The organism is Polaribacter sargassicola (genome assembly GCF_021991835.1).
GTDB classification, from domain to species: Bacteria; Bacteroidota; Bacteroidia; order Flavobacteriales; family Flavobacteriaceae; genus Polaribacter; species Polaribacter sargassicola.
Map to the genome: position 1 here is coordinate 115,344 of NZ_JAHDAU010000004.1, position 115,343 is coordinate 230,686.

Annotated in this window: 109 protein-coding genes and 1 tRNA gene (2 of these 110 cut by a window edge); 62 read left to right on the forward strand and 48 right to left on the reverse strand. The window is 28.1% G+C overall.

The genetic code is table 11. The features are described 5' to 3' along the window. Positions 1-1,219 carry the 5' portion of a CCA tRNA nucleotidyltransferase gene (locus tag KI686_RS08125; RefSeq protein ID WP_237588779.1) on the reverse strand. It extends 203 nt beyond the left edge of the window, so only the first 1,219 of its 1,422 coding nucleotides appear in the window; its start codon is at positions 1,217-1,219; its stop codon lies off the left edge, out of view. A gap of 219 nt (positions 1,220-1,438) precedes the next feature. Between KI686_RS08125 and KI686_RS08130 the strand changes: the two genes are divergently transcribed. Beyond that, positions 1,439-2,260 carry a glycosyltransferase family 2 protein gene (locus tag KI686_RS08130; protein ID WP_237588780.1) on the forward strand — a complete coding sequence of 274 codons (822 nt, stop codon included), beginning with the start codon at positions 1,439-1,441 and terminating at the stop codon, positions 2,258-2,260. Positions 2,261-2,280: 20 nt separating this feature from the next. Here KI686_RS08130 and KI686_RS08135 read toward each other — a convergent pair whose 3' ends face one another. Next, complete coding sequence (locus KI686_RS08135) at positions 2,281-3,033, reverse strand: glycosyltransferase family 2 protein (protein WP_237588781.1); 753 nt, start codon at positions 3,031-3,033, stop codon at positions 2,281-2,283. 13 nt (positions 3,034-3,046) lie between these two features. After that, complete coding sequence (locus KI686_RS08140) at positions 3,047-3,862, reverse strand: 2,3,4,5-tetrahydropyridine-2,6-dicarboxylate N-succinyltransferase (protein ID WP_237588782.1); 816 nt, start codon at positions 3,860-3,862, stop codon at positions 3,047-3,049. 200 nt (positions 3,863-4,062) lie between these two features. On the opposite strand from KI686_RS08140, the gene ruvX reads away from it, so the two are divergent. From ruvX to mazG, 4 genes are all read left to right on the forward strand, one after another. Then, entirely contained in the window at positions 4,063-4,473 is a 411-nt protein-coding gene (gene ruvX / locus KI686_RS08145; protein ID WP_237588783.1) for a Holliday junction resolvase RuvX, read from the forward strand. 136 nt (positions 4,474-4,609) lie between these two features. Then, positions 4,610-5,200: a peptide deformylase gene (def, locus tag KI686_RS08150; RefSeq protein ID WP_237588784.1), complete on the forward strand. Its 591-nt coding sequence runs from the start codon at positions 4,610-4,612 to the stop codon at positions 5,198-5,200. A 24-nt stretch (positions 5,201-5,224) separates the two neighbouring features. Next, on the forward strand, positions 5,225-5,647 hold the full coding sequence (locus KI686_RS08155; RefSeq protein WP_237588785.1) for a DUF5606 family protein: 423 nt from the start codon (positions 5,225-5,227) through the stop codon (positions 5,645-5,647). After that, positions 5,647-6,426, forward strand: a complete 780-nt coding sequence (gene mazG, locus KI686_RS08160) for a nucleoside triphosphate pyrophosphohydrolase (RefSeq protein ID WP_237588786.1) — start codon at positions 5,647-5,649, stop codon at positions 6,424-6,426. Before KI686_RS08155 ends, mazG begins: the two co-directional genes overlap by 1 nt. Before the next feature lie 51 nt (positions 6,427-6,477). Here the strand turns inward: mazG and KI686_RS08165 are convergent, their stop codons facing one another. The 13 genes from KI686_RS08165 to KI686_RS08225 form a co-directional block, all read right to left on the reverse strand. After that, on the reverse strand, positions 6,478-7,440 hold the full coding sequence (locus KI686_RS08165; protein ID WP_237588787.1) for a glycosyltransferase family 2 protein: 963 nt from the start codon (positions 7,438-7,440) through the stop codon (positions 6,478-6,480). Positions 7,441-7,632: 192 nt separating this feature from the next. Further along, a complete protein-coding gene (locus tag KI686_RS08170) occupies positions 7,633-8,439 on the reverse strand; it encodes an enoyl-ACP reductase FabI (protein WP_237588788.1) in 807 nt (268 codons plus the stop codon). Between the two features lie 84 nt (positions 8,440-8,523). Continuing rightward, positions 8,524-10,176 (reverse strand): DNA repair protein RecN, encoded by a 1,653-nt coding sequence (gene recN, locus KI686_RS08175; RefSeq protein ID WP_237588789.1) that lies wholly within the window; start codon positions 10,174-10,176, stop codon positions 8,524-8,526. Positions 10,177-10,246: 70 nt separating this feature from the next. Continuing rightward, positions 10,247-11,137: a type IX secretion system protein PorD gene (gene porD, locus KI686_RS08180; RefSeq protein ID WP_237588790.1), complete on the reverse strand. Its 891-nt coding sequence runs from the start codon at positions 11,135-11,137 to the stop codon at positions 10,247-10,249. Further along, entirely contained in the window at positions 11,130-12,341 is a 1,212-nt protein-coding gene (gene coaBC / locus KI686_RS08185; RefSeq protein ID WP_237588791.1) for a bifunctional phosphopantothenoylcysteine decarboxylase/phosphopantothenate--cysteine ligase CoaBC, read from the reverse strand. Before coaBC ends, porD begins: the two co-directional genes overlap by 8 nt. Beyond that, on the reverse strand, positions 12,341-12,661 hold the full coding sequence (locus tag KI686_RS08190) for a DNA-directed RNA polymerase subunit omega (RefSeq protein ID WP_237588792.1): 321 nt from the start codon (positions 12,659-12,661) through the stop codon (positions 12,341-12,343). Before KI686_RS08190 ends, coaBC begins: the two co-directional genes overlap by 1 nt. A gap of 5 nt (positions 12,662-12,666) precedes the next feature. Continuing rightward, positions 12,667-13,539, reverse strand: a complete 873-nt coding sequence (locus tag KI686_RS08195; RefSeq protein WP_237588793.1) for an outer membrane protein assembly factor BamD — start codon at positions 13,537-13,539, stop codon at positions 12,667-12,669. Between the two features lie 161 nt (positions 13,540-13,700). Next, positions 13,701-14,576, reverse strand: a complete 876-nt coding sequence (gene dapA, locus KI686_RS08200) for a 4-hydroxy-tetrahydrodipicolinate synthase (RefSeq protein WP_237588794.1) — start codon at positions 14,574-14,576, stop codon at positions 13,701-13,703. A gap of 99 nt (positions 14,577-14,675) precedes the next feature. Then, the gene (locus tag KI686_RS08205; protein ID WP_237588795.1) at positions 14,676-15,191 is read right to left on the reverse strand and encodes a DUF6913 domain-containing protein; all 516 of its coding nucleotides are present in this window, start codon (positions 15,189-15,191) and stop codon (positions 14,676-14,678) included. A gap of 14 nt (positions 15,192-15,205) precedes the next feature. Beyond that, positions 15,206-16,285, reverse strand: coding sequence for an esterase-like activity of phytase family protein (locus KI686_RS08210; protein ID WP_237588796.1), 1,080 nt, complete (start codon positions 16,283-16,285; stop codon positions 15,206-15,208). A 5-nt stretch (positions 16,286-16,290) separates the two neighbouring features. Further along, on the reverse strand, positions 16,291-19,947 hold the full coding sequence (locus KI686_RS08215) for an ABC transporter permease/M1 family aminopeptidase (RefSeq protein WP_237588797.1): 3,657 nt from the start codon (positions 19,945-19,947) through the stop codon (positions 16,291-16,293). Positions 19,948-20,022: 75 nt separating this feature from the next. Further along, positions 20,023-20,910, reverse strand: a complete 888-nt coding sequence (locus tag KI686_RS08220) for an ATP-binding cassette domain-containing protein (RefSeq protein ID WP_237588798.1) — start codon at positions 20,908-20,910, stop codon at positions 20,023-20,025. A gap of 13 nt (positions 20,911-20,923) precedes the next feature. Further along, the gene (locus KI686_RS08225; protein WP_237588799.1) at positions 20,924-21,337 is read right to left on the reverse strand and encodes a hypothetical protein; all 414 of its coding nucleotides are present in this window, start codon (positions 21,335-21,337) and stop codon (positions 20,924-20,926) included. 219 nt (positions 21,338-21,556) lie between these two features. On the opposite strand from KI686_RS08225, the gene KI686_RS08230 reads away from it, so the two are divergent. From KI686_RS08230 to KI686_RS08250, 5 genes are all read left to right on the forward strand, one after another. Next, a complete protein-coding gene (locus tag KI686_RS08230) occupies positions 21,557-22,645 on the forward strand; it encodes a M42 family metallopeptidase (RefSeq protein ID WP_237588800.1) in 1,089 nt (362 codons plus the stop codon). Between the two features lie 106 nt (positions 22,646-22,751). Then, entirely contained in the window at positions 22,752-23,297 is a 546-nt protein-coding gene (locus KI686_RS08235) for an NUDIX hydrolase (RefSeq protein WP_237588801.1), read from the forward strand. Continuing rightward, positions 23,294-24,070 (forward strand): hypothetical protein, encoded by a 777-nt coding sequence (locus tag KI686_RS08240; protein ID WP_237588802.1) that lies wholly within the window; start codon positions 23,294-23,296, stop codon positions 24,068-24,070. Before KI686_RS08235 ends, KI686_RS08240 begins: the two co-directional genes overlap by 4 nt. A gap of 23 nt (positions 24,071-24,093) precedes the next feature. Further along, positions 24,094-26,010 carry a DUF294 nucleotidyltransferase-like domain-containing protein gene (locus KI686_RS08245; protein WP_237588803.1) on the forward strand — a complete coding sequence of 639 codons (1,917 nt, stop codon included), beginning with the start codon at positions 24,094-24,096 and terminating at the stop codon, positions 26,008-26,010. Positions 26,011-26,012: 2 nt separating this feature from the next. After that, positions 26,013-26,678: a 3'-5' exonuclease gene (locus tag KI686_RS08250; protein ID WP_237588804.1), complete on the forward strand. Its 666-nt coding sequence runs from the start codon at positions 26,013-26,015 to the stop codon at positions 26,676-26,678. A gap of 63 nt (positions 26,679-26,741) precedes the next feature. Here KI686_RS08250 and KI686_RS08255 read toward each other — a convergent pair whose 3' ends face one another. The 4 genes from KI686_RS08255 to acs all read right to left on the reverse strand — a co-directional run bounded on the left by KI686_RS08255 (position 26,742) and on the right by acs (position 32,309). After that, positions 26,742-27,506, reverse strand: coding sequence for a DUF6503 family protein (locus tag KI686_RS08255; protein ID WP_237588805.1), 765 nt, complete (start codon positions 27,504-27,506; stop codon positions 26,742-26,744). 38 nt (positions 27,507-27,544) lie between these two features. Beyond that, the gene (locus KI686_RS08260; protein WP_237588806.1) at positions 27,545-28,312 is read right to left on the reverse strand and encodes a DUF6503 family protein; all 768 of its coding nucleotides are present in this window, start codon (positions 28,310-28,312) and stop codon (positions 27,545-27,547) included. Between the two features lie 83 nt (positions 28,313-28,395). Next, positions 28,396-30,162 carry an ABC transporter ATP-binding protein gene (locus KI686_RS08265; protein ID WP_237588807.1) on the reverse strand — a complete coding sequence of 589 codons (1,767 nt, stop codon included), beginning with the start codon at positions 30,160-30,162 and terminating at the stop codon, positions 28,396-28,398. A 239-nt stretch (positions 30,163-30,401) separates the two neighbouring features. Continuing rightward, positions 30,402-32,309, reverse strand: a complete 1,908-nt coding sequence (acs, locus tag KI686_RS08270) for an acetate--CoA ligase (protein ID WP_237588808.1) — start codon at positions 32,307-32,309, stop codon at positions 30,402-30,404. Between the two features lie 238 nt (positions 32,310-32,547). On the opposite strand from acs, the gene KI686_RS08275 reads away from it, so the two are divergent. From KI686_RS08275 to KI686_RS08285, 3 genes are all read left to right on the forward strand, one after another. Continuing rightward, positions 32,548-33,084 (forward strand): DUF4377 domain-containing protein, encoded by a 537-nt coding sequence (locus KI686_RS08275; RefSeq protein WP_237588809.1) that lies wholly within the window; start codon positions 32,548-32,550, stop codon positions 33,082-33,084. Between the two features lie 41 nt (positions 33,085-33,125). Then, entirely contained in the window at positions 33,126-33,896 is a 771-nt protein-coding gene (locus tag KI686_RS08280; protein WP_237588810.1) for a sulfite exporter TauE/SafE family protein, read from the forward strand. A gap of 64 nt (positions 33,897-33,960) precedes the next feature. After that, on the forward strand, positions 33,961-34,758 hold the full coding sequence (locus KI686_RS08285; protein WP_237588811.1) for a TerC family protein: 798 nt from the start codon (positions 33,961-33,963) through the stop codon (positions 34,756-34,758). A 52-nt stretch (positions 34,759-34,810) separates the two neighbouring features. Here KI686_RS08285 and KI686_RS08290 read toward each other — a convergent pair whose 3' ends face one another. From KI686_RS08290 to KI686_RS08315, 6 genes are all read right to left on the reverse strand, one after another. Continuing rightward, a complete protein-coding gene (locus tag KI686_RS08290; RefSeq protein ID WP_237588812.1) occupies positions 34,811-35,182 on the reverse strand; it encodes a glyoxalase in 372 nt (123 codons plus the stop codon). Next, positions 35,175-35,654, reverse strand: a complete 480-nt coding sequence (locus KI686_RS08295) for a hypothetical protein (protein ID WP_237588813.1) — start codon at positions 35,652-35,654, stop codon at positions 35,175-35,177. Before KI686_RS08295 ends, KI686_RS08290 begins: the two co-directional genes overlap by 8 nt. A gap of 89 nt (positions 35,655-35,743) precedes the next feature. After that, entirely contained in the window at positions 35,744-36,931 is a 1,188-nt protein-coding gene (gene fabV / locus KI686_RS08300) for an enoyl-ACP reductase FabV (protein ID WP_237588814.1), read from the reverse strand. Positions 36,932-37,028: 97 nt separating this feature from the next. After that, complete coding sequence (locus KI686_RS08305) at positions 37,029-37,976, reverse strand: phosphoribosylaminoimidazolesuccinocarboxamide synthase (protein ID WP_237588815.1); 948 nt, start codon at positions 37,974-37,976, stop codon at positions 37,029-37,031. Positions 37,977-38,019: 43 nt separating this feature from the next. After that, positions 38,020-38,640, reverse strand: coding sequence for a hypothetical protein (locus tag KI686_RS08310; protein ID WP_237588816.1), 621 nt, complete (start codon positions 38,638-38,640; stop codon positions 38,020-38,022). A gap of 4 nt (positions 38,641-38,644) precedes the next feature. Further along, on the reverse strand, positions 38,645-39,598 hold the full coding sequence (locus KI686_RS08315; RefSeq protein ID WP_237588817.1) for a PhoH family protein: 954 nt from the start codon (positions 39,596-39,598) through the stop codon (positions 38,645-38,647). Positions 39,599-39,727: 129 nt separating this feature from the next. Here KI686_RS08315 and KI686_RS08320 point away from each other — a divergent pair, with 129 nt between their 5' ends. The 6 genes from KI686_RS08320 (at position 39,728) to KI686_RS08345 (ending at position 46,182) form a co-directional block, all read left to right on the forward strand. After that, on the forward strand, positions 39,728-40,588 hold the full coding sequence (locus KI686_RS08320) for an SAM hydrolase/SAM-dependent halogenase family protein (RefSeq protein ID WP_237588818.1): 861 nt from the start codon (positions 39,728-39,730) through the stop codon (positions 40,586-40,588). A gap of 124 nt (positions 40,589-40,712) precedes the next feature. Next, complete coding sequence (locus KI686_RS08325; protein ID WP_237588819.1) at positions 40,713-41,240, forward strand: GNAT family N-acetyltransferase; 528 nt, start codon at positions 40,713-40,715, stop codon at positions 41,238-41,240. 37 nt (positions 41,241-41,277) lie between these two features. Further along, positions 41,278-41,994, forward strand: coding sequence for a gliding motility-associated ABC transporter permease subunit GldF (gene gldF, locus KI686_RS08330; RefSeq protein ID WP_237588820.1), 717 nt, complete (start codon positions 41,278-41,280; stop codon positions 41,992-41,994). Next, a complete protein-coding gene (gene gldG / locus KI686_RS08335) occupies positions 41,987-43,627 on the forward strand; it encodes a gliding motility-associated ABC transporter substrate-binding protein GldG (RefSeq protein WP_237588821.1) in 1,641 nt (546 codons plus the stop codon). The genes gldF and gldG overlap by 8 nt, the downstream gene beginning before the upstream one ends. Before the next feature lie 78 nt (positions 43,628-43,705). Beyond that, entirely contained in the window at positions 43,706-44,536 is an 831-nt protein-coding gene (locus KI686_RS08340; protein WP_237588822.1) for a penicillin-binding transpeptidase domain-containing protein, read from the forward strand. A gap of 368 nt (positions 44,537-44,904) precedes the next feature. Then, the gene (locus KI686_RS08345; protein ID WP_237588823.1) at positions 44,905-46,182 is read left to right on the forward strand and encodes a sulfatase-like hydrolase/transferase; all 1,278 of its coding nucleotides are present in this window, start codon (positions 44,905-44,907) and stop codon (positions 46,180-46,182) included. Positions 46,183-46,443: 261 nt separating this feature from the next. Here the strand turns inward: KI686_RS08345 and KI686_RS08350 are convergent, their stop codons facing one another. Beyond that, positions 46,444-47,208 carry an NAD(P)H-binding protein gene (locus tag KI686_RS08350; protein ID WP_237588824.1) on the reverse strand — a complete coding sequence of 255 codons (765 nt, stop codon included), beginning with the start codon at positions 47,206-47,208 and terminating at the stop codon, positions 46,444-46,446. A 120-nt stretch (positions 47,209-47,328) separates the two neighbouring features. Between KI686_RS08350 and KI686_RS08355 the strand changes: the two genes are divergently transcribed. Then, entirely contained in the window at positions 47,329-47,856 is a 528-nt protein-coding gene (locus tag KI686_RS08355) for a DUF2911 domain-containing protein (protein ID WP_306665750.1), read from the forward strand. A 122-nt stretch (positions 47,857-47,978) separates the two neighbouring features. Then, the gene (locus tag KI686_RS08360; protein WP_237588825.1) at positions 47,979-48,596 is read left to right on the forward strand and encodes a class I SAM-dependent methyltransferase; all 618 of its coding nucleotides are present in this window, start codon (positions 47,979-47,981) and stop codon (positions 48,594-48,596) included. A 53-nt stretch (positions 48,597-48,649) separates the two neighbouring features. Here KI686_RS08360 and KI686_RS08365 read toward each other — a convergent pair whose 3' ends face one another. From KI686_RS08365 to KI686_RS08375, 3 genes are all read right to left on the reverse strand, one after another. Beyond that, positions 48,650-49,621, reverse strand: a complete 972-nt coding sequence (locus KI686_RS08365) for a Gfo/Idh/MocA family protein (protein WP_237588826.1) — start codon at positions 49,619-49,621, stop codon at positions 48,650-48,652. A 3-nt stretch (positions 49,622-49,624) separates the two neighbouring features. After that, on the reverse strand, positions 49,625-51,331 hold the full coding sequence (locus KI686_RS08370) for a sodium:solute symporter family protein (RefSeq protein WP_237588827.1): 1,707 nt from the start codon (positions 51,329-51,331) through the stop codon (positions 49,625-49,627). A gap of 259 nt (positions 51,332-51,590) precedes the next feature. Further along, positions 51,591-54,086, reverse strand: coding sequence for a PIG-L family deacetylase (locus KI686_RS08375; protein WP_237588828.1), 2,496 nt, complete (start codon positions 54,084-54,086; stop codon positions 51,591-51,593). Positions 54,087-54,263: 177 nt separating this feature from the next. Here KI686_RS08375 and dnaN point away from each other — a divergent pair, with 177 nt between their 5' ends. The 5 genes from dnaN to KI686_RS08400 all read left to right on the forward strand — a co-directional run bounded on the left by dnaN (position 54,264) and on the right by KI686_RS08400 (position 59,501). Continuing rightward, positions 54,264-55,382, forward strand: a complete 1,119-nt coding sequence (gene dnaN / locus KI686_RS08380; RefSeq protein ID WP_237588829.1) for a DNA polymerase III subunit beta — start codon at positions 54,264-54,266, stop codon at positions 55,380-55,382. 110 nt (positions 55,383-55,492) lie between these two features. Next, on the forward strand, positions 55,493-56,080 hold the full coding sequence (locus KI686_RS08385) for an acyl carrier protein phosphodiesterase (protein WP_438617006.1): 588 nt from the start codon (positions 55,493-55,495) through the stop codon (positions 56,078-56,080). Positions 56,081-56,094: 14 nt separating this feature from the next. After that, a complete protein-coding gene (locus KI686_RS08390; RefSeq protein ID WP_237588830.1) occupies positions 56,095-57,345 on the forward strand; it encodes a M14 family metallopeptidase in 1,251 nt (416 codons plus the stop codon). A gap of 9 nt (positions 57,346-57,354) precedes the next feature. Continuing rightward, a complete protein-coding gene (ggt, locus tag KI686_RS08395) occupies positions 57,355-59,046 on the forward strand; it encodes a gamma-glutamyltransferase (protein WP_237588831.1) in 1,692 nt (563 codons plus the stop codon). Positions 59,047-59,081: 35 nt separating this feature from the next. Next, the gene (locus KI686_RS08400) at positions 59,082-59,501 is read left to right on the forward strand and encodes a VOC family protein (RefSeq protein ID WP_237588832.1); all 420 of its coding nucleotides are present in this window, start codon (positions 59,082-59,084) and stop codon (positions 59,499-59,501) included. A gap of 114 nt (positions 59,502-59,615) precedes the next feature. Here the strand turns inward: KI686_RS08400 and KI686_RS08405 are convergent, their stop codons facing one another. Then, positions 59,616-60,137: a flavodoxin gene (locus KI686_RS08405; RefSeq protein ID WP_237588833.1), complete on the reverse strand. Its 522-nt coding sequence runs from the start codon at positions 60,135-60,137 to the stop codon at positions 59,616-59,618. Positions 60,138-60,222: 85 nt separating this feature from the next. Here KI686_RS08405 and KI686_RS08410 point away from each other — a divergent pair, with 85 nt between their 5' ends. Together KI686_RS08410 and KI686_RS08415 are read left to right on the forward strand one after the other, a co-directional pair. Continuing rightward, positions 60,223-60,558: a hypothetical protein gene (locus tag KI686_RS08410; RefSeq protein WP_237588834.1), complete on the forward strand. Its 336-nt coding sequence runs from the start codon at positions 60,223-60,225 to the stop codon at positions 60,556-60,558. 17 nt (positions 60,559-60,575) lie between these two features. After that, the gene (locus tag KI686_RS08415; protein WP_237588835.1) at positions 60,576-61,439 is read left to right on the forward strand and encodes an RluA family pseudouridine synthase; all 864 of its coding nucleotides are present in this window, start codon (positions 60,576-60,578) and stop codon (positions 61,437-61,439) included. Here the strand turns inward: KI686_RS08415 and pdxR are convergent. Further along, on the reverse strand, positions 61,414-62,907 hold the full coding sequence (gene pdxR, locus KI686_RS08420; RefSeq protein ID WP_237588836.1) for a MocR-like pyridoxine biosynthesis transcription factor PdxR: 1,494 nt from the start codon (positions 62,905-62,907) through the stop codon (positions 61,414-61,416). The genes KI686_RS08415 and pdxR overlap by 26 nt on opposite strands. Positions 62,908-62,991: 84 nt before the next feature. On the opposite strand from pdxR, the gene KI686_RS08425 reads away from it, so the two are divergent. The 7 genes from KI686_RS08425 to KI686_RS08455 all read left to right on the forward strand — a co-directional run bounded on the left by KI686_RS08425 (position 62,992) and on the right by KI686_RS08455 (position 69,917). Continuing rightward, entirely contained in the window at positions 62,992-63,510 is a 519-nt protein-coding gene (locus tag KI686_RS08425; protein WP_237588837.1) for a DinB family protein, read from the forward strand. A 23-nt stretch (positions 63,511-63,533) separates the two neighbouring features. Then, on the forward strand, positions 63,534-64,049 hold the full coding sequence (locus KI686_RS08430; RefSeq protein WP_237588838.1) for a GNAT family N-acetyltransferase: 516 nt from the start codon (positions 63,534-63,536) through the stop codon (positions 64,047-64,049). Positions 64,050-64,056: 7 nt separating this feature from the next. Beyond that, complete coding sequence (locus KI686_RS08435) at positions 64,057-64,716, forward strand: pyridoxamine 5'-phosphate oxidase family protein (protein ID WP_237588839.1); 660 nt, start codon at positions 64,057-64,059, stop codon at positions 64,714-64,716. A 52-nt stretch (positions 64,717-64,768) separates the two neighbouring features. Next, on the forward strand, positions 64,769-66,046 hold the full coding sequence (locus KI686_RS08440; RefSeq protein WP_237588840.1) for a hypothetical protein: 1,278 nt from the start codon (positions 64,769-64,771) through the stop codon (positions 66,044-66,046). Next, complete coding sequence (locus tag KI686_RS08445; RefSeq protein ID WP_237588841.1) at positions 66,046-67,128, forward strand: AI-2E family transporter; 1,083 nt, start codon at positions 66,046-66,048, stop codon at positions 67,126-67,128. The genes KI686_RS08440 and KI686_RS08445 overlap by 1 nt, the downstream gene beginning before the upstream one ends. A gap of 6 nt (positions 67,129-67,134) precedes the next feature. Further along, entirely contained in the window at positions 67,135-68,316 is a 1,182-nt protein-coding gene (locus KI686_RS08450) for a class I SAM-dependent methyltransferase (protein ID WP_237588842.1), read from the forward strand. Positions 68,317-68,384: 68 nt separating this feature from the next. Further along, complete coding sequence (locus KI686_RS08455) at positions 68,385-69,917, forward strand: hypothetical protein (protein WP_237588843.1); 1,533 nt, start codon at positions 68,385-68,387, stop codon at positions 69,915-69,917. Between the two features lie 88 nt (positions 69,918-70,005). On the opposite strand, the gene KI686_RS08460 is transcribed toward KI686_RS08455, so the two are convergent. From KI686_RS08460 to KI686_RS08480, 5 genes are read right to left on the reverse strand one after another with little or no spacing between them, the layout of a single operon-like run. Further along, on the reverse strand, positions 70,006-70,959 hold the full coding sequence (locus tag KI686_RS08460) for an AAA family ATPase (RefSeq protein WP_237588844.1): 954 nt from the start codon (positions 70,957-70,959) through the stop codon (positions 70,006-70,008). Further along, positions 70,959-72,341, reverse strand: coding sequence for a peptidylprolyl isomerase (locus KI686_RS08465; protein WP_237588845.1), 1,383 nt, complete (start codon positions 72,339-72,341; stop codon positions 70,959-70,961). Before KI686_RS08465 ends, KI686_RS08460 begins: the two co-directional genes overlap by 1 nt. Next, positions 72,307-73,152, reverse strand: a complete 846-nt coding sequence (locus KI686_RS08470; RefSeq protein ID WP_237588846.1) for a hypothetical protein — start codon at positions 73,150-73,152, stop codon at positions 72,307-72,309. The genes KI686_RS08465 and KI686_RS08470 overlap by 35 nt, the downstream gene beginning before the upstream one ends. Further along, on the reverse strand, positions 73,152-74,792 hold the full coding sequence (locus KI686_RS08475; protein WP_237588847.1) for a peptidylprolyl isomerase: 1,641 nt from the start codon (positions 74,790-74,792) through the stop codon (positions 73,152-73,154). The genes KI686_RS08470 and KI686_RS08475 overlap by 1 nt, the downstream gene beginning before the upstream one ends. A gap of 11 nt (positions 74,793-74,803) precedes the next feature. After that, on the reverse strand, positions 74,804-75,085 hold the full coding sequence (locus KI686_RS08480; protein ID WP_237588848.1) for a DUF493 family protein: 282 nt from the start codon (positions 75,083-75,085) through the stop codon (positions 74,804-74,806). 93 nt (positions 75,086-75,178) lie between these two features. Between KI686_RS08480 and KI686_RS08485 the strand changes: the two genes are divergently transcribed. From KI686_RS08485 to KI686_RS08505, 5 genes are all read left to right on the forward strand, one after another. Further along, positions 75,179-75,721, forward strand: a complete 543-nt coding sequence (locus KI686_RS08485) for an AAA family ATPase (protein ID WP_237588849.1) — start codon at positions 75,179-75,181, stop codon at positions 75,719-75,721. Further along, entirely contained in the window at positions 75,718-77,610 is a 1,893-nt protein-coding gene (locus tag KI686_RS08490; protein ID WP_237588850.1) for a RecQ family ATP-dependent DNA helicase, read from the forward strand. The genes KI686_RS08485 and KI686_RS08490 overlap by 4 nt, the downstream gene beginning before the upstream one ends. Before the next feature lie 2 nt (positions 77,611-77,612). Then, positions 77,613-78,557, forward strand: coding sequence for a methionyl-tRNA formyltransferase (gene fmt, locus KI686_RS08495; RefSeq protein WP_237588851.1), 945 nt, complete (start codon positions 77,613-77,615; stop codon positions 78,555-78,557). A 187-nt stretch (positions 78,558-78,744) separates the two neighbouring features. Then, positions 78,745-79,017, forward strand: coding sequence for an HU family DNA-binding protein (locus KI686_RS08500; protein ID WP_237588852.1), 273 nt, complete (start codon positions 78,745-78,747; stop codon positions 79,015-79,017). 111 nt (positions 79,018-79,128) lie between these two features. Beyond that, a complete protein-coding gene (locus KI686_RS08505) occupies positions 79,129-79,677 on the forward strand; it encodes a YqgE/AlgH family protein (protein ID WP_237588853.1) in 549 nt (182 codons plus the stop codon). On the opposite strand, the gene KI686_RS08510 is transcribed toward KI686_RS08505, so the two are convergent. Continuing rightward, the gene (locus KI686_RS08510; protein WP_237588854.1) at positions 79,674-80,507 is read right to left on the reverse strand and encodes an aminotransferase class IV; all 834 of its coding nucleotides are present in this window, start codon (positions 80,505-80,507) and stop codon (positions 79,674-79,676) included. The genes KI686_RS08505 and KI686_RS08510 overlap by 4 nt on opposite strands. 98 nt (positions 80,508-80,605) lie before the next feature. After that, positions 80,606-80,989 (reverse strand): START-like domain-containing protein, encoded by a 384-nt coding sequence (locus KI686_RS08515; protein WP_237588855.1) that lies wholly within the window; start codon positions 80,987-80,989, stop codon positions 80,606-80,608. A 109-nt stretch (positions 80,990-81,098) separates the two neighbouring features. Between KI686_RS08515 and KI686_RS08520 the strand changes: the two genes are divergently transcribed. Continuing rightward, positions 81,099-81,172 (forward strand) — tRNA-Met (locus KI686_RS08520). A 383-nt stretch (positions 81,173-81,555) separates the two neighbouring features. Here the strand turns inward: KI686_RS08520 and capB are convergent. The 3 genes from capB to KI686_RS08535 all read right to left on the reverse strand — a co-directional run bounded on the left by capB (position 81,556) and on the right by KI686_RS08535 (position 86,161). Then, a complete protein-coding gene (capB, locus tag KI686_RS08525) occupies positions 81,556-82,803 on the reverse strand; it encodes a cysteate-C-fatty acyltransferase (RefSeq protein WP_237588856.1) in 1,248 nt (415 codons plus the stop codon). Positions 82,804-82,883: 80 nt separating this feature from the next. Further along, complete coding sequence (capA, locus tag KI686_RS08530; RefSeq protein WP_237588857.1) at positions 82,884-83,879, reverse strand: cysteate synthase; 996 nt, start codon at positions 83,877-83,879, stop codon at positions 82,884-82,886. 167 nt (positions 83,880-84,046) lie between these two features. Next, the gene (locus tag KI686_RS08535; protein WP_237588978.1) at positions 84,047-86,161 is read right to left on the reverse strand and encodes a S9 family peptidase; all 2,115 of its coding nucleotides are present in this window, start codon (positions 86,159-86,161) and stop codon (positions 84,047-84,049) included. Positions 86,162-86,296: 135 nt separating this feature from the next. Here KI686_RS08535 and KI686_RS08540 point away from each other — a divergent pair, with 135 nt between their 5' ends. The 4 genes from KI686_RS08540 (at position 86,297) to KI686_RS08555 (ending at position 90,032) form a co-directional block, all read left to right on the forward strand. Next, positions 86,297-86,614: a YbaB/EbfC family nucleoid-associated protein gene (locus KI686_RS08540; RefSeq protein WP_237588858.1), complete on the forward strand. Its 318-nt coding sequence runs from the start codon at positions 86,297-86,299 to the stop codon at positions 86,612-86,614. Between the two features lie 30 nt (positions 86,615-86,644). Further along, complete coding sequence (locus tag KI686_RS08545; RefSeq protein ID WP_237588979.1) at positions 86,645-86,920, forward strand: DUF2752 domain-containing protein; 276 nt, start codon at positions 86,645-86,647, stop codon at positions 86,918-86,920. A gap of 13 nt (positions 86,921-86,933) precedes the next feature. Further along, the gene (locus KI686_RS08550) at positions 86,934-87,266 is read left to right on the forward strand and encodes a CCC motif membrane protein (RefSeq protein ID WP_237588859.1); all 333 of its coding nucleotides are present in this window, start codon (positions 86,934-86,936) and stop codon (positions 87,264-87,266) included. 159 nt (positions 87,267-87,425) lie between these two features. Next, positions 87,426-90,032 (forward strand): AsmA-like C-terminal region-containing protein, encoded by a 2,607-nt coding sequence (locus KI686_RS08555; protein ID WP_237588860.1) that lies wholly within the window; start codon positions 87,426-87,428, stop codon positions 90,030-90,032. Between the two features lie 68 nt (positions 90,033-90,100). Here the strand turns inward: KI686_RS08555 and KI686_RS08560 are convergent, their stop codons facing one another. Both KI686_RS08560 and rocD read right to left on the reverse strand, forming a co-directional pair. Next, positions 90,101-90,541, reverse strand: a complete 441-nt coding sequence (locus tag KI686_RS08560) for a hypothetical protein (protein ID WP_237588861.1) — start codon at positions 90,539-90,541, stop codon at positions 90,101-90,103. A 49-nt stretch (positions 90,542-90,590) separates the two neighbouring features. After that, positions 90,591-91,829: an ornithine--oxo-acid transaminase gene (gene rocD, locus KI686_RS08565; protein ID WP_237588862.1), complete on the reverse strand. Its 1,239-nt coding sequence runs from the start codon at positions 91,827-91,829 to the stop codon at positions 90,591-90,593. 323 nt (positions 91,830-92,152) lie between these two features. On the opposite strand from rocD, the gene KI686_RS08570 reads away from it, so the two are divergent. The 14 genes from KI686_RS08570 (at position 92,153) to KI686_RS08635 (ending at position 105,922) form a co-directional block, all read left to right on the forward strand. Next, positions 92,153-93,790 carry a tetratricopeptide repeat protein gene (locus KI686_RS08570; RefSeq protein ID WP_237588863.1) on the forward strand — a complete coding sequence of 546 codons (1,638 nt, stop codon included), beginning with the start codon at positions 92,153-92,155 and terminating at the stop codon, positions 93,788-93,790. 109 nt (positions 93,791-93,899) lie between these two features. Continuing rightward, entirely contained in the window at positions 93,900-96,200 is a 2,301-nt protein-coding gene (locus KI686_RS08575) for a T9SS type A sorting domain-containing protein (protein ID WP_237588864.1), read from the forward strand. A 132-nt stretch (positions 96,201-96,332) separates the two neighbouring features. Beyond that, positions 96,333-97,787: a 23S rRNA (uracil(1939)-C(5))-methyltransferase RlmD gene (rlmD, locus tag KI686_RS08580; RefSeq protein WP_237588980.1), complete on the forward strand. Its 1,455-nt coding sequence runs from the start codon at positions 96,333-96,335 to the stop codon at positions 97,785-97,787. Positions 97,788-97,950: 163 nt separating this feature from the next. Next, entirely contained in the window at positions 97,951-98,244 is a 294-nt protein-coding gene (locus tag KI686_RS08585) for a 4a-hydroxytetrahydrobiopterin dehydratase (protein ID WP_237588981.1), read from the forward strand. A 42-nt stretch (positions 98,245-98,286) separates the two neighbouring features. Then, positions 98,287-98,742 carry a DUF6452 family protein gene (locus KI686_RS08590; RefSeq protein ID WP_237588865.1) on the forward strand — a complete coding sequence of 152 codons (456 nt, stop codon included), beginning with the start codon at positions 98,287-98,289 and terminating at the stop codon, positions 98,740-98,742. Next, positions 98,723-99,430, forward strand: coding sequence for a DUF6048 family protein (locus KI686_RS08595; protein WP_237588866.1), 708 nt, complete (start codon positions 98,723-98,725; stop codon positions 99,428-99,430). Before KI686_RS08590 ends, KI686_RS08595 begins: the two co-directional genes overlap by 20 nt. Positions 99,431-99,493: 63 nt before the next feature. After that, on the forward strand, positions 99,494-100,441 hold the full coding sequence (locus tag KI686_RS08600; RefSeq protein WP_237588867.1) for an isopenicillin N synthase family dioxygenase: 948 nt from the start codon (positions 99,494-99,496) through the stop codon (positions 100,439-100,441). Positions 100,442-100,512: 71 nt separating this feature from the next. Continuing rightward, on the forward strand, positions 100,513-100,836 hold the full coding sequence (locus KI686_RS08605) for a translation initiation factor (RefSeq protein ID WP_237588868.1): 324 nt from the start codon (positions 100,513-100,515) through the stop codon (positions 100,834-100,836). 46 nt (positions 100,837-100,882) lie between these two features. Then, positions 100,883-101,833, forward strand: coding sequence for a DUF1835 domain-containing protein (locus KI686_RS08610; RefSeq protein ID WP_237588869.1), 951 nt, complete (start codon positions 100,883-100,885; stop codon positions 101,831-101,833). Continuing rightward, positions 101,833-102,702, forward strand: coding sequence for a nucleoside phosphorylase (locus tag KI686_RS08615; RefSeq protein ID WP_237588870.1), 870 nt, complete (start codon positions 101,833-101,835; stop codon positions 102,700-102,702). The genes KI686_RS08610 and KI686_RS08615 overlap by 1 nt, the downstream gene beginning before the upstream one ends. Then, complete coding sequence (locus KI686_RS08620; protein ID WP_237588871.1) at positions 102,703-103,563, forward strand: substrate-binding domain-containing protein; 861 nt, start codon at positions 102,703-102,705, stop codon at positions 103,561-103,563. 22 nt (positions 103,564-103,585) lie between these two features. Further along, complete coding sequence (locus KI686_RS08625; protein ID WP_237588872.1) at positions 103,586-103,726, forward strand: hypothetical protein; 141 nt, start codon at positions 103,586-103,588, stop codon at positions 103,724-103,726. A gap of 293 nt (positions 103,727-104,019) precedes the next feature. Continuing rightward, positions 104,020-104,898, forward strand: coding sequence for a UDP-2,3-diacylglucosamine diphosphatase (locus tag KI686_RS08630; RefSeq protein WP_237588873.1), 879 nt, complete (start codon positions 104,020-104,022; stop codon positions 104,896-104,898). Between the two features lie 10 nt (positions 104,899-104,908). Continuing rightward, positions 104,909-105,922, forward strand: coding sequence for a glycosyltransferase family protein (locus tag KI686_RS08635; RefSeq protein WP_237588874.1), 1,014 nt, complete (start codon positions 104,909-104,911; stop codon positions 105,920-105,922). Here KI686_RS08635 and KI686_RS08640 read toward each other — a convergent pair. After that, on the reverse strand, positions 105,906-106,571 hold the full coding sequence (locus KI686_RS08640; protein ID WP_237588875.1) for a uracil-DNA glycosylase: 666 nt from the start codon (positions 106,569-106,571) through the stop codon (positions 105,906-105,908). The genes KI686_RS08635 and KI686_RS08640 overlap by 17 nt on opposite strands. A 37-nt stretch (positions 106,572-106,608) precedes the next feature. On the opposite strand from KI686_RS08640, the gene KI686_RS08645 reads away from it, so the two are divergent. From KI686_RS08645 to KI686_RS08655, 3 genes are all read left to right on the forward strand, one after another. Further along, positions 106,609-108,816, forward strand: coding sequence for an endonuclease MutS2 (locus KI686_RS08645; protein ID WP_237588876.1), 2,208 nt, complete (start codon positions 106,609-106,611; stop codon positions 108,814-108,816). A 329-nt stretch (positions 108,817-109,145) separates the two neighbouring features. Then, on the forward strand, positions 109,146-109,487 hold the full coding sequence (locus KI686_RS08650) for a hypothetical protein (RefSeq protein ID WP_237588877.1): 342 nt from the start codon (positions 109,146-109,148) through the stop codon (positions 109,485-109,487). 270 nt (positions 109,488-109,757) lie between these two features. Next, positions 109,758-110,099: a hypothetical protein gene (locus KI686_RS08655; RefSeq protein ID WP_237588878.1), complete on the forward strand. Its 342-nt coding sequence runs from the start codon at positions 109,758-109,760 to the stop codon at positions 110,097-110,099. Between the two features lie 81 nt (positions 110,100-110,180). On the opposite strand, the gene KI686_RS08660 is transcribed toward KI686_RS08655, so the two are convergent. The 3 genes from KI686_RS08660 to KI686_RS08670 all read right to left on the reverse strand — a co-directional run. Further along, positions 110,181-110,870 (reverse strand): peptidoglycan DD-metalloendopeptidase family protein, encoded by a 690-nt coding sequence (locus tag KI686_RS08660; RefSeq protein WP_237588879.1) that lies wholly within the window; start codon positions 110,868-110,870, stop codon positions 110,181-110,183. Between the two features lie 69 nt (positions 110,871-110,939). Continuing rightward, positions 110,940-113,210 (reverse strand): aconitate hydratase, encoded by a 2,271-nt coding sequence (locus KI686_RS08665; RefSeq protein ID WP_237588880.1) that lies wholly within the window; start codon positions 113,208-113,210, stop codon positions 110,940-110,942. 235 nt (positions 113,211-113,445) lie between these two features. Further along, positions 113,446-115,343, reverse strand: partial view of a bifunctional aconitate hydratase 2/2-methylisocitrate dehydratase gene (locus KI686_RS08670; protein ID WP_237588881.1) — the 3' portion only. The gene runs 877 nt beyond the window's last position; only the last 1,898 of its 2,775 coding nucleotides appear in the window; the start codon falls outside the window, past its right edge; the stop codon is at positions 113,446-113,448.

A 115,343-nucleotide genomic window follows, 5' to 3' on the forward strand; every position in this document is an offset into this window, starting at 1 on the left:
GCTCTTCTACCTCTTTTATTTTAATCCTTACTAACTCAAAATTGTTATGATATCTTTTAAATTTTATTGGGTTTTTAGTAGTTATATCTGCTTCACACAATGTCATTAAAGAATTAATATCATCACCCGCATCAAACACCAAACGCCTTACTGCAGAATCTGTTACATCTGTTGCTAAAACAATAGGTCTAGAACTTAAAAAAACCATTTTCTGAACAAATTTCATTTTATTATTCAGAGGCATTTTTAAACGTTTAAATAATTTATAGACCATTTTAGACCCAACAAATTCATGAGAATGAAATGTCCAACCTACTTTTTTATTAAATTTCTTTGTGGGTGCTTTTCCTATATCATGCAAAAGAGCAGCCCATCTTAACCAAACATCATCTGTGTTTTTTGCAATATTATCTACAACCTCTAATGTATGATAAAAATTATCTTTATGTTTTTGACCTTCAACTTCTTCTACTCCTTTTAGAGCTATTAATTCTGGTAAAATTTGCTTTAATAACCCCGTTTTTTCTAAAAGTAAAAAACCTATAGAAGGTTTAGGCGATTCTAAAATCTTATTTAGTTCTACAACAATTCTTTCTCTTGTAATTATTTTTAATCTGTAAGCATTTCTTTTTATTGCTTTTAAAGAATCTTCATCAATATTAAAATTTAATTGTGTAGTAAAACGGATGGCACGCATCATTCTTAAAGGATCATCAGAATAAGTAATATCAGGATTTAAAGGGGTTTTTATTACCTTATTTTTTAAGTCTTCAATACCGTTAAACGGATCTAAAAGCTCACCAAAATTATCTTCATTTAAACTTAAAGCAAGAGCATTAATTGTTAAATCTCTTCTATTTTGGTCATCTTGTAAAGTACCTGCTGTTACTTCTGGGTTTCTACTATCTTCTGTATAAGATTCTTTTCTAGCACCAACAAACTCTATTTCTATGTCTTTATAACGCAACATTGCTGTTCCGTAAGTTTTAAAAACCTGCACCTTTGGTTTATTTGGCAACAATTTAGAAACTTGTAAAGCTAAATCTATACCGCTACCAACAGCAACAACATCTATGTCTTTTGCTTTGCCTCTTTTTAAAATAAAATCTCTTACAAAACCACCAATTACATAACTTTCTAATTGTAATTGTTTTGATGCTTTAGATATAACATTAAATATTTCTGATGAAATGGCTTCTTTAAAGAATTGTTTTTGCATGAATTTACTTTCTTAAATTGTAAAACAGAAGATAATTTTTAAAATAATCTGCCTATTTAATTTTGTGCAAATCTACTACATAATATATTTTACGCAAAATAGCTTTACCTATTTATTAGTCTAGTTCTAATTGATTTTTTTTTATTTTTTAAAAATACTCTATCATTAATTTTCATTTAATAAAGAAATCATTACTATTTTTGTGTTTATTTTCTATTTATGATGAAGCCGAATATTTCTGTAATTATTAGTACCTACAATTCTGTTGAATGGTTAAAAAAAGTTTTATGGGGTTATAACCAACAAACTTATAACAATTTTGAAATTGTTATTGCTGATGACGGTTCTAAAGAAGAAACTAAAATTACTATAGATAAATTATCTAAAGAGGTAAAATACCCTATTACTCATGTTTGGCATGAAGACAATGGGTTTCAAAAATCTCAAATCTTAAACAAAGCTATTATTGCATGTAAGGCTCCCTATATAATAATGTCTGATGGAGATTGTATCCCTAGAAAAGATTTTATTCAGGTTCATGACACTTATAAAGAAGAAGGTTATTTTTTATCTGGAGGATATTTTATGTTGCCAATGAATATTTCTAAACTAATATCTAAACAAGATATTGAAAGTAATGATTGTTTTTCTATTGATTGGTTAAGCAAAAATGGATTAACTAAAACTTTTAAAAACAATAAACTAAAACATAGCGGCTTAAAAGCTAAATTTTTAAATTTTGTTACACCAACTAAACCAACTTGGAATGGCCATAACGCTTCTGGATGGAAAAAAGACATTATTGCTGTAAATGGTTTTGATGAACGTATGCAGTATGGTGGACAAGATAGAGAGTTGGGTGAAAGGTTGGTTAATTTAGGTATAAAATCTAAGCAAATTAGATACAGTGCAATTGTTATTCATTTAGATCATCCGCGTGGATATGCTAATGAGAAGAGTTGGAAAATAAATAATGATATTAGAAAAAATACTAGAACTTCTAAAACTAGTACTACAAAGTTTGGTATTGTAAAAGGATAAAATAAAATTAGTCTAAGTTATTACTTCATTTTCTTTTGAAGTAGTCTTAGACTTACATATTTAATAAAAATACCGTAAGACTGAATTGCTGCAATTACAAAACCTCTAAAACCGTCTAAAAAACCTAATTTAAAAAAATAATGAGTTAAAAATCTTGTTTTGGGTTTTACAATAATTTTAAATAAAGAAGATTTTTTTCCTTGTGCAAAAAGCTCTTTGGCTTGTAACTCTTTATAGTTTTGAACCTTAGTTAAATGGTGACTAAAGTTCTTATAAGAATAGTGTTTTATAGGTGTTTCTATCTCACCAATTTTTCCGTCAGTTATAATTTTTTCATGTACTAAGCTCCCATTATATCTAGAAAAATTTTTATCAAATAAACGAATTACTTTGTTATTACTGTAACCACCAAACTTAATTTGTTTATTCATAAAATAGAAATCTCTATTAAAAGAGAAACCTACAAAATCTTTAGGATTTTTAACTGCTTTTAAAATTTCTTCTCTAAGTTCTTTTGAGACTCTTTCATCTGCATCTAAAACATAAATCCAAGAATTTGTTGCTTTACTTATTGCAAAGTTTTTTTGAGAAGAAAAATCATCAAACTTTCGTTTGATGATTTTTACATTATATTTTTCTGCTAAAGCAACTGTATTATCCGTACTAAAAGAATCTATTACAATAATTTCATCAGCAAAAAGAACAGATTCGATAGCCTCTTCAATATGAAATTCTTCATTTAAAGTAGGTATAATAGCAGTAATCTTTATCATAGTTTAATTTTTCTTAAACGGCTACATCATACTCACGCAATGCATCGTTTAAAGATGTTTTTTTATTGGTACTTTCTTTTCTTTTACCAATAATTAATGCACAAGGTACATTATATTCTCCTGCTGCAAACTTTTTTGTATAACTACCAGGAATAACTACAGATCTTGCAGGTACAACACCTTTCATTTCTACAGGCTCATCACCAGTAACATCTATAATTTTAGTACTCATTGTTAACACAACATTAGCACCTAAAACAGCTTCTTTTTCTACTCTTACACCTTCTACAACTATACATCTAGAACCTAAAAACGCTCCGTCTTCTATAATAACTGGTGCTGCTTGTAATGGCTCTAAAACACCACCAATACCAACTCCACCAGATAAGTGTACGTTTTTACCAATTTGCGCACAAGAACCAACTGTTGCCCAAGTATCTACCATTGTACCTTCATCTACATAAGCACCAATATTTACATAACTTGGCATTAAAATAGTACCAGGAGAAAGGTAAGATCCTTGACGAGCAGATGCACCAGGAACTACACGTACACCTTGTGATGCATAATCTGTTTTTAATGGCATTTTATCATGATACTCAAAAATACCTGCTTCTAAAGTTTCCATTTTTTGAATAGGGAAATATAAAACTACGGCTTTTTTAACCCATTCATTTACCTGCCATCCACCTTCTATTGGCTCTGCAACTCTTAACTCTCCTTTATCTAATAAATCTACAACTTTTCTAATTGTATTAGTTGTATTTTCTTCTTTTAACAACTCACGGTTTTCCCAAGCTGCTTCTATGATTTCTCTAATTTCTTTCATCCTGATAAATTAATTTGTGCAAATATAAATTTATCCGCAAAAAACAAGAACGAATATACGTTTTTTAAACAGATTATTTCTTGTTGTTTAAAATGCTGTTGTGTAAATAATCTGCTAAATTCTAACTTTTAATCAGTTAACTTATTCTATTATATTTTAATTATTGAATTATAACTTTTATTTTTGTAAAAAAAATTAACTTGGGTAGAATTCTCGCTATTGATTTTGGTAAAAAAAGAACTGGTATTGCTGTTACTGATGAATTGCAAATTATTGCTTCTGGCTTAACAACCGTAAATACAGAAGGATTAATTCTTTTTTTAAAAGAATATATTACCAAAGAAAATGTAGAACTTTTTATTGTTGGTAAACCCAAACAGTTAAACAATACTAATAGTGAAAGTGAAACTTTAATTGTTCCTTTTTTAAAAGAATTAAAAAAACAAATACCTCAAATACCACTCATAAGAATTGATGAACGTTTTACATCTAAAATGGCTTTTCAAACTATGATAGATGGTGGTCTTAATAAAAAACAACGAAGGAATAAAGCTTTGGTTGATGAGATTAGTGCCACTATTATTTTACAATCGTATTTATATAACAAATAATAAAATATTGTTATTTTAAAATTGTTGTAAAATGTTAAAACAACTATAAAAATATTACTTCTAAAAAAATCGTAATTCAAAAATTCGTAATTCGTAATTCTAAATTGTACTTTTGCGAACCTTAAAAAATAAAGACATGATTTTACCAATTGTAGCATACGGAGATCCAGTATTACGTAAAGTAGCAACTGATATCGATGCAGATTATCCAGAATTAGAAAAACTTATCTCTAACATGAAGGAAACCATGTACAACGCTTCTGGTGTTGGTTTGGCTGCACCTCAAATAGGTAAATCAATTCGTTTATTTATTATTGATGCTTCTCCTTTTGCTGAAGATGAAGATTTATCCGATAAAGATAGAGAAGCTTTAAAAAACTTTAATAAGGTATTTATAAATGCTAAAATTTTAGAAGAAGAAGGTGATGAATGGGCTTTTAGCGAAGGTTGTTTAAGCATACCAGAAGTTAGAGAAGATGTTTTTCGTAAACCAAAAATTACTATAGAATATCAAGACGAAGACTTTAAAAAGCACACAGAAACTTTAGATGGTTTAGCTGCTAGAGTTTTTCAACACGAATACGATCATATTGATGGAATTTTATTTACAGACAAACTTTCATCTCTAAAGAAAAGATTGATAAAAAAGAAACTAGAAAATGTTTCTAAAGGAAAAATTAGAGCAGAATATAGAATGCGTTTTCCTAATGTAAAAAAAGGCAAATAGTCTAAAAGACAAATAATTATATAAATGGAATTTAGTAAAATAATAGCAGTAACAGGTAAACCAGGATTATTTCAGGTAATCTCACAAACTAAAAATGCAGTAATTGCAGAATCTTTATTAGACAACAAACGTTTAGCTATAAACGCTACTCAAAACGTAAGTTTATTAGAAAACATTGCTATCTACACATATGAAGAAGATGTACCTTTATTAGATGTTTTTACTTCTATGTTTAAACAAACAGAAGGTAAAGAAGCTTTATCTCATAAAGAAAATGCTAAAAAATTAACTGCTTTTTTTGCAGAAGTTTTACCTGATTATGATGAAGAAAGAGTATACTCTTCTAACATAAAAAAAGTAATACAGTGGTTTAATATTTTGGTAAAAGCTGGTATGGACTTTTCTGAAGTAGAAGAAAAAACAGAAGAAACAGAAACCGAATCATAATGAATTCTAGAAAAGATCAGTTAGCGGCTTTTAATAGATTGTTAGATATTATGGATGATCTTCGAGAGAAGTGTCCGTGGGATAAAAAACAAACTTTAGAAAGTTTACGTCATCTTACAATAGAAGAAACGTATGAACTAGCTGATGCAATTTTAGATAATGATTTACCAGAAATAAAAAAAGAATTAGGCGATGTGCTTTTGCACATCGTCTTTTATGCTAAAATTGGAAGCGAAAAAAATGCTTTTGATATAGCAGATGTTGCCAATACAATTTCTGATAAACTAGTACACAGACATCCGCATATTTATGGTGATGTAGTTGCAGAAAGCGAAGAAGAAGTAAAACGCAATTGGGAACAATTAAAATTAAAAGAAGGAAACAAATCTGTCTTAGAAGGTGTTCCTAAAAGCTTACCAGCTGTTGTAAAAGCTAGTAGAATACAAGAAAAAGTAAAAGGTGTTGGTTTTGATTGGGAAAAACCAGAACAAGTTTGGGCAAAAGTACAAGAAGAACTTACCGAATTAAACGAAGAAATTAAAGCAGGTAATAAAGAAAACACCGAAAAAGAATTTGGTGATGTTTTATTTTCTATGATTAATTACGCTCGTTTTATTGGCGTAAATCCAGAAAATGCTTTAGAAAAAACGAATAAAAAATTTATCAATCGTTTTCAATTTTTAGAGCAAGAAGCTAAAAAAGATGGCAAAGAACTTGCCGACATGTCTTTAACTGAAATGGATGTTTATTGGGAAAAGTCGAAAGCTTTTTTTAAATAAGACATTTTCAATCTCAATCAGGTAGAGCGCATTCGAGATTTTTTAATAAAATTACTTATTTTTCTTCGGATAAAACTGCGATTGCAAAAAACCTAATCCGTATCCTAAAAACTGAGTTAAAGAAGTAAACATACTTAAAAAAGCGACCTTTAAATTCCTATTCTGTTTTAAAGAATCTAAAAAAATTAGATAAAAATAAAACCCGTAGAAATACAATAATTGATTATAACCTAAGATTGCTAAAAGAATACTTAAACCAATTCCTAAAATAAATAACGAAGGAAACCAATAAGTAAGTTTTGCTGTGGAAGGATATTTTTTATTTAAAATAGGCCTTGCAGTACCAAAACCAAAAGTTTGTTTAAAAAACTGCGCAATTGTACTTCTTCTTTTATGATACACAAATGCTTTTTCTATCAGTTGCGTGTCACAATTGTTTTTCCAAAGTCTAAAAGTTAAATCGATATCTTCTCCGTTTTTCATTTTAGAAAAACCTTGTGTTTTTTCGAATGCTTTTTTTGATAAACCTAAATTAAAACTTCTTGGTTGAAATTTGCCAACAGCTTGTTTTTTGCCTCTAATTCCGCCAGTTGTTAAAACCGAAGTCATGGAATAATTAATAGCTTTTTGTAATGCTGTAAAACTTTTATGAGCTGCATCTGGCCCACCAAAAGCATCCGTAAAATTATTTTTGAGAGCTTTGTCTACTTCTGATAAATATTGTTTTGGCACAATAACATCAGAATCTAAAATGATAAAATAGTTTCCGTTTGCTTTTTGCATTCCAAAATTACGACTTGCTCCTGCTCCGCTATTTTCTTTAAAAAAATATTTTAAATCTAGCTGACTTCTATATTTTTCTACAACTAAATCACTTTTTTTGATTGAACCATCTTCTATGATTAAAACTTCAAAATCATTAGAAAATTCTTGTTTGGTAAGACTTTCTAGCAACTCGTCTATTTCTGTTGGACGATTGTAAACGGGTATAATTATGGAAAAAAAAAGCTTCAAATGTTATAAAATTTCGAAGTTTCAAAAGTTCTTTATTTTGAAACTTATTGGCAAAAGTAGATAATTAAAAAATATTTTTTATGTTTTAAAAAAGTTGGCAAACAAGTTTAGCCCTGATTGAGCGGTTTGTTTGAGCTCTTTTGAGGTACGAAAAAAGCGAGTAGCGAAAGCAGGAAATAGCTTCAAAAAAAACTACTCAAACTTTTCCATTATTGCATCACTAACTCCCATATTTGAAAAACCTCCATCATGAAACAAGTTTTGTAAGGTTACTTTTTTTGTTAAATCCGAAAAAAGTGAAATGGTATAATCTGCACAATCTGCTGCAGAAGCATTGCCTAACGGACTCATTTTTTCTGAAAAATTAATAAAACCATCAAAACCTTTTACGCCATTTCCGGCTGTTGTTGGTGTTGGAGATTGCGAAATTGTATTTACACGCACTTTAAAATCTCTACCAAAATAATAACCAAAACTACGTGCAATTGATTCTAAATAGGCTTTATTATCTGCCATATCATTGTAATCTGGAAAAACTCTTTGCGCCGCCATATAAGTTAACGCAACAATAGAACCCCAATCTTTCATCGCTTTTTTATGATATAAAACATTTAAAACTTTATGAAAAGAAACGGCTGAAACATCCCAACCTTTTTGGGTAAAATTATAGTTTGGGTCTGTGTAAGGTTTGTTTTTACGCACATTTACAGACATACCAATTGAGTGTAAAACAAAGTCTATTTTTCCTCCTAAAATCTCCATAGATTTCTCTACCAAATTTTCTAAATCTTCTATAGATGTTGCATCTGCAGGAATAATTTGAGCGTTTGTTTTTTTTGCCAAAACATCTAATTCTCCCATTCTAATAGAAGCTGGTGCGTTGGTAAGTACAAACTCTGCTCCTTCTTCAAAAGCTCTTTCTGCTGTTTTCCAAGCGATAGAGTTTTCGTTTAAAGCGCCAAAAATAATTCCTTTTTTTCCTTTTAGTAAATTGTACATCTTTTAGTAATTAGGATTTAATAAATAGTGAATAATAGTATTTTATTGTTAGTTCTTGACTGCGCTAGAACTGACATTTAAAAACTAATTCAATAATTCTTTTGCATGTGTTAATACCGATTCTGAAATATCTTTACCACTTAACATTTCTGCAATTTCTTTAATTCTTTCATCAACAGATAATTGCTTTAAATTAGTTGTAGTAACTCCTTTTATTTCTTTTTTAAATACTTTGTAATGATTACTTCCTTTTGCGGCAATTTGTGGTAAATGTGTAATCGCAATTACTTGCATATTTTTACTCATTTTTTGCATAATTGCAGCTATTTTATTAGAAACTTCACCAGAAACTCCTGTATCTATTTCATCAAAAATAATGGTTGGCAATTGTGTGTTTTCTGATAAAATAGTTTTTACAGATAACATAATTCTAGACAACTCACCACCAGAAGCAACTTTTTTCAATTCGCCAAAACTACCACCTTTATTTGCAGAAAAAAGGAATTCTAACTCATCTTTTCCGTTAGCAAAATAGTTTTTAGTTGGTGTTATTTTTATTGAAAAACGAGCGTTTTCCATTCCTAAATCATTTAATAAAGCTTGTAATTCTTTATTTAATTTTGGTATCGATTTAGTTCTTGCATTTGTAATTAAATCTGCAACTTTATCTAACTTACCAGAAACGTCGTCTATTTCTTTTTGTTTTTCATTAATAACTTCGTCTGCAGATTCTACTTGCGCTACTTTTTCTGATAAATCTTCAAAAACAGTGATCAATTCTGCATTAGAACTTACTGTGTGTTTTTTCTGTAAATTATATAACAGTTGTAATCTATCATTAATTTCTTCCGCTTCATTTGGATTAAAATCTACATTTTCATTCGCATCTTCTAATTCATTTACAACGTCATCAATTTCTATTTTTACAGAAGTAATTCTTTCTGATAACTCTTGATACTCTTTAGAAAAAGCGGCTATTTTACTCAACCTATTCTCTAATGTATTTAATAAATTCTGAATACCAATTTCTTCGTTAATTGTAATTTCTAAAGCTTCAGATAAATTGGTTTTTATTTCTTCTATATTATTTAATTTCTCTAATTTTTCTTCTAATTCTTCTTGTTCATCAACTTTAATATTTGCTTCTTCTAATTCTTTAAAAAGGTGCAAATTGTATTCGTATTGTTGGTTGGCTTCTTTCTTTTTATTTTCTAAATTAGAAAGTTCTTTTTTTAATTTATTTAGCTGAGAAAATCCTCTTTTGTAAGAAGCAATTCTTTTACTATTTTTTGCCAAAGCATCTAAAATAGAAAACTGAAAATCGTTATCTGACAACTCCATTGTTTGATGCTGAGAATGTACATCAATCAACTTTGTTCTTAATTTATTTAATACAGATAAAGTTACCGGAGTATCATTTACAAAAGCTCTAGATTTACCCGAAGGAAGAATTTCTCTTCTAATAATTGTTTCAGCCTCATAATCTAAATCTACTTCGTTAAAAAAGTCTTCTAAATTATAATTAGCAATTGATACTTTAGCTTCTACAACACATTTTTTTGTAGTGTCTTTTAAGGACGATAAATCTGCTCTATTACCTAAAACCAAACCCAAAGCGCCTAAAAGAATAGACTTACCTGCTCCTGTTTCACCAGTTATAATGGATAATCCTGAAGAAAAATCAATAGATAATTGATTGATTAATGCGTAGTTATTTATGGATAGTTGTGCTAACAAATTTTCTGTATTTTGAAAAATAAAATTAGTGAAATTTGTATAAAAATTAAAGAATAATAGAAACTAAAACCTAGTTAATATTTCTCCACTTAGAATTGTTGTTTGTAGATATTTTCTTAACAACTTGTATTAGTTTGTTTTTACTTCTGGTTTCTGGTCCATCAGAGTAAATATTTACAATTTCATCTGCCTTAGCATCAAAAAATAAACGAATTAAGTAATTACCAACTGTTTTATTATATATTTTTTCTAAAGAAATTACTGCATCTTCTATAGCTTGTTTTGCATCACTTTTATTAGAAGCAAGATTGTCTAAACCTTTTCTATGATAATTGTAAGTTGCCGTTTTAAATGCTGTTAATTTAGGTGATAAAAAATTATCTATCAATAAAAAACGATTTTGTTCACCTACTACATTTTGCCAAGCTGCAAGACCACTTTGTTGTGCTTGTAGCATTACGTTTTGCGCTTCTTTAAAATAAACTTCTCCACCATTTTTCTTAAAAGTATCTGCATCTGCACCTAAAATGACGTTTGCATAAAAAACAATGGTAGATACCAAATTATTATCAAAAGAATTTCTGTTATAAATTAAAGGATCAAACTCATTATATCTAAAGCTAAAATCGTTGTCTTTTAAACTTAAAACGGGTGTTGCGTATGTAGAACCATAAACTGGCCTTGTAGATTGTACTTGTAAAGTAGCTTCAAAACTATTAGACTGCCTAGAGGTAATAATAATTGTAAAAGCACAATCTATTCTCTCTTCTGGTTTTACTTCTTTGTTAGTCCATTTTGTTTGATTAATAAACTCTGATAAAGACTTTTCTAAAGTTTTAAAAACCTGAGTATTTGTACCTTCTACTTGATTATAGTTAATAGTTACTAAAGAATTTAATTCTTGAGAATTACTCTTAAAAACTAAAAATAATAACAGTAAAAGGAATACAATTTTACGCATTTATCTTCTTAACAATTTCATTTATGATATCTTTAGCAACTTCTACTTTAGATTTTAATTCAAAAGATTTTTCTCTTAAATCTTTATCTATAATCGTTATTTTATTTGTGTCGGTTGCAAAACCAGCTCCTTTGTCTTGTAAAGAGTTTAATACAATTGCATCTAATTTTTTACGTTTAAGTTTACCTTTTGCGTTTTCTAACTCGTTATTAGTTTCTAATGCAAAACCTACCAAAAATTGATCTTTTTTAATTTTACCTAAAGATGCTAAAATATCTTTTGTTGGTGCTAATTCTATTTGTAACGAAGAATCTTTCTTTTTTATTTTCTGACTCGCAACATTATTTGGTTTATAATCTGCAACAGCTGCAGAAAGTATTGCGATATCTACATCATTAAAATAAGAATGAGCAGCAACATACATATCTTCGGCAGAAACTACATCTATTCTTTTTACAAATGAATGATTTATTTTTTGATTGCTTGGTCCAGAAATTAAATAGACTTCTGCTCCTAAATTTGCTGCGGCTTTTGCAATTGCAAATCCCATTTTACCTGAAGAATGATTTCCTATAAAACGCACAGGATCTATAGCCTCATAAGTTGGACCTGCAGTTAATAATAGTTTTTTTCCTTTTAAAGGTAATTTAGATAAAATATCATTTTCTATAAAAGCCACAATATCTTCTGGTTCTGCCATTCTTCCTTCTCCTACCAAACCACTAGCTAACTCACCAGAAGTTGCAGGAATTATAGTGTTGCCAAAAGATTTTAATTTATCTAAACTTTTCTTTGTTGATGGATGAATGTACATATCCAAATCCATTGCAGGTGCTAAGTAAACAGGGCATTTAGAAGATAAATAAGTTGCTAATAACAAATTATCACAAGTTCCGTTTGCCATCTTAGACATGGTATTTGCTGTTGCAGGTGCAATAACCATATAATCTGCCCAAAGACCTAAATCTACATGATTGTTCCATAATTCATTTTCATCTTCTTTATCATAAAAAGTTGAATGAACTGGGTTTTTAGAAAGTGTAGATAATGTAAGAGGTGTTATAAAATCTTTAGACGCAGGTGTCATAACTACTTTAACCTCTGCGTCTAATTTTATAAATAAACGAACTAAACTAGCCGTCTTATATGCTGCTATACCAGCAGTAATACCTAAAAGGATTTTTTTACCACTTAAAACAGACATTATTCTGCTTCTGGATTTCTAAAATATACTTTATCATTTAACCACTCCTCAACAGCTAATGCAGTTGGTTTTGGTAATTTTTCGTAAAATTTAGAAACCTCTATTTGTTCTTTATTTTCAAAAACTTCTTCTAAACTATCGTTATAAGTAGCAAACTCATCTAATTTATCAACCAATTCTTTCTTTAAATCTGCATTTATTTGGTTTGCTCTTTTGGCAATAACAGAAATAGCTTCGTAAATGTTTTGTGTTGGAGCTTCTATTTCGTTTTTGTTATAAGTAACAGTACTTAATGCTGCCTTTGTATCTTTATAGTCCATAATAATTACTTAATTATTGTTTCTTTTTGTTTTTTTTGAAATTCTAGTTGTTTAGCAATTAATTCTTCCGCAACCTTTTTTTCTTCTTTTAGAGTTACTAACATTGTGTTAGCCTCTTCCATAAATTTAGATTTAGGAAAATTTCTTTCTAACTTTTCATATGCTCTAACAGCATCATCTACCCTTTCTGGTTTTCTTCTAATTGTACTTTTTAGCACAAAATCATGTGCTGCTTTTAGCCTGTAAAATAAAGCCTCTTCTTTAAACTCAGAACCTAAATAATCTGCTAATAAATTATCAAAAGCTTGTATTGCTGCTTTATAATTTCTCATATCATAATCTGCAGTTCTGTAATAAGTTTTTGCTATTTCAAAGTATTTTTTTTGAAGCTTGTATCTTAAGTCTTTATAATGTTGATTAGCTTCTTCTATTTTATCTGAATCTGGATAATCATTTATAAAGCTTTGAAAAGCTTCTAATGCTTTTATTGTTTCTGTTGGATCTTTACTATAAACCGGCGAAGCTAATTTATAGCTGTAAGCAGATAAAAAAGCCGCTTCTTCTTTCTTAGAACTTTTAGGGTAATTTTTAGCAAATCGATCAAAATAATAACCAGAAATACTGTAATCTTTCTCGTTAAAGTTAGATTGTGCTACCATATATTGTATACGCTCCATTTGTGGTTTACCTCTGTAAGTTGGTGTCACCTTTTCGAATAAACGTAAAGCTTTACTGTATTTTTTACTTTCGTAAAGTTTTACAGCCATTTTATATTGTTCTTCTACAGAACCTTTGTTTAATACTTTTTGATATTCTCCACATGAAAATAATACAAGTGAAACAATCAATAAACACGCTAAATTTTTAATTTTTTGCATCCTGCAAAATTAGTTATTAATTATGGATAAATAAAACATTTTTTTTAGACCGCAAATTATGTCTAATAACAATGACACAAAAAACGTAAAAAAAGATTTTATATCCTGCTAAAAGTTTGTTAATGTTAAAACAATAACTTTTAATTTACCTAAAAAAAATACTAAAAACTTGCTACAAATTTAGAAATTTTAGCTGAAAGTTCATTACTTGCTTTTACCAAAGGCAAACGTACTTCGTTTTTACAAATGTTTAATTCTTGTAAAACTGTTTTAATTCCGGCAGGATTATTTTCTTCAAAAATATAATCTATAACATCCATCATTTTAAAATGAATTTTATATCCCTCTTTATTGTTACCTTCTAATCCATGATTTATCATTGTAGAAAATTCTTTAGGAAAAGCTTGACCAATTACAGAAATTACACCAGATCCACCGGCTAAAGCAACACCTAAAGCTAAATCATCATCACCAGAAATCACTAAAAAACCTTCTGGTTTATCTCTTAATAAAGTATTGTACTGTTGTTGGTTATTACCCGCTTCTTTTACCCCAACTATGTTTTCAAACTCATTTGCTAAACGAATTGTAGTTGCTGGCTCCATATTTTTTGCAGTTCTACCAGGTACGTTATATAAAATAATTGGTAAATCTGTAGTTTCTGCAATTGCTTTAAAATGTTGATAAAAACCTTCTTGCGTTGGTTTACTATAATAAGGTGCTACAGAAAGAATACCATCAATACCTGTAAAATCTCTAGTTTTTAGTTCTTCTAAAACTAAAGCTGTATTATTACCACCAACACCTAAAACTAAAGGCAAACGCTTATTATTAGTCTTTATAATAACATTTATTATCTCTTGTTTTTCTTCTTTTGTAATAGTCGCACTTTCTGCGGTTGTACCGTTTATTACTAGGTAATCTGTACCGTTGTCTATGTTAAAGTTTACCAATTTTATAAGCGCATCAAAATCTACACTTAAATCTTCTTTAAATGGCGTAACTAAGGCAACTCCGGTTCCAATAAATTTTTGCATTATTCTGTATTTTATAAGGCGCAAAATTACACTTTTATCATTAATTTAAACTAAAAATATTTTTTTCTCGTAAAGAATAAACAATTTTAATTTTAAAGTTTAATTTTTTAGCTTCTTAAAAAGTTGTAAGTATTTTTTTAGCTCTAAACTAAATGATTTTAAATTTTCTGTTTTTTCTGATATTTCTATTCTATATAAGTTTTCATCTACACCTGTAAACCCAACTTTAAAAGAAGCCCTAGATTGTAAAATTGCCATTTTTAAATATAAGTTATCTTCTTTAAAATAGCCGATTAATAAATCGAATGGTTCTTCTAAAAAACTTTGTAAATTAGGATTTATAAAATTGCCTTTGCTATTAATATCTTTTTTTGAAAAATATTGAAAAGAATCTTCTTTTAGTTTACTGTCTTTACAGAAACTATAGATTTTGATGTTTTTTACACCAAGTATTGATGCAATTTCTTCTTCTAATTTTAAGCTTTCAGAAATTGTAGATAAGCTAATTATTCCTATACTTTTAATTTCTTTATCTGTGAATATTTCTTTTTTATCTGATAAAATTTTATCAAACTTTTTTCTTAATCTTAATTCTTTTATATTAAACAAACTCATCAATTTACTATTATTTATTTTTGAATCTCTAACAATATAAATTGATTTAATTGCTTACCGTATAATTGAAAATTATCATCAGAAATTAAAATTAAAGTTTGATTTCCGTTCGGTAATTTTGAACCAAAAGTAATTCCTTCTATATTATCTATAATTCTGTCTGTTAATTTATCTTTTACATCTTCAAAATTAAAAACCAATCTTTTTTTAAGCGGTACAAATTTAGTTGATTTTAAAGAATCTACATTTAAAATATTTGTAACCTCATCATCTAAAACAACATCAAAAATTCTAATGATATTACCGTAAGACTCATAACCACTTTGGTACGTTCTTTCTACAATAAAAAATCGATTTTTTTGATATTCTAAAATAGCTGTTACTCCATTTAAATTAATTTTTCCTTTTGCTGGTTTTGTAATATGTTCTAATTGATATGCGAATTGCTTGGTTGCATTTTTGCTTGTTTTATCATAATAAGTAATTCTTATTGGCGATGATTGTTTTGTAAAAGTTGGTTCTTCTCCATCAACGGTTAAAACACCTTCCATAGCAACCCAAAACCCTTTTTTATCAAAACTTTTTGAAGAACCTTCTAAAACAGCATTGTGTTTTATTGTTTTTAAATTTGATAAACTTTTTGGTAATTGAAAACTTTCTAAAAACTTTCCGTTTTTATCAATATTAAAAACAGATGGCGTTTTATTATAGTTTATAGAACCTTCACTGGTTAAATTGATTGCTCCTGTTTCTTCATCAACAAAAACAGACTCTAAATCGAGTACGTTTTCTTGATAAAACTGACTTGTACTGTCCTTTAAATAAATAGATTTTTTAAAATCTACAGCTGTAATTTTATTGTTAGCAACAATAATATCGCCAGATAAAACTCTTGGGTTTTTAGCATCATCTACTACAAAATAATATTGATTATTGGCAAAATCAACACCAGACAAACCGCCAATTTTTTCATTATTTAATTTTAACGAATCAGCTAAAATATACTCATCTAAAAAGTTTAATTGTAATTCTTTTGTTGTTTTACAAGATAAAAAAACACAGATTATTATCGCTACTAAAAATATTTTTCTCATTTCATTTATAACTTTCTTCTGTTGTCGTCAGATTGTGTATCAATTAATTTATTATAAGGGTCTACACCTACTTCTACTGGTTTTTTATCTACAATAATTGATATTTTATTATTAATCTGTGTAATTTTATGTTTTTGTAGATATAGCTCTTTTTCTTTGGCAACACCATCAACTTCCTCTTCCGTAAAAATACCAATATCTATATAATCTTGTAATGGAAGTGATAAAATTGGCTTGCTCATATTTTCTGATTTATAGCTTAAAGTATCTCCTACTTTTTCTCCATAAAACTTTTTTCCTTTTTCATCATTTCTATACTTAGAAACTTCAAATTCTATATCTACTTGATATTTTCCGTCTCCTAATGGTATCGATTTTGCTTCTACAATTCTGTTTTTGTAAAGCGTTATAGTTTCAAACATATCTTTAATTACATATTGTAAAGAATCTGGTGTAACCTCTTTAATGTAATTCACCATTTCTACAGAAGTTGTATACGGCGCTTCTTGAAATTGTACCTTTTCTACATATTTTTTTAAAGTTGCGTTTAACTTTTCTTCTCCAATATAATCACTTAAAGCATAAAAAACCAAAGATCCTTTTTGATAACGAATGTATCCTTGTCCGTCATTATACATTAAAGGTTTTTCTCTCTTCGTCTCTAAAGTTCTTTGCATTAAATATCCATCTAAAGCTTCTTTTAAAAACGTGCGCATTTTTGGTTTTCCGTTCTGATGTTCTAATACTTTTAAAGAAACGTATTCCGATAAACTTTCTGATAACATTGTTGCTCCTAAAACATCGGCTCCTATTACTTGATGCGCCCACCATTGATGTGCAACTTCGTGTGCTGTTACTGCAAACGGATAATCTACTCCGTCTTCATTAGTATCATCTACAGCAGCAATAAAACCAAATCCTTCAGAAAACGGAATTGTATTTGCAAATGATTGTGCAAAAGTTCCGTGTGTTCTCGGAAACTCAATAATTCTTAATTGTTTATGTTGATAAGGACTAAAATTTTTCTCATTATAAGTGATAGATGCTTTCATCCCTTTCATCATTCTATCTAAATTATAATCGTGTGGTTTATGATAGTAAATTTCTAAACTAATTCCGTTCCACATTTCTTTTTTAACTTGATATCTTGCCGAATTAAATGCATAAAAGTTCAACATTTTGCTATCCATTTTATAATGGAAATATTTACGACCATCTTCTGTCCACTCTTTTTGCAAATAACCTGGCGCAATGGCAATTTGGTCTTCGGATGTAGAAACGGTTGCTTCAAAATCTATCCAATCAGAATCTTTAGAAATATACGTATTGTTTAAAGCCGTAGAATCTGTTGGTTGCGGGCGTAAATTATTTGGCGGTAAATCGTATTTTTCTCTTGTTTTATTATCTGTTAGTTCTCCGCCAGAAGAATATCCTAAAGAAGGAAACATGGAGAAATTATTTAAAAAAGTTCCGTTTTCTAAAACAGGAGATTTTCTTTGAAACATGGTATTTTTATCACTCTTAACATGCACGGTTAATTGTAAAGAATCGCCTGGCAGTATTTTTTTATCGAACTTATAAATATCAAAATTAAAAACAGTGTCTTCTAAAACCAAATTGTTTGGTTTATTAAACTCAAAAGTACTTTCTAACGAATTATGATTTAAAAAAATACTATCAATAGCTTTGTCAGTTTTATTTATCATTGTAAAAACAGCACTTGCTTTGTACGTTCTTTTCTTCGGATAAATGGCTACATCAGCATTTACAGCTACAATTCTTGGTTGTTTGTAATTCTCGTATTTTTTATATGTTTTTTCCCATTTTACAGCATTTAATTCAGCTTGTTTAGAGGCAGAATTTTCTTCATCCGATTTTGTTTCTTGATAAATGGTAAATCCTAAAGTTAAAAAAGCAACTGAAAAAATAGCTAAACTTATTTTTTGAGGTATTTTAAATCTATTTTTAGCAATTTCTAATCTTTCTGCAAAAGAATTTGGCAAACCTCTAACCCAAAATAAAACACTAGCAATTAGTAATAAACTTCCGCCTAAAATCCAATAGATTTTGTACCATAAATATCTAGATAATGCAGAGCCATAACCATTCATATCAGAATAACTAAAACCTGGCCCTTCGTTATATTTAAAGATAGCCAATTCTATTCCTACTAAATCTAAAAACGGAATTCCGATAGCTACAATCAATAAAACCAACAAACCTAAATATTGATTTTTAAACAAGGTTTGTACAAAAATTGCCAAGAAAGCCCAAACCACATAGTTTAAAAATTTTAAGCCAAATAGTTCTTTTACATAATGACCGATTTCGAAATTATAATATCCTTGATATGCTTGAAACAACATACCAGAAACCATAATTACTGCCAATAAAACCAATTGCATTTTTAAAATGGCAATTAATTTAGAGAATAATAAGGTCCAATTTGGTATGGGTGTACTATCAACTAAATGATTAATTTTTGCTGTTCTGGCTCTTTGTATTAACATACCTGAATATAAAAAAGTACAAATGTTAATTACAAATAAACTAAAGATATTTCCACCGCCTAACATTTGCCAAGTTACTGGTAATGTATCTGTTCCAAAAATTTCACTAGAAATAAACAGCGTTCCAAATAACATTAAAAGCCCAACAATAAGAATGCAAATAAATGGTAAACTTTTAAAAATGTATTTAAAATCGATGTTAGACAACTTCCACATCACTTTTAAATTCTGAATAAAAGAATAATCATAAGATACTTTTGGCAATGTTATTCTTGTAATTCCGCTAAAATTAGATTTTGTAACTCTTTCTCCTTTAGATCTTTTAAAAGAAAGTGTAATGGCATTCTGAGTAAATTTAAAGTATTTGTAAACCAAACCAAAAATTAAAGAAGAAACTACCAACCACAACAGGCGATTATAAATTACCAATTCTCCGATAGGCAATTGCAGTTCATTTTGCTCAGCAACAGTCCAATATTTAGTATAATATGATGATGCGGAAGACCCAAAAGGATCTAAAATAGCCAATAAAGTTGCTTGTTCTGGTTCTGATAAAATACTAGAAATTGCTCCTTGTACAAACATTAAAATTATAACTGTAATAAAACCAGCAGCAATACTTCTAGAAAAAGTAACGATTGCAAAAACAACCGCTCCAAAAAACAACACATTTGGCAAAATATACACCAAATAAGTTGTTAAATACGTTGTTATATTAAAATCGCCAACAATATCAGAGTTGGTTCCAGGAAAACGAAACCCTATAATCATACCGAAAGCAATAACCAAAACAATGGCAGAAACCACTACAATTCCACTAAAAAACTTTGCGAATAAATAATTAGCCTTTGTAAACGGATACGAATATAAAATAGTGTGCATTTCGCTTTTGTAATCTCTGTAAATAGAAACTCCAATAATTGACGGAAATAAAAAGAATATTAAAATTGTAAATGCATTAAACAAACCTGTTACTCCAATGGGTGAATTTACAATTCTAGAAGAACCTGTTGTGCCAGAAATTCCATCCCAAATACCCGCAGATGTTGCTGATAAAAAGAAAGAAATCAATAAAAAAATTGAAATATAAATATAAAAAACAGGCTTGTTAAACCAATATTTTAACTCTTGTTTAAAAATAGTAGAAAACATAATTTTAATGTGTAAAAGTTGAACTGTTAAATTGTTTTGTTTTAGTTCTCGACTGCTCTAGAACCTACATTTTAATTATGCAGTTACTGGTTCGTCTTGTTTTAAAGCAATAAAATACACGTCATCTAATTGTGGTGTTGCTGCAATAAAGTCTTCCGAAGGTTTTTCTATTGCGTGCACTCTTATATTTAAAGTATTATCTGCATTAAAGTTTCTAGACAATACGTTATACATTTTCATGTTTTCTTCTAAATCGTCTTTATCTATTATTTTTGTCCAGATTGTATTTTCTAATTCTTCTGTGGCTTTTTGTGGCGTAGAGTGTTTTAAAATTCGTCCTCCGTTTAAAATAGCCATTTCATTACATAATTCTTTAACATCTTCTACAATATGTGTAGAAAAAATAACTGTACAATTGCTACCAACCTCTCTTAAAACATTTAAAAAACGATGTCTTTCTGCAGGGTCTAAACCCGCCGTTGGTTCATCAACAATAATTAATTTAGGATTGTTTAAAAGCAATTGTGCAATACCAAAACGCTGTTTCATTCCGCCAGAATAGCCCGCAACATGTTTGTGTCTTACTTCATATAAATTAGTAATTTCTAAAACCTCTTTTACAATTGCTTTTCTTTCGTCTTTTTTTGCGATTCCTTTTAAAGTAGCAAAATAATCTAACAAATCTTCTGCAGACATTTTAGGATATACACCAAAAGATTGAGGTAAATAACCTAATACTTTACGTAAAGACATATTGTCTTCTAAAACATTAATATCACCAAAAGTAATAGAACCAGCATCCGGACTTTGTAATGTTGCAATCGTTCTCATTAAAGAAGATTTTCCTGCTCCATTAGGTCCTAATAAACCAAACATTCCTGTACCTATTTCTAAACTTAAATTATCTATAGGTTTTACTCCATTTTTATATGTTTTGGTTAAATTTTTAATTACTAACTTCATATTGTTGGTTTTTTTATAGCTTTAATTTTATTTTTACTGAAGATGTTTTTTCTAAACCATCTTCTTTATACACTCTGTTATAAATAATCTTTACGTAATCGTAATTATTTAAATTTAATAAATATTCTTGAAGTTCTTTTTTTATATGTTTTGATATTTTAAAAAAATCGCTATTTGAATATTTTGAAAAATCACTTATTGTAAATGTTAAATTTACTCCATTCTCTTGTGATATTCCGTTTTTGTTAGAATAATATGTTCCGATATTTAATTTTTCAAAATCAAAACCTTTTTTTAGTCTTTTTTCAAAACCATTTTTACCAATTTTAAATTCAGGATTTAAATCAGAAGTTCCTGTAGATGTTGTTGTACAGCTAAAAACAATAAAGATTGAAAAAAACGTAAAAATGATTTTTAATTTTTTCATATTTTAAGTAGTGTTAGTTTAATTCTATTTGTAGATTTAAGAAGTAATTTGTTACAAAATTTAAGACAAATATAAGATATAGTAAAAAAATCGTATTATTTTTACACTAAGAAGTATAAATTGTTACAACAACTTTTCTTTCTATATTTCTATTAAAAGAAAACCTACAAACAAATATTTTTTACTTCAATTACTTTTTTAATTTATAAATAAAAAACAATGTCAAAAGAATCAATATTAAATAAAGAATCTCTTACATTTTTAGAGAAATATTTAAATAATGCAGCACCAACCGGTTACGAATGGGAAGGTCAAAAAATTTGGATGGATTATCTAAAACCTTATGTAGACACTTTTATTACAGACACATACGGTTCTGCAGTAGGTGTTATAAACCCTGATGCAAAATACAAAGTTGTTATAGAAGGCCACGCAGACGAAATTTCTTGGTATGTAAATTACATTTCTGATAATGGGTTGATTTATGTTATTAGAAATGGAGGTTCTGATCATCAAATTGCACCAAGTAAAATTGTAAATATTCATACTAAAAAAGGTATTGTTAAAGGTGTTTTTGGTTGGCCAGCAATACATACAAGAGATAGATCTAATGAAGAAGCTCCAAAACCAGACAATATTTTTATAGATACAGGTTGTGCTACCAAAAAAGAAGTAGAAGATTTAGGCGTGCATGTTGGTTGCGTAATTACGTATCCAGATGAATTCCATATCTTAAACGGAGATAAATTTGTTTGTAGAGCTTTAGACAACAGAATGGGTGGGTTTATGATTGCCGAAGTTGCTCGTTTACTAAAAGAAAATGGTAAAGAATTACCTTTTGGCTTATACATTACAAACTCGGTACAAGAAGAAATTGGTTTACGTGGTGCAGAAATGATTACACAAACCATTCAACCAAATGTTGCTATTGTTACTGATGTTACTCACGATACAACAACACCAATGATTGAACCTAAAAAAGCTGGCTTATTAGAATTAGGTAAAGGCCCAGTTGTTGCTTACGCACCTGCTGTACAACAAAAATTACGCGATTTAATTACAGAAACTGCAGAGGCTAAAAAAATTCCTTTTCAACGTTCTGCCCTTTCTAGAGCAACCGGTACAGACACAGATGCTTTTGCTTACAGCAACGGTGGTGTTGCTTCTGCTCTAATTTCTTTACCTTTAAGATACATGCACACAACTGTAGAAATGGTACATAGAGATGATGTAGAAAATGTAATTAAAATGATTTACGAAACATTATTAAACATTAAAGACGGAGATACTTTTTCTTACTTTGAATAAAATATAGAAAACGCAAAAGCGCTAAGTTTTCGCAAAGGTCGCAAAAAATGAATCATATAACTTTGTGGCCTTTGCGGTTTCTTTGCGAACTTAGCGGTTAAAAAAAATGGATGAACTAATAGACATTTTAACTCCTGATGGAAAACCTACAGGAAAAACAGCTTTAAAATCTGAAGCACATAAAAATGGTTGGTTTCATGCCACTGTACATATTTGGTTATTTACCGCGGATGAAAAAATATTGCTTCAAAAAAGAGCAATGACAAAAAAAGTTTTTCCGGGTTTATGGGATATTTCTGTTGCAGGACACATTGCGGCCGGCGAAGATGTTTTAACATCAGCTAAAAGAGAGGTTTTAGAAGAAATTGGTTTGCAATTATCCGAAAAAGATTTCATCAAAATTGGTACAAGAATTCATCAGGTTAAACATCCAAACGGAATTCAAGATAACGAACATCATCATGTTTTTATCGCAGAGCTTAAAAAACCTATTTCAACATTAATCATCCAAAAAGAAGAGGTTGATGACATTAAATTGTTTGATTTATCAACCTTAAAAAGTACCAAAAATTTAGAAAACGTTTTGCTTTCTCGTTTTCATGATTATTATTGTTCGGTTTACGATAAAATAATAAAACATACTCAAAAATGAAAAAAAATAAAATAGTAAACTTATTTGAAAACGATAAAAACATTCTAAATACAGAAGTTAAATATGCTGAATTACTTGAAAAATTCATATTACCGTTTACAAAAGAGTTTGAAAGCTTTGAATATCAAGAAGATATTTTTGAATTAGCTATTAATGCATGGAATTTTGGTAACATGAGTTCCATTCTTGATGAAGATGATTTTGAAGACATAATATCAAACGCAAAAGACGAGGATATTGATTATGATTTATTACTAAAGATGATTGCACATAAAAATCTAGAATTTGAAGAATTTTCTGATTTTATCATTGATTTTAACATAAAGAAAAATAAAAAAACATTCTCTATAAATGTCGTAACAGAAGATGAAGATACATATATGACTAATATGTTTTTTCAATCTTCAGAAACAGCACCTATGGAAGATGAATTTGAGGAAAACTACATCAATAGATCTGCCATTACTATTAAACCTTTGCAACCATTTATAGATTGGCACAATACTCTTTACCCAACTTCTAAAATTGACGCTTCTGAGTTTAAGGATATAAATATATATTTAATTAACAACACTAGTCACAAGGATATTGAAACTCATTTAAAAAAGAAATTTGACAACTATTTTATGAGAGAATTAGAAGATTGGCATACTGATAAAAAGGCCTGGCCACAAAGACGAAACTATAAAATGTTTAAAAACTGGTTTGAAGTTAATATTAGTACGGCTGTTTTTGACTTAGAAAACACACCAGTTAGTAAAAGTGACTATTAAAATTTATCAACCTTTAAAAATAGATGAAAAATTCAATTGCAGAACGTGTTTTTGATTTTCTAAAAAACTACCCTCCTTTTAATTTATTGTCAAAAGATAAATTAATGGATATTTCAAAAGAAATAAACATCATTTATTTAGAAAAAGGAAAAATTCTATTTAACCAAAACGACACCAATCATAATCATTTTTATATTGTTAGAAACGGAGCTATCAACTTATATAAAAATTTAAAAAAAGAAAAAATTCTAATTGATATTTGTGATGGTGGTGATATTTTTGGCTTAAGGCCATTAATTAGTAAAGAAAACTACGTTTTAGATGCAATTGCAAACGAAGAATCTATTATTTACGGAATTCCTATTAAAACTTTTGAAGCAGTTTCAGAAAACAATTTAAAAGTAAATAAATATCTTATTACTTCTTTTGCTTCAAAATCTTTTGACCCTTATACAAACGAACAAAACAATAATATTTTCACTGATTATATAGTAAAAGATAAATTAAAATATTCTAATCTACATTCTGTTAATTATACAAAAAAACCTTTAAGTTGTACTGTTAATACTACAATTAAAGAAGCTGCTATAAAAATGAGCAATCAAAAAGTTGGTTGTATTGTTGTGGTTGATGACAAAGACATACCTAAAGGAATTATTACCAATAGTGATCTAAAAAATAAAATTGCAACTGGTCTTTTTTCTATTGATATTTCTGTAAAAGAAATAATGTCTTCTCCTGTAATTACACAAACTAAAAAGCTTACAGTTTTAGATGCTCAATTACAAATGATTAAACAAAAAGTTGGTCATTTATGTATTACTATTGACGGTACTAATAATTCTAAATTAATAGGTATTTTAAACAACCACGATGTTTTGGCTTCTTTAGGAAATAACCCAACTGTTATTTTAAAAGAAATTAAAAGAGCAAAAAGAACAAACGAAATTCGTAAAATTAGAAGTAAAGCTAACTTACTTTTAAAATCTTATTTAGAGCAAAATATTCCATTATCTCATATTTCTAAAATAATTTCAGAAATTAACGATGCAGTTACCATAAGAGTTGTAGAACTTGCCTTAAAAAAAATGGATTCTCCACCTCCTGTAAAATTTACTTGGTTGGCTTTAGGTAGCCAAGGCAGAAAAGAACAACTCTTATATACAGACCAAGATAATGCGTTAATTTTTGAAGATACGACTACAGAAAACTATTTAGAAACTAAAAATTACTTTTTAAAACTAGCAGGACACATAACAAAATCGTTACATAAAATTGGTTATGAATACTGCCCTGCAGAAATGATGGCTAGTAACCCAAAATGGTGCTTATCTTTATCTGAATGGAAAAACCAATTTAATGATTGGATTATTAATATTGATGAAAAAGCCATTTTATTATCATCTATTTTCTTTGATTTTAATGCAATCTATGGTGATACTGATATGTCTAAAGAATTAACCAAAAGTATTTTTAAAACATTAAATGAAAAAAGTTTATTATACACTTTTTTAGGTAAAGAAGCTATTGCAAGCCCATCTCCACTTGGTTTTTTTAGACAATTTTTAGTAGAAAATAATGGTGACCATAAAGATTCTTTTAACATAAAAAAAAGAGCTTTAATGCCATTAATTAATGCTGCTAGACTTTTAATTTTATCAAATAATATTTTTGAAATAAATAATACAGGATTGCGTTTTGAAAAATTAGCAGAAATAGAACCACAAAACAAAGAGCTTTATCAATCTTGTTCTTATGCTTTTAAAGCCTTACTTAAATTTAAAACAAAGCAAGGTATTTTACACAACGATTCTGGTAAGTTTATAAAACTAGAATCATTAACTAAAGAAGAAAAATTAAAGTTAAAAAGATGTTTTAAACCTATAAGAGAAATTCAAGAAGTTCTTTCTCATCGATTTAATTTATCAAATAAAATTTAATCATGAAGTTTAATTGGTTTCAAAAAAAGGTAAAAAAAGCTTTGCCTACTTTCTTTATAGAATATGAAAATAATTTTTTAGAAATACCAAAACTAACTATAGAAGAAACTAAATTTATTGTTTTTGATACAGAAACTACTGGTTTTCATAAAATAAAAGACAGAATTTTATCTATAGGAGCTGTAACTTTAACCAACAATACTTTAAATATAAACAACAGTTTTGAAACTTATTTAAAACAAGATGTTTTTAACCCAGAAACTGTTCATATTCACGGAATTTTAAAAAACGGAAATCATACCAAAATAACAGAATTAGAAGCTTTAAAACAGTTTTTAAAATACATTGGCAATTCTATATTAGTTGGTCATCATGTTGGTTTTGACGTAACAATGATAAACCAAATATTGCAAAGACATCATTTACCAAACCTTAAAAATAAAACGTTGGATACAGAATTTTTATTTAGAAAATCTAAACATGCCGTTTATCAAAATACATTGCCTAAAAAACGCTATACCTTAGATAATTTATGTGATGAATTAAACATTTCTAAGAGTGATAGACACACTGCAATTGGTGATGCTTTTATAACTGCAATTGCTTTTTTAAAAATAATATCTCGATTAAATAAAAACAACAATTTAACAGTAAGAGATTTATTTTAAACTAAAAAAACTTAGAAAGTTTATCTCTTTCTAAGTTTTTTATATTTCTTATTAATAAGCTATTTAATTAGTAGGCTTCTCAAAAAACGAATCATCTAATTTTTCTTTACTAATTAAAGGCAATTTAAAATCAACAATTTTTGGTGTTGGTATAAATTTACCTTCTTTATCTTTTGTGTACCAAGTAATTTGTTTTGGTAAAATAAAATCACTTACGTTTTCCCAAGAATTATATCTTATCATTTTATAATTATCTACCGGAGCTTTAGATCTAAAAGTAACCGTATAAGCCAACCATTCCATTTGATAAGTTTTAGGGTTGTAATACAATATATAATTATCATCTGGAGAAGTACCTACGTTTGCTTTATATGATACTTTATAGCCAGGGTAATTAGTACCTTCAAACATAAAATCGTCTACTTTTTCGTAAATTATTCCGTCATCAGCTAATACAAAAGGCATTGCATAAAAATAGAAATACAAGTTGTAATAAAACTTAGGATCTCTTTTTAAGCTACCTTTTTCTACTTCATTAGACCAAATGCTATCTCCATTAAAACCTAAGGAATATTTAGGCGAGTTAATTACAATTTTACGAGAATGCAAATCTGAAGTGTGCGCTTCATCCTCTTTATTAAAAGAAATTGTTTGTGCATCTCTCCATTTTTTTATTCCTCCATGAGCTTCAAAAACTTTTCCTAATTCATCTGGAAAAGCATCTTTTTTAACCTCAACCTTTTTAATTGTTTCTTTAACTTCCGTTTTTGGTTCATTTTTACATGAAACACAAATTAAAACAACTAACAATAAAATATTTTTTTTCATAACTTAAAGTTCTTTAAACCTTTTAGTTACAAATATATTTATTTTAATGGTTTAGCAAAAAAAGAATCTAACAAATCATTCTTTTTTATAGATGCCTCTGTAAATGCAGTTGCAGGTCTTGCTGGTTCAGTTGGCACACCGTTTTCATCTTTTTTATACCAAGTAATTTCAGCAGGTAAAAACAATCCGTTTACGTTATTCCAAGTACCATATTTAATCAGATTAAACTTATCACTTGGTTTTTTAGTTTTAAAAGTAGCCGTATAAGCTAACCATTCCATTTGATAAGTTTCTGGGTTGTAATACAACTTGTAGTTATCATCAGGTGAACTTCCTTTATCTGCTTTAAAAGAAATTTTATAACCAGGATAACTAATTTCGTTATATGTTAAAGGTGCTATTTTTTCATAAATAATTCCGTCATCTGCCAAAACAAAAGGCATTGCATAAAAATAAAAATACAAATTGTGATAAAAAGCAGGATTTCCTTTAAAAGCACCTTTTTCAGCTTCATCTAACCAAATTTCTTTTCCATCAAACCCAACAGCATAATTTGGTGCTTTAATAACATTAATACGAGATTTTAAATCTACAGTGTGTACTTCCTCTCCTTTTTTAAAGGATAAAATTTCTGCATTTCTCCAAGTATCAATTCCTCCGTGAGCTTTAAAAACTTTTCCTAATTCTTCTGGGAAGCTTTCTTTTTTAACTTCAACAACTTTAACTTCTGATTGAGTTTCTTTTTTAGGTTCGTTCTTACAAGAAATTGCAATTACAACAATTAATAATAAAAGTACTTTTTTCATAATTTGGTTTATAGATTTTTAATTGAATAATCTAAGCAGTCGTTTTTATTTAACTTCTTTACAAAAAAGGTAATTTTTAAGTGTTAAATTTTAGATTGATACGTGTACAAATCAAAATACCTTCCTTTTTTGGCGATTAACTCATCGTGAGTTCCTCTTTCTGCAATATTACCTGCTTCTACAACTAAAATTTGGTCTGCCTGTTTTATTGTACTTAATCGATGTGCAATTACAATAGTGGTTCTGTTTTTGATTAGTTTTGATAAACTTTTCTGTATTAGAGATTCGCTTTCTGTATCTAAACTAGAAGTAGCTTCATCTAAAATAATTATTTTTGGATTCGCTAAAATTGCTCTTGCAATTGCCAATCTTTGTCGCTGACCGCCAGATAATTTAACACCTCTTTCTCCTATTAAAGTATCTAAACCATCATCAAATCTATCTGTAAATTCATTTACATACGCTGCTTTTACAGCATTTTGCAACTCTTCTTCTGTAGCATTTGGCCTCGGAAACAAAATATTGTCTCTTATTGTTCCTTCAAACAAAAATTCATCTTGCAAAACAACTCCTAAATTTTTTCTAAAACTAGACAGTTTTACTTTTGACATATCTTTACCATCAATCGTAATTTTACCCGATTGTGGATTTAAAAATGTTGCTGATAAACCTGCTATAGTAGATTTACCAGAACCAGAACTGCCAACCAAAGCTGTAACAGAACCAGCCGGAACCTTAAAGTTGATATTTTTAATCACCTTTTTTCCTTCTTCATAAGCAAAAGAAACATCCTCAAAATTAATTTCTCCTTTTAAATCTTCTAAAACAACGGTTCTTTCTAAATTATCTTCTTCTGCAGCCATATTCATTAACTCTTCGGTTCTATCTAAACCTGCCAAAGCTTCTGTTAATTGGCTACCAATATTGCTCATCTGTACAATAGGCGCAACCATAAAAGCTAATAAAAAAGTAAACTGAATAAAATCTCCAAAAGTCATTGAGCCTTGTATAATATAATAACCACCAATACCCATAACACCTGTTGTTGCTAAACCAATTAAAAGTGTAGAAGAGCTTGTCATTAAAGCTGTTGCTGTCATACTTTTTTTAACATTTATAAAAATATTTGCAACACCTTCTTCAAAAATTTTACTTTCTTGCTCTTCCGCATTAAAGGCTTTAATTACTCTAATTCCGCCTAAAGTTTCTGTTAATCTTCCTTTTACTTCTGCATTAATTTTACCTCTTGCTCTAAAAATAGGACGAATGTATTTAAATGATTTTAAAGCGATGATTCCAAAAATAGATAAAGGAACAAAAGTAAAAAGCGTCATCCAAACATTCATTTTTAAAAGAATAACTAATGTTACAATTGCAGTAAATGAACCTCCGATTAGTTGCACCAAACCTGTACCAATTAAGTTTCTTACACCTTCTACATCCGTCATAATTCTAGAAACCAATGCGCCAGATTTTGTATTATCAAAAAAACTGATTGGTAAAGACAAAACTTTCTTTTGTACTTGTGCTCTTAATTCTGATATTAAATATTGTGCCTGAATGCTTAATACCTTTGTTAATAAAAAAGAGGTAACTGCTTGTACCAAAATTGCTGCAATAACTATAAGTATTAAATAATATAATTGGTTATAATCTTTGTTAGGCACAACCTCATCCATTAAAACTTTACTTTGCATTGGCAAAACAAAACCAGATAAACTTCTTATAATTATTAAAATTAATCCTAAAAAAACCAAGTTTCTTCTTGGCCAAATAATGGTTTTAAAAGCTTGTTTTAATGTTACTTTTGGCTTTTTATTTTCTTTTTTTGATTCTTTTAAATGCTGCATAAAAATTAGTTGTCAATTTATATGCCATTAAATTGAAGTCTGACATATTTACAAAATTACAACAAACAAAAAACTCCACAGATTTTAACATCTATGGAGTCTAAAATATTTTCTAAAGACTAACCGTTTATAAATAAGCTTGCGTGAGCGATAGAAACGGCATCCTTTTTGCTTTTTCTGCAAAAAGATATAGTGGATAGCGCAGTTTTTGTTTTTTTTAACAAAAACACGCCCAAATTCTACAATCTTTTATCAATAATACTTTGTACAACTTCTGGATTTAACAAAGTACTTGTATCTCCTAAATTATCTAACTCATTACTCGCAATTTTACGTAAAATACGTCTCATAATTTTACCTGAACGAGTTTTTGGCAATCCGTCTGAAAACTGAATTTTATCTAGTTTTGCAATTGGCCCAATTCTATCTGTAATTAATTGGTTGATTTCTTTTTTAAGATTATCATGATTTCTATACTCGCCAGCATCTTTTAATGTTATATAACCATACAAAGCACTTCCTTTTATATCATGAGGGAAACCAACAATAGCAGATTCTGCAATTGCAGGATGTTCGTTAATTGCATCTTCTATTGGTGCGGTTCCTAAATTATGACCAGAAACGATAATTACATCATCTACTCTACCTGTAATTCTGTAATAACCAACTTCATCTCTTAAAGCTCCATCACCTGTAAAATACATATTATCAAAAGCAGAAAAATAGGTTTCTTTATATCGTTGATGATTTCCCCAAATTGTTCTTGCCATACTTGGCCAAGGATATTTTATACACAAACGCCCTTCTACTTGATTTCCTTTTAACTCATTTCCGTTTTCATCCATTAAAGCAGGTTGAACACCAATAAAAGGCAAAGTTGCATAAGTTGGTTTTGTTGGTGTTACATATGGTATTGGTGTAATCATCATTCCGCCCGTTTCTGTTTGCCACCAAGTATCTACAATAGGGCTTTTCTTTTTTCCTATGTTATCATTATACCAATGCCATGCTTCTTCATTAATTGGCTCTCCAACCGAACCTAAAACTTTTAAAGATGATAAATCATATTTTTCTACCAATTCTCCACCATGTTTAGACAAAGCTCTAATAGCTGTTGGTGCTGTATAAAACTGATTTACTTTGTGTTTTTCTACAATTTCCCAAAAACGCCCAAAACTAGGATAACTTGGTACGCCTTCAAACATTACCGTTGTTGCGCCGTTTGCTAATGGCCCATAAACAATATAAGAATGCCCAGTAATCCAACCAATATCTGCTGTACACCAATAAACATCATCATCTCTGTACTGAAAAGCATTTTTAAATGTATATGCTGTGTACACCATATAACCTGCAGTTGTATGCACCATTCCTTTTGGCGTACCTGTAGAACCAGAAGTATAGAGTATAAATAACGGATCTTCTGCATCCATTATTTCTGCTTTACATACTGCCGAAGCATTATCTAACAAAGGTTGTAACCATTTATCTCTACCTTCTTTCAGATAGATATCTGAATTGATCCTTTTAACAACCAAAACACTTTCTACACAATCGCAATTTTCTAAAGCTTCATCTACAATGCCTTTTAAATCAATTGTTTTTTTACCTCTATAAGATCCGTCTGAAGTAATTACCAATTTACAATCAGAATCATTAATTCTTGTAGCTAATGCTTTAGATGAAAAACCTGCAAAAACAACCGAATGTATTGCGCCAATTCTTGCACAAGCTAACGTTGCTATTGCCAATTCTGGAATCATTGGAACATAAATACAAACTCTATCTCCTTTTTTTACGCCTTGTTCTTTTAAAACATTTGCAAATTTGTTTACTCTCTCGTGTAATTGATTGTAACTAATATGTTCTGCTTTTTCATTAGGATCATTGGGTTCAAATAAAATGGCTGTTTTATCTCCTTTTGTTGTTAAATGCCTGTCTATACAATTTTCTGTGATGTTCAATTTTGCTCCTTCGAACCATTTTACTGCTGGTTTAGAAAAATCCCAATCTAAAACTTTATCCCATTTCTTTCTCCAAACAAAATGTTCTTCTGCTATTTCTTCCCAAAAGTTTTCTGGTTCTCTTACAGATTTTCTGTAAACTTTAAAATATTCTTCTAAATGTTTAATGTGATAATTGCTCATAGTAACTTAGTTAATTGTAATTATTCTTCTAAAAATAGAAATTATATTTCTTTATAAAAAGGATAATGCATTTTTTAAATGTTTTTTTAACATAAAAACCAAAAAACATATTTATTTTTTATCATTTTAACATTCTAAAACTAAATTAAAAAGTAATAATATTTCTCAATTATATAATTAATTGAGTTACTTTTTAATCAAAATTTATATTTAAATTTATTGCAAATGATAAAACAATATGAAAAAGCTAATCTTATTATTTTTTGTAATTATAATGGCATGTTCTAATGATGATGATGTTCAATCTCAAATTATAAATATGAGAATTAATCATTATCAAAATACAGCAATTGCCGAAGGTTTGTTTCTAACTTATTTAGTGCAAAAAGAAGATAATGTTGGCTCTAATGAATGGAGTAATCTTTATAGTTCTATTGATGGGTTTGAATATGAATCAGGATTTATTTATGACATAGAAGTAAGCGTTGAAAAAATTAGTAATCCTCCTGCTGATGGCAGTTCTTTAAAATATACTTTAAAAGAAATAATATCTACTGAAAAAGTAGATGATGAAACTACTTTTGATCTCATTTTAAAAATAGGTAACGAAAGTTTTATTACCCAAACTTCTGGTTATCAAATTTTAAATAAAATTGATGTTGATTGTAATGTTTTATGCGATGAACTTGACATACAATTACAAAACAAAGAAGAATTAATTGGTACTTTTAAAAGAGTTGACAGTGATAAAATAGCATTGATAAAACTTGAGTAAAAAATACCTTTATATTAAATTTACAGTCTAAAACTACAAATTTGGTAATAGATTTACTATTAGATTATTGGCATATTATTTTACTATTTTTTTCTGTTGCTATTTTATATTCATCAGTTGGTTTTGGAGGCGGTTCTAGTTATTTGGCTATTTTAGCTTTAACTAGTATTGTTTTTACACAGATAAGAGCAACGGCTCTTTTATGTAATATTGTTGTAGTTTCTAGCAATGTTTTATTATTTCATCAACAACAAAAAATTGACTGGAAAAAAGTAACACCACTGGTTTTATTAAGTATTCCGCTTGCTTTTTTAGGCGGAAAATTAAAAATTAATCAACATTTCTTTTTTATTCTTTTAGGTTTTACGCTTCTTTTTGCTGCAATTACTATGTGGATTTCTAAAAAAATAATTGCTTCAGATAAAAAAATATCAACATCAAATTCTTTTAAAAATGCAAGTTTTGGCGGATTTATTGGTTTTATTTCTGGAATGGTTGGTATTGGTGGTGGTATTTTTTTAGCACCTCTTTTACATTTAACAAATTGGGATACACCAAAAAAAATTGCTGCTACTGCTAGTGTTTTTATTTTTGTAAATTCTATTGCTGGTTTATTGGGCCAATACTCTAATCCAGATTTTATAATTGATTGGAACTTGACTTCTATATTACTTGTAACCGTTTTTATTGGCGGACAAATTGGTAGTAGAATGAGTAACAATTATTTTACGCCTATTCAATTAAAAAAGGCAACCGCTATTTTGATTGCCTTTGTTAGTTTTAGAATTTTATTTAAATATCTTCTGTTTTAAAAAACATTTGTTCTTGTTTTTAAATATATTTGATTTCTAAATTTAACAAAATCAAAAAAATAAAATGTTAGGAATTATTTTTACACTATTAATGTTAGTGCTTTTACAAGCAGTTTTAGGATTTGACAACCTACTTTATATTTCTTTAGAATCTAAAAAAGCACCAGAAGCAGACCAAAAACGCGTTAGAAAAACCGGTATTTTAATTGCAATTGTTTTAAGAATTGTATTGCTTTTTGTTTTGGTTTCTATTATAGATTTCTTTCAAGAACCTTTTTCTTTTTTATCTGGTGGAATAGATGATATTATTCATTTTGCCTTTAACGGACATAGTATTATAGTGCTTTTAGGTGGTGGATTTATTATTTATACTGCTATTAAAGAAATTTGGCACATGATTTCTACCAAAGGTTTAGAGGTTGATGAAATGGCTACAGAAAAAAAATCTAAATCTGCAAATGCCGTAATTACAAGTATTGTAATTATGAATTTAGTTTTTTCTTTCGATTCTATTTTAGCAGCAATTGGCTTAACTAGCGAAATAGAAAATGCTACAACTGCTTTTATTGTTATGGCTATTGCTATTGTTATTAGTGGTTTATTAATGTTAATTATGGCAGATAAAATTTCTGTATTCTTATCTAAAAACAGAATGTACGAAGTTTTAGGGCTGTTTATCCTTTTTATAGTTGGTATTATGTTAGTTACAGAAGGTGGCCATCTAGCGCATTTAGAACTTTTTGGAGAGGCAATTGTACCAATGAGCAAAACAACTTTCTATTTTGTATTGGCAATTTTAATTATTGTAGATGTAGTACAAGGTAAATACCAAAAGAACTTATTAGCGAAAGCAAAAAAATAAATCTATAAATAAAAATTAAAAGGTCGTTGTAAATATTTACAACGACTTTTTTTTATGCTATTTCTAAAACACTATCTTTAATTCTTTGTGATACAATTTGCAGAATCCTTCTATTAATTTCTGATGAATTGTCTGCATAAAAAATAAATTCTTCCGAAGAAAAATGACCAATTATAAAACCTAAATTGATATTTTTATAATTGTTATCTGTTTTAAATACCGACGAAATTTTACTTCTTTTTTTCTTATCAGGTAAATCAGTAAAATCTACTTTTCTTTTTCTAAGATATTGTTTAAATGCGCTAATTAATAAATTATGCTGCATTTTTATGATAGGTCTTAAAACTTCGTTTTGAAACTTTTCCATTTCAGAGGTTCCTTCTTGTACTAAATCTTCTAAAATGGGTCTTTCTTTTTTAATCATCTAATAAATTGTCTAATTCTAATTGGTAATCATATTGTAAATCTTCATGCAACTTATGAATTGCTTTTCTTATCATTTTTACTTGACTATCAAAAACATTTTGTAAACGTGTACTTCTTTTTATCGAAGGCCTAAATTCTTTTAATTTCTTACAATAATAAAGTAGCAATTCTGCCTCTGTTTCTTTCTTTTTAGAATATCTGATGTATTTTTTAGTTAGCGTTAAAATCTTACGCATACTCTTTCTAATATAAAAAAAACTTTTGGTGTTAATTTCTGAAAAATGCACATCCATTTGGTCTTTAACACTTTGTATGTATTGGTCTTCATCATGAGACTCAAACAACAAATATGTTAACAGTTCTTTATTCTCTTTTTTAAATTTTGATAAATGCAAACACAATTCTTTTAACTCATTGGCAGATTTATGTGAGAGTTCGTCTTTTAATTGTTTTACAGTAACTGCTTTCATCAACTTTAATTTTTTACAAGATAAAAAAACCTCACAAATAAAAATCTGTGAGGTTTGTATTATTTTTTTCGTTTAAACGAAAGTAAACTTTATTTAATACTTGGTACACTTACAACTTCATTAACATCTGCTGTATAATCTACACCATCTACTTTAAAACCAAAAAGGTTGTAAAAATCGTTGCTATAACCTTCTAAGTCTCCAATTTCAGATAAGTTTTCTGTAGTTGCAGTTTCCCATAATTTAGAAACTTCTGCTTGTACATCTTCTCTCATTTCCCAATCGTCTACCCTAATTCTTCCTTTTTCATCTAAAGCTAAATCGCCACCAAACAAACGCTCGCTATACAAACGTTGAATTTGTTCTATACAACCTTCATGAATTCCTTTTTCTTTCATTGTTTTGTACAATAAAGAAATGTATAACGGAATTACAGGAATTGCAGAACTTGCTTGAGTAACTAATGCTTTATTTACAGAAACATATGCTTTACCTCCTATCGATTTTAAATCGTCTGTAATAGTAAAAGCTGTTGCTTCTAAATGGTCTTTTGCAGCACCAATTGTTCCGTTTCTATAAACTGGTTTTGTAACTTCTGGGCCAATGTAAGAATATGCAACTGTAGTTGCTCCTTCTGCTAAAACATCTGCTTCTTTTAAAGCATCCATCCACATTTTCCAGTCTTCACCTCCCATTACAGTAATTGTATTTTCTACATCTTCTCCTTCTGCAGGTTTTATAGAAACTTCTGATACTTTACCTGTATGAAAATCTACTGTTTTGTTAGAAAAATCTGCACCAATTGGTTTTAAAACCGATTTATATCTTTTTCCTGTTACAGGATGTGTTCTTACTGGTGATGCTAAACTGTATATTACTAAATCTACTTGACCTAAATCTTCTTTAATTAAGTTTACAACTTGCTCTTTTACTTCATTAGAAAAGGCATCTCCGTTTATACTTTTTGCGTATAAACCTGCTGCTGCTGCTTGTTTTTCAAAAGCTGCTGTGTTATAAAAACCTGGAGAACCTGGTCTACCTTCTGTACCTGGCTTATCAAAGAAAACACCTATTGTTGCAGCATCTGAACCAAATGCGCTAGAAATTCTAGATGCTAATCCAAATCCTGTAGAAGCTCCGATTACTAATACTTTTTTAGCTCCGTCTATTTTTCCTTTAGACTTTATATACTCTATTTGATTGATTACATTTTGCTCACAACCAACTGGGTGAGATGTTAAACAAATAAATCCTCTTGTTCTTGGTTCTATTATCATTGTTTTTTGTTTAGTTAATCTAATATTATTGAATTAAAATATCATTTCGACAATAGGAAAAATCTCTTCTTTCAAAATGACAAATCTATTCGTGGTTTTAATTTTCTAAAAAAGAATTTACATTCTTTTCTATTCTATTTAATACATTATCTGTAGTTGCTTTTACAAAAGTTTCTCCAGTAATTTGCTCGTATAATTCTATGTATCTGTTAGAAATTTCGATGATTTTTTCATCATTCATTTCTGGTATTTGTTGCCCGTCTTTTCCTTGAAAACCGTTTTCTATTAACCACTGACGTACAAACTCTTTAGATAATTGTTTTTGTGTTTCTCCTTTTTCTTGTCTTTCTTGATAACCTTCTGCATAAAAATAACGAGAAGAATCTGGTGTATGAATTTCATCAATTAAAACAATTTTTCCGTCTTTAGTTTTACCAAATTCGTATTTAGTATCTACTAAAATCAACCCTCTTTTTGCAGCTATTTCTGTTCCTCTTTCAAACAAAGCTCTAGTATAATTTTCTAAAACAATGTAATCTTCTTCAGATACAATTCCTTTTGCAAGAATGTCTTCTCTAGAAATATCTTCGTCGTGCTCTCCATTATCTGCTTTTGTTGATGGAGTTATAATAGGTGTCGGAAATTTATCATTTTCTTTCAATCCTTCTGCCATTTCTACACCACATAAAACTCTTTTACCTAATTTGTACTCACGTGCAGCATGACCAGAAACATAACCTCTAATTACCATTTCTACTTTAAAAGGCTCGCATAAATGACCAACAGCAACGTTTTCATCTGGATTTGCAATTAACCAATTAGGAACAATATCTGCTGTATCGTTCATCATTTTTGTTGCAATCTGATTTAAAATTTGTCCTTTAAAAGGTATTTGACGTGGTAAAATAACGTCGAAAGCAGACAATCTATCTGTGGCAACCATTACTAAAAGTTCATCATTTATATTATAAACTTCTCTTACTTTACCTTTATAAACAGACTTCTGCTTAGGAAACTGAAAATTCGTTTCGTTAATTGTATTCATTATATGTTATGTTGTTGTGGCTGCAAAAATAACTTTTCTAATTTTATTTCTTTTTATTTTTTAAAACTTTTATTTGCTTTAAATTATCGGAAATTGGTGTTGCAGTAATTACTTTTTCTCCTGGTATAAAATAGAAAAAATAAGCCGAATTTTGTCCTACTTTTCTAACATCTAATCTTGTATTATCTTTAAAAACTAAAGTATAATTAGGTATAATTTCTTTTTTTGCATATTTACTTTTTGTACCAAGTGCCATACCAGTTCTCATAGAAATAAAAAGTAGAAAAAAAACAAACATCATACCCGGTATAATATTATTCTTTTTTTCTAGTTGGGCATATTTTTTATCCATCTTTTCTAGATTGTATACTTTTTTATACCATTTTTTTACTCTTAAATATCTGTAAAACTTAAACATCCAATTATTAAAATACATGTACATTAACCAAAACATAAATGATAAAAACAAAGAAATAAACCAGTTGTTTGTTAGTAAACTAATAGGAGAAATTAAAGCATCTAATATTGTAGTATAATTTAGATAAGAAACCCCAAAAATACCATAATAAATAGCATCACTTACAATACCTAAGATAATTAAATACAAATAACCAATGTAAAAATAATCTTGTAAGCCTAGTTTTTCTTTATCAATTTTTATCATTCTACTATTCTGTTTCTATACTTTTATATGCAGATATAATTTTCTTAACTAACCTGTGTCTTACCACATCTTTATCATCTAAATATACTTGTGCAATACCTTCTATATCTTTTAAGGCTAATAAAGATTCTTTTAATCCAGAAACTTGTTTTCTTGGCAAGTCTATTTGACCAGGATCTCCTGTAATAATAAACTTAGCATTTTTACCCATTCTGGTTAAAAACATTTTCATTTGACTATGCGTTGTATTTTGTGCTTCATCTAAAATTACAAAAGCATTGTCTAAAGTTCTACCTCTCATAAAAGCTAACGGAGCAATTTGTATAACACCTTTTTCTATATTAGACTCTAATCTTTCGTGCGGTATCATATCTCGTAAAGCATCATATAAAGGTTGCATGTAAGGATCTAATTTTTCTTTTAAATCTCCTGGTAAAAAACCTAAATTTTCTCCAGATTCTACAGCTGGTCTGGTTAAAATAATTCTTCTAACTTCTTTTTCTTTTAGTGCTTTTACAGCCAATGCCACCGCAGTATAAGTTTTACCTGTTCCGGCAGGTCCTACAGCAAATAACATATCGTTTTTAGACATTAAAGAAACCATTTTTCTTTGGTTTTCTGTTTGTGCTTTTATTAATTTACCACTAACACCATGCACTAAAATGTCTTTTTCTTTTTGAGAAGAAATTGTTTTTTCTTCGTTACCATTTGATGTTAAAATTCTTTCAATACTGTTTTCATCAAGTTTATTATATCGGTCATAATATTTTATTAATCGATCAAAACGTATTTCAAATTCATTTAAAATTTCTGGTTCTCCATAAATTTTTAGTTTAGATCCACGAGCAACAATTTTAATTTTCGGAAAATATCTTTTTAATTGCTCTATAGTACTGTTATGCGTTCCAAAAAAATCTTTAGGACTAATTTCTGTAAGCTCTATAATGCGTTCGTTCAAATGATTATTTTTTATTAATTATTACAATTTTATTTCAACTAAAAATAGCAATTAAAATTACCAAAATGATTAGATTTGCGGAAAATAGTTAACAACTTTTACACAATTAATTAACAATAATAAAAATTAATGTCTTTTATAACATTAACTACTGATTTTGGAACCAAGGACCACTTTGTAGGAGCTGTAAAAGGTGCTATTTATTCTGAGCTTTCTGATGCTAAAATAATTGATATTACACATGAGATTTCTCCTTTTAACATTACAGAAACTGCCTATATTTTAAAAAATTCTTATAAAAGTTTTCCAGAAAAAACCATACATATTATTGGTGTAGATTCTGAACTGAGTGAAAACAACAAGCATATTGCTTTAGAGTTAGACAATCATTTTTTTATTTGCCCAGATAATGGCATTATTTCTATGATTACCTCTGAAATTAAACCTACAAAAATTGTAGAAATTAATATTCATGATAGAGTAGAAAGTAGTTTTCCTGTTTTAGATGTTTTTGTGCAAGTTGCCTGTTTTATTGCTAGAGGTGGTAATTTAACGGTTATTGGTAAAGAGGTTACTACTTTTAAAAAGATGGTAGAAATTCAGCCAAAGGTAAACCAAGCTAAAGATCAAATTATTGGAGGCGTTGTTTATATAGACAATTATGGCAATGTAATTAGTAATATTAGTAAAAAAATGTTTCAAGAAATTGGTAAAGGGCGCGAGTTTAAAATAAGCGCAAAACGCTATTCTTTTAATAAAATTTTTACAAAATATAACGAAATTACAGGAAAAAACAACCACGACAACAATAGATTTGACGGAGAAAAATTAGCCATTTTTAACTCTGCTCAATATTTAGAAATTGCAATTTATAGAAGTAATTTAGAAACTGTAGGTGGTGCATCTACACTACTAGGTTTAAAATATAGAGATGATATTATTATAGATTTTATTAACGAGCCTAAACCAGATTTTACAATTTTAACTTAAAAGTATGTTTGTAAGAATTATAGAAACTCCAATTTCTTTAAAAATGTTTACGCTAAAAGCCTCTTATTTTAGAGGATGAAAAAATAATTTTATTCAGAAAAAAACAGATAATTAATATAAAAAAATGAGTTTCGATTTTTCTACCTTTCCTGTTTTAGAAACAGAAAGGTTAACATTAAGAGCATTAAGTTTAGATGATGCTAAAGCAATTTTTGGTTTAAGAGCCAATAAAGAAGTTAACGAGTTTATACAAAGAGAAACTCCTAAAAACCTTGCTCAAACAAGAGGTTTTATTGATTCTATTACAGAATTAACAGCAAATAATAAAGGAATACTTTGGGCAATACAATCTAATAATAGTGAAGAATTATTGGGTACAATTGGTTTAAGAAATTTTGAAACTGAAGATAATTATGCAGAAATTGGTTACGAAATTCATCCAGATTATCAAGAAAGAGGCTATATGACAGAAGCTATAAAAGAAGTTATAGAATATGGGTTTAGCAAATTAAATTTAAAAACAATAGAAGCTTTTACCCACAAAAATAATATTGCTTCTATTACGTTATTAGATAACCAAGACTTTGTTTTACAAACAGAAAGAGAAGACGAAAATTTTAAAGATAATAGAATCTATAAGTTAAGCAAATAAGTTACATTTTTAACATTATAACTCTAAAAAAAATCATTTGATAGCAATTTTAAAAAAAGAATTTAACTCGTTTTTTGCAAGTACAATAGCCTATTTAGTTATAGCTATTTTCTTGTTAATTAACGGCTTATTTTTATGGGTATTTAAAGACGATTTTAATATTTTAAACGCTGGTTTTGCAGATCTAAATGCGTTTTTTTATTTAACTCCGTGGATATTTCTATTTTTAATACCTGCTATTACAATGAAAAGTTTTGCTGATGAATTTAACAACGGAACTATAGAGCTTTTAAAAACAAAACCAATTTCTAATTGGCAAATTATTTTAGGTAAATTTAGTGCTTCTTTATTGTTGGTTCTAGTTTCTTTACTGCCAACAATAACTTATATTTTTACAATCTACAAATTAGCAAACCCAATCGGAAACATTGATTTTGGTAGTATAATAGGTTCTTATATTGGTTTACTTTTTTTAGCCGCAACTTATACATCTATCGGTTTATTTACATCTACACTTTCTAAGAATCAAATAGTTGCATTTATTTTAGGTGTTTTTATTACTTTCTTTTTATTTTATGGTTTTGATGCTATATCTAACTCTTTAGAAAATAATATAACTTTACAAAAAATAGGTATCAATCAACATTTTAAAAGTATTTCTAGAGGTGTAATAGACACTAGAGATATTATTTATTTTTTAAGTGTAACTGTTTTCTTTTTATTCATCACTAAAACACGTTTAGATAATGAGTAAAAACATAAAAAATATCGTGTTTTTAACAATAGCTTTAATTGCCTTAAACATTGTTAACCAATACTTTTATAAGCGTTTAGATTTAACTGCAGACAAGCGTTACACACTTTCTAAAACAACAGAAAATATTCTTAATAAAGTTGATAAAAATCTTTTTATTTCTATTTATTTAGAAGGAGATTTTCCATCAGAATTTAAAAGATTACAAGTAGAAACTCGTCAATATTTAGAAGAATTATCCGCAGAAAATAGTAACATAAAAGTACAATTTGTAAATCCAGATACACAAAGAGAAGATTTGGTTAAACGAGGCATGATGCCTAGCCAATTAACTGTAGAAGAAGAAGGCAAACTATCTGAAGCAATTATTTTTCCGTGGGCAGAAATTTCTTATCAAAAAAAATCTACAATTGTTTCTTTATTACCAAGTGCAATTGTTGCATCACAAGAAGAACAGTTACAAAAAGCTATAGAAAATTTAGAATATAGTTTTACAAACGCTATAAATTCTATTACACAACCTAAACAAAAAAGTGTTGCTGTTATTACTGGTAATGGAGAGTTACAAGACATTTATCAATATAGTTTTTTAAGTGAAATTGCTAAAAAATATAAATTAGCAAAATTTACGTTAGATTCTGTAGCCAAAAACCCACAACAAACTTTAAAAGATTTAACCTCTTTAGATTTAGCAATTATAGCCAAACCTACAGAAAAATTTACAGCAGAAGAAAAGTTTACATTAGATCAATACATTGCCAATGGCGGCAAAACTTTGTGGATGTTAGATAATGTACAAGCAGACCAAGACAGCTTATTTAACAACGGAAAGTTATTGGCTTACCCAAGAGATTTAAATTTAACAGATTTACTTTTTTCTTATGGTATTCGTATTAATACAAGTTTGATAAAAGATTTATATGCTGCTCAAATTCCGTTAGCAACAGGTAAAGTGGGCAACCAAACACAGTTTCAAAATTTAGAGTGGTTTTTTCATCCTTTAGTTGGTAGTAACCCTAATCATGCAATTACAAAAAACCTTATTCCTGTTCGTTTACAGTTTGCAAATCAAATAGATACTTTAAAAAATAACATTAAAAAAACACCTTTATTATTAAGTTCTCCTTTAACTCAAAAAGTAGGAACACCAAGTTTTATAGAACTACAATCTATTGCTGATGAAGTTGTAGAAAATGATTACAGAGGCGGAAATCAATTATTTGCTGTTTTATTAGAAGGAGATTTTAAATCGGCTTATAAGAGCCGAATAAAACCTTTTAACACACCTCTTTTTAGAGAAAATGCAACTAATAATAAAATGATTGTAATTTCTGATGGTGATATTGGTAAAAATCAAATTTTAAAAGGAAAACCTACCGATTTATCAAGAGATAAATGGACAAACCAAGAGTTTGGAAATAAAGATTTTCTAATAAACTCTGTAGATTATCTTTTAGATGATATTGGTTTGATACAATTAAGAAACAAAACATTACAAATTAAAAATTTAGACAAACAAAAAGCTTTTAAAGAGCGTACTTTTTGGCAATTTTTAAATGTGGTTTTACCCTTAATTTTATTATTAATTTTTGGTTTTGTATTTAACTTTTTAAGAAAAAGAAAGTATAGTTAATCTTCTTTTTTTAATATTCTAAATTATAGATAAAACAACACTTTTGTTTTACTAACCATTATCAACACTACCAAAAAAATGAAGATTTTAAACATTATATTGATAATATTTCTTTTAAACTCTTGTACAGAAAACAAGAATTCTAAAAAAGAAAAAAAGGTTCATCCATCGGAAAATAAAATTATAAAACCTCAATTTCAGTCAATTATAGATTCAAGTAATGTTAATGGTTCTATTCTTATTTATGACTTAAAAAATGATTTATTCTATTCAAATAATTTTGATTGGGCCAAAACTGGTCGATTACCAGCTTCTACTTTTAAAATTGTAAATTCAATAATTGCTTTAGAAACTAAAGTTGTTAAAAACGATAGTACATTATTCCGTTGGAATGGAGAAAAAAGAGACTTTAAAGTTTGGGAACAAGATTTAATATTAAAAGATGCATTTAAGTATTCTTGCGTGCCTTGTTATCAAGAAATTGCTAGAGAAATTGGAGTAAAAAGAATGAATGAATATCTGAAAAAATTGGAATATAAGGATATGAAAGTAAACTCTAAAAATATAGATAAATTCTGGTTAGAAGGAGATTCTAAAATTAATCAATTTCAACAAATAGAATTTATCAAACATTTCTCTAAATCAGAACTTGGTATTTCTAAAAGAACTGAAGATATTATGAAAAAAATATTTTTTATTGAGAAATACGGGAAATATAATTTAAACGGAAAAACAGGACTATCAGTTAGAAATGGAAATTATAATGGCTGGTTTGTAGGCTATATTGAATCTAAAGAGAATAATTATTTTTTTGCAACCAACATAGAGCCAAAAAGTACTCTTAATAAAAAGCTATTTCCTAATTTAAGGAAACAAATTACTATTAAAGCTTTAAACATTATAAAATAAGAACTCTAAAGCATCGCGTTTTGTATAAAATCCGTAAAATATAAAATATTATATTTGGCTAAATACAAACTTAACCGTAGTATTTATCGACTGTCCTACGTTTCTAAACTAAATATTGGTAATAATTATAACCTTAAATTTCCCTGAAATAAGTTGATTAAAAATTAAACTTTTAATTATTGTCAATTATGAAAAATACAGAATAAACATTGGCGAAAAAATATGGTAAATTTACCTAAACAAAAAAATTAAGAACAAAACCTTTTTCAAACTATTTTTCACCTTTTAAACAGCTAAGAAATCTTTTAAAAAGACAATTTTTTAACTAAAAACCCATTCAATACAATACAACTCATCAACATATATAAATGAAAAAAGCACTGTACATTTTAATATCAATCTTATTCTTGGGTTGTAATATAAATCAAACTAAAAAACCATCAGGTAAAAAACCAAACATACTATTTATTATAGCAGATGATATGGGTAAAGATGCATTAGCCGGATTTACCGAAGGAACCATAAAACCACATACACCAAATATAGATGCTATTAGAAAAGAAGGTTTAAGCTTTAATAACTTCTGGACATATCCAACATGTTCACCAACAAGAGCATCAATGATTACGGGCAAATATGGATATAGAACAGATGTAAGATGGGCAAACCAAAAATTGAATGAAAGTGAAATTTTATTGCAAAAATACATCAACCAAAATACTAATAATTCTTATGCCACAGCGGTAGTTGGTAAATGGCATATTTCTGGTTATGATACAACTATTAATCCTGAAAAATTTGGTATAGACTATTACGCAGGAATTTTTATAGGTTCTGTTAAAGATTATTATAATTGGCCTTTATCAGAAAAAGGAAAACAAACAACATCAACAGAATACACTACCAAAAAATTTACAGATTTAGCGTTCAATTGGATTAATAAACAAGAAAAACCTTGGTTTATGTGGTTAGCATATAATGCGCCACACACGCCTTTTCATATTCCTCCTGCAGAAATGCACAGTCAAGGTAATTTACCTCCTTATACTAAAGATTTAGATCCAACTCCTTATTTTATGGCTTCTATAGAAGCAATGGACTACCAAATAGGAAAACTTTTAAATTCAATGCCTAAAGAAGAAAGAGAAAATACCATCATTATTTTTATGGGTGATAACGGTACAGAACCCGTAGTTACCCAAACCCCATATTCTAAAAATCAGGTAAAAAGAAGCCTACACCAAGGCGGTATAAATATGCCCTTATTTGTGTCTGGAAAAGGAGTTAAAAGAAAAGGCATCGATAATAATTTAATAACGAGTACAGATATTTTTGCTACAATAGCCGAAATAGCAGGTGTAGAAATTGATGAAATTAATGATAGCAAAAGCTTTAAACCGCTTTTATCTGAAAAAAAATTAATTAGAAAATATCAGTATTCTGAAATGAAGAATGAAAAAAATGATGCTTGGACAATTAGCAACGGTACTTATAAATTATTAGTATTTGCTGATGGAAAAGAAGAAATGTACCACTTAATTAATGATCCATACGAGAAAAATAACATTCTAAATTCGTCTCTAAATACTATTGAAAAAAAGTCTAAAGAAGAATTAGAAATCGAATTGTTGAGAATAAGAAATTAAAATAACTTTTGTTAATTAAGTATAAAATTGATTGACTATTAATAGACTACTGCTAAAAATTCTATTCAGTTTTATTTGCTAATTTTTACACAACATAACACAAAATTCTTAGTAAAAAAAATGGTTTTGTATGTAAAGAACTGAACTCTTTAGAAGACATTACATAAAAATTTAGAGATACAAATTATGAATTCTAAAAATAGAAAAACTCTGTGAAGTTAACTGAGTTCATTAAAAATAATAAAACCTATACTTTTAATCTTAAATTGCTAATAAATCATCATGAATAAAAGTATAATCTAAAACTTCTTGTACTTTTTTAGAACTGATAATTTTCCATTGGTAAACATCATTATTTTCAAATTCTGGCATTTCAAAACCGTTACTTAGTTTTGCTAAAGTATAAAATTCTCTTCTTGTAGGATGATGATTAGAACAGGCATTAAAAGTTTCATTCCAACAATTTTGATCGATAATTTCGTGTATAATTTCTATACAATCTTCTTTATGAATCATATTTACAAAACCTTTTGGCTGCGGAATTTTTCGTCCGTTTTTAAACCAATTACAAGGCTGTCTTTCATCACCAAATAAACCAGCAAAACGAATTATGGTTGTTTCAAAAAAAGTATTTTCTTTAAACAAGTTTTCAATTTCTACTAAAGGATGATTTTTTAGTACATCATCTTCTTCTGTCATCACTTTATTAATTCTGCCATAAACAGATGTAGAACTAATAAAAATTACTTTCTGTATGCTAGATTCTTCTATTTGAGAAATCAAATTTTCAAAACCATCAATATCTTTACTAGTAATTGCAATAATTAAAATATCAGAATTTAAAAAGGTATCAAACTCTTCAAAATCTGCAATATCAACAATATAAGCTTCTATTCCGTTATCTTCTAAAAGCTCTAATTTATCTTCAGATGTAGTAGAACCTTTTACAAAAAAACCTTCATTTAACAAAGAAATTGCTAAAGATTTACCTAACCAACCACAACCTAAAACACTAATATTTTTCATGTAAAAACACCTTTTAAAACTTATTAACTTTATCAAAGATACAATCCCTTTTTTAAGGTTTTGTTAACAATACTCATTTTTTGAAATCGTAATTTTATCAAAATTAAAAACGATAACAAAATGAAAAAATTTTTACTAAGTTTATTTGTAGTTGCAATTTCTTTTTCTACAACAGCGCAAAAAAAACCGAAAGCAAGTCCATTTTCTAAAATTGTACAAACTGTAGGTATAACAGATGTAACTGTAGAGTTTTCTAGACCAGGAATGAAAGGTAGAACTATTTTTGGTGATTTAGTTCCTTTTGGTAAAGTTTGGAGAACAGGTGCAAACGAAAACACTAAAATTACTTTTAGTAAAGATGTTACTTTTTCTGGTAAAACTTTAAAAGCAGGAACTTACGCTTTATATACAACACCAAATAAAGATTCTTGGGATTTTATCTTTTATTCTGATGCTACAAACTGGGGAAATCCTAAAAAATGGGATGAAAGCAAAGTTGCTTTAAAAGTTAGTGCTAAAGTTGATGAAATACCTGTAAAAATTGAAACTTTTACAATTTCTTTTGATGACTTAACATTAACTTCTGGAGTTTTAGGATTAATGTGGGAAAACACTTACGTAGGTGCAAAGTTTGAAGTAAAAAACTAAAAACTCATCAAAATATTTTATTTAAATCTCAAGTGAAAGCTTGAGATTTTTTTATGATTTATATTATTAAAATTCTTTTTCTAAATAATTAACTTTGTTTTAAATGATAAAATTTAGGTGTTATGAAAGAAATGTGGGATAATAGATATGCAGAAAATGAATATGCTTATGGTACAGAACCTAACCTATTTTTTAAAGAATCTTTAAAGAAATACAAACTAGAAGGTAAAATTCTTTTTCCTGCAGAAGGAGAAGGAAGAAATGCTGTTTATGCAGCAAAAAAAGGGTTAAAAGCTTATGCTTTTGACATTAGTATTAAAGGTAAAAACAAAGCTTTAAAACTTGCCAAAAAAGAAAATGTAGACTTAAATTATGAAGTTGGTGATTTCTTAAATCTAAATTTATTGAATGAAAAATTTGATGTTGCTGCTTTAATTTTTGCCCACTTTCCTCCTAACATTTTAAACAAATACCACACTAAAATAGCAGAATTGATAAAACCAAATGGATTTATAATTTTGGAAGGTTTTAGTACAAATCATCTTGAATTACAAAAAGAAAATACCAATGCAGGCGGACCAAAAAATATTGATTTTTTATTTTCTATTGATATGATTAAAAATGATTTTCCTGATTTTGAAATTCTTTTGCTAGAAGAAAAAGAAGTTGTTCTAGACGAAGGAAAATACCATAAAGCTAAAAGTAAAGTTATTAGATTTATAGGAAAAAAAATCCGCTAAACACTTATTTTTAAATAAGGCTTTAGAATAAAAATTTATAAATCGTTTAAATATTAATATTCTAAACCAATAATATTTCTAACTTTATCTAACGTTTTAATTAAGTTTCTAGAAAACTCAAAAGTCATAATATTACTCTCTTTTTTATCCTCTCTTAACAATTGGTTAAAATGTTCTGTTTCAAAATTATATCCAATTGTTTTGTAATTAAAATCTATAAGCTCTTCGCTTCCATTTTCTATAACACTTACCGTTGTAGGTTCATGAAAACGGGTATTTATAATAACAATTGCTTTTTCTAAAGTAAAAATTACTTTTGTAGGTGTTTTTTCTAAAAGTGTACTTTTTAAAAATGCTTTAGCTGTTTTATAGTTAAAGATAATATTACATTCAGAATCTGCCCCGTTTTCAAAAAAAGAAGCTTCTGCTTCAATAGAAACTGGGTTTCCTAAACTTGACAAAGCTGCAAAAATTGGATAGATACCAATATCTAATAAACTACCTCCGCCAACTTCTTTTTTAAAAACTCTGCTATCTGTATTATAAGTATTATAAAACCCAAAATCGGATTCTAAGGTTAGTACTTTTCCAAATTTTTCGCTTCTAATAATATCTAAAACATAATTATAATGTGGCAAAAAATAAGTCCATAATGCTTCCATCAATAAAACATTATTTTTCTTTGCTACTGCAATCATTTCTTCTACCTCTTGCAAGTTCATAGCAAAAGGTTTTTCGCATAAAACTGCTTTTTTATGCTGCAAACAAAGTATAGCATGTTCTTTATGAAAACTATGCGGAGTAGCAATATAAACGGCATCAACTTCTGCGTCTTCAACCAATTCTAAATAAGAATTATATGCTTTTGGGGCATTATATTTTTTAGCAAAATCTACAGCTTTTTCTTTATTTCTAGATGCTACAGCAAACAATTCTGCATCTTTAATAGTTGCTAAATCTGTTGCAAATTTATTGGCAATTTTTCCTGGCCCAATAATTCCCCATTTAATCGTTTTCTTTTGCATAACCTAAATAGTTTCTACATTATCTTTTGATGGCATTAAAAACTGAATTGCAATTGCAATTGCCATTACCAAAACACAGCCTAATAAATTTAACCATAAATACGGCAACCAATCTAATAGAAAAACAGCTATAATTAATGCTTGTGTTATAATTGCAGCAATAAAAACTGCGTTTCCTTTAACAAACTTAATAAAGAAAGCTAATAAGAAAATACCTAAAACATTTCCGTAAAAAATAGATCCAATAATATTTACTAACTGAATTAAATTATCAAACAAATTGGCAATACACGCTACTGAAATAGCTATAATTCCCCACAACAACGTAAACCATTTAGAAGCTTTTACAAAATGCTCTTCATTTTTTACTCCTTTCACATTTCGTTTATATAAATCTATTGCCGTTGTACTTGCCAAAGCATTTAATTCTGATGCTGTTGATGACATTGCTGCCGATAAAATTACGGCCAATAAAAGCCCTATTAATCCTCTTGGTAAGTTGTTTAAAATAAAATGGATAAAGACATAATCTTTATCGTTAGATTCTATTTTTTTAAGCGTATTTTTCTCATCAATCTTATTAATAATTTCTTTTGCGGCTTCTTTTAACTCTAAATCTCTTTTATTTAACCCTTTAATTCGTTCTTTTTCTTCTACCTGAAATCCATCAGAAAACAATAATCTCTTATCATTTTCTATAATGATATGTTCTGCTTCTAATTGCTGATATTCTGCTACAAATTCAGAATTTTTAACTTCGTCATTTGCGGTAGGATTAAAGTTTAAAGGAGATGCATTAAATTGATAAAAAACAAAAACCATTACACCAATTAACAGAATAAAAAACTGCATTGGTACTTTTAATAATCCGTTAAAAATTAAACCTAACTGACTCTCTCTAATAGATTTACCAGATAAATAACGCTGCACCTGGCTTTGATCTGTACCAAAATAAGATAACATTAAAAAAGTTCCACCTAAAATTCCTGTCCAAACTGTGTATCGATTGCTTAAATCAAAAGAAAAATCTAACACTTGCATTTTATCACTTGCACCTGCAATTTCTAAAGCATTTTTAAACGTAATATTTTCTGGCAACTGACTCATAATCATAAAAAATGCAATCAACATTCCTATAAAAATGATAATCATTTGTTGTTTCTGTGTTACGTTTACCGCTTTTGTTCCTCCAGAAACAGTATAAATAATCACTAAAAAACCAATAATAATATTTAGGGTTAACAAATCCCAATCTAATACAGCACTTAAAATAATTGCGGGTGCAAAAATGGTAATTCCTGCCGCTAAACCACGCTGAACTAAAAATAAAATTGCGGCTAAACTTCTTGTTTTTAAATCGAATCTTCCTTCTAAAAACTCGTAAGCTGTGTACACTTTTAACTTGTGATAAATAGGTATAAAAACCACACAAATTATAATCATTGCAATTGGCAATCCAAAATAAAATTGCACAAAACCCATTCCGCTATGAAAAGCTTGTCCTGGCGTAGATAAAAATGTAATAGCACTTGCCTGCGTTGCCATTACAGACAAACCAATCGTCCACCATTTAGAGTCGCTTCCACCTTTAATATAATCGGTAACGTTGGCATTTTTTCTGGTAACATACGTACCGTAAGCAACAATAAAAATTAAGGTAACAGACAGAATAATCCAATCTATTGTATGTAATTTACTCGCAATTTCCATAAACTAAACTGTAAAATAATTAGTGATAAAATAAAATGCAATAATGTAAATTACATTGGCAACTAACACCAAAGTATATTCTTTTTTCCAGGTATGTTTTGGTTCTTTCATCTGTATTTTTTTGAAGCTTTTTCCTGCTTTCGCTACTCGCTTTTTTTAGTTTGTTTTCGATACAAATTTTTCATTCTTCAAAATTCACTCAAACTAACACTAAAAAAGAGCTCAAACAAACCGCTCAATCAGGGCTAAACCTATTTATTTACTTTGTTTCGTTTTTGCCAACAGACAACATATTTGCAAATATTTTATATGCGCCAGAAACTCCTGCTGGTAACTCTCTAAAGAAACTTAAACCTGTATAAATGTAGTTTCCTTTACCATATTTTGCAATTAATAAACTACCTAATTTCATATTTTCTCCTTTATCGTGCATAGATAAAACTGGCACATAAGCTTCGTGCCAATAATTAGGAAAATACAAACCTCGTTCTTGTACCCAACCATTAAAATCTTCATTTGTAATTTTATTTGGATACATCATTAAAGGATTTTCTTCTGCTAAAATTAAAACTTCTGCAAACTCATCTGTTACCCTATCTCTAGATAATTTTATAGGGTAAGGTGCACCAACATCTACATTTCTATTGGTGTTGTATTGTACAATCATGTTCCCTCCTTTTTCTACATAATCTAGTAAGAATTTTTGCTTGAATTTTAATTCTTTTACAACGTTATAAGCTCTAATACCAACAACAACAGCATCGTATTTATGTAAATTTTTATCGTTAATTTCTACCGGATTTATCAACTCTACATTATAACCAATCTGACGTAAACTTTCTGGTACAACATCTCCTGCTCCTTTTATATATCCTATATAATCTCCTTCTTTTTTAATATTTAAACGAACAACTTTTGCTTCAGAATTTAGTAAAACAGATTGTTTAGGTATGTGATTATAATTAATTTCTACCAATTCTTTTGTGTATGTTTTCCCTCTAGAGCTAGCTACAACTTTTAATGTACCTTCAGACTCATTATTAGTTGGTGTAACAGTAAATTCTATAACTTGTTTGTCTCCTTTTAAAGGAATATTAAAAGGAATTTCTGATGGAGAAACCAACCAATTTTCTGGAACTTCTAAATGTACACTTCCGTTTATATAATTTGCTCCTGCATTAATAGTTACTTTAACTTTTTTAGCAACACTATCAGAAAAAATAATTACTTTATCTTCTAATTTTGTAGTTACTTCTGGTAAAATACTAAACGGTTCGTAAATTTCTCCTTTGTCTCTTTCTGCATAACGCCTAACAATATCTTTTGTAATTGTTATTGGTACAAAATCTATAATAAATTTATAGGTAATTTTAGAAATACTAGGTGTTTCTGGCAAACCAATTAACGTTTGATCTTCTACAGAATACATACCCAAACTAGCATTTTTACGTAACCAATAAGGATCTGAATAATCGTCTGTTTTTAAAGCTACTTTTTCTGTAAACGTAAACTTTTTATTCTTGGTTAAATTAAACCCTTTAAAAATTTCGTTATTATCTATTTCAGAAATTATAGATGTTAATTGAATATTTACATCACTTCTATTTAACAATTCAAAATCTACATCAATTTTAGAATTTGGTGTTGCAGAAGATGTTTTTGCAGATGCTTCTATATACAAACCAGCACATGCTTCTATAATTTCTTTAATTTGTTTTTCTTTAATTGTTTTCCAATAACCTTCTTCTAAATCCTTAATCATACTATACGCCAGCATTAATTTTGGTAAATGTTTAGATGGATTTACAAAATTGAAATTTTCTTCTATATCATATAAAATTTTACCAATTGCTCCACCATCTTTTAAACGATTCCAAGTAGTATTAATGCCAGAAAAAATATCATTTTTCACCTTTAAAGAATCTCCTTTTAAAAACTCTACGTATTCTTTTTGAGATCCTCTTGTTGTTAATCTACCAAAACCTTGACTTAAATGTTGGCTACTTGCTGTTGCTGCAATTTCATTATTAGAAACACCTTTTAAAGCATAATATTTACCAATATCAAAAGAAATTAAATTTTTTGCAGCATCATTAAATGCGGCTTCACTGTTAAAAGCTCTAGATGATGTATTGTAAAACAAACGTTTTGGCTGCCAAGTATTTGTATATTTTAATTGATCTGTATATTTTGTAGAATCGTTTGCAATATCAAAAGCCTCTACACTTAACATTGCAGAACTTGTATGATGCCCGTGTGTTGTACCAGGTGTTCTATGATCAAATCTGTTAATAATTACATCTGGCTTAAAAGTTCTAATTGCCCAAACAACATCACTTAAAACTTTTTCTTTATCCCAAATTTCTAAAGTTTCATCTGGGTGTTTAGAAAAACCAAAATCGTTAGCTCTTGTAAACATTTGCTCTCCACCATCTACGTTTCTAGCGGCTAATAATTCTTGCGTTCTAATAACACCTAAAAGTTCTCTTATCTCAGAACCTATTAAATTTTGTCCGCCATCTCCTCTTGTTAAAGATAAATAACCTGTTCTTGCTTTTACACTATTAGATAAATAAGAAATTAAACGTGTATTTTCATCATCCGGGTGTGCTGCAATATATAAAGCTGTTCCTAAAAAGTTTAATTTCTGAACTTTCTCGTAAATTTGGTTAGAAGTTAATTTTTGAGGTTTTTGAGCAAATATTGAAACAGAAATCAATAAAAAAGTAAGTATAGAAAGTAAATTTTTTTTCATAATTAAAATTTAGTCAAAAAACAAAAGTAGTTTTTTATGTTACAGATTTTTATTTGTTAACATAATTATAACGTTTCTTAATTCATCAAAAAAAATGCTCATAACCTGTTAATAAATTAATTTTTAAAGTCACTTTTTTAGAATATATTTGTAAATCAAATTTAGAAAAGACATTACATGAAATTTATTGTATCTAGTTCGCAATTATTAAAACAATTACAAGTTTTAGGTGGCGTTATAAATAGCAACAACACTTTACCAATTTTAGATAACTTTTTATTTGAATTATCTGAAAATGAATTAAAAGTTTCTGCATCAGATTTAGAAACTACCATGAGTTCTGTAGTTGATGTAGAAAGCGACAGCTCTGGTTCTATTGCTGTTTCTGCACGTTTATTATTAGATACTTTAAAAACGTTTCCTAATCAACCTTTAACCTTTAAAACCGATGGAGAAAGTACTATAGAAATTAGTTCTGACCAAGGTAAATACGACATGGCTTATTTTGGTGGAGATGAGTTTCCTAAAGCAGTTTCTTTAGCATCACCAAGTACAACTGTTGTACCTGCAAGTATTTTAGGAACAGCTATTTCTAAAACAATCTTTGCTGCTGGTAATGATGATTTAAGACCTGTAATGAGTGGTGTATTTTTTCAATTTAGCTCACAAAGCTTAACTTTTGTTGCTACAGATGCTCATAAATTAGTAAAATATTCTAGAACAGATGTTACTGCAGATCAAACAGCAGAGTTTATTATGCCAAAAAAACCTTTAAATTTATTAAAAGGAATTTTAGGTGGTTCTGAGAGTGATGTAATTATTGAATATAACGATGCAAATGCAAAATTTACATTTGATAACGTAGTTTTAGTTTGTAGACTAATTGATGGAAAATACCCAAATTACGAAGCTGTAATACCTAAAGAAAATCCAAATAAATTAACCGTTGATAGAGCTTCTTTTTTAAACTCTGTAAAACGTGTTTCTATCTTTTCTAGCAAAACAACACATCAAATTCGTTTAAAAATGGCAGGAACAGAATTAAATATTTCTGCAGAAGATTTAGATTTTTCTAACAAAGCAGACGAACGTTTAAGTTGCGATTACCAAGGTGATGATATGCAAATTGGTTTTAACTCTCGTTTTTTAAGCGAAATGTTAAACAACTTAAGTTCTAACGAAGTTTTAATTGAAATGTCTTTACCTAACAGAGCCGGAATTTTAACTCCTATTGATGGTACTGACGAAGGTGAACAAGTTACCATGCTAGTAATGCCGGTAATGTTAAATAACTAAGATTTTTAGCATAATTTTATTTTAAAAATTTACCTTTCTTGTCTAAGCAAGATATAAAAATATAAAAACCACAACTTTTTAGTTGTGGTTTTTTGTTTACATTTACTTTTATGAATTTTTTAGCCCATCTCTATTTATCTGAAAACAATACCAGTCTTATGATTGGTAATTTTATTGCAGATCATATTAGAGGCAATAATTACCAAAAATTTTCTAAAGAAATTCAGCAAGGTATTTTTTTACACAGAGCAATAGATACTTTTACAGATAAACACCCTATTGTTAGGCAAAGTAAACGAAGGTTACATCCACGTTACAGACATTATGACGGTGTAATTATCGATATTTTTTATGATTATTTTTTAGCTAAAAATTGGGCTCAATATTCAGAAATTCCTTTAGACATATACACACAATCAATTTATAAAATGTTTAATGAGATTGCAGAAAACTTACCTCTTAAATCTCAAAACTTTATTAAATACATGATTGAATATGATATTCTTTACAACTATCAATTTAAAAACGGAATTGAGCGCGTTTTAAACGGAATGAATAAAAGAACTCAAGGTAAATCTCAAATGAATTTAGCTATTGAAGATTTAAACATTCTTCATAAAGAATTAGAAGAAGATTTTACAACATTTTTTAAAGACTTAAAAGAATACACGCATCAAAAAATAAAAAAAATGAACTAATTAAAGCTCTTATTATGAAAAAAACACTTTTATACATTTTAATTTCTACTATATTATTTAACTGTAAAACAGCAGAAAAAAGTACAAAATGGAAAGGTCAAGCTCCTGTAAAAGCAGTTTCTACAGATACAAAACCCATACAAAAACAATATAAAGATGTTTTTAATTTGGGTGATGATGTATATGTTACTAATAATTTTGATGGAGCAAGATTAAATGGTATTACAAGAATTAACGACACGTTAATTAGCACACTTATTACTCCAGAAAATACACCTATAAACACAAGCCCTTGGTATGCTTTTAAAATTTGGTCTAAAAAAACTACAAATATCTACCTAAATTTAACTTACTTAAACAATGTTAAACATCGATATGATCCTAAAATTAGTACAGATGGTAAAAGATGGAATACAATAGAACCTGAAAATTATCAACTTATAAAAACTGATACAACTTCTAAATCAGCTAATATTGCTCAATTAAAATTAACCATTAATACAGATACTTTATGGGTTGCTGCACAAGAAGTTATCAACTCTAAAGACAATAAAAATTGGATACAAACTCTTGCAAAAAAGCCATTTGTAAAAAGTAAATTAATAGGCCTTAGTAAAGAAAAAAGAACTATTGAATCTCTTGAAATAGGAAAAGATTCTAATCAAAAAATGATTGCCGTAATTTCTAGGCAACATCCTCCAGAAGTTACAGGTTATTTAGCCATGAAATCTTTTGTAGAAACAATTGCTTCTGATAGTGATTTGGCTAAAAAATTTAGAGAACAATTTTCTACTTACGTTGTTCCTATGGTAAATCCGGATGGTGTTGATAACGGACATTGGAGACACAATGCTGGCGGAATTGATTTAAATAGAGATTGGAGTAATAAAAATCAGCCAGAAACAAATGTTGTTCAAGATTATTACAAAAGTGTTACCAAAAATGGAAAGAAAATATACTTTTTTGTAGATTTCCATTCTACATATCATGATATTTTTTACACACTAAACCCAGTATTAACAAGCAATGCTACTGGTGTTGTGCCTAAAATGATACAACAAATGGGAGCAGAATTAAACTTAAATCCTAATATAAAACCTTCAGATAATATCAACTCTGTAATTTCTTCTCGCTATTTTTTTAATACATTTAACGCAGAATCTTTAACTTATGAAATTGGAGATAACACACCAAGAGACCTTTTAAAAGAAAAAGGAAAAGTTTCTGCAATTAAATTAATGAAATTATTACTAGAGCAAAATTAAAATAGATACATGAAAAAACTAAGCTTACTTTTTACACTTTCTTTACTATTGATAAATTGTAAAACACCAGAAAAAAAAGAAAAAATTATAGGTTTAACAACTAAAAAAGCAATGGTAGTTTCTGCAAGAGAAGAAGCTTCTAAAATTGGTGCAGACATTTTAAAAAAAGGAGGAAATGCGTTTGATGCAATGTTTGCTACAGAAATGGCATTGGCAGTTGCATATCCGTTTGCAGGAAATTTAGGTGGTGGTGGTTTTATGGTTTACAGAAAAAATGATGGAGAAATTGGCGCTTTAGATTATAGAGAAAAAGCACCTTTAGCCGCTACAAAAGATATGTATTTAGATGATGAAGGCAATGTAATTAAAGGGAAAAGTACTGCTGGTGCTATGGCTATTGGAATTCCAGGAACTGTTGCCGGAATTTTTGAAGCTCACAAAAAATTTGGAACATTATCTATCGAAGAAATTTTAGAACCCGTAATTGCATTAGCTAAACGAGGTGTAATTGTAACCAATAAGCAAGCTAAGAGAATCAAAAATTATCAACCTTCGTTTTTAAAAGTAAATAAAGATTCTATTCTTTTTACTAAAAATTGGCAAGAAAACGACACCATTAAATATCCTGCTTTAGCAGAAACTTTAACTAAAATTCAACAAAACGGTAGAGACGAATTTTACAAAGGAGAAACTGCCAAAAAATTAGTCGATTTTATCCGAGCTAATGGAGGAATAATGACCTTAGAGGATTTAGAAAAATACGAAGCAAAATGGAGAACTCCGGTTACTTTTACTTATGATGGATTAAAAATTATTTCAATGTCTCCACCTTCTAGTGGTGGTGTTGCTTTGGCGCAAATTATGAGAGCAATTGAACCTTTTGATATCGATAAATTTGGTCATAACAGTACAAAATCTATCCAAGTAATTACAGAAGCAGAAAGACGTGCGTATGCAGATAGAAGTTATTTTTTAGGTGATCCTGATTTTGTAACCGTACCACAACAAAAATTAATTTCTAAAGAATATAACAAAGAAAGAATGGCAGATTTTTCTTTTGAAAAAGCAACAAAATCTGAAGATGTTTCTCACGGAAATATAGAAATTATAGAAAGTGATGAAACTACACACTACTCTATTGTAGATCAATTTGGTAATGCTGTTTCGGTAACAACAACACTAAATGGTGCTTATGGCTCTAAATTATATTCGCCTGAATTAGGTTTCTTTTTAAACAATGAAATGGATGATTTTTCTAGCAAACCAGGCGTACCAAATATGTTTGGTTTAATTGGTGCAAAAGCAAATGAAATTCAACCAGAAAAAAGAATGTTAAGTTCTATGACGCCAACTATTGTAGAAAAAAACAATCAACTTTTTATGGTAGTAGGAACTCCAGGAGGTTCTACAATTATTACATCTGTTTTACAAACAATTTTAAATGTGCACGAATACAAAATGGGCATGCAAGAAGCTGTAAATGCGGCAAGATTTCATCATCAATGGTTACCAGATGTTGTTAAAATGGAACCAAATAGTTTTGATAAAAAAACAATTACAGAATTAGAAAGTTTAGGTTATAAAATAGATGAAACTACTTCTAGAATTATTGGTAAAGTATCGGCTATTTTAATAAACGAAGACAAAACTTTAGAAGGTGGTGCAGACAAACGTGGTGATGATACTGCTGTAGGGTTTTAAACAAAAAAAAATAATTTTTACAAACAATAAAAGTAATGCAAGTACAACCATTTCACTTAGCAATTCCGGTACAAAATTTAGAAAAATGTAGAACTTTTTACAGAGATATTTTAAACTGTGAAGAAGGAAGAAGTACTGAGAGTTGGGTAGATTTTAATTTCTTCGGACATCAATTAGTAATTCATCAAAAAGAAGATTTTAAACCAGAAAGGATTTCTAATCCTGTTGATGGTCATGATGTTCCGGTTCCGCATTTTGGAGTCGTTTTAACTTGGGTAGATTGGCATTTATTATCAGAAAGATTAAAAGCTGCAAACACTAAGTTTGAAATTGAACCTTGTATTCGTTTTCAAGGAAAAGTTGGCGAACAAGCAACTATGTTTTTTAAAGATCCAGAAGGTAATGCTCTAGAATTTAAAGCTTTTCAAGATATAAGTCAATTGTTTGCCAAATAACACATAAAATATCTTACAGAACAACAAAAAAAAAGTAGCTATTATCTAATAAAAAAATTACAAGCTTAATTCTTTTATTTAATAGCTACTTTACCAAAACAACACTTTTTCTTTTTAAGCTACTTCAAATTCTTCTTTAATCTGTTTAATCCAAGTTTTTAAACGTTCATCAGTTAATTGAGATTCATTATCATGATCTAAAGCTAAACCATAAAACATACTTTCATTATCTTTTATAAGTGCAACAGAATCTGTAAAACGGTAACCTTCTGTAGACCAAAATCCCACCAACTTTCCTCCGTTTTCTATAATTACTTCTGCTAGTATACCAATTCCATCAACAAAATATTCTGCGTAACCAATTTGGTCTCCTAAACCAAAAATTGCAACTGTTTTGCCTGTAAAATCAATCGTTTTAAAATCGTCAAAAAACGTTTCCCAATCACTTTGTAAATCACCATCATACCAAGTAGATAATCCTAAAATAATAGTATTATACTTGTTAAAATTATCAACAGAAGCGTAACCAATTTCCATTAATTCTAAATTATCTTCTTCCCAATATTCTACAAAATCTTTTGTAATGTCATCTGTTACTCCTGTATCAGAGCCATAAAATAATGCTATTTTTTCCAACCTAATCAATTTAGTGTTGCTACAAAAATACATTATTTTTATTTATTCTAAATAAAAATAATGTATTTTTGACGAAAAACAATTTATGCACTATTTAAAACCTATTTACCACAACAATATTGGCGCATCTTATTTTTTAAAAAATAACTTAGATTCTGATTTTAATATGGATCGAATACAAATTATTATTGGTGATGTTGCCTTGATATTAGAAAATAAGGAAGTATATGCTTTTTTAGAGATTATAAATTCTGTAAAATCTGGTTGCAAATGCAATGAATGTAAAGAACTAAACCAAATAACATGTAATACAAGTTATACCAAATTGATTTTTAAATCTACTAAAAAGAATATTATTCAATTAGAAGATTTGGTTAGAGGTACTATTTTTGAACTACAAATGAACGCTTTGATAAATTAAAGCTTAAATTTGTACTAATGCAATTAGTAGAAACTCATTTTGTAAATAAATTAGACACTTCTATTCGTTTTCAAGAATATGCAGTTGGTATTTTTAATACAATTCCTACTAAATCTGGCATTAAAAAAGCCATTAAAAAAGAGCTTATTTTTATTGATGATACTTTAGCTACAACATCTAAATACATTTCTGGCGGAGAAAAAATTGAGCTTTTTGAGTCTGAAAATTCATCTACTTTTGAAAGGCTTAAACTAAATTTAGAAGTGCTATTTGAAGATGATTTTTTAGCCATAATTTACAAACCTGCGGGAATTTTAGTTAGTGGAAATAAGTTTGTAACCATTGCAAATGCATTATCTCAAAACTTACAAAAAAGCACATTTTTTGATGCAGTTAAACCACAACCAATTCATCGTTTAGATTACCCAACAAGCGGACTTTTATTAATTGGTAAAACAAGTACTGCAATTACTGAATTAAGTAAATTATTTGAAGAGAAAGAAATACAGAAAACTTATTTTGCTATTACAATTGGCAAAATGAAATCAAAAGGTTTTATCAATTCTCCTATTAACGAAAAGCTAGCCTATACAAATTATAAAGTTTTACAATCTGTAGTTTCTAAACGTTTTGAGTACTTAAACTTAGTTAAACTACAACCAAAAACAGGTAGAAAACATCAACTTAGAAAGCATTTATTTTCTTTAAAAAACCCTATTTTGGGTGACAAAGAATACTTTTTAGAAAACAAAATATTAAACGGAAAAGGTTTGTTTTTACATGCTGCTGGTTTAGAATTTACACATCCGTTTACGAAAGAAAAAATTGTTATTTCTAAAGAAATACCTAAAAAATTTACAAAGATATTTCCTGATTTTTAACTTCTTGCATTGTTTTAAATAACCTATCAATTAACGCAAATATTTCCTCTTCATTATACATTGCAAAACCAACTCTAATAGAATTATGCCCTATTTTTGCATTGTCATAACGTTGCCACTCTCCTATTTCTAGTTGATATTTATTCGCAATTTCTGCAACGGTTTTCCAAGAATATTTTTTATTTAAGGTTAACCAAACAGCCATTCCTCCTTTAGGTTTATCAAACGTAAAAACAGTGGAAAATTGTTCTTTTAAAAGTTTACAAAACAAATCTCTTCTGGCTTTATAAACTTTCATTACTTTTTTTATATGTCTGTCTAAATCTCCAGATTTTATAAAATCTTCAAAAGTTAACTCCAATAAAGCATCACCTTGTCTGTCTATAAATCTACGCTGATTTGCAGCTTCATTTACAAAAGAATTGGGTGCAATTATATAACCAATTCTAAAAACTGGTGCAACTGTTTTACAAACAGAACCTATGTAAATTACGTTACCATTTGTATCATGACTTGCCAATGGTAAAATTGGTGAATGATTGTAATTAAAATCGTAATCATAATCATCTTCAATAATTGCAAAACTATATTTTTTAGCTAAGTTTAATAAATGAATTCTTCTTTCTGCAGACAAAGTTACCGTTGTTGGGTGATGATGATGAGAAGTTACATATACTGCTTTTATTGATTTATTTTGACAAATTTGCTCAATTTCATCAGTAACCAAACCATTTTTATCAACAGAAACTCTAAGTAAGTTTGCTTTTCTTTGTAAAAAATTAGTATCTGCAGACGTGTAATTTGTTTGTCCAACAATAATATTATCATTCTTTTGTAATAATAATTTGGCCGATAAAAAAATACCCATTTGGCTTCCTCTAGTAATAATTACATTGTCTTTATTAATATTTAATCCGCGTGTTTTATTTAAATAATCTGCTAAAGTTATTCTTAATTTTTCATTGCCAAAAAGCGATCCGTAAGACATTTCTTTATAAATATTTTTCTTACTACAAATACGTCTATACGTTCTTGCTAAATCTTCGGTTGGTGTTAATCTTGCATCAGAAATACCGTCATTAAACATCATAAAACCTTCTTTAATTTCTGGTGATATTCTTTGTAAAGATGCATCTTTATAAAATTGAAATCCAACTTTTTTAGTTGATAAAACTTCTTTTTTTTGCACAAATTCTTGTTGATGTAATTCTGGTAATTTTGCATTGATAAAAGTTCCCTTTTTAGGAATACTTTCTACCCAACCTTGCAATAACAACTCTTCATAACAAGCCACAACCGTTTTTCTATGTACATTTAATAACTCTGCTAAAGTTCTGCTACCCGGTAACTTTGTTTCTGGTAAAAGTTTGCGCTCTTTTATCAACCTTATAAATTGATTTGATAACTGCAAATACAAAGCTTGTTTGCTTTTTCTATCTAAATAAAAACTGGTTTTAAAAGGAAACATAAACTGGACTATTATTTATTTTTATTCTGGATGATTAATATAGTCCATAAATATATTAATTTTGAAATACAAAAAGCTATAATTATGATTAAAAGAGAGTTAAACGATAACGAGTATAATGAATATTATGCTAGATATATAAACAAAGTTTCGGCCAACACCAATTTAGAAATTGGGTATAAAGAAGACGAAAAAATGATTATAGATTTCTTTTCTTCTATTACAGATGAAAAATTAGCATATAAATATTTACCCGAAAAATGGACTATAAAAGAGGTTTTTCAACACATTATAGATACAGAGCGTATTTTTATGCATCGTTTTTTACGAATTTCTAGAAAAGACAAAACTCCGTTACCTGGTTACGATCAAGATATTTATATAGATCCATCCGAAGCAAACACAAAAAGTATCGAAGAATTATTGAAAGAATTTTCAATTACTCGTAGTTATTCTAAAAACTTAATCAACAGTATTTCTAAAGAAAACTTAAAAAATATGGGATTTGTAAGTAACTCACCAATGTCTGCAAGAGCTTGCGCTTTTTTACTATTAGGCCACAGTATTTGGCATATAAACATTATTAAAGAACGTTATTTATAAACTAATAAAGCATTAAAATTAAAATGATTACAATAAGAAGAGCTACAATTACAGACGCAACTTATATTGCTTTATTGGGTAGAGTTACCTACACAGAATCTCACGGAAATTTTGTAGAAAACAAACAAAATTTATTAGATTTTTATAAAAAATATTATTCTGTAACTCAGATTAAAACTGAAATAAATGATGAAAACAATTTATTTTGGATTATTTTTTCTGATGATTTACCTATCGGTTTTGCAAAGCTTACTTTAAATATAGATACAGAGAATAATACTAATATAGATTTTTGTAAACTACAACGTTTATATATTTTAAATGATTTTATCAACCTAAAAATTGGTTCGCAATTACAGGAAATCATCTTAAAAAAAGCTACCGATTTAAATTTTAAAACAATTTGGTTAACAGCTTATTATAAAAACACAAAAGGTCTTAAATTTTATAAAAAGTACGGTTTTAAAGAAGCCGGAAGTATCGATTTTTATGTGGGAGAAACCAATTATGAAAACTTAATTTTTTCTAAAGATTTATAATACAACTATGAAAACTTATCAAAAATCTAAATTAAACAGAGTAAAAAGAGGCCAAAACAGAGCAACTTACGATGTAGAAAAAATCAATGCAATTTTAGATGCCGGGTTTTTATGTTACGTGGGTTATATTTATGATGGAAAACCTATTACAATTCCGATGGCATACGCCAGAAAAGATGATAAAATTTACATTCATGGTTCTACAGCAAACCGAATGCTATTGGCTATTTTAGAAAGCGGCGAAACATCTATAACCGTAATGCATTTAGACGGATTGGTTTTAGCACGTTCTGGGTTTCATCATTCTGTAAACTACAGATCTGTAACACTTTTTGGTAGCTTAAAAAAAATTGAAAATGACACAGACAAAACAACAATTTTAGAGCGGATTGTAAACCAAATGGTACCAAATCAATGGAGTTCTTTAAGACCGATGCATCAAAAAGAATTAGACAGAACTTTAGTGGTAGAATTTACTATAGAAACAGCTTCAGCAAAAGTAAGAGATGTTGGTGTAAATGATGAACCAGAAGATTATAATTGTGATGTTTGGGCAGGAATTGTACCCATAAAACAAGTAGCAGAATACCCAATTGCTGATGAAGGAAAACCTAAAAACATGGAAATACCAAAACATATTTTAGATTATTATAAAGCCAACAAATAGTTTCTTCTTTTAAATTTTGATATTTTAGCTTCTAATTTTTTAATTTATAAAAATGAAGAAGCTTTTTAAATTTATCGGAATACTTTTACTGTTAATAATTGCCGCAATTACTATTTATTATTTTGTTAATAATGAAGCGTTACCTAAAGGCAAAAAAGGAGAAGAAGCAGAAATTTTAGCAAACAAAATGTTTGATGCTTTAAACCATGAAGCTTATGAAAATACAGAAATTTTAAAGTGGAGTTTTAGAAATGAGCATTTTTATACTTGGGATAAACAAAATGATATTGTACACGTTTCTTGGGCACAATACAAAGTAACTTTACATACAAAACACCCAGAAAAATCTGAAGTTTATATTGATGGTAAACTTTCTGAAAACGAAGAAATTATAAAAAAAGCACAAGCTTATTTTAACAACGATTCTTTTTGGTTAATTGCGCCTTATAAAATTTTTGATCCTGGTACAGAAAGAAGTATTGTAAATTATAATAACAAAGAAGCTCTTTTAATAACCTATACTTCTGGTGGTTCCACTCCTGGAGATTCTTATTTATGGATTTTAGATGAAAACTATTTACCTACTTCTTTTAAAATGTGGACTTCTATTATTCCTATTGGTGGTATTTCTGCAACTTGGTCAGATTTAAAAGACACAAAATCTGGTATAAAATTACCTACAAAACACAAACTTTCTTTATTTGGTTTAGAAATTAAGATGGGTAATGTAAGAGCTTATAACGAAAAAGCAGATGTTTTAGCAGACATTGTTTTAAAAGCGATTAAACATGAAAACTATAAAAATACACGTTTTATAGAATGGAGTTTTGCTGGTAAGCGTTCTTTTAAATGGGATAAAGAAAAACATATTGTTGATGTTTCTTGGGATTCTATTCGTGTAAACTTACATCCAGAAGAAAAAGAAAAAAGCACTGTTTATTATAACGATAAAAAACAAGAAATTGCAGATACGAAAATTATAAAACGTGCTTGGGATATTTTTAATAACGATTCTTTTTGGTTGGTTGCTCCGCATAAATTATATGATTACGGTACAATAAGAAGTATTAAAAAAGTAGATAATAAAGAAGCCTTGTTGGTAAAATATACAACTGGCGGTACAACACCAGGAGATTCTTATCTTTGGTTTTTTGATGAAAACTTTATACCTACAAGTTATAAAATGTATGTACCAAGTATGAAAATGGAAGGAGTTTCGGCAACTTGGCAAGATTGGATTACTACAGAAAGTGGTACATTATTACCAACAAATCATACTTTTTCTGGCGGAAGAAACTTAAGTATGGGAACCGTAAAAGCATACAACTAATGACATCAAAAACAATTGCAAACGGCATTTTAAGAGCTTTAGCCATCATAGTCGGAATTTTACTTTTAGGCTATTTCTTGTACATGATTCAATCTGTAATTGTTTATATAATTATTGCAGCTATTTTATCTTTAATTGGGCGTCCTTTTATTATATTTTTAACCAAAAAATTAAAATTTCCTAAAACAATTGCGGTAATAACCACCATGTTTTTAATGCTAAGTTTATTAACCGGTTTAGTTTTTTTATTTATTCCTTTAATTTTAGAACAAGGCAGAAGTTTATCGCTTTTAGAGGTTGATAAACTACAAACCAACATTCAGGATATTTTTAATGAAATAACAGTCTATTTTTCATCCAAAGGAATTGATGTTTTAAAAGAATTAGAAAATATTGACGTTGTTTCTCAATTTAAAACAATACCAGATATTTTAAATACCATTCTTGGTGCATTAGGTAGTTTAAGTATTGGGTTGTTATCGGTACTATTTATTTCATTTTTCTTTATGAAAGATAGTAAATTACTAAAAAACGGAGTCTTAACATTAATACCAAACAAATCTGAAACACGTTTTTCTAAATCTTTAGAAACTATAAACGATCTATTAGCAAGTTATTTTATTGGCCTAATTATTCAAATAACAGTTCTCTTTGTAATTTATACCATTGTTTTATTAAGTTTTGATATTTCTAATGCAGTAGTTATTGCTTTTTTGTGTGCAATGCTAAACTTAATACCTTATGTTGGCCCTTTAATTGGCGGTATTTTAATGTTTATTTTATCGATGTCTAGTAATATTGGCCAAGACTTTCAAACAGAAATTTTACCAACGTCTTTATGGATTTTGTTTTGCTATTTATTAGCGCAATTATTAGATAATTTTGTGAGCCAACCTGTAATTTTTTCAAAAACCACAAAATCACACCCTTTAGAAATCTTTTTAGTAATAGTAATTGGTGGTTTATTATTTGGGGTTTTAGGTATGATAACTGCGGTACCTTGTTACACCGCTTTAAAAGTAATTTTAAAAGAATTTTTATCAGAAAATAAAATTGTAAAATCTTTAACTAAAGACATTTAACAAATTTTGAATCTAAATATCTTACAACCTAAAATACAGCAATTTATTGTTGATAATTTAAAATCTAATATTACAAAACTAATATTAAAAGGCAGTCCTTTTAATGAAATTACAATACAAGAGTTAGCCAATCAAATTGTTGCAAAACAAAAATCTGAGCAAAAACTTGCCACTTGGTTTACTACAGATAATATTTATTATCCACCAAAAATTAGTATCGAACAAACTTCATCAGAAATTACAGCAAACTACAAAGCTAACTTGCTAAAAGGAGACAGCATTATAGATATTACGGGTGGTTTTGGTGTAGATTGTTTTTACTTTGCAAAGCAATTTAAAAAAGTTATTCATTGCGAAATTAATGCCGATTTATCAACAATTGTAAAACACAATTACCTACAATTAAACGTAAATAATATTACTACTTTTTCTGGTGATGGAATTGAATTTCTAAAAAATACTGACAAAAATTTTGATTGTATTTACATAGATCCTTCAAGAAGAAACGACATAAAAGGAAAGGTTTTTTTATTAAAAGATTGTTTGCCTAATGTGCCCGAAAATATTGATTTTCTATTTTCTAAAAGCAATCAAATTTTATTAAAAAACTCGCCAATTTTAGATATTTCTAGCGCTATATCAGAATTAAAATTTGTAAAAGAAATACACATAATTGCTATTAAAAACGAAGTAAAAGAGGTTCTTTTTTTATTAGAAAAAAATTACGAGAAAGACATACAAATTAAAACTATCAATATTTTAAAAGATAGAAATCAAAAATTTGATTTTAATTTTAATGAAGAAATAACTTCTACATATTCAGAACCGCTTACCTATTTATACGAACCTAATTCGGCTATTTTAAAATCAGGTGGATTTCATCAAATAGCAAAAAAATTAGACGTTTTTAAATTACATCAACATTCTCATTTATATACATCGGCACATTTAATAGATTTTCCAGGTAGAATTTTTAAAATTGAAACTATTTTAAATTACGATAAGAAAAAATTGAAAAGACTTTTACCTGAAAAAAAAGCAAATATTACTACTAGAAATTTCCCAAAAACGGTGGCACAAATTAGAAAAGAAACTAATTTATCTGACGGTGGAAATAACTATATTTTTTTTACAACGGATATACAAAACAAACCTATTTGTATTATTTGCTCAAAGACAAATAATTAGGTAATAATAAAATTAAATAATTAAATTTAACAGAAAATTGAAAACCAATAATATTTTAAAAATATACTATGAAAAAATATTACTTATTATTCTTTATTACATTTAGTTCTTCATTTCTATTTTCTCAGACCGAAAAAATTCCTGAAAAGAAAATTCAAAAAACATTTGCTAAAATAGACTTCCTTTCTTTATCATTACCCGATAATGATCCTAATATGGGGTTTGCAGGTATCCATTATAATTTAATGCTTAATAATTGGGCATATACAGGTTTAGGTCTTTACGGTTCTGTATCTGGTAATAAAGGTGGTTTTTTTACTTTGGGAGTAAATGCCGGTGTTAAAAAAAATATTGCAGATAATTTATATCTAGATACTGGTTTCCATTTTGGTGGTGGTGGTGGTGCAGCTGCGCCAGATGGTGGTGGCGCTTTCATTTTGCCTCACTTTAATTTAGGTTACGATTTTAAGAGTTTTTCTATAAATTCTGGTTGGAGTTATGCTAACTTTTTTGATAAAGGAAATATTAGAGGTCATCAATTAAATATTGCTTTAGAAATTCCCTTAGAATATTCTTATTCTGATTATAAATTTTCTGAAGATGAATTTGATTTTAGCCACTTAAAAAATTCTGATTGGAACGTAAATTCCAAAAGAATTTCTTTAATGTTTCATCTAAATAATTTAAAAATTTTAGGCGATGATGATAATACTAATATAAAAACCTTTGGTAGAGCTACTATAAAACTTGCTGGTTTTGAATTGGCAACTTATCTAACTAAAAACTGGTTTAGTTTCTTAAAATTAGATGGAGCTTATGACGGAATAAAAGCGGGTTACATGGATGTATTTTTAGGTGGTGGATACCATTTATCTTTAAATAATAACAATACAAGTATTTTAGCCAAATTTGGTATTGGTGCTGGTGGTGGTGGTAGCGTAGACTCTAAAGGAGGATTTTTATTATATCCAGATCTTTCTATTGAACAAAAAGTATTTGATAATTTTTTCCTTTCTATAAACAAAGGATATGTAATGTCTCCTAACTCTCATTTTCACACCTCTTCTTTCGGACTTGGTTTAAAATATTATGTAGATAGAAACGGAATTATATCTGAAAATACTTCTTATACTTCTGCAAAATTTAAAGGTATAGAAGTTATTACACAACAAGAGGTTTATTTTAACCCTGCAAGAGAAGAAGGTAAACCCACTGAAAATATGCAACAAATATCTGTTCAAGTAAATCTAAATTTAAATAAAAATTTATATGTAGCAGGACAAACTTCTTTTGCTAATTTTGGTAATGCTGGTGCATATGCAGAAGGTATTGTTGGTTTGGGACTTAATACAAATCCTATTTTAAATGATAAAGTATCTCTTTTTGCACAAATATTAGCAGGAGCTGCTGGTGGAGGAGATATTTTAACAGGACAAGGTTTAATTGCTAAACCAAGTGTTGGTTTAGATTATCAGCTTAATAACACTTTAAGTTTAAGAAGTGCTGTTGGTTATATTAAAGCTGTTGGTAAAGGAGAAATTAGCAATCCTTTTTTTAATGTCGGAATTAAATATCATTTTTCTTTATTAAAACTTAAATAAAACAAAAACTCCTAATAAAAAAGGTGCTTAATGTAAATTAAGCACCTTTTTTTAATTATTAAAAACTTTTAATCTTACTTATAAAGTCTTAAAGAATAGATTTTATAATATCAGAAATAGAAATTCCTTCTGCTTCTGCTTTATAGTTTTTTACAATTCTATGCGATAAAATAGGTATAGCAACTGCTTTTACATCTTCTATATCTGGTGAATATTTACCTTTAATAGCTGCATGAGCTTTTGCTGCTAAAATAAGATTTTGAGACGCTCTTGGTCCTGCTCCCCAATCTAAATATAATTTTACAAATTCTGTAGCTTGCTCAGATTTAGGTCTTGTTCTACCAACCAAACCCACAGCATATTCTATTACATTATCTGTAACAGGTATTTTACGAATTAGTTTTTGTACTTCTATTATTTCTTTTGATGAAAATAACGGATTAACAGTTTTACTAATATTACTAGTTGTATTTTTTACTACTTCTACCTCTTCTTTAAAACTAGGATATTCTAAAGAAATAGAAAACATAAACCTATCTAACTGAGCTTCTGGCAAAGGATAAGTTCCTTCTTGCTCTATAGGGTTTTGTGTTGCTAAAACAAAAAAAGGTAAATCTAATTTATATTGATGACCAGAAACAGTAACAGATCGTTCTTGCATTGCCTCTAATAAAGCAGCTTGTGTTTTTGGAGGTGTTCTATTAATTTCATCTGCCAAAACAATATTAGAAAAAATAGGACCTTTTATAAACTTAAAATGTCTGTTTTCATCCAAAATTTCACTACCTAAAATATCCGAAGGCATTAAATCTGGTGTAAATTGTATTCTTTTAAACTGTAAACCTAAAGCATCAGAAATTGTATTTACTAATAATGTTTTTGCTAAACCAGGTACACCAATTAATAAAGAGTGTCCTCCACAAAAAATAGATAAAAGTGTAAAGCTAACAGCTTCTTGCTGTCCTATAATAACTTTTCCTATTTCAGCTTTTAATGCGTTGTATTTTACAACTAAATCATCTATAGCTTTAACATCAGACATTATTTATTAATTTCTTTTTTCCAGTTTTTATTAAAATCACATTTACTATAACTATCTCCTATTTTTATGTAAGTATCTTTAATTTTTTCTCTAGACCATTTATCAATTGTTTCTTCTTTCTTTTTTTGAAGAGCTAATTGTTGTACTTTTTCATAATCTTTTATAATGTCTGCAGTGTGTGTGTCTGTTCTATCTTTCATTAAAATGAATTTAAACATCTCTTCTCCTACTGCAGATTTATCATAAAAAGCTTCAGTCATTTCACCTTTTTTAAGATCACTAACTCTTGCATAAAATGCAGGATCCATTCTTGTTAAATCAAATCTAGATTCCCCTGTAGAAGGGTTTATAATAAGACCTCCACTAAATTTAGAATCTTCATCTGTAGAATATTTTAATACAGCCTCTTCAAAAGTAACTTCTCCTTTTTTAATCTCATTTATAATATCGTTTGCTTTATCTTCTAACTCTTTTAACATGTTATCAGTTACAACAGGTTTTATTAAAATATGAGAAGCAATTCTTGTATTACCTTTAATAGCATGTAATTGCATTATATGGTAACCAAATTGTGATTTAAAAGGTTCTGAAACTTGATTTACATCTAAAGTAAATGCCATTTCTTTAAATTCTTTAATAAAATTAGATTCTTTAGTTACAGTATATTCTCCTCCATTACTTGTAACACCAGGATCATCAGAGTTAATAATTGCTTTCATCTTAAAGTTAGACCCGCCTTCTATTTGCTCTTTTATCTCATTTAACTTAGCAATTACTCTTTCTTCTTCTTCTTTAGTTGGTATTGCTTTTAAAACAATTTGAGCCAATTCTATTTCTGCCGGAAACTGTGGTAAATCTCCTTTTTCTTTTAATCCGTTAAAATACAAACGAACCTCTTCTGGCGTAACATCAATCTTTTCTGTAATTTTTTGTTGCTCTTTTTCTATTAGAATATTTTCTTCTTGTACAGTATTTAACTCCTTTTTTAAATCTTCTAAATCGTTAAAACCATAAGCTTTAATTACTTTTTCTATATTACCATATTGCTGTGTAAAGTATTGTATACTTCTTTCTACTCTACTGCTAATCTCTACATCAGAAACTACAACACTATCAACTATTGCATGATGCGCTAATAATTTTTGTTGCATCAATTCTTCTAACATTTCGCAATCTGTAATTTGTACTTTTCCTTCACTTCTAGTTTCTATTTCTTGCTTAAACTTATCTATGTCAGAATCCAAAACTATATTTTTACCGATAACTACAGCTACTCCGTCTATTTTTGTTTTTTGTGCAGAAGCTTGCAAAGCTATAAACCCTAAAAAGAAGGTGTAAATTGATAATTTAATATATTTTGAAATTGTTGTTTTCTGTTGCATCTTTTACTATTATTTTTTCTATCTCTCTAATTAATTCAATTTTACGTTTGTGTAAAATTAGTTGTTCTATAGTCTCTTTAATATAGCTTAAAGGAGCTATAGAGTTACGTGGTAAAACGTCTTTTATAGACACCAAATATAAACTTATTGAATCTTGTTTTTCGATGAATTTTGTTTTTTTTAACAGTTTTTCTTTGGAAAAAGGTAGTTTTAACAAAATGTTATCTAATTGAGTCCAAATAGAATCGTTAAATTGATAATCTTTAAAACTTAATTCTTGTTTTTCTAACTTTTCTAAGTCGCTAATACTATCTGATTTAAAAAGTTTTAAAAGTTCTTTTTTATCATTAATATTAACATCTACATGAAGATATTTTATTTTTACCAACTCTTCATTTAACTTAAAATTTTCTTTATTATCTAAATAATATTCTTCTAATTCTTCGTCTGTTATTACGGTATCTAACTGTTCTTTTACTAATTGTTCTTTATAATTATTAATTAACAAACCTTCTTTATAACTTTCTACAAGGTCATTTATTTCGTTAACCGTTTCTAAAGAGCTATTCTTTTTAGACTTGTCTAATAATAGTTTTTTTATTGCCCAATTTTGTATAAAACTTTTTACCAAAACAATACTATCTTCTTTTCTTATATTGTCTGGTGTTAGATTTAATAAATCTTTTTTATAAAGTTTCTCTCCATTAACAATTGCCACTACATTGGCCTCGTTATCTTCTTTTTCTTGCATTTTAAATAAATCACAAGAAGTAAAAAACACTAAAAAAATTATAATTGTTATGAATCTCATTAATTGTCTTCGTAAAATTTAATTAGTTTTTTTAGTTCTTTTTTAGATATCTTAACCTTACTTTTCTTTCTTAAATCTGCTATCCAATTTTTTTCTAAAAAATTTTGATAATCATTAATTACTTTTCCTTTTGATTTTTCAAAATCTTCTGTTTTATAATCAGATTTATGTTTATTAAAAAATTCTTTTAACTCTAAAGTGTCTTTAGAAGATTTAGACCAAATTTTTTGCTGCATTAACTCAAAAAGTAGCAAACCATCTTCATATTCTTTTAGAGTACTTGCATACTCTGGCTCTGTATAAACTAAATTATCTTTGTAATAAGTAAGTATTTGTTCTTCTTTAAACATATCAAAAAGTTTAAAAACAGGCAAATGTCTTCTGTTTCTAATATATTTTATAAAAGTTTCTTGTGTAATATTTTTATCGTTAATACTAATAATTGTGTTTTGTAAAGAATCTGTTGGTATAGATCTTAAATTTTTAATGTCTAAAATCTTTTTAGCTTCTTTGTACTCTACAATATTATATTCTTTTTTTAATTTATTGATAACCGCTTGTTCAGAAAGTTGCATTCTAGAACTCTTTCTAATTTTATCTTTTAACTCATTTTTCATTTCATCAAAAGATTTAATTGGATGCTTTTTTTGTAAAGTAACAATATGCCATCCAAAAGGAGTTTTAAATGGTTTAGAAAAATCGCCAACATTTTCTAGCGCAAAAGCAGCATCTTCAAATGGTTTTACCATTCTGCCTGTACCAAATTTACCAAGACTACCACCTTTTATTTTAGAACCCGGATCTTCTGAGTATTTGATAGCTAAGTCTTCAAAACGTTCATTGTTTATTAGTCTAACATATAAACTATCAATTTTATTTTTACCTACAATTGTAGTGTCTCTAATTAAAATATGTGCAGCTTCTATTTCTCCTTTAGATTTTCTAAAATCATCTACCATTACAATATGATAGCCAAATTGCGTTTTAAAAGGCTTAGAAACCTCGCCAACTTTAGTAGAGTAAGCAGCATCTTCAAAAGAAGCAACCATATTAAAAGCTGAAAAATAGCCTAAATTACCTCCGTTTCCTTTTCTACCTGTTTTAAGATCATCTTGTGCCGATTTATCTTCAGAAAATTCAATTGCTAATTTTTCAAAACTTTCTCCATTTAAAATTTTATTCCTAATTTTTGTAATTCTATTATAAACCTCAAGTGTATCTTTAGGTGAAGCATCCCTAGGCAATCTTAATAAAATATGTTTGGCTTTTACTTGATTTTTTGTTCTAAAATAAACTTCTTTTACTAGATCATTTATAAAAGTAGTGTCTTGTAAATAAGGTGCAGAAAGTTGGTTCTTGTACGTTTCCATTTCTCTTCTATAAGAAGGTAACGTATCTAATTTTAAATTGTAAGCCTCTTTTACTTTTAGTTTATAATTTATGTATAAATCTAAATTTTTAGTTACACTTTTAGCTTCTTCATTATCTATTACGTCTAAATTTTTCTCATATACTTTTTTAAAGTCATTTACCGTTATTTTTTCATCATCAATGGTTACTAGTACCTTGTCTTTTTTTTGAGAAAAAATTGTAAAAGACAACAAAAAACTTAAAATAAATAATAAAATTTTACTTTTCATAAATTAAAAAATTATAAAGAAATGATACCTTTTATTTTTTCTGCTTCTTTGTAATAAGCAATTACATCATCAGAACTTTTTATATTTAATACAATAGAAACACTAGTATATTTACCTGTTTTAGATTTTTTTGTTTTTATAACGGCACCTGTATTATCAAACAAATCTTCTACTTCTTTAACTTGGTTACCGGTAGAAGGCACTATAAATTTATATAAATAGTCTGCAGGAAAAGCAGTTGTGTCTTCTAACTGAACTTTTAACTTATCATAAAACGCTTTTTTATCACTCATCTTATTATCTTCTTTTACAAATTGTTTTAAATAACAAGACACAAAATTACATTAAAAATTAGTTTTATAAAGGGAATCATTTATTTTTGTGAAATGCAACAAAAAATTCTATTAATTGGCGGACCTGGAACTGGTAAAACTTCTGTTTTAAATGAATTAATTTCGAGAGATTTTTTTTGTTTTCCAGAAGTTTCTAGAGAAGTAACTTTAAAAGCCCAAGAACAAGGTATCGATCAGCTTTTTTTAACAAATCCTTTATTGTTTAGCGAAATGTTATTAGAAGGTAGAGAGCAACAATATTTAGATGCAGAAAAATCTGATGCTGAAATTATTTTTTTTGATAGAGGCATACCAGATGTACATGCTTATATGGATTTTTTTAACACAGAATACCCAACAATATTTCTTGAAAAAAGTAGAAAATATAAATACGATAAAGTTTTTCATTTTTCTCCTTGGAAAGAGATTCACATAACAGATAATGAGCGTTATGAGTCTTTTGAAGAAACTGTAGAAATAGATTCTTTTTTAACAAAAACATATAAAGAATTAGGTTATAACATTATTAATGTACCTATGGCTAGCATAAAAAAAAGAACAGACTTTATCATTAATACGCTTTCTTGCGATTTATGATTTCTTCTTTAGAGATACTAAAAAAATATTGGGGTTTTTCTAACTTTAGACCTTTACAAAATGAAATAATTACCGCCGTTTTAAATGAAAAAGATGTAATTGCATTATTACCAACCGGTGGCGGAAAATCTATTTGTTTTCAGGTTCCTGCTTTAGTAAACAACGGAATATGTTTAGTTATTTCTCCCTTAATTGCTTTAATGAAAGATCAAGTAGAAAACTTGACCAAAAAAGGTATTAAAGCAACTATGTTACCTTCGGGTACTTCTCAAGACGAATTAATTACACTGTTTGATAATATAAAATTTGGAGGTGTAAAGTTCTTATATATTTCGCCAGAAAGACTACAGTCTTTTTTTATTCAGCAAAAAATAAAAGAATTAAACATTAACTTAGTTGCTATAGATGAGGCACATTGCATCTCGGAATGGGGACACGATTTTAGACCTTCTTACAGAAATATAAAAGTATTAAAAGAACTAAAACCAGACGTTAATTTTATTGCTTTAACTGCAACTGCCAACCAAAAAGTGCTTGCAGATATTTCTAAAAATCTTCTTTTAAAAGATCCAATTACATTTAAGAAATCTTTTTTTAGAGAAAACTTAGCTTATCAAATATTTACAGTAGAAGACAAACTACAACGCTTACTTCAAATTTTTACCAAAACTAAAAAACCAGCAATTGTTTATGTTAATTCTAGAAAAAAGACAGAACAAATTGCCAACTTTTTAAATGCCAATAATTTTAAAAGTTCTTTTTATCATGCTGGGTTATCATCCATAGAAAAAAATATTTCTTTTAATAATTGGATGACAGAAAAAACACCCATAATTGTAGCTACAAATGCTTTTGGTATGGGAATTGACAAACCTAACGTAGGTTTAGTTATTCATTTAGACTTGCCTTCTAGCATAGAAAATTACGTGCAAGAAACCGGTAGAGCTGGTAGAAGCGGTTTAAAATCTTTCGCGGTTTTATTATATAATAAAAGTGATATTTTATTATTTAAAGATCGATTAAAGAAAACCTTGTTAACTATTAAAGAGATAAAAGAAATTCATAAAAAACTATATCAACATTTTAGAATTTCTATAGGCGAAATAACCGAAGAATCTTATAATTTTAACATCTTAGATTTTAGTAAAAAATACAACTTTTCTGTTTTAAAAGTAGATGCTGCCATTAAATTATTTTCTAACAATGGTATTATAGAAATTGGCAATAATTACAATAAAAAATCTACTTTACAATTTATAGTAAAAAGCAAAACTGTTTTAAATTACTTAGATAAAAACCAAATAATTAAAGGTTTTACAAATTCAATTTTAAGAACTTATGCAGGTTTATTTGAGCAAGAAGTAAAAATTGATGAATTTTTTATCGCTAAAAAAACAGGATTAACCGCAAAACTTGTAATCGCTAATTTGCAACATTTACAAAAAGAAGGCATCGTTAATTATAACGCCATAAAAAGCGATGCAGAAATTACTTTTTTAATTCCTAGAGAAGATGATTATACAATTAATCGTTTCTCTAAAGAAATGAAACAATTTATTCATCAGAAAAAACAAAAATCAGAAGATTTAATTCAATTTATAAACAACAATACTGTTTGCAGAAGTAAACAAATTTTAAATTATTTTGATGAAATAAAAACCGACAATTGTGGTATTTGTGATGTTTGTATTGCTAACAAACAACAAAACCTTAAAAACACATCATCACAAATAATTCTACTATTAAAAAAAGAGCACGCCTTAAGTTCTGCAGAAATTAGTGCAGCTTTAACTGCAAATGAAAAAGACATTTTAATACATTTGCGTCAACTTTTAACCGATGATAAAATAAAAATAAATCATCTAAACAAATACCAATTAAATTTATAATTATGAAAGACTTACGTATTGTTTTTATGGGAACTCCAGATTTTGCTGTTACTATTTTAAAACACTTAGTAGAAAATAATTATAACGTTGTAGGTGTAATTACTGCCTCTGACAAACCAGCCGGAAGAGGAAGAAAGCTAAACGAATCTGCAGTAAAAAAATATGCAACTTCTGTAAACCTACCAATTTTACAACCTACTAATTTAAAAAACGAAGACTTTAATAAGCAATTAAAAGCATTAAATGCAGATTTACAAATTGTAGTTGCTTTTAGAATGTTACCAAAAATAGTTTGGCAAATGCCTAAATATGGTACTTTTAATTTACACGCATCATTATTACCAGAATACAGAGGTGCAGCACCAATACATTGGGCTATAATTAATGGAGAAACCAAAACAGGAGTTACTACATTTTTTATTGATGATAAAATTGATACTGGAGAAATTATTTTACAAGAAGAAATTGATATTTCTGATACCGAAACAGTAGGTACTTTGCACGATAAACTAATGTTTTTAGGAGCAGGTTTAGTTGCTAAAACTGTAGATTTAATAGCTACAGAAAATGTTACAACAACCAAACAACCAGATTTAGAAGAAAAATCGGCATCTAAACTAAATTCTGATAATTGTAAAATAGATTGGACCGACTCTTTAGACAATATATATAATAAAATTAGAGGTTTGAATCCTTTTCCTGCTGCTTGGACTATCATTAAAAATGATGATGAAGAAATTTCTACTAAAATTTATGCAGTAAGAAAAGAAAAAGAAACGCATAACCTTAATATAGGAAAAATTGTAGCCACTAAAAAAGAATTAAAAGTAGCAGTTAACAACGGTTTTATTATTATTGATGAAATAAAACTTTCTGGCAAGAAAAAAATGGATGCTAAAAGTTTATTAAATGGTTTTAGCTTTTCTACTGAAGCAAAAATGCTATAAACCCTTTATCCATAAGGTTTTTTCAATATTTTTTCTTTTTAGAACCATCTTTATTAACAATTTGCCTTCTTTTATTAACAAAAGTGTTTTTTTTTAAGCTTCTAATTTGCCTAAACCCTTAATCCACCTATATTTGTTGAGCTAATGAGCAAAAAAAAATTATAATTAATATTAAAAATAACTTATTATGAACAAGTCAGATTTAATTGATGCAATGGCTGCTGATGCAGGAATTTCTAAAGTAGCAGCTAAAGCGGCATTAGAATCTTTTACAGATAACGTAACTTCTGCTTTAAAAAGCGGTGGTAAAGTAGCTTTAGTTGGTTTTGGAACATTTTCTGTTTCTAGCAGAGCTGCAAGAACAGGTAGAAACCCACAAACTGGTAAAACTATCGAGATTGCTGCTAAAAATGTAGCTAAATTTAAAGCAGGAGCTGGTTTAACAGATGCTGTTAACTAAGATTCTTCTTTTTTAAATAATAAAATAATAACTCTCTTTTTTAAAGAGAGTTTTTTTTTATCATTTTTTTTATTTAAATTTAGAGAAAATAATAATTTAAAATTCATTTTTTTGAAATTAAATAAAGGTAAATTATTAATTGCAGAGCCAACAATCTTAAATGATAACTCTTTTAATAGAGCCATTATTTTACTTACAGAACATTCTAATAATAATTCTGTTGGTTTTATTTTAAACAGACCTTTAAACTACACGGTTAACGATCTTTTACCAGAATTAAATTGCAACCTACCTATTTACCAAGGAGGTCCTGTAGAACAAGATAACTTATATTTTATACACAGCATACCAGAACTAATACCAGATAGTATTGAAGTTGAAAATGGTATTTTTTGGGGAGGAAATTTTGAATCTTTAAGAAATTTAATCAAAGAAGACAGACTTTCTAGTTCTGATATTCGATTTTTCTTAGGCTATTCTGGCTGGAGTGAAAACCAATTAGAAGATGAAATGAATGATAACTCTTGGTTTCTTTCTGAAAATGACTTTGAAAATATTTTTTCTGCAGACAATGAAACTCTTTGGAAAAATAAATTATTACAAAAAGGAGGGCATTACAAATTGTGGGCAAATGCCCCTAGCGATTTTAATTTAAATTAAATCCCTGCTATTTGTAGTACCTTTAAGTTATTAGCTAGCTTTAAACCTAAGTCTGTAGTAAATGATTTCTTTTTATAACTTGTAACAGGTTGTATACCTACAATTGCATTTGTAATAAATACCTCATCTGCTTTTTGAATCTCAAAAGGAGATATAGATGTTTCTTCTAAAGTAAAATCTTTATTTTTTGTAATAATTTCTATTACTTTTTTACGTGTAATACCTTTTATACAACCTTCTGTTAATGCAGGTGTTTTAATAACATTACCTTTTACAATAAAAATATTACCATTGGTAACCTCTACAACACGTTTTCTTTCGTTTAATAAGATACAATTATCCAAATCGTTTTCACTAGCATAAATACTTGCTAATGTATTAAGCATCTTATTATTTGTTTTTATTGTAGATAAAAGTCCAGAATAGTTATAAAAATCTTTAAAAACATCTAAAGAATATGTTTTACTTATTTGTGGTACATATTCTTTTGCTTCTATGGTAAAATCTATTTTATTAGAAGTTGGGTTATATAAACCTCCATCTTTTCTAAAAACATTTAATCTTACTCTAAAAATGTTTCCTTTTTCTTTAAGTTTAATTGTTTTTAAAATTTCTTTCTCTAAAAACTCTAATGTAAACTCTAATGGAATTTTCATTCTTAACATTCTCATAGAAGCCATTAACCTAAAATAATGATCTTCTAAAAAAACAACTTTATTATTTAAAACTTTAATTGTCTCAAAAATAGCATCACCATACTTAAAAGCTCTATTTTCAATCGATAGTTTTACATTTTCCGAATAAAGTAATTCTCCATTAAAGTTAATCATAACTGCTAATTTTAAGGCAGCAAAATTAATGCATTTTATAAAGATTTAAGCCAAAAAACTTAAAAATTATAAGAACTATTATTCGCTTTAATACTAATTTAAGCTCCTATAGTGTGCTTTAATTCTTCTATCTGACTCTCCCATAAATTTTTAGCTTCTTCTACATCATCTTCATCATCTGCAAAATCGGTAACAATTAAAGACACATCTTTGGTAAGTGCATCAACTTGAATTTTCATTTCAAAAAAACTATCATCATCTTCACTATCAACCCATTTAAATCGAACTCTATCATCTGCTTTTTTAAGAACTAGTTCTGCAATTTCTTCTTCTCCTTCCCAAACAAAGCTAAACATTTTACCTCTAGAGTTTACTTTATCTGCAAACCATTCTTGTAAATTAGAAGGAGATGATATATATTGATAAATCATGTTTGGGGATGCTTTTATAGCAATTTCAATTTCAAATTTAATTTTTTCCATTATAGTTTTCTTATGATGACAAGATAGTTATTAATTCTATTTAAAAAAAATTTAAAACACTTCTTGCTAGTTTATAAAATTCTATTATATTTGCAACCTCAAAAATAATGGCGAGGTAGCTCAGTTGGTTAGAGCGCAGGATTCATAACCCTGAGGTCACGGGTTCAAATCCCGTCTTCGCTACAGAAACATTAAAAAAAGTCAAGATTTAAATCTTGACTTTTTTTGTTTTTCAAGTTTATTGGTGTTAAATCCAGTTTTAAAAAACACTAATCTGTTTTTTTAAGACCTAAAAAGTATTTACACTAGTTCTTTGTAAAACAAAACACAAAAACAGCTCTATCGCTTTGTAAAGTGTAAAAGAATATAAATTAACTTACATCAATACAAAACTCTTTAAGAGCTATAACATTTTATTTTTTTATAACATAACAGCAAATTATTTTTACAATTTAGAATCAAATTGCTTTAAAAATAGATTCAAGTATTACTTTTTAGAAATTATAAATAAAAAAACCGAGCAAATGCTCGGTTTTTTTATTTATTTAAGAACTAATTTTTAATTATTACACCATAGATGCTGCTATCCTTTTATAAGTTCCGTTTTCTAACTTTTCTCTAATTGCAGAAAAAGCTGCAATAGTTTCATTTATATCATCTTGGTTATGTGTTGCTGTAGGTATTAATCTTAAAATAATTAATCCCTTAGGTATTACAGGATATACAACAATAGAACAAAAGATTCCGTGGTTTTCACGCAAATCGTTTACCATAGCCATAGATTCTGGTATATCACCTTTTAAAAACACAGGTGTGATACATGTTTGTGTTGTACCTAAATCAAAACCAGCATTTCGTAAACCAGACTGTAAAGCATTTGTGTTTTCCCACAATTTATCTTTTAATTCTGGCATTGTACGCAACATATCTAAACGTTTTAATGCTCCTTTTACCATTGCCATTGGTAATGATTTTGCAAACATTTGAGAACGCATATTGTATTGTAAAAACTGAATTACATCTTTACTACCTGCAAAGAAAGCACCGATACCTGCCATCGATTTTGCAAAAGTTGCAAAATAAACATCTATTTCATCTTGCACACCTTGCTCTACACCAGTTCCTTTACCTTCTTTACCTAATGTACCAAAACCGTGTGCATCGTCTACTAAAAGTCTAAAATTGTATTGTTTTTTTAAAGCAACAATTTCTTTTAAACGCCCTTGTTCTCCTCGCATACCAAAAACACCTTCAGAAATTACTAAAATTCCTCCTCCTGTTTTTTCTGCCATTTTTTGAGCACGGATAATGTTTTTTTCAAAACTTTCCATGTCGTTGTGTTTGTAAACAAAACGTTTACCTGCATGCAAACGAACACCATCTATAATACATGCATGCGTATCCATGTCGTAAACAATAATATCATTTTTAGTTACCAATGCATCTATGGCAGAAACCATACCTTGATAACCAAAATTAACTAAATAAGCAGCTTCTTTTTCTACAAAAGCAGCACACTCTTGCTCTAATTGTTCGTGATATTTAGTGTGCCCAGACATCATTCTAGCACCCATTGGGTAAGCCATACCGTGTTCTGCTGCAGCTTCTCCATCTACTTTTAAAACTTCTGGATGATTAGCTAAACCTAAATAATCATTTATACTCCAAGTAACTACTTTCTTACCATTAAAAGACATTCTGTTAGATATTGGTCCTTCTAGCTTAGGAAAAACATAATAACCTTCTGCTTGTTTTGCCCACTTACCTAGAGGTCCTTTATCTTCCTCAATTCTTTCAAATAAATCTTTCGTCATGTTCTCTTTATTAATTTTTTACGAAATGCAAATTAACCGCTTTTTTTACAGTTTATCAAATTGTTAAGTATCAATTGTACTTATAGAAAATCATTTTGTTTCATCCAATCATCACTATAGATCTTATTCATATAACGAGACCCATGATCTGGAAAAATTAAAACTACAAAACTATCTTCATTAAACATCTCTTTTTCAGCATATTGTTTTGTCGCCTGCATTACAGCACCACTAGTGTACCCTGGAAATATACCTTCTTTTTTTACAATAGATCTTGCTTCTAAAGCAGCTTCTTTATCAGTAACTTTTTCATAGATATCAATTACATCAAAATCTGTAGCAGTAGGAATCAAATTTTTTCCTAAACCTTCTATTTTATAAGGTTTTACTTCACTTAAATCTAATTTTCTAGTTTCGTGATACTTTTTTAGTACAGAACCTGTTGCGTCTACTCCTAAAATTTTAATATCCGGATTTTGTTCTTTTAAATATTGCCCGGTTCCAGAAATGGTTCCTCCAGTACCACTTGCAACCACTAAATGGGTAATTCTACCCTGTGTTTGTTTCCAAATTTCTGGACCTGTAGTTCTGTAGTGTGCTTCTGTATTTAACTCGTTAAAATATTGATTTATGTAAACTGAATTTTTTGTTTTCTTATGAATAGATTTTGCTACTTCATAATAAGATCTTGGGTCTTCTGGCGGAACATTAGCAGGACAAACATGTACCTCTGCCCCCATTGTTTTTAATAAATCTATTTTATCTTTAGATGATTTATCACTTACTGCTAAAATACATTTATAACCTTTTACAATACTTATCATTGCTAAACTAAAACCTGTGTTACCAGAGGTAGTTTCTACAATGGTTGCTCCTTTTTTTAGAATTCCTTTTTTTTCTGCATCTTGTACTATATGCAAAGCAATTCTATCTTTGGCTGAATGACCCGGATTAAATGCCTCGAATTTTGCAAAATAGCTACCAGGCAGATTTTTTGTTATCTTATGAAGTTTAATTAGAGGTGTTTCTCCTACTAATTCTAAAATTGAGTTTGTAATTCCGTTATTTCTAGTCATTCTTAGATTATTATCAAAGTAAATATCTTTACAAGGCAAAGAGAGAATACATACCTAATACTAGTAATTTATAATAGATAATTTCATTATCCTTGTAATGATAATTATTTTTTTTCTTTGATTACGGAGGCAAAAGTACATTTAATCCTTAAATACTGAAACTCTTTTTAAGACTTAATTTTTACAACCTCTAATTTATCTTCTAAAGCCAAAAAGAAGGTGTACATTTTAGCGGTTTCTTTTAAAGCATCAAAACGTCCAGACGCTCCTCCATGTCCAGCTTCCATATTAGTATCTAAAAACAATAAATTATTATCCGTTTTTAGTTCCCTTAATTTAGCTACCCATTTAGCTGGCTCCCAATATTGTACTTGCGAATCATGAAAACCTGTAGTAACCATAATATTAGGGTATACTTTTGCTTCTACCTGATCATAAGGTGAATATGATTTTATATAATCATAATATTCTTTATCGTTAGGATTTCCCCACTCATCATACTCTCCTGTTGTTAGTGGTATACTTTCATCTAACATTGTAGAAATTACATCAACAAAAGGTACAGAAGCTATTATTCCGTTATACAATTCCGGATTCATATTAACAACGGCTCCCATTAATAAACCACCTGCAGAACCGCCCATTGCATATAAATGTTTTGGTGACGTATAATTGTTGTCTATTAAATATTTAGAACAATCTACAAAATCGTTAAAAGTGTTTTTCTTGTTTAACATTTTACCATCTTCATACCATTCTCTACCTAAATACTCGCTACCTCTAATGTGAGCTAAAGCATACACAAAACCTCTATCTAATAGACTTAATCGTGTTGTAGAAAAACTGTCTGGTATTGTATAACCATAAGATCCGTATGCGTATTGTAGCAATGGTGTATCTTTATTTAATTCGGTATTTTTATGATAAACTAATGATATGGCTACTTTTTTACCATCTCTTGCCGTAGCCCAAACACGTTTACTAATGTAGTTTTCTTTATCAAATTTCCCTCCTAAGACTTCTTGTTCTTTTTTTATCTCTTTTGATTTATCATTCATGTTAAAATCTATTACAGAACTTGGTGTTGTAAAAGAATTGTATGAATAACGAATGATATCTGTATCAAAATCTGGATTTGCGTAAACACCTACAGAATAGGTTTCTTCTGTAAATGGTAAATAATAATCTTCTGTAGCATCCCAACGTTTTATTCTTACCTTACTTAAACCGTTGCTACGCTCTTCTAAAACCAAATAGTCTTTAAAAATTGAAAAATCTTCTAATAATGTTTCTTCTCTATGCGGAATTACATCTACCCAATTTTCTTTACCTACCTTATTTATAGGAGTTTTCATTAATTTAAAATTGGTAGCATTATCTTTATTTGTTAATAGATAAAAATGATCTCCAAAATGAGAAACACTGTATTCTAAATCTCTTTCTCTTGGTTGTAAAATTGTAAATTCTCCAGTAGGATCATTAGCATCTAAATATCTTGCCTCAGTAGAAACTGTACTGTAAGAACCTATAATAATGTATTTTTCTGATTTTGATTTTGTTACATAAGTACCAAAAGTATCATCTTTTTCATGAAAAACTTCTACGTCTTCAGATGTTGGAGTTCCTAAAACATGTCTAAAAATCTTTTCGCTTCTTAGTGTTACAGGATCTTTTTTAGTGTAAAAAATTGTTTTATTATCGTTTGCCCAAACAGAACCACCAGTTGTATTTTCTATAATATCTTTATAAATTTCGCCTGTTTCTAAATTTTTAATACGTAAAAAATATTGCCTTCTACTAACAGTATCTGTAGCAAAAACCATCAATTTATTGTCATTAGAAACATTTAAACCTCCTAATTGATAATAATCGAAATCTTTTGCCATTTCGTTTACATTAAAAAGAATTTCTTCTTCGGCTTCTAAATTTTCTTTTTTTCTACTATAAATAGGATATTGCTTACCAACCTCGTAACGAGTAATGTAAAAATAACCATTGTCTTTATATGGCACAGAAGAATCATCTTCTTTAATTCTACCTTTCATTTCTTCGAATAATTCTTCTTGAAAAGGCTTTGTATATTTAGTAACCTCTTTATAATAAGCGTTTTCTTCTTCTAAATAGCTAATTACTTTCTGGGTTTGTGCATCTTTATGATCTGCATTTTTCTGTTCATCAGATAAACGCATCCAAAAATAATTATCAATTCTTACATCTCCGTGTTTTTCTAATTTTGTAGGCTCTATAGTTGCTACAGGAGTTTTTGCATCAGTACTTTTCATGGTCTCATTTTTACAAGCGGTTGCAAATGTAAGACTTAATACAATGACAGGAATAACAATTTTTCTCATTTTTAAGGTCTTTTTAGTTACTTATAAAAGTACTAAATTTGTACTAAATAAATAAAAACTATAAATATGTTTGGAGACTTATCTGGAATGATGGACAAATTAAAAGATGCGCAACAACAAGTTGAAAAAACAAAAACAAGATTAAATTCGGTTTTAGTTGATGAAGTTGCTGCTGATGGAAAAATAAAAATTACTTTAACTGCCAATAGAGAAATAAAATCTATAAATATTGATAATTCTCTTCTTAATGATGCAGAAGAATTAGAAGATTATTTAATTATTGCACTAAACAAAGCAATAGAAAAAGCGACCAAAATTAACGAAGTAGAATTAGCGCAAGCTGCCAAAAGCGGAATGCCAAATATACCTGGAATGGGTATTTAAAATTAAAATATTTTGAGCCTAGAAGATTACATGTTGCCTTGCTTAAACAAACAACTTTTTGGTATAGATTGTTTGGGCTGCGGAATACAAAGGGCTTTTATAAATGTTATTAAAGGTAATTTTATAGCTGCTTTTAATTTGTATCCTGCAATTTATACATTATTAATAATGGCAATATTTTTATTACTAAACTTTAAATATCAATTTAAAAACAGTAAAAAAATAATTATTACATTCGCAACTATTAACGTTTTAATTATAGTGGTAAGCTATTTTATTAAAATGAAATTTATCTTTAATCTCTAACTAAAAAATTATAATGGAAAGACAAAGTTTACCCAATGCAACTGTATCTCTAGTTTTAGGAATTTTTTCTATACTAACATGTATCTGCTACGGTATTTTAGGTTTACCTTTAGGTATTACAGCACTTATTTTAGGTAATAAAGCAATAAAACTAAACAATGCTAACCCAGAAGATTATAAAGGTGTTGGTAATGCAACTGCTGGTAAAATATTAGGGATTATTGGTATTGTTTTAAACTTAACGTTTTTATTATTTATTGTTTGGATAATTTCTAAAATAGGATGGGATAATTTACAAAACCCAGAAGAAGCACAACAACGTATGCAAGAATTATTTGGTCAATAATTAAAAAATTATCTTAAAAATATAAAATGCAATTCTAATAGAATTGCATTTTTTTTGTTGTATCAATTTTAGAATTAACGTTACATAAACATAGTTTCTATTTTCTAATTAATAACTTTGTAATTCTTATTTTCATATTAATAATATATATTTTTAACAATGAATACAGCTACAAAGAAGAAATCTACAACAAAAAAAATCTTAAAATGGGTAATTTCTATTTTTTTGATTCTTATAATAGCATTAGTTTCAATTCCTTATCTTTTTAAAGATAAAATAGTAAAAATGGTAAGCGAAACTATTAACAACAATGTAAACGCAACCGTAACTTTTAAAGAAACAGATCTTAGTCTTTTTAAAAACTTTCCTTTATTAAGTTTAACTGTTAACAATTTATCTGTAGCCAATAAAGCTCCTTTTTTAGGCGACACTTTGGTTAACGTAAAAGAACTAGGCCTATCTATGAAAACTACAGAACTCTTAAAAGGTTCTAAAGAGGCAATTGCTATACAAAGTATTTCTACTAGCGAAGGAGATATTAATATTATTTTTGACAAAGAAGGAAATGGTAACTACGATATTGCAATTGCTTCTGAAACTACAACGGAAAATGACACTGCAGAAGCCTCTGCAATTTCTTTAAACATAGAAGATTACGAATTGTCTGACATCAATTTTAATTATATTGATAGAAGTACCAATACTAAATTAAGTTTAGACAGTATTTATCATTCAGGAAAAGGAAATTTTGCAGAAGATATTTTTAATTTAGACACTAAAACAACCGCTTTTTTATCTTTCGATTTAGAGGGCACAAATTACATAAACGCCACTAAAGTAACCTTAGACGCTATACTTGGTATCGATTTAAAAAACAGTAAATATACTTTTAAAGAAAATACGGCACACATTAATCAATTACCTTTAAAATTTGATGGTTTTATTCAATTAACAGATGAAAATCAACTTTACGACATCAATTTTAAAACACCAACATCTTCTTTTAAAAATGCTTTGGCATTATTACCAGAACAATATGCGGGTAATTTAGAATCTATTTCAACAGAAGGTAATTTTGAAGTAAACGGAATTGTTAAAGGAACATTAAGTGATGATACAATACCTACTTTTGATATTAATATCGTTTCTAAAAATGCCTTATTTAAATATGCAGAATTACCTAAATCTGTAAAAAACATAAATATTGATACTAAAATAATTAACAAAACCGGACTTGTAAAAGACACTTATGTTGCTGTTGATCAATTTAATTTTAAAATTGATGAAGATACTTTTAGTGCAAACGGAAATTTTAAAAACATCACTACCAACCCTTTAATTAACTTAACAGCTAAAGGAGTTATTAATTTAGCAAATATTAGTAAAGTTTATCCTGCTTTAGAACAAGAATTGGCAGGAATTTTAAATGCAAATATTACCACAAATTTTGATATGAATTCTGTTGAAAAAGGAACTTATCAAAATATAAAAAACAAAGGAAACATAACCTTAACCGATTTTAAATACGATGACAAAGATGTTGCAAATCCTTTTTACATCAACAAAACAAACATTGTATTTAATACAAATAGTATAAAATTAAATGAATTTAGTGCAAAAACAGGTACTTCAGATTTATCTATAACGGGTAACTTAGACAATTTTTACGGTTTTATTTTTAAAGATGATGTGCTTAAAGGAAATTTTCTTTTAAACTCTAATAATTTAAAAGTATCCGATTTTATTACCAATAGCAATACACCTACAACAACAGAAAAAACGGAACCAACAGAAACCTCAACTTTAAAAATACCTGCTTTTTTAGATGTAAAATTTACTGCTAAAGCCAGTAAAGTTGTTTATGATAATTTAAACTTAACTAATGTTTCTGGAGATCTTTACATACATGATGAAACTGTAGATTTACAAAATTTAAAGTCTGATATTTTTGGTGGTGATATTGCTTTTAGTGGTAATGTTTCTACAAAAGGATCTACATCTAACTTTAAAATGGATTTAAATTTAAACAAATTAAATATTGCAAACTCTTTTAGCAGTATAGATATGTTAAAATCTATTGCTCCTATTGCCAAAACAATAGAAGGAAAAATTAACTCTACCATTACGGTATCTGGTAATTTAAATGATGATATGACCCCTAATTTACAAACCATTTCTGGTAATTTATTAGGGCAGTTATTAAGTACAAAATTAAATGCTAGCAACTCTAAAATGTTAACTACTTTAAGCGAAAATGTAAGCTTTATAAATCTTGAAAACTTAAATCTGAATGACTTAAAAGGTAGTTTTTCTTTTAAAGATGGTAAAGTTGCTGTAAAACCAATTATTATAACATATAAAGATGTTAAAATGGAAATTGCTGGTACACATGGTTTTGATCAAACGATGAATTATGATATTGTTTTTGATGTTCCTGTAAAATATTTAGGTACAGATGTTACTAATTTAATAGCTAAATTAACTCCAGAAGATGCAGCTTCTATAAAAACCATTCCAGTAAACGGAACTTTAAAAGGTAGTTTTACAAATCCTAACTTTAGCTCCAATATAAAAACAGCTACAACCAAATTAATTGCAGATTTGGTAGAAAAACAAAAACAAAGCCTTATAAATAAAGGAAAAGATGCGCTTACTAATTTGTTAGATAAAAACAGTAATAAAACAGATTCTACATCTACAAAAGAAAGTGCAACCGATAAAGTAAAAAGTACATTAAATAATTTATTTAAAAAGAAAAACAATTAATTTAGTTCTTTAAACTAAAAAAGGGATGCTTAAAAGCATCCCTTTTTTTATACATTTATTTTAATAACTTAAATAGCCCCTAACACAGAAACAACAATCAGTAAAATATAGAGAGATATTGTTATTATAGTAAACACACCAATAAATTTATAATGAGATTTTAGCATTTGAAAAGCTTTTGCTAATATTTCATCATCTTTAGATAATAATGCTTTTTTCATTTTATTAGAAAATTGCAACAAATAATACACAGGAAAAAAATAGATAAACGCCAACACTAAATAAACAGCTGTCATAATTAAACCTAAATTTGCCGGAACTCCTTCTTGCATTTTTGATGCTAAATCGAAAATTGTGGTAGAAAAAATAGCAAAAACCACCATTAAACCAATAAATATAAATCCTAAAACAGCCAAAAACTTTGCCCATTTAGCAGTTTCTTTTAAAAAACTTTTTGATGCACTTGTTAACGTTAATTGTTCTAATTGAGTAATAGGATTGTTTATCATGATTTAGTTGCTTGTTTTAGTTCATTCAAAAATAAAAAAAAATCTATTCTTAAAACTCTTGAATGGTTTTTTTAATAATAGCAACACACTCTAATAATTGTTCTTTGTTCATAACCAAAGGTGGTGCAAAACGAATAATATTACCATGAGTAGGTTTTGCTAACAAACCGTTATCTCTTAATTTTAGACAAATATCCCAAGCGGTAGAACTGTCTTCTGTATCGTTAATTAAAATAGCATTTAACAAACCTTTACCTCTTACTGATTTTACTAAATCATTATCTTTAGCAAAAGCAGATAATTCATCTCTAAAAATCTGACCTAATTTTTCTGCATTAGCAGCTAAATTTTCTTCTGTTATTACTTCTAAGGCGGCAATTGCTACAGCAGCAGCAACAGGGTTACCTCCAAAAGTAGAACCATGATTTCCTGGTTTAATAACATTCATAATATTATTATTAGCTAATACAGCAGAAACAGGATATGCACCTCCGCTTAAAGCTTTTCCTAAAATTAAAATATCTGGTTGCACGTTTTCATGATCTACAGCCAACATTTTACCTGTTCTTGCAATACCTGTTTGCACTTCATCTGCAATAAAAAGCACATTATAATCTGCACACATTTTTTTTGCTGCAGCCAAATAACCATCCGAAGGTACATAAACACCTGCCTCACCTTGTATTGGTTCTACTAAAAATGCAGCTATATTATTACTACTTTCTAAAGCTTCTTGTAATTCTTGTAAATTATCGTACTCAATTTTTAAAAACCCTTTTGTATAAGGTCCAAAATTCTTTCTAGCCACAGGATCATTAGAAAAAGATATTATTGTTGTTGTTCTACCATGAAAATTATTTTCACAAACAATAATTTCTGCTTTATTTTCATCAATTCCTTTTACTTCATACGCCCATTTTCTTGCTAATTTTAAAGCAGTTTCTACAGCTTCTGCTCCAGTATTCATTGGCAAAAGTTTATCAAAACCAAAAAGTTCTGTTGCAAATTTTTCATATTTACCTAACATATCGTTGTAAAACGCACGCGATGTTAGTGTTAATGTTTTTGCTTGATTTACCATTGCATCTACAACTTTTGGATGACAATGCCCTTGATTTACAGCTGAGTAAGCAGATAAAAAATCGTAATACTTTTTACCTTCTACATCCCAAACATGTACACCTTCTCCTCTACTTAACACTACAGGAAGTGGGTGATAATTGTGTGCTCCGTAATTGTTTTCTAATTCAATAGCTTCTTTTGAAGTCAATTTGTTTAAAACAGTCATTTTAAATAAGTTTTATAGCTTTTAATAAACACTAAAAGCTGCTTTAAAAACATTTTTATGTTTTTAAAAATTAATAATTAAACCCGCTTAACGAGTAAATAACCATTCCTGTTCTACCTTTATCCTTTCAGCAAAAAAACTGAAAATTCAGCGTGGGAAAGAAATCATCCCCGAAGTTCTACAAAAATAATAAAAAGAATTTTACTATAATCCTATTAAAAAACAGTTTTTACTTATCTATAATTCTTTAGAAATGAAATAAAACCAATTTAATTATGCTTTTTTTTTAATAAAAGTTAATTTAGCTATTGTTTTTAATTTTTATGGATTCTATTTTAAAATTCTTTTTCATTCTTTTTAGTGCTACTTTTTTTGCCCAAAGCAAAGCAAATGTAGATTCTCTAATTGTTAAAGGAGTAAAAGCTATGAATAATAAGGAATTCTCCTTATCGCTAGAACTCTTAACAAAAGCGAACTCTATAGCAGAAGAAAATAGATTATACAAGCAACAATTTTTAGCAATAAATAACATAGGAGCTAACTATTATTCTATGTTAGATTACGGCGAGGCTTTAAACAACTATTTAAATGCTTACACAATTGCTCTAAAACATTTAGATGAGCATGAAGAAATGATTATTTTAAATAATATAGCCATTTTATATAGTAAAGAAGAAGAATTTAAAAAAGCAGAAGAATACTTTACAAAAGCATACAACCTTTCTAAAGAAAATAATGAAACGATAAAAACAGGATTATATGCTATTAATTTAGGCATTGTAACTAATCAGCAAAATAAACTAGACGTTGCATTAGATTATTTAAACAAAGCCGAAGAAATTTTTAAAGAAAAACCTTCTTTATTGATTTTAGTAAAAACGGCTTTAGCCGATAACTTTTACCGAAGAAAAAAATACTTAAAAGCAAAAGAAATACTTAACAAAACTTTACCTAACTTAAATGACATTCAATTTTCTGAAGAAAAAATATCTTCTTTAATTTTAATGTCTACTATTTTTAAAGAAACAGGTAAAACCTCACAAGCTATAAAATATGCTACAACCGCTTTAGAGAGTTCTTTAAACATTGAAAACAAAATCTCTTCATACAATCAACTAGCAGAAATTTATAAAGAAAGTAAACTAATAAATAAAGCAATAGAGGCAAAAGACTCTGTAATAGCTTTAAACAATTATTTAAACAAAATTAAAAACGGCAGATTATTTGAAACCAACAAAGTAAAGTTTGAAATAGAGAATTATAAGCAGCAATTAAAACAAAATCAAAAAAAACACGAGGAAGAACGCATTATATTCTATGGTTTATTAGCTCTTTTAGCTATTATTATTTGTTTAGTTACTTGGGCACTTAGAAATAGTTTTATTAAAAATAAGCAACGAAAAATCTTACATCTTAAAGATAAAGAAATAATAGAATTAGAATTACAGAAAAAAAACAGCAATAATTTAATCTTAGAAAAACAATTAAGAACAAAAGAAGCACTTGCGCTTTTAGAACAAGAAAGACTAAAAAATGAAATAGAAAAAAGAAATCAAAAATTAGCTACAAAAGCTTTACAAACTTCTGCAAGAAACGAAATATTAAAAGAAATTATAAACTCTTTATACAGCCAAACAGAAGTTACAAACAACCAATTTCTTTCTAAAAAAATTGTTGAACTAAAAACACTTTTAAAAAGTGATAATGAATGGGAAAGTTTTTTTACTCATTTTGAACAAGTAAACCATAACTTTATTACCGAACTAAAAAAACGCCACCCAGAGCTTACCGCTAATGATATTAGGTACATTAGTTATCTTTATATGAATTTAACAAATAAAGAAATTTCGTCTTTATTTAACATTACACCTGAAGCTTCTCGCAAAAGAAAAGAACGCATTGCAAACAAAATTGGGCTAACAACAAACCAAAACCTATATGACTACATATCAAACATATAACATATAATGTCACACTTTTTACAATACCTGTCACAGTTATTACACTGTTAAACTAAGTGCTTTTACTTTTTATTTTTGAATATTTACTTTCACTTAAATTATTTTAATTATGAAAGTAAAAATTACTCTTTTTCTATTCTTTTTATGTTTAACTTTTTCTAAAACAACAGCTCAAATTTCTACTGTTGGTTCAGATGAATTTGGTAGAATTTTTAACATAACTTATGATACTAAAGTAGCCAACAAATTATACGCCGTTACTTTAGGTAATCATATAGTAGTATCTGAAGACAATGGTAAAACTTGGGATATTTTATATTCATTAATTTATTATGGAGCAGAAATAAAAGACATGAAACTTTCTTTTGATGGAAGCTCTCTAACTTTTTCTGCACATTTACCAAATACAGAAGTAAATGCAATTATGGTTTTCGACATTGCTTCTGCAAGCATTAGCAAAATAATCCCTTTACCAAATCAAAAAGAATTTGGTTATGTAACATCTTACAGTTTTTACAATTACAATATGGATGTCTTAATTGTAGACACTAATTTTCCGGTAGGTTTTGAAAAGGAAGGAAAAACTTTTTACACTGCAGATGGAGGTAGAAACTGGGACATGATTTATTATACAAACGATAACGATTTTGTTTTTATTAATAAAGTAGCAATAAGCCCAAACAATCCTAACAAAATATTTTTAACAAGAAATAACGGAAAAGAAGAAGTTGATGGAGGAATTTTAATTTCTGAAGATGCTGGTAAAAACTTTGAAGAAAGATTAAGAGGAATTGTTATAGACCCAATTGCTTTTGATCCTTCTGATGATCAAACTATTTTTGTAGGAACCGGTATTAGCTTTGGTAATAATGAAGAAAACCTTTATAAATCTACAGACGGAGGAGATACCTTTAATGTTATAAGTCTTAAATGGTCTGAAGCTACTTTAAACAATATTACAGTTATAAAATTTAACCCAAACAACAGTTCTCAACTTATTGTTTTAGAAGAAAATGAAATTGCTATTTCAGAAAACGGCGGAGATTCTTTTGAAAACTATGAATATGCAAATGATAATGTAGATAGTTATTATTATGGATTAAATGCCACATATAACCCTTTTAACAATCAAGAGCTTATTATAAGCGCAAATTATATTCCTCTATTTTCAAGTGACGCTGGTAAAACATTTCGCAAAATAAATTCCCCTTATTTTGTAAGTACTGGATTTACCAGTGTTTTTAATAACAACACTTCTGCAAGTCTATATTATGGTGTTCAAGGCGGATATGTTTATAAAGACTTAAACGCTAACACAGAAAAATATTTTGATATTTTACCTTTAAACAATTTTTCTAATGGATCTGGAAATCAATATAAACTAGATAAATATACAGCAAATAGAATTTTTAGCTTTAGTTCTTCTTTTTTCGGTTCTAACCTTAATGTTAGTGACGATAATGGAGCTACAAAAAAACAACTGATTAGCTTATTTAAAAATAATTTTACTGCTTTAGCAACTTTCCCAAATAATAAAAACAAAATTATTGCTGCTTTTACTGGTTATGAAGGTCAGGAAACAATTTTAAAATTAATAGATTTTAGTGACACTAATAACATTATACAAACAGATATTAATCTGCCAACTATAAATTTTATTAATGGCATTTTAATTTCTGATACCAACAAAATAATTGTAACTATTGGTACAGAAGTTTACAGCACAGTAGATGAAGGTACAACTTGGGAAAACAACAGCAAGGGCTTAGAAGCTTTAAGAGAAACAGATCTTATTTTAAGTTTAGAACAAAATCCATTAGATAAGAATATGTTAGCCTTATCTACCTCTAAAGGAATTTTTATTTCTGAAGATAACGGCTTAAATTGGAGTCAAAAAACCGAAACTCTTGCTAATAGTGTAGCTTTTTCAACGGAAGAAGAAGGTGTAATTATAGCTTCTACTTACAGTTACATTAATCAAGATTACACCTTAAGCTTTTCTGTTGATAATGGAGAAAGTTGGGAGACTATTAATAACGAACAATTATTAGGTATTAAATCTTATTCTAATGCTTTTCTTTTTGATAAAAACAACATAACAGTTTACATCAGTTCTACAGACATAGGGCTTTTAGAGTATTCTATAGATTTAAGTCTATTAAGCACACCAGATGATATTGCAGAAAGTTTAGTTACTTTATACCCAAACCCAACAAAAAATAATGTAAACATTCATGTAGATAAAACTGACATTATTAATGTATCTGTATTTTCATCAACAGGTAAAAAAGTTATGGAGTTTAACAATAAAAATAAATTAGACATTTCTAATTTAGCCACAGGTATTTATTCTTTAAGAATACAAACTGCAAATAATAATGTAATTTTTAAACGTATTATAAAACAATAAAACCTATTTATAAATTAAAAAACTTTCTTTTTCTTTATTATTATAAAAAAGGTTACTCAAAAAATGAGTAGCCTTTTTTTGTTTTATCAAAATATATTTTACCTAATTTTGTATCCTTATAAAATTGAAAGAATGCCACGTAGAGAACGAAATAAATTTGTTAAAAGAAATCAAATTTTAGAATTAACAATAGAAGATTATGCCTTTGGCGGAAAGGGAATTGCAAGAATTCATTCTGATGAAGGTAGTTTTGTGGTATTTGTACCCAACACATTACCTGGGCAATTGGTAAAAGCTCAAATTAAAAAATCGAGCAAAAAATATGCAGAAGCAAAATTAATTGATGTTTTAACACCTTCTGATGATGAAGTTGAAGTTCCTTATCAAGACATTCCTGGTGCTCCGTATATTCAGTTACCTATCAATTTACAACATCAATATAAAAAAGAAAGCACTTTATCTTTGTTCAAAAGAATAGGTAAAGTAGAAAATATTGAAGATTTATTTGATGAATTTGTAACCTCACCAAACGTATTTCATTACAGAAATAAAATGGAATATGGTTTTTCTGCTATTGGTTATGACCGTGTTGCAAAACACGATAAAGATGAATTTACATTAGGTTTTAAAAGACGTGGTGTTTGGTGGATGGGAGATAATTTAGAAAAAGATTCTGGTTTGTTTGATAAACAATTAGAAGATAACCTAAAGAACATTAGAAAATATTGCGAGGAAACTGGTTTAGCTCCTTGGCATGGACCAAAAAGAGAAGGTTTTTTTAGATATTTTGTGGTTAGAAAATCTTTTAAAACAGATGAGCTACTTTGTAATTTGGTAACCACCTCTCCTGATTTAGATAAATTTGATTTAAATAAATTTGCTAACTTTTTAAAAGATATTTTCGGAGATCGTTTAGCAGGACTTTTACACACCATTAATGATGAAACAGGAGATAGAACAATTGCTACTTCTGGTAGTTTAGAACTGGTATATGGTAAAGATAAAATTGTAGAAGAATTATTAGGCCTAAACTTTGAAATTAGCATGAAAAGCTTTTTTCAAACCAACCCAAAATGTGCCGAAAAATTATACTCTAAAGTAGTAGAATATGTATTAGAAGATAAATCTAAAGTAGACAACACTGTTGTTATGGATTTATTCTGTGGTACAGGTACTATCGGCCAAATTGTAGCTTCTAAAAGCGAAAACGCAAAAATTGTTGGTGTAGATATTGTAGCCTCTGCTATTAAAGACGCTAAAGAAAATGCAAAAAGAAATAATATAGAAGGTTTACAGTTTTATGCTGCAGATGTTGGTAAATTCTTATTTGCGCATCCAGAGTATCAAGATAAAATAAAAACGATTATTTTAGATCCTGCAAGAGCAGGAATTGCACCTAAAACTTTACAAAAAATAATTAGCCTAAATGCAGACAGAATGGTGTATGTTTCTTGTAATCCGGCAACGCAAGCCAGAGATACAGAATTATTAAGTGCTGCAGGATATCAAATTAAAAAAATTAGTTTGGTAGATCAATTTCCGCATACAAGTCATATAGAAACTGTTGTTTTGTTCGAAAAATGTTAAATAGAATCATAATTTCTAAATAACTAAGTTTTATTTCTTAAAATGAAACTATTTTAGCAAGAAAATAAAACAACTAAACAATAAACTCGTTAATAAACTAAATAACAGACTTATAAACGAGTTTCTGTTTTTTAAAAACCTTTAAATTGATAAAATCATGGAAATAAAAAAACTAACAGATTTCGAAATTGAAAAAAAATTAGAAAATTTACCTGATTGGGATTTTTATGATGATGCTTTACATACAGATTTTGAGTTCGATAATTTTAAAGACTGTATGTCTGCCATGAACAGAATTGCTTTTGAATGCGAAGCTTTAAACCATCACCCAGAATGGACAAACATTTACAATACCTTAGACATTAAATTAACTACCCACGATGTAGATGGTGTAACAGATTTAGATTTTAAATTAGCTAAAGCTATTAATATAATTGTAGAAGTAGAAGATATTTAATAGCAGTATTTTTTTAATATTTTTGTCTTTAAATTTATAAAATTGAAAAAAACATTCCTATTTTTTTTAGCAATAACACTCTTTATCTTCGCTTGCGAAAAAGATGATTTTTGTTTAGAAAACCCAGTAACACCAAATTTAGTTTTACGTTTTTATGACGATGTAAATAGAGAAACTTTAAAAAAACCAGCTTCTTTGTATGTTTGGGCAGAAGGAAAAGACAGCATTTTTTCTAATGTAACTCTAGATTCTATTTATATTCCTTTAAACAGTTTAGAGTTAGAAACAGTTTATAATTTTTCTGACGGTACAAATGTAGACCAGTTTACAATAACTTATACTACAGAAGAAGAATACGTTTCTCGCTCTTGCGGATATAAAATTATTTTTAACGATGTAAATATTACATCTACAAATACATGGATTACAGATTTTACTCCATCAACATTAACAACAATAGATAATCAAGATGCAGCACATGTACAAATATATCATTAGTATCTTTTTTCTCCTTTTTGTTGTTGATAGTTTTTCTCAAGAACAAAAAAAAGATACATTAATAAACACAAAAAAAGATTCAATAGTATACAAAACCAATTACGGAATTAGAGTAGGTGCAGATATTAGTAAATATGTTTTAGCCCAATTTAACGACAGTTATTCTGGTTTAGAAATTGTTGGAGATTACAGAGTATCTAAAAACTTTTATGTAGCTGCAGAATTAGGTTACGAAAAAGAAACTACAAAAGAAGATTACACAAACTCAACATCTAAAGGTAATTACCTAAAACTTGGTTTTAACTATAATGCCTATGAAAATTGGTTAGATATGAATAATGAAATTTTTATAGGATTTCGTTATGGTTTTAGTGCTTTTGAGCAAACATTAAACAGCTACACACCAAATGTAAATACGGTGTATTTTCCTGCAGATGAAATAACTATTGCAGATACTACAACAGGTTTAAATGCACATTGGTCTGAATTTGTTATTGGATTAAAAGTAGAAATTTTTAACAATTTTTTTGCTTCCTTTAGTGGCTCTTATAAAATACTGATGAGCGTTTCTGAACCTAATAATTTTAAAACATTATATTCACCCGGGTTTAATAGAATTTTTGAAAGTAATACAGGTTTTGGCTTTAATTACACACTTTCTTACCTAATTCCTTTCTCTAAAAAATAAAAAAACAAGGTTTTTACCTATTTTTTACTAACTTTAACCCTCTTATTTATAAAAATTATATAAATGAATAAAATTCCAAGTGTAAACTTAGCAGATTTTTTGTCTGACGATTCTAAGAGAAAACAAAAATTTATTGATGAAATTGGTCATGCATATGAAAACATTGGTTTTGTTGCATTAAAAGGTCATTTTTTAAATGATCAATTAGTTGATGATTTATATTCTGAAATTAAAAAGTTTTTTGACTTACCAACTGAAATAAAAGAAAAATACGAAATACCAGGAATTGGAGGACAACGTGGTTACGTTTCTTTTGGAAAAGAATCTGCAAAAGGAAAAAAAGAAGGAGATTTAAAAGAGTTTTGGCATTTTGGACAATATGTAGACGAAGACTCTAAATATGCTAAAGAATACCCAGAAAATGTTATTGTAGAAGAATTACCAAAATTTAATGAAGTTGGTAAAGAAACTTATAAAATGTTAGAAAAAACAGCAAAATACGTTTTACGCTCTTTAGCACTACATTTAAATTTAGAAGAAACTTATTTTGATAATTATATCAAAAACGGAAATAGTATTTTACGTCCAATCCATTATCCACCAATAGAAACAGAACCCAAAGGAGCAGAAAGAGCTGCTGCACACGGCGATATAAACCTAATTACGCTATTAATGGGTGCACAAGGTAAAGGTTTGCAAGTACAAAATCATGAAGGAGAATGGATTGATGCAATGGCAGAACCAGATGAATTAATGATTAATGTTGGAGATATGTTATCTCGTCATAGTAACAATAAATTAAAATCAACAATACATAGAGTTACAAATCCTCCAAAAGAAATGTGGGGAACTTCTCGTTACTCTATTCCATTTTTTATGCATCCTATATCAGACATGAAATTAGATGTTTTAGAAAATTGTGTTGATGAAAATAATCCTAAACAATTTGAAGATATTACGTCTGGAGAATTTTTAGACCAACGATTAAGAGAATTAGGATTAAAAAAATAAATTAGTTATCAGTCTCAATATACAGTACAAAATGTCTGTATGCTGAGACTGAAAACTTTAAAATAAATACAATGGATTTAAAAGATCAACTTAAAAATTTGTTTCCAGAACATAAAGAAACTATAGAGCCAGTTAAAGAGAAATCTGATATTTGGTTACAAGATGATCCTATTATTTGTAAATACGAAAAAAGAAAAGGAAAACCAATTACCATATTAGAAGGTTACACTGGTGCAACATCAGATTTTAAGATGCTTGCTAAAGAAATAAAAACAAAACTTTCTGTAGGTGGTAGTTTTAAAGACGAAAAGATAATTATTCAGGGAGATTATAGAGACCTAATAATGAAAATGTTGAAAGAAAAAGGATTTAAAGTAAAACGAGTGGGTGGTTGATGTTATTGCCCAACAATAAATAGTTAGTAAAAAATATTTATAAATTATGAGTTCTTCTGTACTACACATTACTAATGGTGATAGCACCACAAATTATTTAAAGAGTCTTAAATTTTCTGGAGATTTTATTACATGGCGAGAAATGTTGTGTGAAGGTAAAACAACAACAGATGTTGGTAGCGAAACATTTTGGAAGAACCGATTCGATTTTTTAAAATCCTCATATAAAATAACTAAAAAAACCTTTATAGATTATACTCTAAAAGAATACAGAAACCTCTGTAATAAAAAAGAAAGTAAAGAAATAGTTTTATGGTTTGAGTATGATTTGTTTTGTCAAATTAACATGCTTGCCGTTATTAGTTGGTTAAAAACATATAGAAAAGGATATCATATATCATTAGTTTGTAGTGGCAAAGTAAAAGGATCTAAAAAATTAAAAGCTTTAACAGAACTTACAGAAAATCAAATTAATCAACATTATAAAAACAGAATAGACTTAACACAAGATGATATAGAATATGCAGATTATATTTGGCAACTTTATTGTTCTGACAGTCCTTTAAGATTAGAAACAGTCTATAAATTTAATCCAATGTCTCCTTTTACCTATTTAGCATCTGCTATAGAGGCCCATTTACAAAGATTCCCTTCCATTAAAAATGGTTTAAATAAAATTGAAAATACCATTTTAGAAACTGCAAACTCTCATAAATTTTCTTCAAAAGAACAACTAATAAGTCAATTACTTAAAAACCAAACAACTTATGGTTTTGGAGACTTACAATACGTACATAAAATTACAAAACTAGATAAACTTTTTACTTCTTTTAACCCAATAACATTATCAAAAAAAGGAAAAGATGTTTTAGAAAACAAACTTAATTTTTACAGTGAATTAAGAGACGAAAACACTTTTTTTGGAGGAACAAGAAAATACAGTTACCTCTTTAATGATCAATCTAACAAGTTACTTCAAATTACATATCTTAAATAATGCCTATAAAAAAATCTGAACTTATTCTTAATCCAGACGGAAGTGTATACCATCTTAACTTAAGACCAGAGCACATCGCTAAAAATATAATTTTTGTTGGAGACCAAGATAGGGTAGATAAAATATCTAAACATTTTGATAGCATTGAGTTTACTACTCAAAAACGAGAATTTAAAACAACTACTGGTACTTATAAAAACACTCAATTTTCTGTAATTTCTACAGGAATTGGCCCAGATAACATAGACATTGTTTTAAATGAGTTAGATGCTTTAGTTAATATTAATTTAGAAACAAGAGAACCAAAAGAAAACCTTACCTCTTTAAACATTGTAAGAATAGGAACCTCTGGCTCTTTACAAACAGATATTCCTGTAAACTCTTTTGTTATTAGTTCTCATGGGTTAGATTTAAACGGAATGTTACATTCTTACCAAATTAGCGAAATTAAAAACCCAGAAATAGAAAATGCTTTTGTAAAACATACTAATTGGAGTACCCAAAAAGCTTATCCTATTATTATTGAAAATAACAAAACTCTTTCTGAAAAATTAAAATCTGAAAAAACCTTTCTAGGAATAACTGCCACCGCTGGTGGATTTTATGGACCACAAGGAAGAGTCTTACGCTTAGCTTTGCAAGATGATAACTTAAATAATAAAATAGATACCTTTAATTTTAATGGAAATAGAATTTCTAATTTAGAAATGGAAACTTCTGCCATTTATGGTTTATCTAAATTATTAGGCCATAAAGCCTGTTCTGTAAATGCAATTATAGCCAATAGAGCAACAGGTACTTTTAGTGAAAATCCGGGTAAAGTAATTGCAGATTTAATAGAATATGTATTAGAGAAATTAACCACATAAATGATAAATTTAAAAGTTGGTGGTGTACCAGAGCATTTTAACTTTCCTTGGTACTTAACACTTAAAAATAAAGAATACCAAAAAAAAAATATAAACTTACGTTGGCAAGATTACCCTGGCGGAACAGGGCAAATGTGTAAAGCATTAAGAAACGGAGAAGTAGATATTGCTATTGTTTTAACAGAAGGTATTATTAAAGATATTGCAGAAGGAAATCCATCTAAAATTGTACAAACTTTTGTAAAAACACCTTTAATTTGGGGTATTCATGTTGCAGCAAAATCAAAATTTAAAACAATTAAAGATTTAGAACACGCAACTATAGCTATTAGTAGATATGGTTCTGGCTCTCATTTAATGGCAATTGTAAACGCTTACAACCAAGGTTGGGATATTTCTAAATTAAAGTTTAAAGTAATTGGTAACTTACAAGGCGGTATAGATGCACTTACAAACGGAGAAGCAGATTATTTTATGTGGGAACATTTTACTACAAAACCATTGGTAGATAATGGCACTTTTAGAAGAGTTGATGACTGCCCTACTCCATGGCCATGTTTTGTAATTGCTGTTAGAAACGAAGTTCTAGAAAATAATTTTACAGCATTAAAAGAAGTTTTAAATATTATTAATAATCAAACAAAAGATTTTAAAAAAATTAATAATATTGATAAAATTTTAGCTAAAAGATATGAACAAAAACTAGAAGACATTCAACAATGGTTAAAAATTACCGAATGGAACGATGGTAAACCAATTACAAAAAATTTAACAACTCGTATCCAAAATAAAATGGTAACCTTTAACGTTATAAAAGAGAAGAAAGATTCTGGTAATTTCATAAAAAATATAAACACTTAATTAAACCTTAAAGATTATAACTATGAAAAAAGTAACATTTATTGCAATTTGTATTTTAGGAATCATTTCTTTTTCTTCTTGCAGAAGCACATCTAATCCATGTGGTTTAGCAGACAATACAACAACTACTCAAACGACGTTAAAACAAGTAGATTTAATTTAAGTTTATTTGTTTCTTAATTTCAAATTCAAGGAAAATCCGCTTTGCAGCGGATTTTTTTTATATAAAAAACTCATTTACTTAACATTAGCAAAACCTTTAATAAACTTTTTAATAAAGATTACCTTACTTTTTTTTCATTTTTATTTTACAATAAAAATACATTTCTAACCTATGTTTGAAAGATATTATAGTTTAAACAACTATTTAATTATAGATTGATAAAATTTTACTGTAAAAACCATTAATTTTTTAATCATATTAAACAAATTCTTTTTCATATATAATATTCAAAAATGAAAAAACAAAAAAAGCGTAAGTTAGATTATGTTGTAATTTCTGACGTTCATTTAGGTACTTATGGTTGTAGAGCCAAAGAATTACTAAATTACTTAAAAACAATTCAACCAAAAGTTTTAATATTAAATGGCGATATTATTGACATTTGGCAATTTAACAAGCGTTATTTTCCTAAATCTCACATGAATGTTATTAAACATTTAACCTCTCTGCTGTCTAAAGACACAGAAATTTATTACATCACAGGTAATCATGATGAGATGTTACGTAAGTTTAAAGGTTTTAAATTAGGCAATTTTAAAATTTTAAACAAACTTGTTTTAAATATTGATGATAAAAAAGCATGGATTTTTCATGGTGATGTTTTTGATGTTACTATGCAACACTCTAAATGGTTAGCAAAATTAGGTGGTAAAGGTTATGATGCTTTAATTTTAATAAACACTTTTATAAACTCTATAAGTAACCTTTTAGGTTATGGAAAATTATCACTTTCTAAAAAAATAAAAAATAGTGTAAAAAGTGCTGTAAAATTTATTAATGATTTTGAAACAACAGCCTCTGATATTGCTATAGAAAATGAGTATGATTATGTTATTTGTGGACACATACATCAACCAGAAATTAGAGAAATTAAAAATGCAAAAGGTAAAACTACTTATTTAAATTCTGGCGATTGGATAGAAAACTTAACCGCATTAGAGTATAGTAATAAACAATGGAGTTTGTATGAATATACAAATGATGAAGTTGCTAAAGCATCAGAAATAAAATTAACCAAGAGAGAGTTAAAAGCAATTAGCAAACAAGAAAAAAACAACTTCCTTTTTGATGAATTGCTTAAAGAATTTGATATTCAAAAACCAACAAAATAATTAATTATTTATGCGAATATTGTACGCTATACAAGGTACTGGAAATGGTCATTTAACTAGAGCAAAAGTAATAATCCCTATTTTACAACAAAAAGGAGATTTAGATATTTTAGTTAGCGGAAATGAAAATAACTTAGATTTAGGTTTCGATATTAAATATAAAGTACACGGATTAAATTTTACTTTTGGTAAAAAAGGTGGTATTGATTTTTGGGCTACTTATAAAAAAATTAATTTAGCTCGTTTTTACAAAGAAATTAAAAATTTACCAGTAAAAAATTACGACTTAATAATTAACGATTTTGAACCGGTTTCTGCTTGGGCTGCAAAATTAAATAACGTAAATATTATTTCTTTAAGTCATCAAAACGCAGTTTTAGATCCGGCATCTCCTAAATATGGTAAATACAAATTAGAAAAATATATCTTAAAATATTATGCTCCTGCCAAATCTCGTTTTGGTTTTCATTTTAACACTTATAGTTCTGCAACTTTTACTCCTATTATAAGAAATAAAATAAGGAATACAAAAACAAGCAATAAAGGGCATTTTACTGTTTATTTACCATCTTATACAACAGAAAAAATTGTAAAAATCTTATCTAAAATACCTATAGCTAAATGGCATGTTTTCTCTAAAGAAACTAAAAGTTTAATTTTTAAAAAGAACATTACCATTTATCCTATAAGTGAGTTCGATTTTATAAAAAGTATGGCATCTTCTGCAGGTGTGCTTTGTGGTGCTGGTTTCGAAACACCTTCTGAAGCTTTATTTTTAAAGAAAAAATTATTGGTTATACCAATGAAAAATCAATACGAGCAACAATGTAATGCTATTGCTTTAAAAAAAATGGGAGTACCTGTAATTAAAAAATTAAAAAAGAAATATGTTTTAGATATTGCTAAATGGATACATTCTGATAAAATTATACCTGTAGAATATCCAGATATAACAGAAGACATTTTAGAAGCATTATTATTACCTTATTATGAAGAACCTATAATGCCTACCATTTTATCGTAGTCTTATTAATACTTTTTAAAATATTATTTGTTTTAGAAAAATGCTGGTTACCAAACCAATAACCTCTATTTGCACTTAAAGGTGAAGGATGACCAGATTCTAAAATATAATGCTTCTTTTTATCTATAAGTTTTGCTTTTTTCTTAGCAAAACCACCCCAAAGTAAAAAAACAAGCTCTTTATTATTATCAGAAATTTGTTTAATAACAGCATCTGTAAAAGTTTCCCATCCTTTTTTTTGATGACTTCCTGCTTCGTTAGCTCTTACTGTTAAAGTTGCATTTAATAATAAAACACCTTGTTTTGCCCAATCTTCTAAATTGCCATTTTCTGGGTATTCTTTACCTAAATCAGTACAGATTTCTTTAAAAATATTAACTAATGATGGTGGATGCTTTACTCCATTATTTACAGAAAAACACAAACCATTTGCTTGGTTTTCTCCATGATAAGGATCTTGACCAATAATAACTACTTTTAAGTTTTTAAAAGAACAATAATCAAACGCTGCAAAAATGTCTTTTTCTTTAGGATAACATTGATTATTTAAATATTCTAATTTTACAAAATTTAACAACTCTTTAAAATAAGGTTTTTCTATTTCAGTTTGTAAAATATTTTTCCAGCTATCAGCTATTTTTACTTCCATTGTTTATTATTTTTGTACCAAATCTAAAGATAATATTTTGAGTAAAAGCATATCAGAAAAAACATTACAAGATTTAGAATTTTCAACAGTTTTACAACATGTTTCAGAACATTGTATTTCTGGTTTGGGTAAAGAGAAGGTTTTTGAAACCCAACCTATTCAAAATAAAAAAACACTTTTTAAAGAACTACATTTAGTAGATGAATATCTATCTTCTTTTATTAGTGAAAATAGAATTCCTAATCATGGTTTTGATAATATTACTGAAAATGTAAAAAGATTAGCTATAGAAAATAGTTTTATAGAAACAGATGCTTTTTTAAAAATAGCAACCACATCTGTTACTGTTAATGAGTTAATTAAATTTTTTAAAAAATTTAAAACTCAGTTTCCTACTTTTTTTGAACTTTCTCAAGAAATAGAATTTACTACTTTTATTGATGATGAAATAAAACAAATTATTGATGCTTCTGGAGATGTAAAAAATAATGCTTCAAACAATTTAAAACAAATAAGACAAAGTATTAATAACCTAAGAGGTAAAATTTCAGCAAGTTTTTCTAGCGCATTATCTAGCGCAATTTCATCTGGTTATTTAGATGACATAAAAGAAACTGTAGTTGATAATCAGCGAGTATTGGCTGTTTCTGCTATGTATAGAAAAAAAGTAGCGGGTAGTTTATTGGGTGCATCAAAATCTGGTAATATTGTTTATATTATTCCTCAAGCAACACTTGCATACTCTAGAGAGTTTCAAAATTTAATTTATGAGGAAAAACAAGAAATTGTTAAAATTTTACGTGGTTTAGCTAGTAGAATTAGACCAACAGTTTCTCTTATACAAGAATATATTTCTTTTCTTATACATACAGACATAATTGGTGCTAAGGCAAAATATGCAAAAGAGATAAATGCTATTTTACCTAAAATATCTAGAGAAAAAAAGATATTTTTTAAAAATGCTTATCATCCTATATTATGGAAAAAAAACAAACAACAAAATTTAAAAACAATTTCGCAAACTATAGAGCTTAACCAAAAACAACAAATTATTGTTATTTCTGGGCCAAATGCTGGTGGAAAAAGTATTACTTTAAAAACCATTGGTTTGTTACAAATAATGTTACAAAGTGGAATTTTAATTCCTGTTGATGAAAAAAGTCAAACATATATTTTCGATACCGTATTAACTGATATTGGAGATAATCAATCTATAGAAAACCAACTTAGTACATATAGTTATCGTTTAAAAAACATGCGTTACTTTTTACGTAGATGTAATGCAAATACACTTTTTTTAATTGATGAATTTGGTACGGGATCAGACCCAGAACTAGGTGGCGCATTGGCCGAAATATTTTTAGAAGAATTTTATTATAAGAAAGCTTTCGGAATTATTACAACTCATTATTCTAACTTAAAAGTTTTAGCAAACGAATTAGATAATGTTACCAATGCAAACATGCAGTTTGATGAACGTACATTAGAACCTCTATACCGTTTATTTATAGGACAAGCGGGTAGTTCTTTTACTTTTGAAGTTGCTCAGAAAAATGGTATTCCGTTTAGTATTATTAATAAAGCAAAAAAACGTGTAGAAACAGAAAAAGTACGTTTAGATAAAACAATTTCTAAACTTCAAAAAGAAAGAAATAGATTACAAAAACATTCAGAAAATTTAGAAAACCAACATTCTAAAAGGCAAGAACATTTAGAAAGTTTACAAGAAAAAGAACAGCGTGTACAAGATAAATTAAGCGGTTTTCAAGAATTGTATGATCAAAATCAAAAAATGTTAACATTAGGTAGAAAAACTAATGAGTTACTTAATAAATATTTTCAAACCAATAATAAAAAAGAATTAAATGTTAATTTTAATAAATGGGTTGCAGATTTAAAAGTAAAAAACATTAAGAAAAACCCTATTAAACCTAAAACAAAAGCACAAAAACAAAAAGCAAAAGTTGTTGAAAAGAAGCAACAAGAAATTATTAAAAAAGTTGAAAAAGAAGTTTTAGAAAAAGTTGTAAAAGTTAGAGAGGTTAAAAAAATAGAAGCTGCAAAAATTGCCAAAGAAAAATCTGAATACGTATATAAAGTAAATGATAGAGTTAGAATTATAGATTCTAATTCTGTAGGTACAATAGACAAAATTGACAAAAAAAATGTAACTATTAATTATGGTATTTTTACCACAAAAACCACTACCTCTAAATTAGAATTGGTAGAAAAAGCAAAAAAATAAAAGAGTCTTTTTAGATTAGTTTTTACTATAAATTATATTACATACTCAACTTAAGATTTAGTCTAAGTTGAGTTTTTTTTTACCCATAAACATTAAAAAATAAACTTGTTTTTCTATTAAAAATTTTGTTGTTTTTTTAAAAATGTAAATGTATCTGAGACTTTATTTTTTCTAAAAAATCATAAAAACACATTTAGACACCCTCATTATTAATTAAACATTAATTTACACTATCAAAAGTTAAGATTTTATTAAAACCAAATTTTTAATGAAACATTTTCATTTCTTTGTAGTCTATTAGATATATGTTTAATTTAATACCTTAAAAAATGAAATCAATCAAATCAATTATTACAATTTTAGCCATTAGTTTATCTACTATTTTTTCTATGAATGCCACAGAAAAAAACGATTTAAAAACTAAAGAATTAAGAACAGAAATTATTTCTTTTCTAGGAAATAATATTTCTCTTGAATTAGAAAAAACAAGTACTGCAGAAATTTCTTTTATGATTAACAACGAGAATGAAATTGTAATTATTTCTGTTAATTCTGATATTGAAAATTTAAATACTTTGATAAAAAGTAAATTAAACTACAAAAAAGTAAATGTTAAAGGAACAAAAAAAGGTGAAATTTATAAAATGCCTTTAAAAATTAAAGCTGTATAGTTTTAAAAAAAGTAAATTTGGTTAGTTGTTACCCAACATTAGTTTTTAACTATGTTGGGTAATTTTTTTTAAAAAAAAATAAATTTAAAAATACTATTATCGCCTATAATTTATTAATAACACAAAATTGAATTAATAAAAAACATCATTTTTATTATATCGTCATATTTAAGTTAAAATGTTAATATTTTGCTAAAGTCCAATTTTCAATGAAACCTTTTCTAAACTTTGTAGTCTTATGAGTATATGTTTAATTTAAATTATAAAAAAATGAAAAATATAAAATCAATTATCGCAATCTTAGCAATTAGTATGTCAACTGTTTTTTCTATGAATGCTACAGAAAATGACAAACCAGAATCAAAAGAATTAAGAACAGAAATAGCTTCTTTCTTAGGAAACAACATTTCTTTAGAATTAGAAGAAACAAGTACTGCAGAAGTATCTTTTATTATCAACAACAATAATGAAATTGTAGTTATATCTGTTAATTCTGATATTAAAGAATTAAACACGATAATTAAAGCAAAACTTAATTATAAAAAATTAGATACTAAAGGCACAAAAAAAGGTGAAATCTACAAAATGCCATTAAAAATAAATGCTAAATAATTTAAGTTAGGTTTATTAACTTAAAAAAGAGGAAACAATAATTTGTTTCCTCTTTTTTTATTATAAAATTTTAAACAAGCCTTACTGTGTAATTTTTAATAATAAATTAGGATTAGGACAATTACTTGTATAAAAATTAAAATCTTTTAAAGATGAAACTCCAGGGTAATCACCAAACTTACCTTCTAAATCTCTAATAATTTGAAAATGTAAATGTGGTGCATAATCACCATTTACAGAAGAATCTCCTAAAAAACCAATAACTTCTCCCTGTTTAACATGGTCTCCTACTTTTATTTCTTTTAAGGATGATTTTGACAAATGACCATATAAAGAATAAAATACTTCTTCATCAATTTTATGTTTCAAAATAATAGTAGGTCCATAATCTCCATAATTATCATTAATTTTAAAACTATGAATTTCCCCATCTAAAACGGCTAAAACTTTTGTATTTTCTTCACACCAAAAATCAATTCCTAAATGAATATTTCTTTTTTCAGTTTCATTTTTAAAATATTTGCTTCTATCATACAAATTTCTTTCTTCTAAATAACCTCCAAAAGCAACATTAGCTTGATTGTTATTTAAAAAAGTGTTTATATAATTTTCCCAACTTCTAGAAGATGATATATCAAATTTTAATAAATCTTTATTTTTAGCAGAAAGAACTATAGGCGTATAGCTTTCAATTGTTATTTCTTTATCAATAACAAATAAAGGTTCTTTTGTTATTTCTTTTAAAAATTGATTAAACTTTTGTGCTGTCATAAGTTTTTTTAAGCTTAAAAACTCTCGATTTAAAATCGAGAGTTTTTAATAATTATACTATAAAATAATCTAAGATGCGTTTTGCTTTTTAATTAAATTTAAAGCAGAACCTTCTTTATACCATTCTATTTGAGCTTTATTATAAGTATGATTTAATTTAATAATATCTGTAGTTTCATCTGCATGAACAATTTCTATAGTTAACTGCTTATCTGGAGCAAACTCATTTAAGTCTAAAAAGTTAAAAGTATCGTCTTCTAAAATTAAATCATAATCTACTTCATTTGCAAAAGTTAAACCTAACATACCTTGCTTTTTAAGGTTAGTTTCGTGTATTCTTGCAAAAGACTTAACAATTACTGCAGCTACACCTAAATGCCTTGGCTGCATGGCTGCATGCTCTCTAGATGAACCTTCCCCGTAATTATGATCACCAACAACAATTGTCTTAATACCTGCTTTTTTATAGGCTCTTTGCACCGCAGGAACAGCATCATAATCTCCTGTTAATTGATTTTTAACAAAATTAGTCTTCTTATTATACGCATTAACTGCACCTATTAAAGTATTATTAGCAATATTATCTAAATGTCCTCTAAAACGTAACCATGGTCCTGCCATAGAAATATGATCTGTAGTACATTTACCAAAAGCTTTAATTAATAATTTAGCTCCAGTAATTGTATCTCCTAAAGGCTTAAAAGGTGTTAACAGTTGTAATCTTTCTGAATCTTCTTTTACAGAAACTACAACACTACTACCATCTTCTTTTGGTGCCAAATAACCATTTTCTTTCACTTCAAAACCTTTTGGAGGCAATTCCCATCCTGTAGGCTCATCAAACATAACCTCTTCTCCATTTTCATTAATTAACTTATCTGTTAATGGATTAAAGTCTAAACGACCTGCAACTGCAATTGCTGCTGTAAGCTCTGGTGAAGCTACAAAAGCATGAGTATTAGGATTACCATCTGCCCTTTTAGCAAAATTTCTATTAAAAGAATGTACTATACTATTTTTTGGAGCATTTTTAGGATCTGAATATCTTGCCCATTGACCGATACAAGGTCCACAAGCATTAGTAAAAATTTTAGCGTCTAATTTTTCGAAAATCCCTAAAATACCATCTCTTTCGGCTGTATATCTAACTTGTTCTGAACCCGGATTAATACCAAATTCTGCTTTAGTTTTTAATCCTTTATCAATAGCTTGTTGTGCTATTGATGAAGCTCTAGATAAATCTTCATAAGAAGAATTTGTACAAGATCCTATTAATCCCCATTCTACAGTTAACGGCCAATCATTAGCATTGGCTTTTTCTGTCATAAAAGAACCAACTTCTGTAGATAAATCTGGTGTAAATGGCCCATTTAATAATGGCCCTAATTCAGATAAATTAATTTCGATAACTTGGTCAAAATAATTTTCTGGGTCTGCATATACTTCTGGGTCTGCTGTTAAATACTCTTTTACTTTATTTGCTGCATCTGCAACATCACTTCTATCTGTGGCACGCAAATAACGCTCCATAGATTCATCATACCCAAAAGTTGAAGTAGTTGCCCCTATCTCTGCCCCCATATTACAAATTGTTCCTTTACCTGTACAAGACATTGATGTTGCTCCAGGTCCAAAATATTCTACTATTGCACCTGTACCACCTTTAACTGTTAAGATTTCTGCAACTTTAAGAATTACATCTTTTGGTGCTGTCCAACCAGAAAGTTTACCTGTTAATTTAACACCTATTAATTTCGGAAACTTTAACTCCCAAGCCATACCTGCCATAACATCAACTGCATCTGCACCACCAACACCAATAGCAACCATACCTAATCCACCAGCATTTACTGTGTGAGAATCTGTACCAATCATCATTCCTCCTGGAAACGCATAATTTTCTAAAACAACTTGATGAATAATACCAGCTCCTGGTTTCCAAAAACCAATTCCATATTTATTAGAAACTGATTCTAAAAAATCAAAAACTTCACTACTTGTACTATTTGCATGTTTTAAATCTTTTGCTGCTCCTTCTTTTGCTTGAATTAAATGATCACAATGTACAGTTGTAGGTACTGCTACTTTTGTTTTACCAGCTTGCATAAACTGTAATAAAGCCATTTGAGCAGTAGCATCTTGACATGCAATTCTATCAGGAGCAAAATCTACATAGTCTTTGCCTCTCTCAAAAGCTTTATCAGAACTTTCGTCCCACAAGTGAGAATATAAAATTTTCTCTGCTAAAGTTAAAGGTTTTCCTGTTAGTTTACGAGCAGCATCAACACGTTCTACTACGGTTGAATATACTTTTTTAATCATATCAATATCAAATGCCATAATAATTATAAATAATTTAAAGGTTTTTGTTATACTTTCTATACCTCTAATATACAAAATATATAATTGCTTTCTAAATGATTACTTCTTTAAAAGGTATATAGTTCTTATAGTTAAATAGAAAAACTCAATAGAATTAACATTTTTAAAAAATATAGAACCTAAAATGTTTTTATCAACAATAAAAATCCCGAGCGTATAACTCGGGATTTTTATTAATTATTTTAATGTAAAATTAATTTACTAGTTGCTTTGTAGAAGGTTTAAACTTAGTTAAAACAATTCCATCAACAGCAGCTTCATATTCTGCCATAGTAGGAGTTCTACCTAAAATTGTAGATAAAACAACCACAGGTGTAGATGATAATAACGATTCACCTTTTTTCTCTCCTGTATCTTTTACAACTCTACCTTGAAACAAACGTGTAGAAGTAGCCATTACAGTATCTCCTGGTTCAGCTTTTTCTTGGTTACCCATACAAAGGTTACAACCAGGTCTCTCTAAATAAAGCATATTTTCATACTTAGTACGAGCTAAACCTTTTGGTGCACTATCATCAAATTCGAAACCTGAGTATTTTTGTAATACTTCCCAATCTCCTTCTGCTTTTAACTCATCAACAATATTATATGTTGGAGGTGCAACAACTAATGGTGCATTAAATACAACTTTACCTTGTTGTGCTTCAATATTTTTTAACATTTGGGCTAATATTTTCATATCACCTTTATGAACCATACAAGATCCTACAAAACCTAAATCTACCTTTTTAGTTCCACCATAATATGATAAAGGTCTAATTACATCATGTGTATAACGCTTAGAAACATCATCATTATTAACATCTGGATCTGCAATCATTGGTTCTGCTATTTCATCTAAATCGATAATAACTTCAGCATGATATTTTGCATTTGAATCTGGTCTTAAAGCAGGCTTAATTCCTGTTTTAAGCTCGGTAATTCTAGTTTCTGCTTTTTCTACAAGTCCTTTTAAAACTTGCTTAGCATTATCCATACCTTTATCAATCATAATATTAATACGTTCTTTGGCTATTTCCAAAGATTCTATTAATGTTTCGTCTTCCGAAATACAGATTGATGCTTTTGCTTTCATTTCTGCTGTCCAATCTGTAAATGTAAAGGCTTGATCTGCTGTTAGAGTACCAATATGTACTTCTATTACACGACCCTGAAATACATTTTCTCCACCAAATTGCTTTAACATTTGTTGTTGTGTAGCATGTACTACATCACGGAAATCCATATAAGATTTCATAGTACCTTTAAAGGTTACTTTTACAGATTCTGGAATTGGCATAGAAGCTTCTCCTGTAGCTAATGCTAAGGCAACTGTACCTGAATCTGCTCCGAATGCAACACCTTTAGACATACGTGTATGTGAATCTCCACCGATGATAATATCCCAATCTCCAACAGTAATATCATTTAATACTTTATGAATAACATCTGTCATTGGAAAATATACTCCTTTTGGATCACGACCAGTAATTAAACCAAAATCGTTCATAAACTTCATCAATCTAGGAATATTAGCTTTAGATTTATCATCCCAAACAGATGCTGTATGACAACCTGATTGATATGCACCATCTACGATTGGAGAAATAACAGTTGCAGCCATCATTTCTAATTCTTGAGAAGTCATTAAACCTGTAGTATCTTGAGAACCTACAATGTTAACCTCTGCACGAACATAAGAACCTGCATGTAAAGTTGCACCAGATGTTCCAACTGCATTTTTATTAAATATTTTTTCTACTGCCGTTAAGCCTTGTCCTTCTATAGAAACTTCTTTTGAAGGAGCGTAAACTTGTGGCACTTCTACACCTAATAATTTACAAGCAAATGTTTGTAATTTTTTACCAAAAACAACAGCATAAGAACCTCCTGCCTTCATAAACTCCATTTTTTGAGGAGTAAATGCTTCAGAAATGTCTTTTAACATTACTTTTCCATGGTATAATTTTTTCTCTTTTGTGTTTATTGTTAAAACAGTACCTGTTTCTACAGAATACATTTGTTTTAAAATAGGCTCTCCATCTTCATCTACAATAGTATTACCATTTTCATCTTTTTGCTGAACCCAGTTTTTAAGATCTAAACCTATAC

What these genes read in the sequence shown, in the direction of transcription:
- KI686_RS08490 (WP_237588850.1), top strand. Translation starts at nt 75,718, where the DNA reads ATGATTTCTTCTTTAGAGATACTAAAAAAATATTGGGGTTTTTCTAAC.
- KI686_RS08425 (WP_237588837.1), top strand. Translation starts at nt 62,992, where the DNA reads ATGATTAAAAGAGAGTTAAACGATAACGAGTATAATGAATATTATGCT.
- KI686_RS08570 (WP_237588863.1), top strand. Translation starts at nt 92,153, where the DNA reads ATGGATTCTATTTTAAAATTCTTTTTCATTCTTTTTAGTGCTACTTTT.
- pdxR (WP_237588836.1), bottom strand. Translation starts at nt 62,907, where the DNA reads ATGTTTCCTTTTAAAACCAGTTTTTATTTAGATAGAAAAAGCAAACAA.
- KI686_RS08295 (WP_237588813.1), bottom strand. Translation starts at nt 35,654, where the DNA reads ATGAAAGCAGTTACTGTAAAACAATTAAAAGACGAACTCTCACATAAA.
- KI686_RS08435 (WP_237588839.1), top strand. Translation starts at nt 64,057, where the DNA reads ATGAAAACTTATCAAAAATCTAAATTAAACAGAGTAAAAAGAGGCCAA.
- KI686_RS08630 (WP_237588873.1), top strand. Translation starts at nt 104,020, where the DNA reads ATGAAAAAACAAAAAAAGCGTAAGTTAGATTATGTTGTAATTTCTGAC.
- capA (WP_237588857.1), bottom strand. Translation starts at nt 83,879, where the DNA reads ATGACTAGAAATAACGGAATTACAAACTCAATTTTAGAATTAGTAGGA.
- KI686_RS08390 (WP_237588830.1), top strand. Translation starts at nt 56,095, where the DNA reads ATGAAAAAAACACTTTTATACATTTTAATTTCTACTATATTATTTAAC.
- KI686_RS08605 (WP_237588868.1), top strand. Translation starts at nt 100,513, where the DNA reads ATGGATTTAAAAGATCAACTTAAAAATTTGTTTCCAGAACATAAAGAA.
- ggt (WP_237588831.1), top strand. Translation starts at nt 57,355, where the DNA reads ATGAAAAAACTAAGCTTACTTTTTACACTTTCTTTACTATTGATAAAT.
- KI686_RS08140 (WP_237588782.1), bottom strand. Translation starts at nt 3,862, where the DNA reads ATGAAAGAAATTAGAGAAATCATAGAAGCAGCTTGGGAAAACCGTGAG.
- rlmD (WP_237588980.1), top strand. Translation starts at nt 96,333, where the DNA reads ATGCCACGTAGAGAACGAAATAAATTTGTTAAAAGAAATCAAATTTTA.
- KI686_RS08210 (WP_237588796.1), bottom strand. Translation starts at nt 16,285, where the DNA reads ATGAGAAAAATATTTTTAGTAGCGATAATAATCTGTGTTTTTTTATCT.
- KI686_RS08465 (WP_237588845.1), bottom strand. Translation starts at nt 72,341, where the DNA reads ATGCAACAGAAAACAACAATTTCAAAATATATTAAATTATCAATTTAC.
- KI686_RS08275 (WP_237588809.1), top strand. Translation starts at nt 32,548, where the DNA reads ATGAAAAAGCTAATCTTATTATTTTTTGTAATTATAATGGCATGTTCT.
- KI686_RS08470 (WP_237588846.1), bottom strand. Translation starts at nt 73,152, where the DNA reads ATGAGATTCATAACAATTATAATTTTTTTAGTGTTTTTTACTTCTTGT.
- mazG (WP_237588786.1), top strand. Translation starts at nt 5,647, where the DNA reads ATGAATTCTAGAAAAGATCAGTTAGCGGCTTTTAATAGATTGTTAGAT.
- KI686_RS08500 (WP_237588852.1), top strand. Translation starts at nt 78,745, where the DNA reads ATGAACAAGTCAGATTTAATTGATGCAATGGCTGCTGATGCAGGAATT.
- KI686_RS08665 (WP_237588880.1), bottom strand. Translation starts at nt 113,210, where the DNA reads ATGGCATTTGATATTGATATGATTAAAAAAGTATATTCAACCGTAGTA.
- KI686_RS08155 (WP_237588785.1), top strand. Translation starts at nt 5,225, where the DNA reads ATGGAATTTAGTAAAATAATAGCAGTAACAGGTAAACCAGGATTATTT.
- def (WP_237588784.1), top strand. Translation starts at nt 4,610, where the DNA reads ATGATTTTACCAATTGTAGCATACGGAGATCCAGTATTACGTAAAGTA.
- fabV (WP_237588814.1), bottom strand. Translation starts at nt 36,931, where the DNA reads ATGATAATAGAACCAAGAACAAGAGGATTTATTTGTTTAACATCTCAC.
- KI686_RS08595 (WP_237588866.1), top strand. Translation starts at nt 98,723, where the DNA reads ATGTACAAATATATCATTAGTATCTTTTTTCTCCTTTTTGTTGTTGAT.
- KI686_RS08410 (WP_237588834.1), top strand. Translation starts at nt 60,223, where the DNA reads ATGCACTATTTAAAACCTATTTACCACAACAATATTGGCGCATCTTAT.
- KI686_RS08220 (WP_237588798.1), bottom strand. Translation starts at nt 20,910, where the DNA reads ATGAAGTTAGTAATTAAAAATTTAACCAAAACATATAAAAATGGAGTA.
- KI686_RS08305 (WP_237588815.1), bottom strand. Translation starts at nt 37,976, where the DNA reads ATGAATACAATTAACGAAACGAATTTTCAGTTTCCTAAGCAGAAGTCT.
- KI686_RS08575 (WP_237588864.1), top strand. Translation starts at nt 93,900, where the DNA reads ATGAAAGTAAAAATTACTCTTTTTCTATTCTTTTTATGTTTAACTTTT.
- KI686_RS08545 (WP_237588979.1), top strand. Translation starts at nt 86,645, where the DNA reads ATGTTGCCTTGCTTAAACAAACAACTTTTTGGTATAGATTGTTTGGGC.
- KI686_RS08640 (WP_237588875.1), bottom strand. Translation starts at nt 106,571, where the DNA reads ATGGAAGTAAAAATAGCTGATAGCTGGAAAAATATTTTACAAACTGAA.
- KI686_RS08205 (WP_237588795.1), bottom strand. Translation starts at nt 15,191, where the DNA reads ATGAGTTTGTTTAATATAAAAGAATTAAGATTAAGAAAAAAGTTTGAT.
- KI686_RS08135 (WP_237588781.1), bottom strand. Translation starts at nt 3,033, where the DNA reads ATGATAAAGATTACTGCTATTATACCTACTTTAAATGAAGAATTTCAT.
- KI686_RS08355 (WP_306665750.1), top strand. Translation starts at nt 47,329, where the DNA reads ATGAAAAAATTTTTACTAAGTTTATTTGTAGTTGCAATTTCTTTTTCT.
- KI686_RS08635 (WP_237588874.1), top strand. Translation starts at nt 104,909, where the DNA reads ATGCGAATATTGTACGCTATACAAGGTACTGGAAATGGTCATTTAACT.
- KI686_RS08310 (WP_237588816.1), bottom strand. Translation starts at nt 38,640, where the DNA reads ATGATAAAAATTGATAAAGAAAAACTAGGCTTACAAGATTATTTTTAC.
- capB (WP_237588856.1), bottom strand. Translation starts at nt 82,803, where the DNA reads ATGACGAAAGATTTATTTGAAAGAATTGAGGAAGATAAAGGACCTCTA.
- KI686_RS08480 (WP_237588848.1), bottom strand. Translation starts at nt 75,085, where the DNA reads ATGAGTGATAAAAAAGCGTTTTATGATAAGTTAAAAGTTCAGTTAGAA.
- KI686_RS08365 (WP_237588826.1), bottom strand. Translation starts at nt 49,621, where the DNA reads ATGCAAAAGAAAACGATTAAATGGGGAATTATTGGGCCAGGAAAAATT.
- KI686_RS08660 (WP_237588879.1), bottom strand. Translation starts at nt 110,870, where the DNA reads ATGACAGCACAAAAGTTTAATCAATTTTTAAAAGAAATAACAAAAGAA.
- KI686_RS08325 (WP_237588819.1), top strand. Translation starts at nt 40,713, where the DNA reads ATGAGTTTCGATTTTTCTACCTTTCCTGTTTTAGAAACAGAAAGGTTA.
- KI686_RS08170 (WP_237588788.1), bottom strand. Translation starts at nt 8,439, where the DNA reads ATGTACAATTTACTAAAAGGAAAAAAAGGAATTATTTTTGGCGCTTTA.
- KI686_RS08225 (WP_237588799.1), bottom strand. Translation starts at nt 21,337, where the DNA reads ATGAAAAAATTAAAAATCATTTTTACGTTTTTTTCAATCTTTATTGTT.
- KI686_RS08290 (WP_237588812.1), bottom strand. Translation starts at nt 35,182, where the DNA reads ATGATTAAAAAAGAAAGACCCATTTTAGAAGATTTAGTACAAGAAGGA.
- KI686_RS08250 (WP_237588804.1), top strand. Translation starts at nt 26,013, where the DNA reads ATGAAGTTTAATTGGTTTCAAAAAAAGGTAAAAAAAGCTTTGCCTACT.
- KI686_RS08550 (WP_237588859.1), top strand. Translation starts at nt 86,934, where the DNA reads ATGGAAAGACAAAGTTTACCCAATGCAACTGTATCTCTAGTTTTAGGA.
- KI686_RS08350 (WP_237588824.1), bottom strand. Translation starts at nt 47,208, where the DNA reads ATGAAAAATATTAGTGTTTTAGGTTGTGGTTGGTTAGGTAAATCTTTA.
- porD (WP_237588790.1), bottom strand. Translation starts at nt 11,137, where the DNA reads ATGCGTAAAATTGTATTCCTTTTACTGTTATTATTTTTAGTTTTTAAG.
- KI686_RS08655 (WP_237588878.1), top strand. Translation starts at nt 109,758, where the DNA reads ATGAAAAATATAAAATCAATTATCGCAATCTTAGCAATTAGTATGTCA.
- KI686_RS08215 (WP_237588797.1), bottom strand. Translation starts at nt 19,947, where the DNA reads ATGTTTTCTACTATTTTTAAACAAGAGTTAAAATATTGGTTTAACAAG.
- acs (WP_237588808.1), bottom strand. Translation starts at nt 32,309, where the DNA reads ATGAGCAATTATCACATTAAACATTTAGAAGAATATTTTAAAGTTTAC.
- dapA (WP_237588794.1), bottom strand. Translation starts at nt 14,576, where the DNA reads ATGCAAAAATTTATTGGAACCGGAGTTGCCTTAGTTACGCCATTTAAA.
- coaBC (WP_237588791.1), bottom strand. Translation starts at nt 12,341, where the DNA reads ATGTCTGTTTTAAGTGGTAAAAAAATCCTTTTAGGTATTACTGCTGGT.
- dnaN (WP_237588829.1), top strand. Translation starts at nt 54,264, where the DNA reads ATGAAATTTATTGTATCTAGTTCGCAATTATTAAAACAATTACAAGTT.
- KI686_RS08600 (WP_237588867.1), top strand. Translation starts at nt 99,494, where the DNA reads ATGAATAAAATTCCAAGTGTAAACTTAGCAGATTTTTTGTCTGACGAT.
- KI686_RS08540 (WP_237588858.1), top strand. Translation starts at nt 86,297, where the DNA reads ATGTTTGGAGACTTATCTGGAATGATGGACAAATTAAAAGATGCGCAA.
- KI686_RS08430 (WP_237588838.1), top strand. Translation starts at nt 63,534, where the DNA reads ATGATTACAATAAGAAGAGCTACAATTACAGACGCAACTTATATTGCT.
- KI686_RS08320 (WP_237588818.1), top strand. Translation starts at nt 39,728, where the DNA reads ATGTCTTTTATAACATTAACTACTGATTTTGGAACCAAGGACCACTTT.
- KI686_RS08130 (WP_237588780.1), top strand. Translation starts at nt 1,439, where the DNA reads ATGATGAAGCCGAATATTTCTGTAATTATTAGTACCTACAATTCTGTT.
- KI686_RS08615 (WP_237588870.1), top strand. Translation starts at nt 101,833, where the DNA reads ATGCCTATAAAAAAATCTGAACTTATTCTTAATCCAGACGGAAGTGTA.
- KI686_RS08190 (WP_237588792.1), bottom strand. Translation starts at nt 12,661, where the DNA reads ATGGACTATAAAGATACAAAGGCAGCATTAAGTACTGTTACTTATAAC.
- KI686_RS08195 (WP_237588793.1), bottom strand. Translation starts at nt 13,539, where the DNA reads ATGCAAAAAATTAAAAATTTAGCGTGTTTATTGATTGTTTCACTTGTA.
- KI686_RS08415 (WP_237588835.1), top strand. Translation starts at nt 60,576, where the DNA reads ATGCAATTAGTAGAAACTCATTTTGTAAATAAATTAGACACTTCTATT.
- KI686_RS08560 (WP_237588861.1), bottom strand. Translation starts at nt 90,541, where the DNA reads ATGATAAACAATCCTATTACTCAATTAGAACAATTAACGTTAACAAGT.
- KI686_RS08240 (WP_237588802.1), top strand. Translation starts at nt 23,294, where the DNA reads ATGAAAAAAAATAAAATAGTAAACTTATTTGAAAACGATAAAAACATT.
- KI686_RS08475 (WP_237588847.1), bottom strand. Translation starts at nt 74,792, where the DNA reads ATGAAAAGTAAAATTTTATTATTTATTTTAAGTTTTTTGTTGTCTTTT.
- KI686_RS08555 (WP_237588860.1), top strand. Translation starts at nt 87,426, where the DNA reads ATGAATACAGCTACAAAGAAGAAATCTACAACAAAAAAAATCTTAAAA.
- KI686_RS08440 (WP_237588840.1), top strand. Translation starts at nt 64,769, where the DNA reads ATGAAGAAGCTTTTTAAATTTATCGGAATACTTTTACTGTTAATAATT.
- KI686_RS08400 (WP_237588832.1), top strand. Translation starts at nt 59,082, where the DNA reads ATGCAAGTACAACCATTTCACTTAGCAATTCCGGTACAAAATTTAGAA.
- fmt (WP_237588851.1), top strand. Translation starts at nt 77,613, where the DNA reads ATGAAAGACTTACGTATTGTTTTTATGGGAACTCCAGATTTTGCTGTT.
- KI686_RS08535 (WP_237588978.1), bottom strand. Translation starts at nt 86,161, where the DNA reads ATGAAAAGTACTGATGCAAAAACTCCTGTAGCAACTATAGAGCCTACA.
- KI686_RS08385 (WP_438617006.1), top strand. Translation starts at nt 55,493, where the DNA reads ATGAATTTTTTAGCCCATCTCTATTTATCTGAAAACAATACCAGTCTT.
- KI686_RS08455 (WP_237588843.1), top strand. Translation starts at nt 68,385, where the DNA reads ATGAAAAAATATTACTTATTATTCTTTATTACATTTAGTTCTTCATTT.
- KI686_RS08235 (WP_237588801.1), top strand. Translation starts at nt 22,752, where the DNA reads ATGGATGAACTAATAGACATTTTAACTCCTGATGGAAAACCTACAGGA.
- KI686_RS08285 (WP_237588811.1), top strand. Translation starts at nt 33,961, where the DNA reads ATGTTAGGAATTATTTTTACACTATTAATGTTAGTGCTTTTACAAGCA.
- KI686_RS08510 (WP_237588854.1), bottom strand. Translation starts at nt 80,507, where the DNA reads ATGATTAACTTTAATGGAGAATTACTTTATTCGGAAAATGTAAAACTA.
- KI686_RS08650 (WP_237588877.1), top strand. Translation starts at nt 109,146, where the DNA reads ATGAAATCAATCAAATCAATTATTACAATTTTAGCCATTAGTTTATCT.
- KI686_RS08515 (WP_237588855.1), bottom strand. Translation starts at nt 80,989, where the DNA reads ATGGAAAAAATTAAATTTGAAATTGAAATTGCTATAAAAGCATCCCCA.
- KI686_RS08625 (WP_237588872.1), top strand. Translation starts at nt 103,586, where the DNA reads ATGAAAAAAGTAACATTTATTGCAATTTGTATTTTAGGAATCATTTCT.
- KI686_RS08445 (WP_237588841.1), top strand. Translation starts at nt 66,046, where the DNA reads ATGACATCAAAAACAATTGCAAACGGCATTTTAAGAGCTTTAGCCATC.
- KI686_RS08340 (WP_237588822.1), top strand. Translation starts at nt 43,706, where the DNA reads ATGAAGATTTTAAACATTATATTGATAATATTTCTTTTAAACTCTTGT.
- KI686_RS08265 (WP_237588807.1), bottom strand. Translation starts at nt 30,162, where the DNA reads ATGCAGCATTTAAAAGAATCAAAAAAAGAAAATAAAAAGCCAAAAGTA.
- KI686_RS08345 (WP_237588823.1), top strand. Translation starts at nt 44,905, where the DNA reads ATGAAAAAAGCACTGTACATTTTAATATCAATCTTATTCTTGGGTTGT.
- KI686_RS08230 (WP_237588800.1), top strand. Translation starts at nt 21,557, where the DNA reads ATGTCAAAAGAATCAATATTAAATAAAGAATCTCTTACATTTTTAGAG.
- KI686_RS08485 (WP_237588849.1), top strand. Translation starts at nt 75,179, where the DNA reads ATGCAACAAAAAATTCTATTAATTGGCGGACCTGGAACTGGTAAAACT.
- KI686_RS08360 (WP_237588825.1), top strand. Translation starts at nt 47,979, where the DNA reads ATGAAAGAAATGTGGGATAATAGATATGCAGAAAATGAATATGCTTAT.
- rocD (WP_237588862.1), bottom strand. Translation starts at nt 91,829, where the DNA reads ATGACTGTTTTAAACAAATTGACTTCAAAAGAAGCTATTGAATTAGAA.
- KI686_RS08260 (WP_237588806.1), bottom strand. Translation starts at nt 28,312, where the DNA reads ATGAAAAAAGTACTTTTATTATTAATTGTTGTAATTGCAATTTCTTGT.
- KI686_RS08245 (WP_237588803.1), top strand. Translation starts at nt 24,094, where the DNA reads ATGAAAAATTCAATTGCAGAACGTGTTTTTGATTTTCTAAAAAACTAC.
- KI686_RS08610 (WP_237588869.1), top strand. Translation starts at nt 100,883, where the DNA reads ATGAGTTCTTCTGTACTACACATTACTAATGGTGATAGCACCACAAAT.
- KI686_RS08375 (WP_237588828.1), bottom strand. Translation starts at nt 54,086, where the DNA reads ATGAAAAAAAATTTACTTTCTATACTTACTTTTTTATTGATTTCTGTT.
- KI686_RS08370 (WP_237588827.1), bottom strand. Translation starts at nt 51,331, where the DNA reads ATGGAAATTGCGAGTAAATTACATACAATAGATTGGATTATTCTGTCT.
- KI686_RS08255 (WP_237588805.1), bottom strand. Translation starts at nt 27,506, where the DNA reads ATGAAAAAAAATATTTTATTGTTAGTTGTTTTAATTTGTGTTTCATGT.
- KI686_RS08460 (WP_237588844.1), bottom strand. Translation starts at nt 70,959, where the DNA reads ATGTCTGATGTTAAAGCTATAGATGATTTAGTTGTAAAATACAACGCA.
- KI686_RS08620 (WP_237588871.1), top strand. Translation starts at nt 102,703, where the DNA reads ATGATAAATTTAAAAGTTGGTGGTGTACCAGAGCATTTTAACTTTCCT.
- gldG (WP_237588821.1), top strand. Translation starts at nt 41,987, where the DNA reads ATGAGTAAAAACATAAAAAATATCGTGTTTTTAACAATAGCTTTAATT.